78 protein-coding genes, 2 tRNA genes and 2 pseudogenes (1 of these 82 cut by a window edge) are annotated in these 89,463 nt (G+C 60.9%); 67 read left to right on the top strand and 15 right to left on the bottom strand.

Features of this window, described 5'->3' with window-relative positions:
- Window positions 1-344: 344 nt before the first annotated feature.
- Window positions 345-997, top strand: a pseudogene (locus F599_RS14605) (diaminopimelate dehydrogenase); the annotation flags it as partial.
- A gap of 5 nt (window positions 998-1,002) precedes the next feature.
- Here F599_RS14605 and F599_RS13440 read toward each other — a convergent pair.
- Window positions 1,003-1,698, bottom strand: coding sequence for a sigma-70 family RNA polymerase sigma factor (locus F599_RS13440; RefSeq protein WP_081626305.1), 696 nt, complete (start codon window positions 1,696-1,698; stop codon window positions 1,003-1,005).
- Window positions 1,699-1,970: 272 nt separating this feature from the next.
- On the opposite strand from F599_RS13440, the gene F599_RS0102625 reads away from it, so the two are divergent.
- Complete coding sequence (locus tag F599_RS0102625) at window positions 1,971-2,801, top strand: AraC family transcriptional regulator (RefSeq protein WP_019541978.1); 831 nt, start codon at window positions 1,971-1,973, stop codon at window positions 2,799-2,801.
- 105 nt (window positions 2,802-2,906) lie between these two features.
- Complete coding sequence (hcp, locus tag F599_RS0102620; RefSeq protein WP_019541977.1) at window positions 2,907-4,547, top strand: hydroxylamine reductase; 1,641 nt, start codon at window positions 2,907-2,909, stop codon at window positions 4,545-4,547.
- Window positions 4,548-4,721: 174 nt separating this feature from the next.
- Here hcp and F599_RS0102615 read toward each other — a convergent pair whose 3' ends face one another.
- The 3 genes from F599_RS0102615 to F599_RS0102605 all read right to left on the bottom strand — a co-directional run bounded on the left by F599_RS0102615 (window position 4,722) and on the right by F599_RS0102605 (window position 8,749).
- The gene (locus F599_RS0102615; protein WP_081626303.1) at window positions 4,722-4,913 is read right to left on the bottom strand and encodes a ferredoxin; all 192 of its coding nucleotides are present in this window, start codon (window positions 4,911-4,913) and stop codon (window positions 4,722-4,724) included.
- The gene (locus F599_RS0102610) at window positions 4,910-6,790 is read right to left on the bottom strand and encodes a GGDEF domain-containing protein (protein ID WP_019541975.1); all 1,881 of its coding nucleotides are present in this window, start codon (window positions 6,788-6,790) and stop codon (window positions 4,910-4,912) included. The genes F599_RS0102615 and F599_RS0102610 overlap by 4 nt, the downstream gene beginning before the upstream one ends.
- 423 nt (window positions 6,791-7,213) lie before the next feature.
- The gene (locus tag F599_RS0102605; RefSeq protein ID WP_020700464.1) at window positions 7,214-8,749 is read right to left on the bottom strand and encodes an SLC13 family permease; all 1,536 of its coding nucleotides are present in this window, start codon (window positions 8,747-8,749) and stop codon (window positions 7,214-7,216) included.
- 379 nt (window positions 8,750-9,128) lie between these two features.
- Between F599_RS0102605 and F599_RS0102600 the strand changes: the two genes are divergently transcribed.
- The 14 genes from F599_RS0102600 to F599_RS0102535 all read left to right on the top strand — a co-directional run bounded on the left by F599_RS0102600 (window position 9,129) and on the right by F599_RS0102535 (window position 22,139).
- On the top strand, window positions 9,129-9,395 hold the full coding sequence (locus F599_RS0102600; RefSeq protein WP_019541973.1) for a TIGR03905 family TSCPD domain-containing protein: 267 nt from the start codon (window positions 9,129-9,131) through the stop codon (window positions 9,393-9,395).
- Between the two features lie 19 nt (window positions 9,396-9,414).
- Window positions 9,415-10,182, top strand: coding sequence for a histidinol-phosphatase HisJ family protein (locus tag F599_RS0102595; RefSeq protein ID WP_019541972.1), 768 nt, complete (start codon window positions 9,415-9,417; stop codon window positions 10,180-10,182).
- A gap of 116 nt (window positions 10,183-10,298) precedes the next feature.
- Entirely contained in the window at window positions 10,299-10,436 is a 138-nt protein-coding gene (gene scfA, locus F599_RS15050; RefSeq protein WP_019541971.1) for a six-cysteine ranthipeptide SCIFF, read from the top strand.
- A gap of 205 nt (window positions 10,437-10,641) precedes the next feature.
- Window positions 10,642-12,039 (top strand): thioether cross-link-forming SCIFF peptide maturase, encoded by a 1,398-nt coding sequence (gene scfB / locus F599_RS0102585; protein WP_019541970.1) that lies wholly within the window; start codon window positions 10,642-10,644, stop codon window positions 12,037-12,039.
- A gap of 271 nt (window positions 12,040-12,310) precedes the next feature.
- Window positions 12,311-13,327 carry a type I glyceraldehyde-3-phosphate dehydrogenase gene (gene gap, locus F599_RS0102580; protein ID WP_019541969.1) on the top strand — a complete coding sequence of 339 codons (1,017 nt, stop codon included), beginning with the start codon at window positions 12,311-12,313 and terminating at the stop codon, window positions 13,325-13,327.
- A 194-nt stretch (window positions 13,328-13,521) separates the two neighbouring features.
- Entirely contained in the window at window positions 13,522-14,733 is a 1,212-nt protein-coding gene (locus F599_RS0102575) for a phosphoglycerate kinase (RefSeq protein ID WP_019541968.1), read from the top strand.
- 180 nt (window positions 14,734-14,913) lie between these two features.
- Window positions 14,914-15,663 (top strand): triose-phosphate isomerase, encoded by a 750-nt coding sequence (gene tpiA, locus F599_RS0102570; protein ID WP_019541967.1) that lies wholly within the window; start codon window positions 14,914-14,916, stop codon window positions 15,661-15,663.
- A 28-nt stretch (window positions 15,664-15,691) separates the two neighbouring features.
- Window positions 15,692-17,221 carry a 2,3-bisphosphoglycerate-independent phosphoglycerate mutase gene (gene gpmI, locus F599_RS0102565; protein WP_019541966.1) on the top strand — a complete coding sequence of 510 codons (1,530 nt, stop codon included), beginning with the start codon at window positions 15,692-15,694 and terminating at the stop codon, window positions 17,219-17,221.
- 71 nt (window positions 17,222-17,292) lie between these two features.
- Window positions 17,293-17,988: an iron-sulfur cluster assembly scaffold protein gene (locus F599_RS0102560; protein WP_019541965.1), complete on the top strand. Its 696-nt coding sequence runs from the start codon at window positions 17,293-17,295 to the stop codon at window positions 17,986-17,988.
- A 48-nt stretch (window positions 17,989-18,036) separates the two neighbouring features.
- Window positions 18,037-19,041, top strand: a complete 1,005-nt coding sequence (locus F599_RS0102555; protein ID WP_019541964.1) for a GGGtGRT protein — start codon at window positions 18,037-18,039, stop codon at window positions 19,039-19,041.
- Window positions 19,042-19,318: 277 nt separating this feature from the next.
- Window positions 19,319-20,308, top strand: a complete 990-nt coding sequence (gene dhaK / locus F599_RS0102550; RefSeq protein WP_019541963.1) for a dihydroxyacetone kinase subunit DhaK — start codon at window positions 19,319-19,321, stop codon at window positions 20,306-20,308.
- Window positions 20,309-20,397: 89 nt separating this feature from the next.
- Window positions 20,398-21,021, top strand: coding sequence for a dihydroxyacetone kinase subunit DhaL (dhaL, locus tag F599_RS0102545; RefSeq protein WP_019541962.1), 624 nt, complete (start codon window positions 20,398-20,400; stop codon window positions 21,019-21,021).
- Between the two features lie 18 nt (window positions 21,022-21,039).
- Window positions 21,040-21,432, top strand: coding sequence for a dihydroxyacetone kinase phosphoryl donor subunit DhaM (dhaM, locus tag F599_RS0102540; protein WP_019541961.1), 393 nt, complete (start codon window positions 21,040-21,042; stop codon window positions 21,430-21,432).
- A gap of 161 nt (window positions 21,433-21,593) precedes the next feature.
- Window positions 21,594-22,139, top strand: a complete 546-nt coding sequence (locus F599_RS0102535; RefSeq protein WP_019541960.1) for a hypothetical protein — start codon at window positions 21,594-21,596, stop codon at window positions 22,137-22,139.
- A gap of 140 nt (window positions 22,140-22,279) precedes the next feature.
- On the opposite strand, the gene F599_RS13435 is transcribed toward F599_RS0102535, so the two are convergent.
- A complete protein-coding gene (locus F599_RS13435; RefSeq protein ID WP_071592832.1) occupies window positions 22,280-23,116 on the bottom strand; it encodes a flagellar filament capping protein FliD in 837 nt (278 codons plus the stop codon).
- A 142-nt stretch (window positions 23,117-23,258) separates the two neighbouring features.
- Between F599_RS13435 and F599_RS0102525 the strand changes: the two genes are divergently transcribed.
- From F599_RS0102525 to F599_RS0102485, 8 genes are all read left to right on the top strand, one after another.
- Window positions 23,259-24,533, top strand: a complete 1,275-nt coding sequence (locus F599_RS0102525) for a hexokinase family protein (protein WP_019541958.1) — start codon at window positions 23,259-23,261, stop codon at window positions 24,531-24,533.
- Between the two features lie 322 nt (window positions 24,534-24,855).
- Window positions 24,856-26,283 carry a pyruvate kinase gene (gene pyk, locus F599_RS0102515; protein WP_019541957.1) on the top strand — a complete coding sequence of 476 codons (1,428 nt, stop codon included), beginning with the start codon at window positions 24,856-24,858 and terminating at the stop codon, window positions 26,281-26,283.
- Window positions 26,284-26,419: 136 nt separating this feature from the next.
- On the top strand, window positions 26,420-26,632 hold the full coding sequence (secG, locus tag F599_RS0102510; RefSeq protein WP_033368959.1) for a preprotein translocase subunit SecG: 213 nt from the start codon (window positions 26,420-26,422) through the stop codon (window positions 26,630-26,632).
- A gap of 91 nt (window positions 26,633-26,723) precedes the next feature.
- Window positions 26,724-27,473, top strand: coding sequence for an alpha/beta hydrolase (locus tag F599_RS0102505; RefSeq protein ID WP_019541955.1), 750 nt, complete (start codon window positions 26,724-26,726; stop codon window positions 27,471-27,473).
- A gap of 83 nt (window positions 27,474-27,556) precedes the next feature.
- The gene (gene rnr / locus F599_RS0102500) at window positions 27,557-30,253 is read left to right on the top strand and encodes a ribonuclease R (RefSeq protein WP_019541954.1); all 2,697 of its coding nucleotides are present in this window, start codon (window positions 27,557-27,559) and stop codon (window positions 30,251-30,253) included.
- Between the two features lie 60 nt (window positions 30,254-30,313).
- Window positions 30,314-30,784, top strand: a complete 471-nt coding sequence (gene smpB, locus F599_RS0102495) for an SsrA-binding protein SmpB (protein WP_019541953.1) — start codon at window positions 30,314-30,316, stop codon at window positions 30,782-30,784.
- A gap of 277 nt (window positions 30,785-31,061) precedes the next feature.
- Complete coding sequence (locus F599_RS0102490) at window positions 31,062-32,366, top strand: S-layer homology domain-containing protein (RefSeq protein ID WP_019541952.1); 1,305 nt, start codon at window positions 31,062-31,064, stop codon at window positions 32,364-32,366.
- Window positions 32,367-32,590: 224 nt separating this feature from the next.
- Window positions 32,591-33,916: an amino acid permease gene (locus F599_RS0102485; protein ID WP_020700462.1), complete on the top strand. Its 1,326-nt coding sequence runs from the start codon at window positions 32,591-32,593 to the stop codon at window positions 33,914-33,916.
- A 148-nt stretch (window positions 33,917-34,064) separates the two neighbouring features.
- Here the strand turns inward: F599_RS0102485 and F599_RS0102480 are convergent, their stop codons facing one another.
- The 4 genes from F599_RS0102480 to F599_RS0102465 form a co-directional block, all read right to left on the bottom strand.
- Complete coding sequence (locus F599_RS0102480; RefSeq protein WP_019541950.1) at window positions 34,065-35,240, bottom strand: class I SAM-dependent methyltransferase; 1,176 nt, start codon at window positions 35,238-35,240, stop codon at window positions 34,065-34,067.
- A gap of 247 nt (window positions 35,241-35,487) precedes the next feature.
- Window positions 35,488-36,927 (bottom strand): CheB methylesterase domain-containing protein, encoded by a 1,440-nt coding sequence (locus tag F599_RS14680; RefSeq protein WP_019541948.1) that lies wholly within the window; start codon window positions 36,925-36,927, stop codon window positions 35,488-35,490.
- Window positions 36,928-37,106: 179 nt separating this feature from the next.
- Window positions 37,107-37,182: transfer RNA gene (locus tag F599_RS0102470), tRNA-Thr, on the bottom strand.
- 6 nt (window positions 37,183-37,188) lie between these two features.
- Window positions 37,189-37,264, bottom strand: a tRNA-Thr gene (locus F599_RS0102465).
- A gap of 159 nt (window positions 37,265-37,423) precedes the next feature.
- Here F599_RS0102465 and F599_RS0102460 point away from each other — a divergent pair.
- From F599_RS0102460 to F599_RS0102445, 4 genes are all read left to right on the top strand, one after another.
- Window positions 37,424-38,455 (top strand): coiled-coil domain-containing protein, encoded by a 1,032-nt coding sequence (locus tag F599_RS0102460; protein WP_019541947.1) that lies wholly within the window; start codon window positions 37,424-37,426, stop codon window positions 38,453-38,455.
- A gap of 62 nt (window positions 38,456-38,517) precedes the next feature.
- A complete protein-coding gene (locus F599_RS0102455) occupies window positions 38,518-38,874 on the top strand; it encodes a metal-sensing transcriptional repressor (RefSeq protein WP_019541946.1) in 357 nt (118 codons plus the stop codon).
- A gap of 26 nt (window positions 38,875-38,900) precedes the next feature.
- Window positions 38,901-41,468 (top strand): heavy metal translocating P-type ATPase, encoded by a 2,568-nt coding sequence (locus F599_RS0102450; protein ID WP_026327753.1) that lies wholly within the window; start codon window positions 38,901-38,903, stop codon window positions 41,466-41,468.
- Between the two features lie 159 nt (window positions 41,469-41,627).
- On the top strand, window positions 41,628-42,422 hold the full coding sequence (locus tag F599_RS0102445) for a basic amino acid ABC transporter substrate-binding protein (RefSeq protein ID WP_019541944.1): 795 nt from the start codon (window positions 41,628-41,630) through the stop codon (window positions 42,420-42,422).
- Between the two features lie 12 nt (window positions 42,423-42,434).
- Here F599_RS0102445 and F599_RS15470 read toward each other — a convergent pair whose 3' ends face one another.
- Entirely contained in the window at window positions 42,435-42,638 is a 204-nt protein-coding gene (locus F599_RS15470) for a hypothetical protein (RefSeq protein WP_211209061.1), read from the bottom strand.
- 109 nt (window positions 42,639-42,747) lie between these two features.
- Here F599_RS15470 and F599_RS0102440 point away from each other — a divergent pair, with 109 nt between their 5' ends.
- The 6 genes from F599_RS0102440 to F599_RS0102415 all read left to right on the top strand — a co-directional run bounded on the left by F599_RS0102440 (window position 42,748) and on the right by F599_RS0102415 (window position 48,384).
- Window positions 42,748-43,413 (top strand): amino acid ABC transporter permease, encoded by a 666-nt coding sequence (locus F599_RS0102440; protein ID WP_019541943.1) that lies wholly within the window; start codon window positions 42,748-42,750, stop codon window positions 43,411-43,413.
- Window positions 43,400-44,119, top strand: coding sequence for an amino acid ABC transporter ATP-binding protein (locus F599_RS0102435; RefSeq protein WP_019541942.1), 720 nt, complete (start codon window positions 43,400-43,402; stop codon window positions 44,117-44,119). The genes F599_RS0102440 and F599_RS0102435 overlap by 14 nt, the downstream gene beginning before the upstream one ends.
- A gap of 126 nt (window positions 44,120-44,245) precedes the next feature.
- The gene (locus F599_RS0102430; protein WP_019541941.1) at window positions 44,246-44,446 is read left to right on the top strand and encodes a cold shock domain-containing protein; all 201 of its coding nucleotides are present in this window, start codon (window positions 44,246-44,248) and stop codon (window positions 44,444-44,446) included.
- A 209-nt stretch (window positions 44,447-44,655) separates the two neighbouring features.
- Window positions 44,656-45,210, top strand: a complete 555-nt coding sequence (gene hpf / locus F599_RS0102425; RefSeq protein ID WP_020700460.1) for a ribosome hibernation-promoting factor, HPF/YfiA family — start codon at window positions 44,656-44,658, stop codon at window positions 45,208-45,210.
- 467 nt (window positions 45,211-45,677) lie between these two features.
- On the top strand, window positions 45,678-47,063 hold the full coding sequence (locus tag F599_RS0102420) for an FAD-binding oxidoreductase (protein ID WP_019541939.1): 1,386 nt from the start codon (window positions 45,678-45,680) through the stop codon (window positions 47,061-47,063).
- 1 nt (window position 47,064) lies between these two features.
- A complete protein-coding gene (locus F599_RS0102415; protein ID WP_019541938.1) occupies window positions 47,065-48,384 on the top strand; it encodes a (Fe-S)-binding protein in 1,320 nt (439 codons plus the stop codon).
- Between the two features lie 265 nt (window positions 48,385-48,649).
- On the opposite strand, the gene mmuM is transcribed toward F599_RS0102415, so the two are convergent.
- Both mmuM and F599_RS0102405 read right to left on the bottom strand, forming a co-directional pair.
- The gene (gene mmuM / locus F599_RS0102410) at window positions 48,650-49,591 is read right to left on the bottom strand and encodes a homocysteine S-methyltransferase (protein WP_019541937.1); all 942 of its coding nucleotides are present in this window, start codon (window positions 49,589-49,591) and stop codon (window positions 48,650-48,652) included.
- A 24-nt stretch (window positions 49,592-49,615) separates the two neighbouring features.
- Window positions 49,616-50,419 (bottom strand): basic amino acid ABC transporter substrate-binding protein, encoded by an 804-nt coding sequence (locus F599_RS0102405; protein ID WP_020700458.1) that lies wholly within the window; start codon window positions 50,417-50,419, stop codon window positions 49,616-49,618.
- A 376-nt stretch (window positions 50,420-50,795) separates the two neighbouring features.
- On the opposite strand from F599_RS0102405, the gene secA reads away from it, so the two are divergent.
- From secA to F599_RS0102360, 9 genes are all read left to right on the top strand, one after another.
- Window positions 50,796-53,393, top strand: coding sequence for a preprotein translocase subunit SecA (secA, locus tag F599_RS0102400; RefSeq protein WP_019541935.1), 2,598 nt, complete (start codon window positions 50,796-50,798; stop codon window positions 53,391-53,393).
- A 46-nt stretch (window positions 53,394-53,439) separates the two neighbouring features.
- A complete protein-coding gene (gene prfB / locus F599_RS0102395) occupies window positions 53,440-54,546 on the top strand; it encodes a peptide chain release factor 2 (RefSeq protein WP_019541934.1) in 1,107 nt (368 codons plus the stop codon).
- Entirely contained in the window at window positions 54,536-55,261 is a 726-nt protein-coding gene (locus F599_RS0102390) for an LmeA family phospholipid-binding protein (RefSeq protein WP_019541933.1), read from the top strand. The genes prfB and F599_RS0102390 overlap by 11 nt, the downstream gene beginning before the upstream one ends.
- 46 nt (window positions 55,262-55,307) lie before the next feature.
- The gene (locus tag F599_RS0102385) at window positions 55,308-57,368 is read left to right on the top strand and encodes a DUF5693 family protein (protein WP_019541932.1); all 2,061 of its coding nucleotides are present in this window, start codon (window positions 55,308-55,310) and stop codon (window positions 57,366-57,368) included.
- A 5-nt stretch (window positions 57,369-57,373) separates the two neighbouring features.
- Window positions 57,374-58,465 (top strand): polysaccharide pyruvyl transferase CsaB, encoded by a 1,092-nt coding sequence (gene csaB / locus F599_RS0102380; RefSeq protein WP_019541931.1) that lies wholly within the window; start codon window positions 57,374-57,376, stop codon window positions 58,463-58,465.
- Between the two features lie 156 nt (window positions 58,466-58,621).
- A complete protein-coding gene (gene ftsE, locus F599_RS0102375) occupies window positions 58,622-59,308 on the top strand; it encodes a cell division ATP-binding protein FtsE (RefSeq protein ID WP_019541930.1) in 687 nt (228 codons plus the stop codon).
- Window positions 59,298-60,185, top strand: a complete 888-nt coding sequence (gene ftsX, locus F599_RS0102370) for a permease-like cell division protein FtsX (RefSeq protein ID WP_019541929.1) — start codon at window positions 59,298-59,300, stop codon at window positions 60,183-60,185. Before ftsE ends, ftsX begins: the two co-directional genes overlap by 11 nt.
- Before the next feature lie 14 nt (window positions 60,186-60,199).
- A complete protein-coding gene (locus tag F599_RS0102365) occupies window positions 60,200-61,318 on the top strand; it encodes a murein hydrolase activator EnvC family protein (protein ID WP_019541928.1) in 1,119 nt (372 codons plus the stop codon).
- Between the two features lie 53 nt (window positions 61,319-61,371).
- Window positions 61,372-62,511 (top strand): S41 family peptidase, encoded by a 1,140-nt coding sequence (locus F599_RS0102360; protein ID WP_019541927.1) that lies wholly within the window; start codon window positions 61,372-61,374, stop codon window positions 62,509-62,511.
- Between the two features lie 258 nt (window positions 62,512-62,769).
- Here the strand turns inward: F599_RS0102360 and F599_RS0102355 are convergent, their stop codons facing one another.
- Window positions 62,770-63,783: a DUF3089 domain-containing protein gene (locus F599_RS0102355; RefSeq protein ID WP_019541926.1), complete on the bottom strand. Its 1,014-nt coding sequence runs from the start codon at window positions 63,781-63,783 to the stop codon at window positions 62,770-62,772.
- Window positions 63,784-64,069: 286 nt separating this feature from the next.
- Between F599_RS0102355 and F599_RS0102350 the strand changes: the two genes are divergently transcribed.
- The 9 genes from F599_RS0102350 to F599_RS0102310 all read left to right on the top strand — a co-directional run bounded on the left by F599_RS0102350 (window position 64,070) and on the right by F599_RS0102310 (window position 75,730).
- Window positions 64,070-65,548: an aldehyde dehydrogenase family protein gene (locus F599_RS0102350; protein WP_019541925.1), complete on the top strand. Its 1,479-nt coding sequence runs from the start codon at window positions 64,070-64,072 to the stop codon at window positions 65,546-65,548.
- A 112-nt stretch (window positions 65,549-65,660) separates the two neighbouring features.
- Window positions 65,661-67,187 carry an FAD-binding oxidoreductase gene (locus F599_RS0102345; protein ID WP_019541924.1) on the top strand — a complete coding sequence of 509 codons (1,527 nt, stop codon included), beginning with the start codon at window positions 65,661-65,663 and terminating at the stop codon, window positions 67,185-67,187.
- Between the two features lie 33 nt (window positions 67,188-67,220).
- Window positions 67,221-68,438 (top strand): (Fe-S)-binding protein, encoded by a 1,218-nt coding sequence (locus F599_RS0102340; RefSeq protein ID WP_019541923.1) that lies wholly within the window; start codon window positions 67,221-67,223, stop codon window positions 68,436-68,438.
- A 3-nt stretch (window positions 68,439-68,441) separates the two neighbouring features.
- The gene (locus F599_RS15465; protein WP_019541922.1) at window positions 68,442-68,642 is read left to right on the top strand and encodes a hypothetical protein; all 201 of its coding nucleotides are present in this window, start codon (window positions 68,442-68,444) and stop codon (window positions 68,640-68,642) included.
- Window positions 68,643-68,757: 115 nt separating this feature from the next.
- Complete coding sequence (locus F599_RS13420) at window positions 68,758-69,537, top strand: electron transfer flavoprotein subunit beta/FixA family protein (RefSeq protein ID WP_019541921.1); 780 nt, start codon at window positions 68,758-68,760, stop codon at window positions 69,535-69,537.
- On the top strand, window positions 69,537-70,397 hold the full coding sequence (locus F599_RS13415; RefSeq protein ID WP_019541920.1) for an electron transfer flavoprotein subunit alpha/FixB family protein: 861 nt from the start codon (window positions 69,537-69,539) through the stop codon (window positions 70,395-70,397). Before F599_RS13420 ends, F599_RS13415 begins: the two co-directional genes overlap by 1 nt.
- Window positions 70,398-70,423: 26 nt before the next feature.
- Window positions 70,424-72,556 carry a (Fe-S)-binding protein gene (locus F599_RS0102320; RefSeq protein ID WP_081626300.1) on the top strand — a complete coding sequence of 711 codons (2,133 nt, stop codon included), beginning with the start codon at window positions 70,424-70,426 and terminating at the stop codon, window positions 72,554-72,556.
- Window positions 72,557-72,768: 212 nt separating this feature from the next.
- Entirely contained in the window at window positions 72,769-74,400 is a 1,632-nt protein-coding gene (locus tag F599_RS0102315; protein WP_081626299.1) for a trimethylamine N-oxide permease, read from the top strand.
- Window positions 74,401-74,545: 145 nt separating this feature from the next.
- Window positions 74,546-75,730, top strand: coding sequence for a PucR family transcriptional regulator (locus F599_RS0102310; RefSeq protein WP_019541917.1), 1,185 nt, complete (start codon window positions 74,546-74,548; stop codon window positions 75,728-75,730).
- A 337-nt stretch (window positions 75,731-76,067) separates the two neighbouring features.
- Here the strand turns inward: F599_RS0102310 and F599_RS15970 are convergent, their stop codons facing one another.
- A complete protein-coding gene (locus F599_RS15970; RefSeq protein WP_244869322.1) occupies window positions 76,068-76,457 on the bottom strand; it encodes a transposase in 390 nt (129 codons plus the stop codon).
- 27 nt (window positions 76,458-76,484) lie between these two features.
- Window positions 76,485-77,518, bottom strand: a pseudogene (locus F599_RS15325) (IS30 family transposase); the annotation flags it as partial.
- A gap of 271 nt (window positions 77,519-77,789) precedes the next feature.
- Between F599_RS15325 and F599_RS0102290 the strand changes: the two are divergent.
- From F599_RS0102290 to argS, 14 genes are all read left to right on the top strand, one after another.
- Entirely contained in the window at window positions 77,790-78,365 is a 576-nt protein-coding gene (locus F599_RS0102290) for a hypothetical protein (protein WP_019541913.1), read from the top strand.
- Between the two features lie 38 nt (window positions 78,366-78,403).
- Window positions 78,404-78,733 carry a hypothetical protein gene (locus tag F599_RS0102285; protein WP_019541912.1) on the top strand — a complete coding sequence of 110 codons (330 nt, stop codon included), beginning with the start codon at window positions 78,404-78,406 and terminating at the stop codon, window positions 78,731-78,733.
- A 12-nt stretch (window positions 78,734-78,745) separates the two neighbouring features.
- Window positions 78,746-79,159 (top strand): hypothetical protein, encoded by a 414-nt coding sequence (locus tag F599_RS0102280; RefSeq protein ID WP_019541911.1) that lies wholly within the window; start codon window positions 78,746-78,748, stop codon window positions 79,157-79,159.
- Window positions 79,160-79,185: 26 nt separating this feature from the next.
- Complete coding sequence (locus tag F599_RS0102275; protein WP_019541910.1) at window positions 79,186-79,668, top strand: hypothetical protein; 483 nt, start codon at window positions 79,186-79,188, stop codon at window positions 79,666-79,668.
- Window positions 79,655-80,443 carry a hypothetical protein gene (locus F599_RS0102270; RefSeq protein ID WP_019541909.1) on the top strand — a complete coding sequence of 263 codons (789 nt, stop codon included), beginning with the start codon at window positions 79,655-79,657 and terminating at the stop codon, window positions 80,441-80,443. Before F599_RS0102275 ends, F599_RS0102270 begins: the two co-directional genes overlap by 14 nt.
- A 10-nt stretch (window positions 80,444-80,453) precedes the next feature.
- Complete coding sequence (locus F599_RS0102265; RefSeq protein WP_156021912.1) at window positions 80,454-81,317, top strand: hypothetical protein; 864 nt, start codon at window positions 80,454-80,456, stop codon at window positions 81,315-81,317.
- A 12-nt stretch (window positions 81,318-81,329) separates the two neighbouring features.
- Complete coding sequence (locus tag F599_RS0102260) at window positions 81,330-82,061, top strand: CsgG/HfaB family protein (protein ID WP_019541907.1); 732 nt, start codon at window positions 81,330-81,332, stop codon at window positions 82,059-82,061.
- Window positions 82,062-82,506: 445 nt separating this feature from the next.
- Entirely contained in the window at window positions 82,507-83,820 is a 1,314-nt protein-coding gene (locus F599_RS0102255; RefSeq protein WP_019541906.1) for an ammonium transporter, read from the top strand.
- A 10-nt stretch (window positions 83,821-83,830) separates the two neighbouring features.
- A complete protein-coding gene (locus F599_RS0102250) occupies window positions 83,831-84,187 on the top strand; it encodes a P-II family nitrogen regulator (protein ID WP_019541905.1) in 357 nt (118 codons plus the stop codon).
- A 490-nt stretch (window positions 84,188-84,677) separates the two neighbouring features.
- A complete protein-coding gene (locus tag F599_RS0102245; RefSeq protein WP_019541904.1) occupies window positions 84,678-85,541 on the top strand; it encodes a response regulator in 864 nt (287 codons plus the stop codon).
- Between the two features lie 7 nt (window positions 85,542-85,548).
- Window positions 85,549-86,013 carry a chemotaxis protein CheX gene (locus tag F599_RS0102240; RefSeq protein WP_019541903.1) on the top strand — a complete coding sequence of 155 codons (465 nt, stop codon included), beginning with the start codon at window positions 85,549-85,551 and terminating at the stop codon, window positions 86,011-86,013.
- A gap of 166 nt (window positions 86,014-86,179) precedes the next feature.
- Window positions 86,180-88,195 carry a methyl-accepting chemotaxis protein gene (locus F599_RS0102235; RefSeq protein WP_019541902.1) on the top strand — a complete coding sequence of 672 codons (2,016 nt, stop codon included), beginning with the start codon at window positions 86,180-86,182 and terminating at the stop codon, window positions 88,193-88,195.
- Window positions 88,196-88,329: 134 nt separating this feature from the next.
- Window positions 88,330-88,761, top strand: coding sequence for a YwiB family protein (locus F599_RS0102230; protein WP_019541901.1), 432 nt, complete (start codon window positions 88,330-88,332; stop codon window positions 88,759-88,761).
- Between the two features lie 102 nt (window positions 88,762-88,863).
- Window positions 88,864-89,463, top strand: partial view of an arginine--tRNA ligase gene (gene argS / locus F599_RS0102225; protein ID WP_019541900.1) — the 5' portion only. Its footprint extends 1,056 nt past the window's final position; 600 of the gene's 1,656 nt are visible here — the first part of the coding sequence; the start codon lies at window positions 88,864-88,866; the stop codon falls past the right edge of the window.

The following is an 89,463-nucleotide window of genomic DNA, read 5'->3' as shown; positions in this document are numbered from 1 at the left end:
TTTACATAGTAAACTCAACGCACAAACGTCCACTTTGTGGACATTGTGCGCCCGTCCTTGCAGTAAATCCAACCAATCGCGCTGCGCCTGCGGCTTGCGCTCTTGGGGATTTACATAGTAAAAAGCAGGCATAACAAAATCGGCGGACGAAGCCCGTCTCGATCGCGGTTATGCCTGCTTTGCAGTAACATTCCTTGTATCTGTGCCAAGGATATCATTTTTTAGCTGTTTTGTCAATAATAAATTTTCAGATAATACAAACGTAATTTTTGTATTATTGATTATAGGCTTTTAGTATAGCATAATGTTATTGTAATAATAAATCGGCATAGGAGGGCTTTTTCATGAGTATTCGCATTGGTATTCTGGGATATGGCAATCTGGGCCGCAGCGTGGAGTGCGCCGTGCGGGAGCATGAGGATATGGAGCTTGTGGCGGTCTTTACGCGCCGCGATCCGGCATCGGTCAAGATCTGGTCGCAGGATGTACCGGTTGTCAGCGTCAAGGATGTTGCAGCCTGGCAGGACAAGATCGACGTCATGATTCTCTGCGGCGGCAGTGCGACGGATCTGCCAAAGCAGACGCCGGAATACGTGAAGTATTTCAATGTCATTGACAGCTTTGATACGCATGCGCGCATCCCGGAGCATTCGCTGACGTGGATAAGGCGGCCAAGGAAAGCGGCCATCTGGGGATCATCTCGGTGGGCTGGGATCCGGGCCTGTTCTCTCTGGCACGTGTCTACAACAATGCGATTCTGCCGGATGGCAAGGATTATACGTTCTGGGGCAAAGGCGTCAGCCAGGGTCACAGTGATGCCATCCGCCGCATCAAGGGCGTCAAGGATGCCAAGCAGTACACGGTCCCAGTTGAGAGTGCTCTTGCGGCTGTGCGCTCCGGCTCGAATCCGGAACTCACGACGCGTCAGAAGCACACGCGTGAATGCTTTGTGGTCCTCGAAGAGGGTGCCGATGCGTCTATGGGGGAGTGTGCGTTAGAAGCTCATGAGGCGCGGGCAACGGTGCTTTCCTCCGTGCCGTGCAGCTTGAGCGCGATTTCGAAGAAATGGCTCATCGTCGTTGCGTCCAGATCGTCGTTGCCCTGGACATAGCGGAGGATGGCCCTGCGGCAGCGCTGCAGGGCGTTGTCGACAGATTTCACGTTGCGTCCCACGCGCTGGGCGATGAGCTCGTAGCTCTCACCGTAGAGACGGGAGAGGAAGACATCGTAGTCGTACGGCGTGAAGATGTGCTCGAAGAGCAGGCGGCAACGTTCGTAATCCTCGTAGGTGATGAGTTCCTGCATGGGGGTGCGGAGCTTGTCGTCGACGAGCGTATCGAGCCAGCTCGCGCGCTCGTTGTCCTCGTAAATCGTGACGTCGAGAGAAAGCGCTTGGCTTAGGATCCTGTGCTTACAGCGGTGCGCGGCTTTAATGGCCGAGATGCACTGGCAGCGGATGCAGCGCACGGCAAAGGAAGTAAAGCTCGCGCCGCAGGATGGTTGGAAATCCCGCAGGGCCTTGAAGAGACCGATGCGTCCTTCCTGGAGCAGGTCGTCGCGCTCCTGCCCGTCGATATAGAATGTGCGGCAGGTAGCGAAGACCAACCCCTCGAAGTGGAGGATCAACTGAGAGCCGAGCGTGCTGTCACCTGTTCGCTGATATATGGAAATTGCTTCTGCAACACTATTCTCTGCCATTTGAGATCGGAGCCCCTTTATTTAAATGCAATCATTTCTTAACCATTTTCCTTATTATAACATAACAGAAAGATGGATAATATGGATAATTGTTGTATAAACTATGTAAAAATGTGACATGCAACAGAATGGGAAAATATTATGAGCTAAAAGACCCAAGATAATTAGTGCCTATACGCTTATTTCACAAGCGATATTTAATTCAATGGGCAATAAGTCTATTTTAGATTAAATAGATATGATGATATAACGCGATGAGAGGAGCGACGCAGATGCAGGAATACAGCTATGAGGGTGGAGAGAGCAGTCTGGAACTCATGCCGACGAGCATCGGTCAGGAGGATTGCAGGCCGGGGCATTCCTTCGGCCCTGGAGAGCGGAATACCTATTTGATTCACTATGTACTGCGCGGTTGCGGTATTTTCTGCGTGGGCGGCAGGAAGTATCATGTGGGGACAGGGGAGGCATTCCTCATCTGTCCGCGAGAACTCGTCTATTACGAGGCGGACGCAAAGACGCCGTGGTCGTATATGTGGATTGGCTTTTCTGGTTTCAAGGCGGCGGAATGCATCGGCGAGACCATCCTGCCGGAACGGCGCGTCTTCCGATATAGTGACGAGGAACTTTGCCATTGTCAGCAGCGCATGCTCGAGGCGCTCCAAGTGGATACGGGACGCGAGCTGATGATGGCGAGCGTGCTGTACGAGTATCTGTATCTCCTGCTGCGTCACTACGGGCGTTCGACGCGGCGCGAGAATGTGATCCGCTACGGCAACCACTATGTGAAGAAAATCAAGGACTATATCGCCTCCAGCTATGCAGAGGGGATACAAATCAGCGATATAGCGGCGTACTTGCAAGTAGACCGCAGTTATCTCTTCCGCCTATTCAAGGAGGAGACAGGAAAATCTCTCCAGGAGTATCTCATTGAGTTTCGTCTGAGGAAAGCCTGTGAACTGCTGCGGACGACGTCGTATTCCATCGGTGCCGTGGCTTGTTCCGTTGGCTATGCGGATCCTCTTTATTTCACGCGTCTGTTCCATAAGCGCGTCGGCATGTCGCCGACGGCGTACCGTTGCGGGCGGAAGACGGTACGCGAATAGTTTGGGCGGTGTAACATCTGTTACGGCACTGGCGGCTCCAGCATGGTAAGATGAGGTCATAGATAACGAAGCGAGTTTTTGGAGAGCTTGGAAGGAGAGGTTACGATGGAAAACGCTATGTTTTGTTTTCAGTGCCAGGAGACGGCGGGCTGCAAGGGCTGCACGCGCGTCGGTGTCTGCGGGAAGAAGCCAGAAGTCGCCGGCATGCAGGATCTGCTCATCTACGTGACGAAAGGTCTTTCCGCTGTGACGACGCGTCTGCGCGCCGAGGGAAAAGAGATTTCTGCGGAGGTCAACCACCTCGTCGTGCAGAATCTCTTCGTCACGATCACGAATGCGAACTTTGACCGCGAGGCCATCGCGGCGCGCGTCGCGGAGACGCTCGCGGTGAAGGAGCGTCTGCTCGGCGAGCTCCTCGACCGCTCGGGGCTGCCGGAGGCAGCTCTCTGGCAGGACAAGGAGGAGGCGTTCGAGGCGAAGGCGCAGTCGTCCGCGGTCGGTGTGCTCGCGACGGAGAACGAGGACATCCGCAGCCTGCGCGAGCTCATCACGTATGGGCTCAAGGGCCTCGCGGCGTACCTGCATCACGCGAACATGCTCGGTGAGGAGCGCGCGGACATCGACGCGTTCCTGCAGCGCGCGCTCGCGCGCCTGCTCGATGACACGGCGACGGCGGATGATCTCACAGCGCTTACGCTCGAGACGGGCAAGTGGGGCGTCGAGGGCATGGCCGCGCTCGACAAGGCGAATACGGGGCACTACGGCAATCCGGAGATCACGAAGGTGACGCTCGGCGTGCGCAAGAACCCGGCCATCCTCATCTCCGGCCACGATCTGCACGACCTCGAGATGCTGCTCGAGCAGACGCAGGGCACGGGCGTCGATGTCTACACGCACGGCGAGATGCTGCCTGCGCACTACTATCCGGCGTTCAAGAAGTACGAGAACTTCGTCGGCAACTACGGCAACGCCTGGTGGAAGCAGAAAGAGGAGTTCGAGGCGTTCGGCGGCCCCGTGTTGCTCACGACGAACTGCCTCGTGCCGCCGAAGGAGAGCTATCGGGAGCGCATCTTCACGACGGGTGCTGTCGGCTATCCCGGCTGCCCGCACATCGAGACGCGCGCAGACGGTACGAAGGACTTCACGCCGCTCATCGAGCTTGCGAAGAAGTGCCCCGCGCCGCAGGAACTCGAGCAGGGAGAGATCGTCGGCGGCTTCGCGCACGAACAGGTCTTCGCGCTCGCGGATAAGGTCGTCGATGCCGTGAAGAGCGGCGCCATCAAGAAGTTCGTCGTCATGGCGGGCTGCGACGGACGTCAGAAGAGCCGCGAGTACTACGCGGAGTTCGCGAAGGCGCTGCCGAAGGATACGGTCATCCTCACGGCGGGCTGCGCGAAGTATAAATACATCAAGCTCGGTCTCGGCGACATCGGCGGCATTCCGCGCGTGCTCGACGCCGGACAGTGCAACGACTCGTACAGCCTCGCGCTCATCGCGCTCAAGCTCAAGGAGGTATTCGGCCTCTCGGATGTCAACGAGCTGCCGATTGCCTACAACATCGCCTGGTATGAGCAGAAGGCCGTCATCGTCCTGCTCGCGCTGCTCCATCTCGGCGTGAAGAACATCCACCTCGGCCCGACGCTGCCGGCGTTCCTCTCGCCGAACGTCGCGAAAGTGCTTGTCGAGAACTTCGGCATCGGCGGCATCACGACGGTCGAGGAGGATCTGAAGACGCTGATCGGCTGAGCGCCTGCGTCAGGCAGAGCCCTTTCATAAGAAATCCCATAGAAAACAGGGGGCGCAAAGTGCAAAACACTTTGCGCCCCCTGTTTTTGTTGTGCGAAGATAGATGCAGAGGGACAGCTGGCTGGCGCGCAGGCTGTGGCATCAGCTCCGCACACAGCAAGATAGCGCCGCAGCCTATTGCGGCTGTACTGAGATGGCGCCAACAGGACAATCGAGGGCGGCGTCCATGACATCGTCGAAATCCTGGGGGGAGACGTAGCCGCCCTGCGCGCGGTGCTGCGCCGTGAGGGAAAAGATCTGCGGACAGACATCGACGCACATGCCGCAACCGACGCAGCGCGCTTCCTCCACAGTGACACGCATCATGGAGTCTCCTCGTGCGCCGCTTCCGTGTGGTCTTGTACGATCAGTGCGAGGCGATGCGCTTCCTTGCCTGTCTCCACGAGGTTGCAGGCGTGCGCGGCGACCATATTGCCGTCCTCTCCGACAAGTTCACAGGCGAGATATTCCTGCCCTGCAGGCGATAGGGAGGGCAGGGGACAGCTGCGGCAGGGCAGGCTCCGACCATGCAGGAGCTTGTAGCAGGGCGTATCCAGGGCGATTCCTGTGTCAGCCGGGCGCATGGTGCGCCCGACATAGACGGGAATCATCGTTTCCTTGTCGACGACATAGATGAGCCCTGGCAGGTGATCGAGGATGTCGTGCAGGATGCGCAGATTCTTGCGCAGGTGCTTGGAGGTGTCGGATGGGAGCAGAATGTTGCCGAGCAGCACGGAAAAGACGTTGAGACTGCGGATGAGCTCGGGCGTGATGCGCATGGGACGCGTGCTCTCGACGCCGATGCAGCCTGTGGTAGCCTCTCCCTGTGTGATGAGGGAATAGGCATAGGCACCGAGGTGGCAGTTGGGGAGCGGCGTGTCCTCATGTGCCTGTTTGGCCGTGTCTTCGCAGATGGCCATGACGCCGTAGGCCGTCGGCTTTGCATGCCGGAGAATCAGCGTACGTCGCCTGGTGAGGCAATCCGGTGTGACATTCTTGAGCAGAGCGCCATTGGGGCCGAACCATTCATAGGCATCCTGGTAGGCACCCGTCTCGAGGTCGCAGCGCGCGATGACGATGCGGTCGAAGTTGTAGAGGCGTCCGAGCAGGCCGAGTGCGTAGTCGATGGTCGCCTCGGCGCTGTTGGTTTCATAGAAGATCTGCAGGATGAATTCCGCCATATTGTCCTGGAAGGCTTTCATCTGCAGGTCGAGGGTGCTTTCGGGATCGCGCTGGCTTTTGATCTGCGGGGCCTGGTAGATCTTGTTTTCGTAGATGCGGAATTGATTTTTCCCGCGGCTCTTCGCCTCGTAGAGCGCGCGGTCGGCATGCTTGAAAAGCTCGCGGTAGGTGAGTCCGTGGTCGGGGTAGAGGGCGATGCCCATGCTGATGGAGAACGGGAGGCGTCGCCCTTCCGCGCAGTAGTCATGATGCATGGCCTCGATGAGATCGGCGCAATGACGGCGGACGCCGTCGAGATTTGCGGTATGCGGTAGGAGGACGACGAACTCATCGCCGCCGATGCGCCCTTTGATGTCTGAGTGGCGGAAATGATGCTTGATGGTATGGCCCATCTTCGCGAGGACACCATCGCCGAACAAGTGTCCGAAATTATCATTGATGGCCTTGAAGCCGTCGGCATCGAGGAGCAGCATCATGGCGGCGTCGTGCTCGGGTGAGAGCATGGAGAGACTTGCCTCTATATGGCGGATGGCGGCGTCCTTCGTGAGGAGGCCGGTGAGACTGTCGAAATCGGCCCGTTGCTGCAGGCGATGCAGCCAGAGCTTCTGCGCCTGGATGCTGTGCAGATTCCCGAACGCGACCATGGGGCGCGTGCCCTGGAAGTATGTCAGCAGGTGCACCTCCGCCCAGAGGTATTTGTTCTTGTGATGGCGGATGCGCAGTTTGCAGCTCGTCTTGCGGATGGAGTCGCTTGTCGGCGTGTGCTCCTGGAAGAGGATATGCAGGTAGGTGTGCAGGAGGGGCCGGTCATCTGGGTGCAACAGTTCCTGTGTCCAAAGCATCGTGGAGGCTTGGTGGACTTCCTGTGGGAGGTCACGGAACTTCCGCGGTACGGGGAGTTGGAGCGTCACGGTATCGCTGGTGAGATCCCAGCGGAAATAGAGATGCTGGTCGAGACTGTTGAGTTTATGAAAAATGTTCTCCGTGAACGTGGAGGGGATTGCAATGTGAGCGTCATCCATGGGAGAATCCTTTCTGGGTCAAAGGGCTAGGCACAGGAGCTGCTGAAGCGTCCGGTGTGCCGCGTTGCGCTGGAAAGACTTTTTCTTGCATCAGCTGGTTTTGTTGTCAGTCTTTTTGTCCCGTCGGGACAAAGGGAGAATAAACTATCCTCATTATTATACAAGGTTTGGAATGAATTATCTACTAGAAATCAAGAAATCCTTTCGTATCTGCGCGGCGAAAGAATCATTTGTTCGTGCGCTGCGATGAGGGATGCGACCTGTGTTTTCGATGGCGGCCAGAAGGCTGGCTGCTGAGGGGGAGATGTCAAAAGCCCCGGCCAGGATATGTTTCCATGTCCTGGCCGGGGCTTTCATGGGCCGGAGGCAATATTGCATCCACGCAGATCTGGAACATTTCTTTGGTCAGCGGTCCCGTTAGGCTCACTGTACCACCCAGGAGACGAAATAGAGCACGAGCGGGATCGTCACGCAGGCGATGCCGATGAAGTCGATGTAGACGCCCGTGTGGATCATCTTCGTGATGGGGATGTAGCCGGAGGCGTACACGATGGCGTTCGGCGGCGTAGATACCGGGAGCATGAAGCCGAGCGATGCGGAGAGCGCGATGGCGACAGCCACGGGAATCGGGCTGAGGCCGGAGGAGATGGCGACCGTGATGGCCAGCGGGCCGATCATGTTCGTCGCAGCGGTATGGCTCGTGAGCTCGGAGAGCAGCAGGGCCATGACGGAGAACACCGCGACCATGACAACCTGGCTGGGCTCACCGCCCGTCGCGAGGACGATGCGGTCGCCGATCCAGTTCGAGAGGCCTGTCTTGTACATCATGCCGCCCATAGCCAGGCCGCCGCCGAAGAGGATCAGTGTGCCCCACTCGATGCCGTGGACAGCCTCCTCCCAGCGCAGCGTGAACTGGCGCCGCGAGAAATTGACCGGCAGCAGGAAGAGCAGCAGCGCGCCGGCCATGGCCGCAATCGCCTCGGGGAAGAGCAGGTTGTACATGCGCAGCTCGGGCGCCGTGCTGCCGAGCGCGATCGAGAGGAAGCCAGGCGTGATCCAGAGCGCAACGGAGACGATGAAGCAGAGGAGCGTATTCTTCTGGGCGCGGCTCCAGCCGCCGAGCTCGGCGAGTTTTTGCTGGATGAAGCGCTCCGCGCCCTCGATGCGCGCGACGTCAGCGGGGAACATGTGGCTGAGGACGAGATAGGCAATCACGAAGTAGAGCGCCATGGCGATGAAGCCCCAGGTCATCCACTGGAAGAACGAAATGTGGATATCGCACATCGTGCCGAGGAAGCCGAGCATGATGAGGTTCGGCGGCGTACCGATCGGCGTGAGCACACCGCCGATGGAGCACGAGTAGGCTGTCATGAGCATGAGTCCGGTCGCGTATTTGTACTCGTGCAGGTCGATTTCGCGCCCGTTCGCCGCGAACATCTCCTTGATCGAGGTGAGGAGCCCCAGGCAGATGGGAAACATCATGGCTGCCGTGGCCGTGTTGCTGACCCAGCCGGAGCAGAGCGCCGCCGCAAGGCCGACTGCGAGGAAGATGCGCTTCGGACTTGAGCCGACCCATTTGCGTGAGAGCAGCCAGTAGGCGAAGCGTTTGTCGAGGCCGTGCTTCATCATGGCGGTCGCGAGGATGAAGCCGCCCATGAAAAGGAAGATCATGGGATTGGCGAAAGCCGCGAAAGCCACGCTGACCTTTACGACGCCGGTGACGACGGCGAGCGTCGGTCCGATCAGCGAGGTGACGGGGATCGGCACGGGCTCCGTGATCCACCAGATGGCGACGAGCACCATGATGGCCAGCAGTTTGTGCGCCTCGACGGTCAGCCCGGAGAACGGTGTCACGAACGTGAGCACGGCGAGCAGCGGGCCGCCATAGAGGCCGATCGTGCGCCGCTTGCGGTCAAAGGCCTGTTCCGCCTTCTTGACCGCCAGAGCTTCCTTGTTCATTTTATCCACGGTAAATCCCTCCCTCTTGATGTATGATTCCCCTCTCCGGCGAGCGCCCAAACGGACGACCCTCCGACATATCCCAGAGCTGCCGCTGGCTGGATGGTGTCGCAGGCAGTCGGCAGCTTTGATATCTCCATGATAAAGAACTTCCTATCGACTTTCAATAGATATCAAGAAGAATAATGATTCAATTTAGTTATAATTTGTTGTAAATAATAATAAACAATAATACGAGGTGATGCAAAGGCTGACGCTTCTGCGCGTTTCTGCCCTTGCGCAAAGCAGGAATTCAAGATAAGATGGAAGCAAGACGCGGGCGGCTGCCTGTGCGGGACTGTATGAAAGCCAGGAGAACGGAGAAGGAGAAGAAGAATCTATGAGTATCTACGAATATCAGACCAAGGGCACCTGCTCGAAGAAGATCACGGTGGAGCTCGACGGCAAGACCATCCGGCACGTTGCGTTCGAGGGCGGCTGCAACGGCAACCTCAAGGGCATCGCGCAGCTCGTCGAGGGCATGGATATCGATTTCGTCATTGGGCGCTGCAAGGGCAATACCTGCGGCCCGCGCTCGACATCCTGCCCTGACCAGCTCGCGCATGCGCTCGAGGAGGCGTATGCCGCCGAGCAGGCGGGAAAATGAGCCGCGGGGAGGCAGCACTATGATATTCGACAGCCACAGTCATACGCGGTTCTCCGCGGACTCTGAGATGGAGGCGCGCGCCGCGCTGCGCGCCTCAGAGGCGCTCGGCATAGGACTTGTATTCACGGAACATCTCGACGTGGATTTTCCGGGCGAGAATGACTTTACGTTCGATCCCGCCGCCTACTGGGAGACGTATGCGCCGCTGCGCGGCGAGCGCCTGCGCCTCGGCGTCGAGGTCGGCATGACGCCGGAGACATGCGCGGCGAGCCGCGCGTTCGTCGCGCGTGCGCCCTTCGACCTCGTCATCGGCTCGATTCATGTGCTGGACGGGCAGGATCTCTACTATCCGGCCTACTATGAGGCGCATGCAAAGGAGGAGGCCTATACCGCCTATTTCGCGCAGATGGCCGCGTGTCTGAAGACACATGATTTCATTGACGTGCTCGGCCATATCGACTACATCGCGCGCTACGCGGCCTACGCGAACCCGGAGCTCTCCTACGGCGCGTTCCAGGAGGCCATCGACGCCGTGCTGCGGGCGGCGGTCGAGACAGACACCGTGCTCGAGCTCAACACGCGGCGCCTCGGCGAGCGCCGCGCCGTCAAGGAGCTCGTGCCCATCTACACGCGCTACCGCGAGCTCGGCGGCCGCTATGTGACGCTCGGATCGGACGCACATGCGGCAGATGCCATCGGCGCGCATTTCGCCGCGGCCGAGGAGCTCGCCGCGGCCACGCGTCTCCGCATCGTGACCTTCAAGGAGCGACGCGTGGAACTGCTGTAAGGAAGCACCGGACGTATCGGTAACTTCCTAAAACAGGGCGGCGCTTGCAATGGGCGGGGAAACACGCTACAATAAAGATAGTATTTTCCATCTGGAAAGGCAAAGGGGGATTACAAGTGAAGCACATTCAGACGGTCAACAAGCCGACGATGCAGAAATCGCTCAAGACGGGCGGCTGCGGCGAGTGCCAGGCATCCTGCCAGTCCGCGTGCAAGACGAGCTGCACGGTTGGCAATCAGGTTTGCGAGAAGTAAGAGATCTTGCGGTGGAGGCTGCCGCGTCCGTGCGGGCGCGGCAGCCTTTTGATGACTTTATCATAACGTGGGGGCTATGCGATTCCTTGCCTCGCCTTGGCGCCCGGCGGTGCCTTTCCATGGCGCAGCCGGGGGCGGCCCGTTCCTCCTGGGGAGAGACGGTGCGCTGCGAACGGCGCGGCTGCGGTCCCCTAGAGGAGAACGAATGAAAGCGAAAATCCATAAATTCGAGCAGAACGGCACCTACATCCTGCTCGATGTCAACAGCGGTGCCGTCCATGTCATCGACAAGATGATCTACGATCTCATGGACACGTTCACGGGAGAAAACGATGAGGAGACCATCTGCGCCTGGGCGCACGCGTACCCCGAGGCGGACATCCGCGAGGCGCTTGGCGAGCTCCATGAGCTCATGGCGCGCGAGGAGCTCTTCGCGCCGGACATCGACGTCCCGCCGACGTTCCGCCAGCACGGCCTCGTCAAGTCGCTCTGCCTCATGGTCGCGCAGGACTGCAATCTGCGCTGCAAGTATTGCTTCGGCGACGGCGGCAGCTACGGCCAGGAACGCGCGGTCATGACGCCCGAGGTCGGGCGTGCGGCCATCGACTTCCTCATCGAGAAGAGCGGCCCGCGCAAGCACTGCGAGGTCGACTTCTTCGGTGGCGAGCCGCTCATGAACATGAAGACGGTCAAGGCGGTCACGGCCTACGCGCGGCAGAAGGAGCAGGAGACAGGCAAGAAATTCAAGCTCACGCTCACGACGAACGGCATGCTGCTCAACGACGAGAACATCGCGTGGCTCAATGAGAACGATTTCTCCCTCGTGCTCTCGCTCGACGGGCGCAAGGAGGTCAATGACGCTATGCGCCCCGATGTCGGCGGGCACGGCACGTACGATCGCATCGTGGAGCATTTCCGCCGCTGCATTGAGAGTCGCAAGGGCGGCAGCTACGACTACCGCGGCGTCTACACATATCTGCGCGGCACCTATACGCACAACAACCTCGATTTTACGAATGACGTGCTCTCCATGCATGACGCCGGTTTCGACATCCTCTCGCTCGAGCCGGTCGTCCTGAAGGACAGCCCCTACGCCATCACCGAGGAGGATCTGCCGCGCGTCTACGCGGAGTACGACCGGCTCGTCGACGCCTACATGGAGCGCCGCCGCGCGGGGCACGGGTTCTGGTTCTTCCACTTCAACATGGATCTTTCAAACGGCCCTTGCGTCGCGAAGCGCCTTTCGGGCTGCGGCGCAGGCCATGAGTATTTCGCCGTCGCGGAAAACGGCGATCTCTATCCCTGCCATCAGTTCGTCGGCCGCGAGGGCTATCGCCTCGGCTCGCTCCGCGAGGGCGTCACGCGCCCCGAACTCTCGCAATACTTCCGCGAGAGCCACGTGCTCAACAAGGAGAAATGCCGTGATTGCTGGGCGAGGTTCTTCTGCTCAGGCGGCTGTCATGCGAATGCCGACCTCTTCCACGGCGATATCCGCGAGCCGTACGAGATCGGCTGCGCCATCCAGAAGAAACGTCTTGAGTGCGCGATTCTCGTGCAGTCGCTGCTCGCACTCGAAAACAATAAGAAAGAACAAGATGCATAAATAGCATTTATAATAGAAACCGCGCAAGGCCGAAAATCACCGGTATGCGCGGTTCTTTTTCGTCCGGAAACTGGCTGATGTAATTGCTGATGTTTATGATAAATACGTTGACAATCCGTGTCAGAATATTGTATGATTAGACATGTAAGAGCTTTGCTGGAGAAAAGCCGCAAAGCACTGCTGTGTAGTTTCGGCAGAGCGGTTCCGCGCTGCCCGAAATATCCGGTCTGAGAGCCGGGAACTTCTATATTCTTTAGGGGGTATTTTTCAAATGGCAGTAAAAGTTGCTATCAATGGTTTTGGTCGTATCGGCCGTCTCGCTTTCCGCCAGATGTTCGATGCTGAGGGTTATGAAGTCGTCGCGATCAACGACCTCACGAGCCCGAAGATGCTCGCTTACCTGCTGAAGTACGATTCTTCTCAGGGCAAGTACGAGTATGCAGACACGGTTGAGGCTGGCGAGGACAGCATCACGGTCAAGGGCAAGACGATCAAGATCTATGCCGAGAAAGATGCAAAGAACATCCCCTGGGCGAAGCATGATGTAGATGTCGTTCTCGAGTGCACGGGCTTCTACACGTCCAAGGAGAAGGCTTCCGCACATCTCGAAGCTGGCGCTAAGAAAGTCGTCATCTCCGCTCCGGCAGGCAAAGACCTCCCGACGATCGTGTTCAACACGAACCACAAGTCCATCCCGGCTGGCACGAAGATCATCTCCGCTGCTTCCTGCACGACGAACTGCCTCGCTCCGATGGCAAAGGCTCTGAATGACCTCGCTCCGATCCAGAGCGGCATCATGCAGACGATCCATGCGTTCACGGGCGACCAGATGACGCTCGATGGCCCGCAGCGCAAGGGCAACCTCCGCCGCAGCCGCGCAGCTTCCGAGAACATCGTTCCGACGTCCTCCGGTGCTGCAAAGGCCATCGGCCTCGTCCTTCCGGAACTCGATGGCAAGCTCATCGGTGCTGCACAGCGCGTTCCGACCCCGACGGGCTCCACGACGCTCCTCTACGCTGTCGTCAAGGGCAACGTCACGGTTGACCAGGTCAACGCTCAGATGAAGAAGGAGTCCACGGAGTCCTTCGGTTACAACACGGACGACATCGTCTCCAAGGATGTCGTCGGCATGCGCTACGGCTCCCTCTTCGATGCAACGCAGACGATGGTCAGCCCGATGGCGGATGGCAATACGCTCGTTCAGGTCGTTTCCTGGTACGACAACGAGAACAGCTACACGAGCCAGATGGTTCGCACGATCAAGTACTTCGCTGAGGAAGTCAAGTAATCTCTGATCGACAGCTGAATCAAGACTAAGATCTCTAGAGGTCCGGCCGAAGTTTGGGCCGGACCTCTAATCTTTTATGGGGAGACCGTCTGCGCCGACATGGAGCACGCCGGATCATCCCCCGCGGGGCGCCACCCCGCCTGTATGGCGGCACCGCTCCGGTCATAAAGTTTCCTATGGAGGCGTAATACAGAATGGACAAAAAAACCATCAAAGATGTAGACGTCAACGGCAAGAAGGTCTTCGTTCGCGTAGACTACAACGTCCCGTTCGATGCAGAACAGAACATCACGAACGACACGCGCATGGTGCGCACGCTGCCGACGCTCAACTACCTGCTCGACCACGGTGCGGCGCTCGTGCTCGCCTGCCACATCGGCCGTCCGACGGAGGCGCGTGAGCCGCAGTTCTCGACGAAGCACCTCGTCAAGCACCTCTCCGAGCTGCTGGGCCGCGATGTCAAGTGGGCGTCCGACTGCGTCGGCGCTGAGGCAGACGCAGCGAAGGCCGCGCTGAAGCCGGGCGATGTCCTGCTCCTCGAGAACCTCCGCTATCACAAGGAAGAGAAGAAGAACGACCCCGAGTTCGCAAAGCAGCTCGCTTCTGGCTGCGACCTCGCGGTCGATGACGCGTTCGGCGTCTCCCATCGCGCGCATGCCTCGAACGCAGGCGTGCCGAAGTACCTCGAGACGGTTGCCGGTTTCCTCATGGAGAAGGAGATCAACTACATCGGCAAGACGCTCGAGAATCCGCAGCGTCCGTTCGTCGCCATCATCGGCGGCGCGAAGGTCTCCGACAAGATCGGCGTCATCAGCAACATGATCGACAAGGTCGACACCATCATCATCGGCGGTGGCATGGCGCATACGTTCGACGCAGCAAAGGGCCTGCCCATCGGCGACAGCCTCTGCGAGCCGGACAAGTACGACCTCGCGCGCGAGCTCCTCAAGAAGGCCGCTGACAAGGGCGTCAAGGTCGTCCTGCCGGTCGATCTCAAGGTCTCCAATATGTTCCCGGCTGACAAGCGCTACGCGACGGAAGGCCAGACGAAGATCGTCGATGTCGACAAGGTCGAGGCTGGCTGGGATGCTCTGGACTCCGGCCCGAAGACGAGCGAGGAGTACACGAAGGCACTCGCCGGTGCTAAGACGGTCATCTGGAACGGTCCGATGGGCGTGTTTGAGTATGACGATTTCGCACAGGGCACGCTCGCAGTCGCCAAGGCTGTGGCCAAGGCAACGGAGGAGGGCGCTACCTCCATCGTCGGCGGCGGCGACTCCGTGGCAGCGCTCAAGAAGACGGGCCTTACGGACAAGATTTCCCATGTTTCCACTGGCGGCGGCGCAACGCTCGAGTTCCTCGAGGGCAAAGAGATGCCGGGCATCGCGGCGCTCGCTGACAAATAAGACACGCTACTCTATCGGCGTGCAGGCAGATCTGCAAGGGTGCAGAAGGGAAGGCGGCAGAATCTCTGCCGCCGGAACTTCTGTCTAGGGAACTGAGGCAGAGCGGCTGCCGCTTCCGGATGGCTGGGAGCGGCAGCGCCGAGCCTCTCGTATATGAAGGAAATTCAGGAGGAAAAAGAAATGGCAAGAACACCGATCATCGCTGGCAACTGGAAAATGAACAACACGATTGCCGAGGGCACGAAGCTCGTCAAAGAGCTCGCACCGCTCGTCAAGGACGCAAGCGTCACGGTCGTTGTCTGCCCGACGGCGACGGCGCTCGCAGCTGTCGCGGATGCTGTCAAGGGCACGAACATCCACGTCGGCGCGCAGAACGTTCATTGGGAAGATCACGGCGCGTTCACGGGCGAGATTTCCTGCCCGATGCTCAATGAGATCGGCGTCGACTACTGCGTGCTCGGTCACAGCGAGCGCCGCGGCTATTTCGGCGAGACGGACGAGGGTGTCAACAAGCGCGCGCATGCTGCGTTCAAGGCTGGCATCACGCCGATCATCTGCTGCGGCGAGTCCCTTGAGCAGCGCGAAGCAGGCGAGTATCTCGACTTCGTTGCCGGCCAGGTCAAGGCTGCGCTCGACGGCTTCTCCGCTGAGGAGGCTGGCAAACTCGTCATCGCCTACGAGCCGATCTGGGCTATCGGCACGGGCAAGACGGCATCCTTCGAGCAGGCTGAGGAAGTCTGCGCGCACATCCGCAAGACGGTTGCCGAGAAGTTCAACCAGGCGGCTGCGGACAGCATCCGCATCCAGTACGGCGGCAGCGTGAAGCCCGCAACGATCAAAGACCTCATGAAGCAGCCGAACGTCGACGGCGCGCTCGTCGGCGGTGCCTCCCTCAAGGCGAAGGACTTCAGCGAGATCGTCAACTACTAATTCGCTATTCAGAAGGAGTAGTCAAAGCATGGCAAAACTCAAAAATGCACCGGTCGCACTCATCATCATGGATGGCTGCGGTCTCGGCGGCAAACTCGATGAGAGCAACGCGGTGGAGAAAGCGAAGACTCCGGTCCTCGACGGCCTCCTCGCAAACTATAACTCCAGTCACCTCCAGGCATCCGGCGAGTTCGTCGGCCTGCCGGACGGCCAGATGGGCAACTCCGAGGTCGGCCACACGAACATCGGCGCGGGCCGCCTCGTCTACCAGCAGCTCACGCGCATCACGCGCGACATCAAGAACGGCGATTTCTTCAAGAACGAGGCGCTCGTCTCCATCATGAAGGATGCCAAGGAAAAGGGCGGCGCGGTTCATCTCATGGGCCTCGTCTCCCCGGGCGGCGTGCACAGCCACCAGGGTCACCTCTACGCGTTGCTCGAGATGGCGAAGCAGCAGGGCGTCTCCGAGGTCTACGTCCACGCGTTCCTCGACGGCCGCGATGTGCCGCCGCAGAGCGCGCAGCCGTACCTCGAGGAGCTCGAGGCGAAGTGCAAGGAGATCGGCGTCGGCACGATCGCGACGGTTAGCGGCCGCTACTACGCTATGGACCGTGACCATCGCTGGGATCGTGAGCAGAAGGCCTACGAGGCCATCGCGCACGCCGAGGGCGTCGCAGCGGACAGCCCGGTCGCGGGCCTCAAGGCGAGCTACGCGAGCGGCGTCAACGATGAGTTCGTCGTTCCGTTCGTCGTCAAGGGCTACCGCGGCATGAAGAACGGTGACGGCGCAATCTTCTTCAACTTCCGCCCCGACCGCGCGCGTCAGCTCACGCATGCGTTCGTCGATGAGACGTTCGACGGCTTTGAGCGCGACGAGAGCCTCAAGATCCCGTTCGCGACGTTCTCTCAGTACGAGGACGGCATGAACGCGAAGGTCGCGTTCCCGCCGGAGTCCATCGCAAAGACGCTCGGCGAGGTCATCCAGGACAACGGCATGACGCAGCTGCGCATCGCGGAGACGGAGAAGTACGCTCACGTCACGTTCTTCTTCAACGGCGGCGTCGAGGAGCCGTACAAGGGCGAGGATCGCATCCTCGTGCCGAGCCCGAAGGTTGCGACCTACGATCTCCAGCCGGAGATGAGCGCCGTCGAGGTCACGGACAAGGTCTGCGAGGCCATCCGTTCCGGCAAATACGACTTCATCATCCTCAACTACGCGAACTGCGACATGGTCGGTCACACGGGCGTGTTCCCGGCAGTCGTCAAGGCCGTCGAGACGGTCGACAGTTGCGTGGGCCGCTTTGTCGCGGCCATCAAGGAAGTCGGCGGCGAGGTCTGCATCACGGCGGATCACGGCAACGCGGACAAGATGATGGACTACGTCAACAACCAGCCGTTCACGAAGCATACGACGAACGCCGTTCCCTTCATCGTCGTCTCGGACCGCGTGAAATCCGTCAAGGACGGCGCGCTCTCTGACATCGCGCCGACGCTCCTCACGCTCGCCGGCGTCGACATCCCGGAGGAAATGACGGGCAAGAACCTCGTCGAGCTTTGAGGTTCGGATTTGCGTAACGCCCGGTAGGGTCGAAGCTCTGTATTCTATTAGTAAAGAGAGGAATATGAACAATGATTGCTTATTCACAGAAAGTGGAAGACATGGCATGTGTAGCGCAGGAAGTTCATCATGGCGCTGCTCCCATTCCTGAAGAAGGCAAATGGGTCAAATCCAAGAACGTTCAGGACATCAGCGGCCTCACGCACGGTGTCGGCTGGTGCGCTCCGCAGCAGGGTGCCTGCAAGCTGACGCTCAACGTCAAGGACGGCATCATCCAGGAAGCCCTCGTCGAGACGATCGGCTGCTCTGGCATGACGCACTCCGCGGCGATGGCGGCTGAGATCCTCCCGGGTCTCACGGTGCTCGAGGCGCTCAACACCGACCTCGTCTGCGATGCCATCAACACGGCGATGCGTGAGCTCTTCCTCCAGATTGCTTACGGCCGCAGCCAGACGGCGTTCTCCGATGACGGTCTGCCCATCGGCGCTGGCCTCGATGACCTCGGCAAGGGCCTCCGCAGCCAGGTCGGCACGCTCTACGGTACGCTCAAGAAGGGCCCGCGTTACCTCGAACTCGCAGAAGGCTACGTCACGAAACTCGCGCTCGATGAAGAGAACCGCATTGTTGGTTACGAAGTCGTGCAGGTCGGCAAAGTCCTCGAGGCTGTCCGTCAGGGCAAGGATGCCAACGAGGCGATCAAGGCGAACACGAGCACGAAGGGCCGTTTCGCCGATGGTGTCAAGTTCATCGACCCGCGCGAAGAGTAAGAAGCCTCTCACGAGATATTGGTACGCATATCGAAAGGAATGAATAGAATGTCATTATTCGAAGGCTATGAGCGCCGTATTGACAAAATCAACGAAGTCTGCAAACAGTATGGGATTGCTTCCATCGAGGACGCAAAGACGATTTGCGCCGACAAGGGCATCAACCCGTATCAGATCGTAGAGGATCTCCAGCCGATCGCGTTCGAGAATGCGAAGTGGGCTTACACGCTCGGTGCTGCCATCGCCATCAAGAAGAACGTCAAGTCCGCAGTCGAGGCCGCAAAGGCCATCGGCGAGGGCCTCCAGGCTTTCTGCGTGCCGGGCTCCGTTGCTGACCACCGCAAGGTCGGCCTCGGCCACGGCAACCTCGGTGCGATGCTCCTCTCTGAGGAGGCCGGCTGCTTCTGCTTCCTCGCTGGCCACGAGTCCTTCGCGGCTGCTGAGGGCGCCATCGGCATCGCCAAGACGGCGAACAAGGTGCGCAAGAACAAACTGCGCGTCATCCTCAACGGTCTTGGCAAGGATGCTGCGCAGATCATCAGCCGCATCAACGGCTTCACCTATGTCGTGACGGAATACGACTACAAGGCCAACAAGGTCAACGTCGTCGACAAGATCGTCTACGGCAAGGATCCCGAGCGTTCCCAGGTCAAGTGCTACGGCGCTGACTCCGTGCAGGAAGGCGTTGCCATCATGCACATGGAGGACGTCGATATCTCCATCACGGGCAACTCCACGAACCCGACGCGCTTCCAGCATCCTGTCGCTGGCTGCTACAAGAAGGAGTGCATCGAGAAGGGCAAGAAGTATTTCTCTGTTGCTTCCGGCGGCGGCACGGGCCGTACGCTCCATCCGGACAACATGGCCGCAGGCCCTGCTTCCTACGGCATGACGGACACGATGGGCCGCATGCACAGCGATGCGCAGTTCGCAGGCTCCTCCTCCGTGCCGGCACACGTTGACATGATGGGCCTCATCGGCGCTGGCAACAACCCGATGGTCGGCATGACGGTCGCCGTCGCGGTTGCCGTGCAGGAAGCCATGAATAAATAATCTGGCATCAAGGAAACGCGTGTTTCCATCAGAAGGGACTGCCGCAGCTTTGCGGCGTCCCTTCTTTTTTTACATCACAGCGGCAGTCTGGATTGAAGGTGTCTGCCACCTCGCGCCATCGCAGCGTCAGTTGAGGGACAGATAAGAAGAAAATCAAGATGAAATAATGTGTAATTACCTGGTATTTCCCTTGAATTTTATTCTGTTTCTTGTTATACTGATTGTGTTGGGAATCGGAAACAATTCTGATAATTTGCGTTCAAGGGGGTTATCTTCTATGAAAAAGCTCATCAACGAGGTCGAAAATGTCGAACAGGAAATGATCCAGGGACTCGTCAAATCTCGTCCGGAGAAGCTTGAGAAACTCGAGGCCGGCAACATCGTCGTCCGCAAGACACGCAAACAGGGGAAGGTCGCGCTCGTCTCAGGCGGCGGCAGCGGCCATGAGCCCGCGCACGGCGGCTACGTCGGCGAGGGCATGCTCGACGCGGCGGTCGCGGGGCCGGTATTCACCTCGCCGACGCCGGATCAGGTCTATGAGGGCATCAAGGCAGTCGCGACCGACGCCGGCGTCCTCTGCGTCGTCAAGAACTACACGGGCGATGTGCTGAACTTCGAGATGGCCGTCGATATGGCGAAGGATGAGGACATCAAGGCGGACTACGTCGTCGTCAACGACGATGTCGCCGTGAAGGACAGCCTCTACACGACGGGCCGCCGCGGCGTGGCGGGCACGATCCTCGTGCACAAGATTGCGGGCGCGAAGGCTGAGGAGGGCGCGTCGCTCGAGGAGGTCAAGAGCGTCGCCGAGAAGGTCATCGCGAACGTGCGCACGATGGGCATGGCGATCCAGCCCTGCACGGTACCGGCAGCGGGCAAGCCGGGATTCGAGCTCGGGGAGGACGAGATGGAGATCGGCATCGGCATCCACGGTGAGCCGGGAACGCACCGCGAGAAGCTAGCCAAGGCGAACGACATCGCTAAGCACCTCCTCGACAAGATCCTCGCGGACATCGACTACGCGGGCAAGGAAGTCGTCGTCATCGTCAATGGCATGGGCGGCACGCCGCTCATGGAGCTCTACATCATCAACAACTTCGTGCAGGACTACCTGAAGGAGAAGGGCATCAAGGTCTACGATACGATGGTCGGCAACTACATGACGTCCATCGAGATGGCGGGCTTTTCGCTCACGCTGCTGCGCCTCGACGATGAGCTCAAGAAGCTCTACGACGCACCGGCGGACACGGCGGCCATCCATAAGTAACATAGCAAAGATACGGGAGCACTTGTTTCCGGGGGACTGCGGTTCCCCGGAATCGTCTTCCGGGAGAACAAGGATCGAGGGAACAGAGTATGATCGACAACAAGAAAATGGTAGAAATCATGCAGGCGATCGCCAAGCGCATGGAGAAGGAGAAGGAATTCCTCACGGAGCTCGACAATGCCATCGGCGACGGCGACCACGGCATCAACCTCGCGCGCGGCTTCGCGGCCGTCGAGCAGAAGCTGCCGCAGCTCGCAGACAAGGACCTCGGTGCCATCCTCAAGGGCGTCGGCATGGCGCTCGTTTCGAACGTCGGTGGCGCCTCCGGCCCGCTCTACGGCACGGCGTTCATGAAGGCGGGCGGCGCGCTCAAGGGTGAGACGGACATCGACGCGGCGAAATTCGCGGCGGCCTTCGAGGCGGGTGTCGAGGGCATCAAGATGCGCGGCAAGGCGCACGAGGGCGAGAAGACGATGCTCGACGCGCAATGCCCGGCGCTCAAGGCGCTCAAGGAAGCCCTCGCCGCGGGGAAAGACCTCAAGACGGCGATGGGCGAGGCGGTCGCCGCCGCGAAGGACGGCGTCGCCTACACGAAGACGATCATCGCGACGAAGGGCCGCGCGAGCTATCTCGGCGAGCGCAGCATCGGTCATGAGGACCCAGGCGCGATGTCGTCTCTCATGATGCTCGAGGAGATCACGCGCGTACTTTGACGGGAGGACACGAAAACCATGGTAGGGATTGTCATCGTATCGCACAGCAAGAAACTCGCGGAAGGCGTCGTGGAGATCGCCCGCATGATGGCGGCGGAGGCGCCGCTCGCCGCTGCGGGTGGTCTTGAGGACGGCGGCCTCGGCACGAGCTTCGAGCGCATCGCTGCCGCCGTCAAGGAGGTTGACCAGGGAGACGGCGTGGGCGTGCTCATGGACATGGGCAGCGCCGTCATGACGACGGAGATGGTCTGCGAGGCGCTCGACGATACGCGCATCCGCATGCTCGACGCCCCGCTCGTCGAGGGCGCCGTCCTCGCGGCCGTCGAAGCGCAGATGGAGACGAGCCTCGATGATATCGCAGCGAAGATCGGCGAGGCGCGCGAGGTCCATAAGATTGCAGCCGACGCCTGAGGGAAGCGGCTACCGCGCGACCAATGCGAAAATAAGACGTTCCGGCACTTGTCCTTTTTGTCATATCCTTCTATAATATAGGCAGAGTAAGAGCGTGTGCCTCTTATGATACCCAGGGATCATTCCAGGGATGAAGCAGCAAGAAAGCGAGGGATAGCTTTATGGGTATTTCAGGGATCGGTGCCGGTGCGTCCTACAGTACGCTGAAGACGTTCCAGCAGCTGAACCGCGACGTCCATACGCAGGGCGTGGAGCAGGCGTCGAGGATCTCCAAGGAAGCGGGAGATTACTCGCGCGTGTCGAATTTCGGCAACGAGACGAAGATCGGCACGAGCAAGTTCCAGCGCGGCAACGAGACGATCGCGACAATCGGCGAGAACAAGACGTCCGAGCTCATGGACAAGGCGAAGAGCTACTATGCCGTGTCGAATTTCGGCACGGAGACGAAACTCGGCTCGAGCAAGTTCCAGCAGACGGTCAAGGCTGCATCGGAGCAGGGCCAGCGCAATGTCTCTGAGAGCATGGAGAAGGCGGCCTCCTACACGAAGGTATCGAATTTCGGCGATGAGACGAAACTCGGCTCGAGCAAGTTTCAGCAGGCCAACGCGCAGGTCAGCGCGAAGTTCGCGGCTGTTGCGAGCGCCTACAAGCAGGCGGCGAGCCTCGGCAGCGTCTCTCGCGGTGCGACGGTCGACATCGGCGCCTGAGCGCAGAACGCATGGCATAAAAATGGCTGCGATAACGCGAAGTCACGTTATCGCAGCCATTTTTGCCATTTTTTAAGGAAACGATGATTTATGAAGTGGTAAAATCCTTGCATTAATCAGTGATTCCTTAAGGAAGTTCCCTAAAACAGCATGTCGATGAGGTTGCCCGTCGTCACGAAGCTCGAGATGTTCTGCAGCGTGCGTCCCGTATAGAGCGAGGCGACGGTCATCTCGCCGCCAATCATGCTCTGCATGGAGGGGAACACTTTATCCTGCTGGAACTTGGCGAGGCCGACATGGCTCTGCGCCTTGCCGGCGAGGCCGTTTTTCCCCAGCAGGTTTTCCGCGCGGCTGCTCTCTGTCGTGAGCGCTTTCGCGAGCTTGTCCTCGTCGAGGGTGAGCGCTCCCGTCTTGCTGTCGACATTGATGCCGATGGCACGGTAGGAATCTGCGCGGTAGGTCGTATCAGCGAACTCCGTCGCGAGCGCGCTCGCGCGCTTCGAGACGTCCTTGTTGTCCGAGAAGAACGAGAGGGCGTCGTTGTAGTCCGAGACGAGCGACTTCACGCTGCTGATGGCGCTCTTGAGGCCATCGCTGTACGTCGTCTTGCCGGCGGCGTTTGTCTGGATGTCGCTCGCGGAGAAATCGTAGCTCATGCTCGCGACCCTCGCGGCGGAGCCCGCGAGGTCGGAGAGCGTCGACTTCATCTCCGTGTTGAACGTCGTCTTCGTCTCGGTGTAGGAACTCACGAGACCGGCATAGCCTTCGCGGATGCTCGAGAGCGTCCGCATATCAGAGGCAGCGGACGACTCGTCATAGGGCAGGGCGGCTGTGCCGCTCTTCGCCTTGGCGTAGGAGCTGCTGAGCCCCGAAAGCGTGCTCGAGCTCGTCGTGCCGCCTGTGGGGCTGAGACCGGCCTTGGCGGCGAACTTGTACATCATGTACGTGTTGTTCGCCATAGAGGAAATCGTAGACATGAATCACACCTCCTTCCGTGGTGATGTCGGAGAAGATCTCTCCTTCTATTATATCGCAGGAAACAGGTGTTTTCATAAAAATCAGCAAGAAATCATCCAGAAATCCCGTCGTGGACGGGCAGTCGTGAGGAGGAGATATACGATGACAGATGAGACATGGCTGGACGAGGCGGCCGCGCAGTTTCGCGTGACGGACGACGCGCTGCGGCAGGGGATGCTGCGCTTCGAGGAGGAGATGGCACTCGGGCTGCGGCAGCCGGCGGCGTCCTCGCTCTACATGGAGCCTTGCTACGTGGATCTGCCGACGGGCCGCGAGCGCGGGCGGGCCGTGACGCTCGATTTCGGCGGGACGAACGCGCGCGCGGCGCTCGTGGAGCTCGCGGCGGATGGCTGCCATGTGCGCGGCGAGGTGCGCCGTCCGCTCCGCGCGCCCGGCGCGTATGATGTGACGCACGCGGAGACGGCGGAGGCGCTCTTCGACTTCCTTGTGGATCTCGTGCGCGAGGCACTCGCGCGGGGCGGCGCGCGGCCTGAGGACCCGCTGCCGCTCGGCCATACGTTCTCCTTCGGCACGCGGCAGCGGTGTCTCAGCGACGCGCGTCTCATCGTCTGGTCGAAGGAGATCTCGGTGCCGGGCGTCGAGGGCGCCTATGTCAACGCGCAGCTGCGCGCGGCGCTCACGCGGGCGGGACTCAGAAGCGTGCAGCCGACGGCCATCCTCAACGATACGGCTGCCGTGCTGCTCGCCGCCGCGTTCTGCGCGCCGGGCACAGCGATTGCGGCCATCTACGCGACGGGCTTCAACAGCTGCTACCTCGAGACATTCGGCGGCCAGCGGCCGCCGATGGTCTACAACATCGAGTCGGGGAGCTTCCGCCATTTCCCACAGAATCCGTACGACAGGCAGCTCGACGCGGCCTCCGCGAAGCCGGGCGCGCAGCGGCTCGAGAAGATGATCTCCGGGCGCTATCTCGGCGAGCTCCTGACGCGCGTGTTGCGCGAAGGGCTGCACGATGCTACCCTGCCGCCGCTCTCCGCCGAGATGGTGGGGGAGGCCGCGCAAGGGACGCTCGCGGCGCTCCCCGGCGGGCGGCCGCTCCCCTCCGCCGCGTCGCTCGCCACGCTCGCCCGCGCGCTCATCCGCCGTTCGGCGCGCCTCGCCGCTATGACGCTTGCCGCCGTGCTGCGTCATCGCGCGGCTGCGGACAGGCAGCCGCGCATTGCGCCGCAGACGATTGCCGTCGACGGCGCTGTTTTCGCCCACATGCCCGGCGTCGCGGCGACCATGCAGGAGACGCTCGCGCTGCTGCTCGGCGAGGAGACGGCGCAGGGGCTTTCCCTTTGTCTCGTGCGGGATGCCTCCGGCAGAGGCGCGGCCATCGCCGGCATCCTGGGGCAGGGGGAGCGAGGTGAGTGACAAGCTCTCTCGGCGGTGCGGCCTGCTGGGCGCTGCAGGCAGGAAATCACAGGATTATCTTTTCATAAATTTTATAAATCATGATTTCGCTACGAATTAATAAAATATATTATACTGTATACACGCAATCAGAAACAATAATAACAACTGCTCTAGGGAGCAAAAAATTTCTCCAAATCCGGCCAAAATCATGCGGAAACCTCTTTACTTGCCAAAGGGAAGAGTGTTACGATAAGGGCAAAAGGGTAACCGTTCCCCATGAGCAAACTGGTATTCGGACCATAGTGTATGGAGTGGCGGTCCGAGAAAAGGCGGGAAGTATATGTTAAAAAAGACGAAAATCATCTGCACACAGGGCCCTGCGACGGAGAAGCCGGGCGTCGTCGACGCGCTGATTGCGAACGGCATGAACTGCGCGCGTTTCAATTTCTCACATGGCGACCACGCGGAGCATCTCGGCCGCATCAACATGGTGCGCGAGGCCGCGAAAAAAGCGGGCAAAGTCATCTCCCTGATTCTCGATACGAAGGGCCCCGAGATGCGTCTCGGCGAGTTCAAAAACGGCAAGGTCATGCTCGAGAAGGGCAACCAGTTCACACTGACGTATGAGGATATCCCGGGCGACGAGACGCATGTCTCCGTCAACCACAAGGGCCTCTACACCGAGGTGAAGCCGGGCGACACGCTGCTGCTCTCCGATGGCCTCGTCGCGCTCAAAGTCGACGAGATCCGCGGCAAGGACATCATCACGACCATCCAGAACAGCGGCAAGATGAGCACGAAAAAGCGCGTCGCGGCGCCGGGCGTCTCGCTCGGCCTGCCGCCGATCTCCGAGCAGGACGCGAAGGACATCGTCTTCGGCTGCGAGCAAGATCTCGACTTCGTCGCGGCCTCCTTCATCCAGCGCCCGGAGGACGTGCTCGCCATCCGCAAGCTCATCGAGGAGCACAACGGCCATATGGAGATCCTGCCGAAGATCGAGAACCTCGAAGGCGTGAAGAACTTCGACGAGATCCTCGAGGTCTCCGACGGCATCATGGTCGCGCGCGGCGACCTCGGCGTCGAGGTGCCCGCGGAGGACGTGCCGCTCATCCAGAAGGAGATCATTCGGAAATGCAACAAGGCGGGCAAGCCCGTCATCGTCGCCACGCAGATGCTCGAGTCCATGACGTCGAACCCGCGTCCGACGCGCGCCGAGGTCTCCGACGTCGGCAACGCCATCCTCGATGGCACGGACGCCATCATGCTCTCCGGCGAGACGGCGCAGGGCGACTATCCGGTCGAGGCCGTCGCGACGATGAACCGCATCGCGCAGCGCATCGAGAGCTCGCTCGAGTACAAGGAGCTCTTCGTCGAGCGCGGCTTCGAGCACATGCAGTCCCGCACGCGCGCCGTGGCGCATGCGACGGTGCAGATGGCCTGGGAGCTCGACGTCCCCGCCATCATCACGCCGACCGACAGCGGCTACACGACGAAGGTCGTTTCCCGCTACCGTCCGAAAGCGGCCATCGTCGCCTACACGCCGCACGAGAAGGTCGTCCGCCAGCTCAATCTGCGCTGGGGCGTCTATCCCATCCTCGGCACGCAGTGGAACGATGTCGACGAGATGATCGCGAACGCTGCCTCGGCTGCCGTCAAGGGCGGCTACCTCAAGCGCGGTGACACGACGATCATCACCTCCGGCATCAAGCTCCAGAGCAAGACGAGCGTCGGCAACAACACGAACATGATCCGCGTCTATCAGGTGTAAGTACAGAACCTCTTCATAGGAGAATATGTGAGAGCCGCCGTCTGGCGGCTCTTTTTGCTTGCCACTCCTGCGTGCCTTGTGGTATGATAAGATGTAACTTGTGCGTAGAGGAGGACTCGGGTTGCTGACCTTATTGATGATATTGGATGCGCTTGTCTGCATTGCGCTCATTGCCGCTGTGCTCGGGCAGGAGGCGAAGTCGGACGGCATGGGCGGTCTCGGCGGTGGCGCGGATACTGTCTTCTCGAGCAAGGCACGTGGCATGGATGCGCTGCTTGCCCGTGTGACGGTGGTCCTCGCGGTCCTGTTCGCCGTCATCACCATTGTGATTGCCCGCATGACATCGTGATAAAGGAGACGTTCTCTGCCGTGTGGGGCGAGGGCGTTTTTTCATGTGGCGCCTGACGCGCCGCTGGTCTGAGATAGAGGGGCGAGGATGGATGATTTGTTCCGGTGCGGAGCCGTTTTTCCTGCCGGGCGGGACGCAGGGCGTGCTGCTCGTGCATGGTTTCACGGGGAGTCCCGCCGATCTCTTGCTCCTCGGCCGGTTTCTGCAGGCGCGGGGTTGCACTGTGCTCGGCGTGCGGCTCGCCGGCCACGCGACGAGCGAGGAGGATCTGAGCCGCCAGACGGCGGAGGACTGGCTCGACTCCGTGCGCGACGGTGCGGCGCTCCTGCGCGGCTGCACGCGGACGCTCTCCGTCGTCGGCCACTCCCTCGGCGGCGTGCTCGCGTTCCTGCTCGCGATGGAGCAGCCGCTCCAGCGCATCGTGAGCCTCGCAACGCCTGTGGACATCGCTCCGGAGCGCGGCGCTGACCAGCTGCCGCCGCGCGCCCTCTGCGCGGGGCGCTACGCGCCGAAGCGCAGGCGGCGCATGCGCGATGTGCCGCCTGCGGTGAACGAGAGCTACGCGCGCATGCCGCTCGTCTCCGTGCATGAGCTCCTCGGCGTCATCGCGCGCATGAAGGCGCATCTCGGAGAGGTCACGCAGCCGACGCTCATCATGCACAGCAAGTGCGACCATACGGCGGCGCCAGAGAGCGCGCGCTATCTCTATGAACATATCGCGAGCCGTGAGAAGGAGCTCGTCTGGCTGGAGCACTCCGGCCATCTGCTGCCGCTCGACGTGGAACGGCAGACCGTCTTTGCAAAGACTGCGGAATTCCTCGCGCAGGGCGGAGCGCGCTAGATGCGCTTGCTGCTGCGGGGGTGCAGCCTGCCATATCCTGGCGGACGCCGGGAGGAATGAGAAAGAATCGTGAAAGGAATTATATGGAAACAAATCTGAAAGACCGCATCCTCACCTATATGAAGGAGGATGCTTTCCGCCCGATGCTGGCGGAGGATATCGCTGAAGGCATGAACCTCACGGCAGAGGAACAGGTCGCCTTCCCCGCGGCGCTCGAAGCGCTGGAACAGGAGGCGCTCGTCATCAAGAACCGCAGCGACCTCTACGGCATCCCGAGCCGCATGCACCTCGTCGTCGGCAAGCTCACGATGACGGCGAAGGGCTTCGGCTTCATCATCCCCGACATCAAGGAGACGGAGGAGGACACGGACGTCTTCGTGCCGGGCGTCGCGCTCGGCACTGCCATGCACGGCGACCGCGTCGTGGCGCGCGTCAAGCCGCCTGAGGAGGAAGGCCGCTCGCGCGAGGGCGAGATCATCCGCGTCATCGAGCGCGCGAACGAGCGCATCGTCGGCACGTTCGAGAGCAACAAGACGTTCGCCTTCGTGACGCCGGACAACACGAAGCTCAATAACGACATCTTTGTCCCGAAAAAGCATTTCGGCGGCGCGCGCACGGGCAGCAAAGTCGTCGTCGAGATCACGAAATGGCCGTCCGGCCGCCACAACGCGGAGGGCAAGGTCGTCGAGGTGCTCGGCAAGGAGGGCGATCCGGGCGTCGACGTGCTCTCCGTCATGCGCCAGTACGACCTCTCGCAGGAGTTCCCCGAGGACGTGCAGTACGCCGCGGACCACATCGAGCAGAACCCCTCGCCCGATGAGTACGAGGGCCGCCGCGACCGCCGCGACCTCACCATCGTCACCGTCGACGGCGATGACTCCAAGGACTTCGATGACGGCGTCTACGTCGAGAAGAAGGCAGACGGCTCCTATTTCCTCGGCGTCTACATCGCCGATGTGAGCTGGTACGTGCGCGAGGGCGAGCCGCTCGACCGCGAGGCGCGCGAGCGCGGCACGAGCGTCTATCTCGTCGACCGCGTCATCCCGATGCTGCCGTTCGCGCTCTCCAACGGCATCTGCAGCCTCAATCAGGGCGTCGACCGCCTCTCGATGGCCTGCGAGATGCAGGTGAGCCCCGAGGGCGAGATCACGAGCTACGAGATTGTGCCTGCCGTCATCCACGTCTACCGCCGCCTCACCTACAACATCGTCAACAAGGTCCTCGTGGACAAAGACCCCGAGACCGTCGAGGCGCAGCGCGACCTCCTGCCGATGCTCGAGACGCTCGAGGAGCTGCGGAACGTCATGAAAGCCAAGCGCCACCGCCGCGGCTCCATCGACTTCGACATCCCCGAGGTCAAAGTCAAGCTCGACGAGAAGGGCCACCCGATCGCCCTCATCAAGCGCGAGGGCTCGCTCGCCGAGTCCATCATCGAGGAGTGCATGCTCGCGGCGAATGAGACCGTCGCCGAGCACATGGATAAGAAGCAACTGCCGTTCATGTACCGCGTGCACGAGCAGCCGACCGAGGAGAAGATCGAGAACCTCAACAACCTGCTCGGCGCGTTCGGCCTCTTCGTCCATCAGGACGAGGCGGGCCACATCCGGCCGATGGACGTGCAGCAGGTGCTCGAAAAGGTCAAGGGAAAGCCTGAGGCGCGCATCGTCGAGACCGTCTCGCTGCGCTCGATGCAGCAAGCGCGCTACGCGGCGGAGAGTCTCGGCCACTTCGGCCTCGCCGCGCGCTACTACACGCACTTCACCTCGCCAATCCGCCGCTATCCTGACCTCATCGTGCACCGCCTGCTGCGCGAGACGCTCGAGGACGGCGGCACGCTGCCGCGCGAGCGCCAGGAGAAGCTGCGCACGGCGCTCCCCGACATCGCGGACTGGGCCTCCCAGCGCGAGCGCGTCGCCATCGAGGCGGAGCGCGAGACGACCGACATGAAGAAGATCGAGTACATGGCGCAGTTCGTCGGCGAGGAGTTCAAGGGCGTCATCTCGGGCGTCACGGCGTTCGGCATCTTCGTCGAGCTCGACAACGGCGTCGAGGGCCTTGTGCATGTCTCGACGATGGTCAACGACTACTACGAGTACAAGGAAGAGCAGTACGCGATGGTCGGCGAGCGCACGCAGCAGCGCTACCGCCTCGGCGACGAGGTCGAAGTGCTGCTCGTGCGCGCGAACGCCAAGGAGCGCAACCTCGACTTCGTGCTCAAGGACAACGGCGCCTATGACCCCGTGGCGATGAAGAACGCCGTGGGCGGCGGCCGCAAAGGCGGCAGCGGCGGTAAGGGCGGCGGCAAAGGCCCGCGCCCGAGCGGCGACAAAGGCAACAAAGGCAGCCGAGAGGGCCGCAGGCCGCGCGGCGGCGCGAGGGGCGAGAGCGTACTCGCAGCGGCCTTCCAGGAGGCCGCGCATCGTCCGCAGCACGGCGCGCAGCGCCGCGGCAAAGGCCCGAGCGGCGAGCGCGTCTCTCGCTCCGTCGGCGAGCACACGAGCGCGCCGCGCGGCAGCCGCCGCAAGGACATCCGCGAAAAGCGCATCGAGAAGCGCGTCGCCGGCGCTTGGGGAACGCCTGTAAGGCGTGAGAAGCGCGAGCGCGAGGACTACCAGCGCGTGCGCGTCACCGGTCTCAACAAGGCCGTCTGGCCGGACCCGCCGGGCTACCACGAGCGCAAGCAGCGCGAGGAGGAAAACGCCCTCAAGGCGAAGAGCGCCGAGCGCCAGAAACCCCGCCCGCACCGCAAGACCGAGGACGGGACGAAGGACAGCAAATAAGAAAAAGAAAAGACATGGGCTGCCGCGGATGCGGCAGTCCTTTTTGCGAGAGGTGAAACCATGGGCAAGAACAACATCCCCATCAAGATCGTCTGCGAGAACCGCAAGGCGCGCCATGACTACTTCATCCATGAGACCTACGAGGCGGGCATCGAGCTCGTCGGCACCGAGGTGAAATCCCTGCGTGCGGGCAAGGCGAACCTCAAGGACAGCTTCGCCCTCATCAAGGACGGCGAGATCTATCTCGAGAACATGCACGTGAGCCCCTATGACCAGGGCAACCAGTTCAACCACGATCCCCTGCGCCGCAGGAAACTCCTGCTGCACAAAGCGGAGATCGTAAAGCTCTTCAGCCAGACGCGCGAAAAGGGCTGGACGCTCGTGCCGCTCAAGATTTACTTCAAGCACGGCCGCGCGAAACTCGAGCTCGCGCTCGCCTCTGGCAAGCACAACTACGATAAGCGGCAGGACCTCAAGCAGAAGGCGGATCGCCGGGAGATGGAGCGCGCGTGGAAGGAGAGACAGCGCTGAGTGAAACAGTAAAGAGATTCAAATAAAACATATTAAATATAGCTTTCTAGCGATATAGAGAAAAACTAAAAAGGACAAAGAAAAAGATAGCCTGTTTCATAAAATCTTCTTTTACGATGAAAAATAGAACGTGAGAATGTTTGCCGAAAAATGAGAAAAAAGATATACTAAACACATCTGAGACGAAACAAAATACCGAAAAGGAAACATGGAAACTTTCTGGGAAACTTGTTTCGGGTCAGATAGAAGATTTCATCTATCTAAGGAGGAGTTTCTCATGAAAAAGACTCTCGTATCCGCACTCACGACGGCGATCGTCGTCGGTGCAGCGTCCACGACGTTCGCTGCTGCTAATCCGTTCTCCGATGTCCCGGCTGACCACTGGGCATACGATGCTGTCGCGCAGCTCGCGCAGGACGGCGTCATCGAGGGCTATGGCGATACGACGTTCCAGGGCGACAAGAACATCACGCGCTACGAGATGGCGCAGATGGTCGCAAAGGCAATGGCAAAGACGGACGTCTCCGCTGCTGACAAGGCCATGATCGACAAGCTCGCCGCTGAGTTCGCTGATGAGCTCAACAACCTCGGCGTCCGCGTCTCCAACCTCGAGCGCAACGCTGACATGGTGAAGTGGAACGGCAAGATCGAGTACACGTACACGAGTCGGCGCGCTGACAAGACGAAGACGGATCCTTCTGATCGTGTCAATGATGACAAGATGCTCTTCCGCCTCGAGCCGAACGCTGAGGTCAACGATCACTGGCATGTGAACGCACGTCTCGATGCGACGACGTACCTCGACACGGACAGCGGCTACAAGGACAGCGAAAAGGTCACGCTCCAGCACATCTACGCGCAGGGAGATTACAAGAACTTCAGCACGCAGCTCGGTAAGTTCGAGTTCTACACGCCGGAGCAGGGCCTCGTCTTCGATACGAAACTCTCCGGTGCGAACGTGACGTTCGGTAGCGACCTCAAGGCGACGCTCTATGCTGGCCGCCTGCACTACACTGGCTATTCTTTGGTTGACGATCAGGCTGGCAACCTCCAGGGCCTGACCCTCCAGTATGATGCTCCGGCCAAGAGCAAACTCTATGGCGGCGCTGCATACTATCATTTCGACGATGAGAACCTGAAGGGCGCCTTTGACCGCGTTCACGATGATTGGTTTAAGCTCGAGTCCTACAAGAAGAATGGTCAGACGGACAAGGCCAACATCTGGACCCTCAACGCTGGCTATCGCTTCGATGGCGTGAGCGCGCTCTTCGCTTCCTATGCGAAGAACACGGAGGCGGACAACCTCGATCACAGCTGGCAGGCCATCTACAGCTACAAGGGCGCGCAGAAAGAAAACAAGGGCACTTGGGGCGCTTATGCCGCATACCGTTACCTCGGCGACTTCGCTAGCTGGTACGGCACGGAAGATGCCGCTACGATTGGCACGAAGGGCTGGGAAGTCGGTGCCAACTGGGCTCCGTTCAAGAACATCGTGACGTCTGTGAAGTACTATGACGGCAAGTCCATCGATGACAACCGTGACACGAACACCCTTTGGGGCCGTGTCGAGGTCTTCTTCTAATCGACAGACACTCACATCTGTTCTCCCCTCAAAAGCCTCCGCTTCGGCGGGGGCTTTTTTCTATGCGTTCATCTGGTGGGTTCCTCCGTTTTTCTCGTAGTCTGCGGAAATATTTCTCCTCATCTGCCATTTTTCCTGCGCTGATGGACGGATGCCTGTCTGTTCTGCTATAATGAAGTCGTTATTTATCTGTAGAGGAGTTGGTTTTCTTGGAGCAGCAAGGGATGAAACGCGGGCTGAAGAACCGCCACTTGCAGATGATCGCGCTCGGCGGCGCGATTGGCACGGGGCTCTTTTACGGCTCGACGTCGACGATCGCGCTCGCGGGTCCGTCCGTGATGCTCGCGTACCTCATGGGCGGCATCGTGATCTTCTTCATCATGCGGATGCTCGGCGAGATGGCGGTCGATGAGCCGGTCTCCGGCTCGTTCAGCTACTACGCGTCGAAGTACTGGGGCGCGTTCCCGGGCTTCCTGTCCGGCTGGAATTATTGGTTCAACTACGTGCTCGTGTCGATGGCGGAGCTCACGGCGGTCAGCATCTACATGAATTTCTGGTTCCCCGACCTGCCGCAGTGGCTCTCGGCGCTCGTCTGTCTCGTCTCTATCACGGCGCTCAATCTCGTGAATGTGAAGGCGTATGGCGAGGCGGAGTTCTGGATGGCGCTCATCAAGATCGCCGCGATCGTGAGCATGATCCTGCTCGGTCTGGGGCTGCTTTTCTCGAGCGGCCAGCCGTTCCCGGAGAATTTCAGCAATCTCTGGTCGAACGGCGGTTTCCTGCCGCACGGCGTCTGGGGCCTGCTCGAGGCGACGGCGGTCGTGATGTTCTCGTTCGGCGGCATCGAACTCATCGGCATCACGGCGGGCGAGGCGGAGGATCCTGACCGCACGATCCCCCGCGCCATCAACCAGGTCATCTGGCGCATCCTCATTTTCTATGTCGGTACGATGGCAGTGCTCATGGCGCTCTGGCCGTGGGATCAGGTCGGCACGCAGGCGAGTCCGTTCGTGCAGATTTTCGACAACGTCGGTGTGCCCGCCGCGGCGCATATCCTGAATTTCGTCGTACTCACGGCAGCCGTCTCGGTCTACAATTCCGCAATCTACAGCAACAGCCGCATGCTCTACGGCCTCGCGAAGGAGGGGGAGGCGCCCGCGTTCTTCCTCAGGCTCTCACCGCACGGCGTGCCCGTGCGCGGCATCCTCGTCTCGTCGGGTATCACGCTCATCGTCGTCGCGCTGAATTATTTCCTCGCGGGGCATATCTTCCTCTATCTGATGATGATCGCGACGTGCGCGGCCGTCATCAGCTGGGTGACGATCTGCGTGACGCATCTCTTGTTCCGCCGCCGCTGCGCGGCCGAGGGGCGCGCGACGCGGTTCCGCTCGCCGCTCTATCCCTGGACGAATGTCCTCTCGCTCGTTTTTCTCGCGGGCGTGATCTTCTTCATGGCGCAGGTGCCGGATATGCAGCTCGCCGTGCTGTTCCTGCCCGCGTGGCTCCTCGTGCTCTTCGTCGGCTATCGCTGCCGCAGACGGCAGGGGTGAGCCGCAGCGCTGCGCGAGGCTCTCTGGCGCTGCCTCACGCCGCGTAGCGGCACTCGCAGCGTGATTTTCCAGGCGCAAAAAGGCCGCCCGCAGCATGCTTTCTTGCTGCGGGCGGCCTTTTGCGTGATGAGGAAGCTTACGCGCCTGCTCAGTACCAACGCGTCATGGGGAGCTCGTTGTTCGTTCCCTTGGTCATGAGCACCTGGTGGATGTCGATGTAGCCGGTGTAGAACGCGGCGGCGCAGCCGACGAGGTAGATATCCCACATGCGGACGAATTCCTCGCCCTTCCAGTCCCTGACCTGCTCATGGACGGCCTGGAAGTTCTTGTACCAGCAGAGCAGCGTCTTGTAGTAGTGGCGGCGCAGGCTCTCGACGTCCTGCACGCGGAACGCGTGGTCGTAGGCGATGGAGACGAGCTCGCGCAGCGAGGGCAGCATGCCGCCCGGGAAGATGTACTTGCGCATGAAGGAGTCGCTCATCTTCTCGTCGTTGCCCGTGATGGAGTGGAGGAGGAAGAGGCCGCCGTCCCGGAGCAGCGCGTTGGCGCACTCGTAGTAGGTCTGGTAGTTGTTGCGGCCGACGTGCTCCATCATGCCGACGCTCACGATGCGGTCGAACGTGAGGCCTTTCTCCGGCAGGTCGCGGTAGTCGATGAGGTCGATGGTGACCTGGTCGTCGAGGCCTGCCGCGTGGATGCGCAGCTGGCCCATCTTCCACTGTTCCTTGCTGAGCGTGCAGCCGTAGCCCTTGACGCCGTATTTCTTCGCGGCTTCGAGGAGCAGGTAGCCCCAGCCGCAGCCGATGTCGAGGAGCTTCATGCCGGGCTTTAGATAGAGCTTTTTGAGGATGTAGTCGACTTTATTGCGCTGCGCCGTCTCGAGGGAGTCGTCCTCGCTTTTGAAATAGGCGCAGGAGTAGCTGAGCGTTGGGTCGAGCCAGAGCTTATAGAAGTCGTTGCCGAGGTCGTAGTGGCTCGAGACCTGTTTCGCCTGGTCGCGCTTCTTCTCCGAGAAGGAAAAGAGATCCTTGAGCGCGTGCCGGTCGAGCGTGATGCGGTCGGCCTGCTCGAGGAGGCAGGCGATGACGGTGAAGAGGTCGCCGTCCTTGACGGCGATGTCGCCGCGCATGTAAGCCTCCGCGAGTGCGAGCGAGGTCGAGGCCATGAGGTCCTTTTTCGGGATGTCCTTGTTCACGACGATCGTGAATCGCGGCTCCCCGTCGCCGATGCGGTAAGTGTCGCCGTGCAGCTCGATGTTGAACGGGTACTTGTCAAAATGGCTCAGATAGTGGATGAGAAAGCTATCCATCAATTCTTTGAACATCAGTCATGTCCCCTCTCCTAGATAGATAAAATCCCTTGTGTCCTCCCTGTGCGCTGCCACCCCTGGTTGTATCGCTGCGGGGGAGATGTCGATCGGAAGCACGGGGTAATATATCAGCGCTTTCTCACGAGTATTTCGATAAAAGAAAAGGAATCTCCTCTTTTTCGAGGGATTCCTTTTCGCTGGGATGCTCTGGCGAGGGGCGGCGGCTGTGCGTTTGCCGCCTTCCTTCGTGCGGTTATTTTTGTCAGTAGCGCGCACCGGCAATCTTCTGGATGGCAGGGCCGATTTGCGGCAGGGGCAGCTGGTAGAGGAGAGCGCCGCGTTCCTGGGCGATGCGCGGCATGCCGTAGACGACGCAGGTCTCGCGGTCCTGACCGATGGTAGGCGCGCCTGCCTGGCGCAGGCGCAGCAGGCCGTCCGCGCCGTCCTTGCCCATGCCGGTGAGCAGGACGCCGAGCACATCCGCGCCGAGTACCTTGACGACGGAGCCGAAGAGCACGTCGACGGCAGGGCGGACGCTGTGGATCTTCGGTCCGTGGAAGCAGTGCAGCGCGAGTTCGCCTCCCTGGCGGCAGACGGCCATGTGGTAGTCGCCGGGCGCGATGTAGGCGTGGCTCGGTTCGAGGATGAGGCCGTCCTCGCCCTCATCGACGGGCAGCGTGCATTCCTCGTTGAGCCGGATGGCGAAGAGGCGGGAGAAGTAGGCGGGGATGTGTTGCACGATGACGATGGGCGGCAGGGGCGGCTGGAGGCGGTGCAGCACGTCGGCGATGGCGTCCGTCCCGCCCGTCGAGGCGCCGATGGCGATGAGCTTGATGCCCGCTGCGGGGCGGATCTCCGCGGGGAGCGGTGGTGCCGCGGCAGGGGGCGCAGGTGCGGCGTGCGTGTGCGCGGTGCGCGCGAGCATCGCGAAGAGCTCGTCCTCCTTCGACGGCGTGACTTTCCGGCGCAGGGAACTGGGCACGACGGCGCGTACGAGGGGCTCTGCGGCGGGCGGTGTCGTCTTGACTGAGGGAGCGGCATCAGAGGAGGGCGCTGGAGCTGCGGACGGTGCTGGCCGCTGTGGCACGGCAGCTCCAGCTGGTGCTGTCAGAGGTGCTGTGGGAGGCGCTAACGTGGGAGCGGCACTGCGCGCAGCTGGCGTGGGCTGCTGCGCGCGGGACGCGGCGCTCGCCGCAGGAGCAATCGGCGCCGTCTGCCGGAGCGGCTGCGGGGCAGGCGCTCCGCGCGAGGCGATGCCTGCTGGCGCATGACGATGCGGCGGCGCGTAGATGGGCGGCTCGTCCGGGAACGCGAGACGCCGCAGGAACCGCGCGATTTTGCTGCAGAACGGCGGCCAGTCGCTGCGTTGTGTGGGGCGCATGAAATAAGCGTCGATGCCGGTTGCGAGCGCCGCGTCACGCAGGACGTCGCTGAGGCCGTAGCCGATGGTGGGAACCCTCGCTGTCCGGACGAGCCAGGGCACGAAGGGGGTATCATCGATGCGCAGGATCGACATGGCGAAATTGACCGTGATCGCGTTCGGCTGGAAGGCGGTGAGCAGGAGCTGCGTTTCCTCTGCGGTCGTAGCAAACTCGGTGATGCCGCCGCCAGGCAGGGCGGCGAGTACTTCCTCCATGGCAGCGCGCATGACTTTCCTATGAGAGATGGCGTTGTCGACGATCAGGATGCGTAGCGGCTGCATGAAGAGGCCTCCTTGTGGGGAATGGGAGCAGATATTGTTTTTTATGGACCCCTTGTCCTATTCTATCATAGCAGTAGGGATTTCTCAATTATATTTACGCAATTTGAAGGAATGCTTCACGTTGCGCAAGGAGAAGCAAAATAAAAAAGCGCCCGCTTGCGCGGACGCCGATGTTCCAATGGAGCTGATTATAGGACTTGAACCTACGACCTGCTCATTACGAATGAGCTGCTCTACCAACTGAGCTAAATCAGCAAGATATGGAGCTGATTATAGGACTTGAACCTACGACCTGCTCATTACGAATGAGCTGCTCTACCAACTGAGCTAAATCAGCATTTTTGTTGCTTGTTGCAACTGACAGAAACTAGTATAGCGGCTTCCTTGGAGTCTGTCAATACTTTTTTACGAAATAGAGAAATTTATTTTGTTTTAGTGGAATCAGAACGCGTTTCCCTTATAATAGAAACAACAAGTATTGAGGAAGGTGGAGGGAATGAAGAGCTTCCGGATATTTTGCGCCTGCGTCCTGGCGAGCCTGCTGCTCGCGCTGCCCGGGTGGGCACTCGCAGCGCCGCAGGTCATACGGGCTGCTGGGACGTATGCGATGGGCGACAACGACTCGCCGAAAATCGCGCGCGATGCCGCGCGGCAGGAGGCGCTGCGCGCAGCCGTCGAGAAGGCGGGCGTCTATGTCGAGAGCTATTCCAAGACGAAGAACATGCAGCTCACGGAGGATGAGGTCAGAACGATCTCGGGCGCTGTGCTCAAGGTCATCGACGAGGATGCTGTGCCCGAGCTTGCGGGCGGCACGCTCCAGTACACGGTGCATCTCACGGCGGAGGTCGATCCGGATGCCATCGACCTGCAGGCGATGCTGGCGAATAAGGCGGAGCTCGAGAAGCTGCAGGCGGAGCGCGACGCGCTCAAGAAGCAGAACGAGGAACTGCTCGCGGCCTATGAGAAGGCCAAGGGGCGCGAAAAGCGGGAGCTCGGCACGGAGCTTGAGACGCGCTATGACCTCAGCAAGGTGTTCGACCGGAGTATGAGCGCAATCCAGCGCGGCGAGTTCCAGACGGCGGTCGAGACGCTGACGCCGGTCATCTCCGATCGCGATGTCAAAGGCGGGCCGCTCGCCTATGCGTTTTATCTGCGCGGGCGCGCTTACTACGGGATGCACCGTGCGACGGAAGCGCTGAGCGATTTCAACGACGCGGAGCGCATCACGCCGGGCGATGCAGCCTATCCTGTCTGGCGCGCGAAGCAGTATCGCGGTCTCATCTACTACGACTGGCGGCGCTATGACGACGCGGTGCGCGAGCTCGAGGCTGCCTATGATGCCTCCGGCAGGCAGGACGCGGCCATCGCCGACGATCTTGCGAAGGCGCGCCGCGCGGCGGAGCTGCAGCGTCATCCCGCACCGGCGAAGCAGCCGTCCGGCAGCACGAAGGGCGTCGATTGGACGAAGGTCATCACGGACATCATCATCCATTCCATTGACAAGGGCAGCACGAGCGAAGAAGGCTGAGGGCAATGGTTGACAAATACCCCCTTACGGTATATATTGAATACCGTAAGGGGGTATTTATCTTGTGTACGCAAGCAAAGGAGAACGAAAGCGCGCAGACCTCAGCCGCCTGTACCGGCGGCTGCGCTGCCTGCGTGAAGCATAAGCACCGTGACAAGGAGAGCAAGGAGTACAAATGCCTCATCTCGCGCCTGCGCCGCATCGAGGGGCAGGTGCGCGGCGTGGAGAAGATGGTCGAGGACGACCGCTACTGCGTGGATATCCTCACGCAGGTCAGCGCGATCCAGTCCGCGCTCAACGCCTTCACGAAGGAACTGCTCTCCCAGCACATCCGCACCTGCGTGGTGGATGACATCCGCGCGGGGCATGACGAGGTGGTCGATGAGCTCGTCGCGACGCTGCAGAAAGTCATGAAGTGATTGCCGCCAAGGGGGCTGAATCCAAGATGAAGAAAGAACGATTTACCGTAACGGGCATGACCTGTTCGGCATGCTCCGCGCGTGTGGAACAGGCCGTCCGCAAGCTTGCGGGCACGGAGGAGGTGAGCGTCAACCTGCTCACGAACTCTCTTCAGCTGCGCTATGACGAGCAGCAGACGAATCCCGCCGCCATCATCGCGGCCGTCGAGGCCGCGGGCTACGGCGCGAGCGTCAAGGGCGCAAAGGCGGAGCAGCCGGCGCCGGCGGAGGATCCGCTGCAGCGGCACGCGGCGGAGATGCGCAGCCGGCTCATCTGGTCGGTTGCCTTCCTGCTGCCGACGCTCTACATCTCGATGCACGGGCTTTTTGCCCAGCTTTTCGGCCTGCCGGTGCCCGCGCTCGTCCGCACGGTGTTCGATGGGCCGGAGAACGCGATCACGTTCGCGTTCGCGCAGCTCTTGCTCGTGCTGCCCATCATGTATCTCAACCGGCACTACTACATCGCTGGCTTCCGTAATCTCTTCCACGGCGCGCCGAACATGGACAGCCTCGTGGGCATGGGCTCGATGGCGGCGGCCGCGTTCGGCGTATTCGCGATCTTCCGCATGAGCTGGGGCTTCGGCCACGGGGATCTCGCGCTCGTCGCGGCGTACGGCAAGAACCTCTATCTCGAGTCGGCGGGCATGATCGTGACGCTCATCACGGTCGGCAAGTACCTCGAGGCGCGCGCGAAGGGGCAGACGGGCCAGGCGCTCGAGAAGCTCATGCGCCTCGCGCCGCAGCAGGCGACGGTCGTGCGCGGCGGCAAGGAATGCGTCGTGCCCGTCGAGCAGCTCGCCGTCGGCGACGAGGTCGTCGTCCGCCCCGGCGAGCGCATCCCCGCGGACGGCACGGTCGTCTCGGGCGAGACGACGCTCGATGAGTCCGCCATCACGGGCGAGCCGATGCCCGCGCTGAAGCGGGCGGGCGACCGCGTGACCTCCGGCGCGATGAACCAGCGCGGCGCCATCCATTTCCGCGCGGAGCGCGTGGGCGAGGAGACGACCATCCGGCAGATCATCCGCCTCGTAGACGAGGCGAGTGCGTCGAAGGCGCCGATCGCGCGCATGGCGGACAAGATCGCCGGCGTCTTCGTGCCGGCCGTCATCCTCATCGCGCTCGCAGCGGGCGGTATCTGGCTCGCGCTCGGCGCGAGCGTCGAGTTCGCGTTCTCCATCGCCATCTGCGTGCTCGTGATCTCCTGTCCGTGCTCGCTCGGGCTCGCGACGCCCGTCGCCATCATGGTTGGCACGGGCAAGGGCGCGGAAAACGGCATCCTCATCAAGTCGGGCGAGGCGCTCGAGACGCTTGCCTCTGTCGATACCGTCGTCATGGACAAGACGGGCACCATCACGGAGGGCAGGCCGCGCATCACATCCGTCATGCCGCTCGGCATCCCGCGCGAGGAATTGCTCGCCATCGCCGCGGGGCTCGAGGCGGGCAGCGAGCATCCGCTCGCGGCGGCCGTGCTCTCTGTTGCTGCGGAGGAAGGCGTTTCGCCGCGTGCCATGACGGGCTTTGCCGCGGCGCTCGGCCGCGGCGTCGAGGCGCGCGCGGACGGCCACGTGTATCTCGCGGGCAACGAGCGCCTGATGGCGGAGCGGGGCATAGGTCTCGCTCCCGTGCGCGAGAAGTTCGACGCGCTCGCCGCGGCGGGGGCGACGCCGCTCCTCTTCGCGGCGGACGACCGGCTCATCGGCCTGCTCGGCGCGGCAGACGAGCCGAAGGCGACGAGCCGCGAGGCCATCGAGCACTTCCACGCGCTCGGTCTCTCTGTCGTCATGCTCACGGGCGACAACGAGCGCACGGCGGAGGCCATGCGCGCGCGCATGGGCATCGAGCGCGCCATCGCGGGCGTCCTGCCCGAGCACAAGGCCGCGCATGTCAAGGAACTGCAGGCGGCGGGCCACCGCGTCGCGATGATCGGCGACGGCATCAACGACGCGCCGGCGCTCGCCCAAGCCGATGTCGGCATCGCCATCGGCGCGGGTACGGACATCGCCATCGACAGCGCGGACGCCGTGCTCATGAAGAGCGACCTCCTCGACGCGGTGAACGCCGTGCGCCTCGCGCGCGCCGTCCTCCGCAACATCAAGGAGAACCTGTTCTGGGCGCTCATCTACAACGTCGTCTGCATCCCGCTCGCGGCAGGTGTGCTCTATCCGGCGCTCGGCGTCAAGCTCTCGCCGGTCATCGGCGCGGCGACGATGAGCCTCTCGAGCGTCTGCGTCGTCCTGAACGCGCTGCGGCTGCGCTTCTTCCGCCCGGTGCACGCGGCGGCTGAGACGGGGGAGCGCCGGGAGGCAGCAGAAATGATTCATGATGCGAAGGAAAAGAAAGAAGGATCTATGATGGAAAAAACTCTGAAAATCAAAGGCATGATGTGCGCGCATTGCCAGCAGCATGTGCATGACGCGCTGAGCAAGATGGCGGGCGTGACGAACGTGACCGTCGACCTCGCGGGCGGCAGCGCCAGCGTCGAGGCGACGCGCGAAATCCCGCAGCAGGAGTTCGCGCAGGTCATTGCCGACGCGGGCTACGAGCTTGTCGGCTGAACAGTCGGCGGGAAAGAAAATTTGTCTCCAGACAGGCAAATGTCTTGCGGAAAAAGAAAATCCTGTTATAATATGGAATGTAGATGAGCAAAGGAGCCCTGGAATGCCAAGGGCTCCTTTGTGCAGATGGTATCAAAGGAAAGAGAAAGCGGGGATTTTATGTTCCAGATGAAAAAACTCCTCATCGCAGGCGCGCTCGCGCTTGCATCCGTCGTGGCCGTCGCCGGCTGCGGCGGCAACCAGGCGGCGACGTCCTCTGGTTCCGGCGCGAGCGGCGAGAAGGTGCTCAAGGTCGGTTCCTCCATCGACTTCGCACCGTTCGAGTTCCAGGATGAGGGCCAGGCGGAGTACCAGGGCTTCGACATGGATCTCATCCGCGCCATCGGCAAGGAGATGGGCTACAAGGTCGAGGTCAGCAACATCGGCTTCGACGGCCTGATTCCGGCGCTCGAGGCGAAGACGGTCAACGTACTGATCTCCGGCATGACGATCAACGACGAGCGCAAGCAGAAGGTGACGTTCTCCGCGCCGTACTATGAGTCGGGCCTCACGATGGTCGTGCGTGAGGATGAACAGAATATCAAGAAATTCGAGGATCTCAAGGGCAAGAAGGTCGCAGTCCAGATGGGCACGACGAGCGCGAAAGAGGTCAAGAAGCTCGAGGGCGTCGAGGTCAAGGAGCTCAACACGCCGGCGGATTGCTTCATGGAGCTCAAGTCTGGCGGCGTGGACGCTGTCGTCAACGACCGCCCCGTCAACGACTACTTCATCCAGAAGAGCGGGCAGACGGGCGTCAAGGCTCTGCCGGAACGTCTGACGTCTGAGGACTACGGCATCGCCGTCGCGAAGGACGACAAGGAGCTCGCAGAGAAGATCGACGCCGCGCTCAAGAAGCTCAAGGATAGCGGCGAGTACGACAAGATCTACGCGAAATGGTTCGGCGATAAGAAATAAGGAAGCGCTGATTCAATGAGGTGCTCCGGATGAATCAGTGATTCCGGAACGCTTCTGGAGCTGCACGCGCGTGCAGCAACGCCCGCTTGCCGCGGGCTGATGAGGAATCCGCACCGGCTGATACGGGCCGCTGCGGATTCTTTTTTGTTTTGTCAGGAAACCTTCATTGACAGGAACGCAGGACTGGGATAGAATATTTTGTTGTAAATCTTGCATATTTATGTAATTTCCTGTGCTGACAAGAGGGTCGGTTGCAGGCATGTGTTTCCTCTGGAACAGTGGGCAGGGGACTGCTGTCCGAATCTGATAGGAAAAGGTGACGTTTATGAATTTCAATTTCGATCTCGTGGTGACCTCGTTCCCGCTGCTGCTGCTCGGGGCGGGCGTGACCATCAAGATTACGGCAATGTCGGTGGCACTCGGCGTGCTCATCGGCCTTTTCGTCGGCATCGTGCGCATCTGCCGCGTGAAGCCGCTGCGGTTCCTCGCGGCGGTCTACGTGGATTTCTTCCGCGGCACGCCGCTCCTCGTGCAGATCTTCCTCTTTTACTTCGCAGTGCCTGTCATCACGGGACAGCGCATCGATCCCTATGTGGCGGCGGTCGGCTCCTGCGGTATCAACTCTGGCGCCTATGTCGCTGAGATCGTGCGCGCGGGCATCCAGTCCATCGACGAGGGCCAGATGGAGGCGGGCCGCTCGCTCGGCATGACCTGGGTGCAGACGATGCGCTATATCATCGTGCCGCAGGCCATCAAGCGCGTCATCCCGCCGCTCGGCAACGAGTTCATCGCGCTCCTCAAGGACTCCTCGCTCGTCTCGGTCATCGGCTTCGAGGAGCTCACGCGCCGCGGCCAGCTCATCATCGCCAAGACGTACGGCTCGCTCGAGATCTGGTTCAGCGTCGCCATCATCTACCTGGTCATGACGCTCTCGATTTCCCGTCTCGTCGCATATTTGGAAAAGAGGTACAACACGGATGATAGACATTGAGAACCTGCATAAATCGTTTGGCGATGCCCACATCCTCAAGGGCATCGACCTCCATATCAAGGAAAAGGAAGTCGTCGTCATCATCGGCCCGTCCGGCTCGGGCAAGAGCACGCTGCTGCGCTGCATCAACTACCTCGAGCGGCCGACGTCCGGCACGGTAAGCGTCGACGGCATCATCCTCGGCAGCGAGGCGAACATCAACGACGTGCGCAAGGAAGTCGGCATGGTGTTCCAGCGCTTCAACCTGTTCCCGCACATGACGGTGCTCGCGAACATCATGCTCGCGCCGATGAAGGTGCGCCAGGTGTCGAAGGAAGAGGCGGAGGAGCGTGCGCGCAAGCTCCTCGCGCGCGTCGGCCTCGCGGACAAGGCGGAGAGCTACCCCCAGCAGCTCTCCGGCGGCCAGCAGCAGCGCGTCGCCATCGCGCGGGCGCTCGCGATGAAACCTAAGGTCATGCTGTTCGACGAGCCGACCTCGGCGCTCGACCCCGAGATGGTCGGTGAGGTGCTCGATGTCATGAAGTCCCTCGCGAAGGAGGGGATGACGATGGTCATCGTCACGCATGAGATGGGATTCGCGCGCGAGGTCGGCGACCGCGTGCTCTTCGTCGACGACGGGCGCATCCTCGAGCAGGGCACGCCGGAGGCGGTCTTCGAGCATCCGCAGGAGGAGCGCACGAAGAACTTCCTCTCGAAGGTGCTCTGATTTATCGGAGGAGAGGCTCGGAATAAACGAAAGAAATGAAACTTGCGTTGACATGTCAATAGCGGCAACGTATAATGAGTATGTGGCCGGAAGTCCGGCCGCATATCGTATCTAGGAGGAATTATCATGGTAGGTAAGGTAAAATGGTTCAGTGCAGAGAAGGGCTACGGCTTCATTGAGCGCGAAGACGGCGACGATGTGTTCGTGCATTTCTCCGCCATCCAGGATGAGGGATTCAAGACGCTCAACGAGGGGCAGGGCGTAGAATTCGATATCGTCGAGGGCGCGCGCGGCCCGCAGGCTGCGAACGTCGTCAAGACGGCCTGAGAATAAGACACTGACGGTCGCTGCGGCCTGGCTGCAGCGGCCGTTTTTCTGTCGTGATGGTTATCTTTGCGGCAGACAGTCGTTTTGTGTTCGATATTCTGTGCGGCACAATTCTTTCAGAAAATTTTTCCAATACAGGCAGGAATTCCCCGCCGCTTGGCGAATAGGTATAGCATAAGCACAGGAACATAAGAAAGGGGATGTGTCTTATGGCAACATTCACTGTAAGAGGAAAAAACATCGAGATCACTCCTTCGCTTCGCGAGTATGTGGAGAAGCGCGTGGGCAAAGTCACGAAATACTTTGAGCATGTCGGCGAGATCACTGTGCTCCTCACCGTATCGAAAGGACGTCATATCGTCGAGGTGACGGTGCCCATCCAGGGCGGCATCGTCCTGCGCGGCGAGGAAGCTACGATGGATATGTACACCTCCATCGACCTCGTCGTCGAGAAGCTCGAGCGCCAGATCCATAAACAGAAGACGAAGCTCTCGCGCCGTCTGCGCGGCGGCAGCCTCAAGACCGAGGTCATCGAGGCGCAGGAGAAGGAGCATCCCGTCGATCAGCGCGATGCGAGCCCTGAGTACCCCGTGGTCAAGACGAAGCGCTTCGTCGTGAAGCCGATGGATGTGCAGGAAGCCATCATGCAGATGAATCTGCTCGACCATAATTTCTTCGTGTTCCGTGATGCCGAGACGGAGGAGGTCAACGTCGTCTATCGCCGCAACGATGGCAATTACGGCCTCATCGAGTCCGGTAACTGAACATCGCTCGCTGTAAGGGTGAGTTTTACCATTTCCCCCGTCGCGGGGCAGACTGCCGCAGGAAGATTCCTGCGGCAGTTTTTGGTGTGCGGCATGATCTCGCGTTCTCTCCGAAGCGCAACGCAAGCCTGCGCAGTTCGTACAAACAGCGTATTCTAAAATAAAAAATTGACAACAATAGCAAAAATAGGGATAATAATATAAAACGGCATCTAGATAAGATAAAATGATGCCTAGGGAATCGCTGATTAAATGAGGTGCTCCGGGTTTACGTGGATGCGCTGTACTCTTCGGAGACAAACCGCAGGCGTAGCCGATGCGACGCTGAGGATTTGTTGACGACGAGAGGACAGTGCAGACGCGTGAAGACGGAGTGCTGAATTAACCAGTGGTTCCCTAAGGATATGGAGTGGATTGGCAGGGAAGCCTTGGTGGAATCCATGATTCTGAAAGAGGAGAGTAAAGAGATGAGCAAAGAAGAACTGATCGAAGAGCTGAAAAAAATCGTTGGGAGCGAATACGTGCAGACATCCCAGGAGGATCTCTATGCGTACTCCTATGACGCAACGCCGGGCCATACGTATCTGCCGGATGTCGTCGTGAGTCCCGGTACGACGGAGGAAGTCTCCCGGATCATGAAGCTGGCGAACGCGAACCGCGTGCCGGTCTACACGCGCGGCTCGGGCACGAATCTCTCGGCGGGGACGGCACCTCTGAAGGGCGGCATCGTCCTCTTGATGCTGCGGTTCAACAAGATCATCGACGTCGATCTCGAGAACCTCATCGCGGAGGTCGAGGCGGGCGTGATCGTACAGGACATCAACGATCACATCGCGCAGTACGGCCTCATCTATCCGCCGGATCCCGGCACGGTCAAGACGGCGAGTCTCGGCGGGACGATCGCGGAGAACTCCGGCGGGCTCCGCGGGCTCAAGTACGGCATCACGAAAAACTACGTGCAGGGGCTCGAAGTCGTTCTCGCGAACGGCGACGTGCTGCACACGGGCGGCAAGAATGTCAAGGATGTCTCCGGCTACGATATGACGAAGCTCTTCACGGGCTCGGAGGGGACGCTCGGCATCGTGACGAAGGCGCTCCTGAAGCTCGTACCGGCGCCGCAGGCGCAGAAGAGCATGGTCGCCATTTTCGATACGATCGAGGATGCCGGACGGGCTGTCTCGGGCATCATCGCGGCGAAGATCATCCCCGCGACGCTCGAGATCCTCGACAACGCAACCATTCGCACCGTGGAGGATTTCATGCATGTCGGCCTGCCGACGGATGCGGATGCCATCCTGCTCATCGAGGTCGACGGCCATCCCGTCATCGTCGAGGATGATGCGAAAAAGGTCATGGAGGTCCTCGAGGAAAACAACGCCCGCGAGGTCACGCTCGCGCGCGATCCCGCTCACAAAGAGCAGCTCTGGACGGCGCGCCGCATGGCGCTCCCCTGCCTCGCCAAGCTCCGCCCGACGACGTTCGTCGAGGACGCGACCGTTCCGCGCAGCAAGATTCCGGCATTCCTCAACATCATCAAGAAAGCCGCCAAGGAGCACAATATGACGATCGGCACGTTCGGTCATGCGGGCGACGGCAATATGCATCCGACCATCGTCTGCGACCTGCGTGATGAGGACGAGACGAAGCGCGTGCGCGCGGCGATGGACGATATCTTCCGCGGCGCCGTCAGCCTCGGCGGCACGCTCTCCGGCGAGCACGGCATCGGCCTCGGCAAGCTCCCCTGGATGGAGCTCCAGCACGGCAAGGAAGGCATGGAGGCGATGCGGAGCATCAAGCGTGCGCTCGATCCGAATCTCATCTTGAACCCCGGAAAGCTGTTAGGAGAGTGCTGATATGTCAGAGGAGAAGAAAATAACGGCAGCCGATCTCAATGCACAGGACGCCACGTTGCTCGCAGATCTCGATGACGCGATGGCGAACTGCATGAAGTGCGGCAACTGCCAGGCAGTCTGCCCCATCTACCGCGAGACGCATCAGGAGCAGATGGTCGCGCGCGGCAAGATTTCCCTCATGCAGGGCGTCCTCTCGGGGAGACTGCCCGTATCGAAAAATTTCGATCACATCATGGCGATGTGCCTCAATTGCAAGAGCTGCGCGGCGAACTGCCCCTGCGGCGTCGAGGCGGATGAGCTCATCCTGCGCGCGCGGAACGCGGCCGTCAAGGCGCGCGGGCTTCATCCTGTCAAGAAGAACGTTTTCCGTCTGCTCGCCAACCGCTCGCTCTTCGATGCAGCGCTCAAGCTCGGCGGCATGTTCGGCTGGATGACGTTCAAGGAAATCCCCGGCAAGAACGCCGTCGTCTCACGCCTGCCGATGCCGGGCATGGATTCTGAGCGCGCGACGCCGCCGCTCGCGGCAAAGCCGCTCCGCAGCCAGTATCCAGAGGTCATCGCCTGCCCGCATCCGAAGTACCGCGTTGCCTTCTTCACGGGCTGCACGATCAACTACATGTACACGGACATCGGCAAGGCCGTCATCGACGTCCTGCGCGCCAATGAGGTCGAGATCATCCTGCCGCCGAAGCAGCATTGCTGCGGCACGCCCGTCCACGTCTCCGGCGAGTTCGCGCTGGCAAACGAGATGGCGAAGCATACGATCGAGGTGTTCGAGCATCTCGACGTCGATTACATCGTCGGTGCCTGCGGCTCCTGCGTCGAGGCGCTCAAGCACTATCCCGGGTGGCTCAGCGACGATCCTGCGTGGAGGGCGCGCGCCGAGAAGATGGCGGCGAAGGTGCGCGAGATCAGCGAGCTGCTCGTAGAAAGGGGCTATCGGAAGGACATGCTCGGCAACGTCGACAAGGTCGTCACGATGCACGATCCGTGCCACATGGTGCGCGGCCTCGGCATCACCGCGCAGCCGCGCGAGGTCCTGAAATCCATCCCGGGGCTCACGTTCCGCGAGATGAAGGAACACGACCGCTGCTGCGGCTCCGGCGGCTCCTTCTGCATGGCGCATTACGAGATGAGCCGCAAGATCAACGACAGGAAGTGCGACAACATCGCGGCGACGCACGCCGACTACGTCGCGACGAGCTGCCCGAGCTGCCGCATGCACATCACGGACGGCATCATCCACCGCAAGCTGCCGCAGGTAGTCTATCATCCGATCCAGCTGCTCGCAGCGTCCTACCATGCCGGCGGCTTCGAGTGATTGACAAAATATCGACAGGAGACAGGGGAAAGGCGCTGTCTCCTTTTTTGATGATGGGGAAGTGGTTGGAGACGCCGCGAGGCGACCCCGTCATTGTCTTTTGCAGTGCACCGTCAGCGCGCGCTTTCCGCTGCACCTGATTGAGGATTACATAGCAAAAAGCGGCACCTGCGCGGTGTCGCTTTTTGTGTGCAAAGTACGAGCATAAACGTCTGCTGTGCGAATATGGTATAGCGCCATCGCAGGGGATGGCTGCGCGCTGCGCTCAGCCGCGCTGCAATTCGGCGCGGAAGGCGGCGATACCGCGGATATCGTCTGGTGTCGTGCGGCAGCAGCCGCCGATCAGGCGCGCGCCCGCCGCGTACCACGCGCGCACGAAGTCGCCGTACGGCGTCGGGCTGCCGTGCCATGTCTTCGTTACGGCATCGTACGTTTCCCCGGTGTTTGGATAGACGACGATGGGCTTTGCCGTATGCTGACGGATCTGGCGGATGAGGCCCGCCACATGCTGGGGGGCCGTGCAGTTGACGCCGATGGCCGCGACCTGGGGCTCTTTGTCGAGCAGCCGCGCGCAGTCGGCAATCGCATCGCCGCCGCAGGTATGCGCGTCATCCCTGCACGAAAAGGAGATCCAAGCCACAGTCTCCGGATGGCGGCGCAGGTCGGTGAGGATGGCGCGCGCCTCGTCGAGCAGCGGCAGCGTCTCGCAGGCCAGAAGATCCGGCTGCGCCCCACAGAGGAGCGCGAGGCGCTCCGCATGGAAATCCGCGAGCTCCGCGCGGCTCGCCTTGTAGTCGCCGCGATACTCCGAGCCGTCGGCAAGATACGCGCCGTAGGGGCCGACCGAGGCGGCGACGAGCGGCTGCGGCCGGCCTGGCCGCTTCGCCGCCTGCTGCCAGAACGCATCGCGTGCCCGCTGCACGAGGCGGACCGAGCGCGTGATGAGTTCTTTGGCCTGGTCGCGTGAAAATCCCTTCTTTTCAAAGCCCTCGATGGTCGCCTGATAGCTCGCACTCGTCGAAACGTCTGCTCCTGCCTCGTAGTAATCGCGGTGGACGGCCTCGACGAGCTCCGGCTTCTCGAAAAGCGCCTTGGCGGACCAAAGCGCATCGTTCGTGTCAAAGCCGCGGCGCGCGAGCTCCGTGCCAAAGGCGCCGTCGAGCACGAGCAGCGGATAGTCCGCTAAATCGCGTGCAATCGTATTCATGGTGTCTTCTCCTCTCCGTCCGCCTCACTGCAGGAGTTCCTGCGGCGGCTGTTTGCCAAACCATTTTTCATAGATTTCTGCGAATCTGCCGTTCGCTTTGATTTTTGCGAGTCCGTCATCGATTTTCGCGAGCAGTGCATGATTCCCCTTGCGCACGGCGATGCCGAGATCTTCTTTCGTCAGGGCCACCTCTGCCGTGCGCACGCGCTTGCTGCCCGTGTGGCTCACATAGTATTCGTTCGTCGGGATATCGTTGACGACGGCGTCGACGCCGCCGTTCTGCACCTCGAGGAACGCCTCGTTGATGGCGTTGAAGACGCGGACATCGGCACCTGGGATCTTGCGCGCCGCCTCTTCGCCCGTCGAGCCGATCGAGACGCCGAGCGTCTTGCCCTGCAGATCCTCGGCCGTGTGGATCGTGTCGTTGTCCGCGCGGACGACGACGCCGAGCCCTGCGATGTAGTACGGCTGGGAGAAGTCCACGGACTGCCTGCGGTCGTCGGTGATTGTGATGTCGTTGATGGCGACATCGATTTCCCTGGCCTGCAGCGCCGGGACCAGGCCATCGAAAGAACGGTTGCTGATCTCGACAGCGAAGCCTTCTTCCGCCGCGATGGCGCGGATGATATCGACGTCGAATCCCTCGTAGTCCTTGGTCTCCTGGTTCTGCGAGCCGAACGGCGGATAGCTCGCGTCCATGCCCACGCGCAGCACCTGCGGCTCCGTCGCCTGCGTATCCGCGCTGTCTGGCGCGCTGCCGCAGCCCGCCGTCATCGCCAGCGCGCCGAGCAAGCATGCGGCAAGGCTCAGTAAGAAAAGTTTCTTCATCGGATGAACACCTCGCAATCTGATTCTCTAACAGGATGATAGCATCATCATACAGTACTATACATAGCATGTCAATATGCTTTATAGGATAAAGAGGGCTTTTCGTGACAGTGATTTGGTGATAAAGCGATCTTTTCTCTCTGCCTGCCGCGGGATGTTTCCTGCGGCAGCTTTTTTTCTTGGAGGCGCGTACTTCGCCGGGGCTGATTGACTTCTATAATACTGTCTGATAAAATCAATAAATGGGTTTGTTTAGTGAGTCTCACGCGCGCAAGGGAAAGGCGCGCTTGGCTATATTTGCTGCGAGACGGGCGCACGCTCTCCAGGCGGTGGCAGCTTGTGCGCAGTTCGATGGATATATGAGGAGTGGTTCTTTTTGCTGGGCTTTATCAAGAGATTCCTGGGCGATAATAATGATAAATACATCGCGGAATACCGGTCTGTCGTCGATCGCATCAATGCGCTCGAGCCGAAGATGCAGGGGCTGACGGATGATAAGCTCGTGGGCATGACGCGGCAGTTCAAGGAACGCCTCGCGGCCGGCGAGACGCTTGACGACCTGCTGCCGGAGGCGTTCGCCGTCGTGCGCGAGGGCTCGCGCCGCGTGCTCGGCATGCGCCACTTCGACGTGCAGCTCATCGGCGGCATGTGCCTGCATGACGGACGCATAGCGGAGATGCGCACGGGCGAGGGCAAGACGCTCGTCGCGACGCTGCCCGTCTATCTCAACGCGCTCACGGGCAAGGGCGTCCACATGGTCACGGTCAACGACTACCTCGCGAAGCGCGACAGCGAGTGGATGGGGCGGCTCTATCGCTTCCTCGGCCTCTCCGTCGGCCTCATCGCGCACGATATGGATTTCCCCGAGCGCAAGTTCGCCTATGGCTGCGATGTGACATTCGGCACGAACAACGAGTTCGGTTTCGACTATCTGCGCGATAACATGGTCATCGACGAGCGCCAGATGGTGCAGCGTCCGCTCCACTACGCCATCGTCGACGAGGTGGACTCCATCCTCATCGATGAGGCGCGCACGCCGCTCATCATCTCGGGGCCGGGACAGAAGTCCACGGACATCTACGTCAAGATGGCGCATGCCGTCGCGACGCTCAAGGAAGGCACGGACTACAAGGTCGATGAGAAGCAGAAGACCATCTCGCCGGCCGACAGTGCTGTGCCGAAAATCGAGAAGCTCATCGGCGTGAAGAATCTCTACGCGCCGGAGAATATCGAGTATTCCCACTGCTTCATGGCGGCGCTGCGCGCAAAGGCGCTCATGAAGCGCGACCGCGACTACATCGTCAAGGACGGCGAGGTTGTCATCGTCGACGAATTCACGGGCCGCGTCATGCCGGGACGCCGCTTCTCCGACGGCCTGCACCAGGCCATCGAAGCGAAGGAGGGCGTCAAGGTGCAGCGCGAGAGCCAGACGCTCGCGACGATCACGTTCCAGAATTATTTCCGCATGTACGACAAGCTCGCGGGCATGACGGGCACGGCCAAGACGGAGGAGGACGAGTTCCTCAAGATCTACAACCTGCCCGTCATCGTCGTGCCGACGAACAAGCCCGTCCGCCGCATCGACTATCCGGATGTCATTTACAAGACGAAGCGCGCGAAGTACAAGGCCGTGGGGCAGGCTGTCTCTGAAATCCATGCGAAGGGCCAGCCGACGCTCATCGGCACGACGTCCATCACGCAGTCCGAGGAACTCAGCGACATCCTCAAGCATCTCGGCATCCCGCACAACGTGCTCAACGCGAAGAACCACGAGAAGGAAGCGCAGATCATCGCTGACGCGGGCCAGAAGGGCGCTGTGACCATCGCGACGAACATGGCGGGCCGCGGCACGGATATCAAGCTCGGCGAGGGCGTGGCGGAGCTCGGCGGTCTCTTCATCATCGGCACGGAGCGCCATGAGTCCCGCCGCATCGACAATCAGCTGCGCGGCCGCGCGGGCCGTCAGGGCGACCCCGGTGCCTCGCGGTTCTTCCTCTCGCTCGAGGACGATCTGCTGCGTCTCTTCGCCTCCGACCGCATCACGAAAATCATGGACAAGCTCGGCATGGAGGAAGACGAGCCTATCGAGCACAAGATCATCACGAACTCCATCGAGCACGCGCAGAAAAAGGTCGAGGCGCGCAACTTCGACATCCGCAAGCACGTTCTCGAGTACGACGATGTCATGAACCAGCAGCGCGAGGTCATGTACGGCGAGCGCCGCAAGATCCTCATGGGCGAGAACCTCAAGGACAATATCCTCTCGATGGTCAACCACATCATCAAGACGGAGATGGATCAGTACGCGAACGAGAAGCTCTACCCGGAGGAGTGGACGCTCGACGGCCTCATCGAGGACGCGGAGAAGATCTACGCACCGCAGGGCAAGCTCAAGAAGGAAGAGCTCGCGGAGATGAGCCGCGACGGGCTCAAGGAGACGCTCGAGAGCGTCGCGCTCGAGGGCTACAACCAGCGCGAGCTGCTCTTCGGCGAGGAGAACATGCGCGAGCTCGAGAAGGTCGTCATGCTCCGCGTCGTCGACAGCAAGTGGATGGAGCACCTCGACCACATGGATATGCTGCGCGAGGGCATCAACCTGCGCGCCTACGGCCAGCGCAATCCGCTCGCCGAGTACAAGATCGAGGCGCTCAACATGTTCGAGGAGATGGAAGGCGCCATCATGGATCAGATCGCCTCGCTCATGTACCATGTGAGCATCGTGACGCCGGAACAGCAGCAAGCCATGCAGGCGGAGGCGCAGAAGCGCCGCGCCGAGCAGGAGATCGAGAAGCAGCGCGGCCAGCTCCAGGACCACCTGCGCAGTGCGCAGGCGTCGCACGGCGACGAGGTGAGCGCCGCCGAGGCGCAGAAGAAGGCGCCCGTGACGGCAGACGGCAAGAAGGTCGGCCGCAACGATCCCTGCCCCTGCGGCAGCGGCAAGAAGTACAAGAACTGCTGCGGCAAGGACGCGTAACGCGCGCATCTCCACGACAGCCCGTATATATATAGAAAGGAATGCAATGTTAGAAGATATCAAGCCCCGTCTCGGGGAACTCAAGGAAAAGCTCGACCAGATGGAGGTCTCGCTCGAGGTGCCGGCGAAAGAGGAGAAGATTGCCGAGCTCGAGTACAAGATGGGCGAGCCGACGTTCTGGGACGACGCTGAGGAAGCGCAGAAGATCAATCAGGAGCTCAACGACGTGAAGATCAGCGTCGATAAGTTCAAAAGCCTCAAGGCGAAGTTTGAGGACGCGCAGACGCTCTGGGAAATGGCGATGGAGGACGGCGACGAGTCGCTCGAGGAGGAGATCAAGGACGCGCTGGACAAGGTAGCAGATGGTCTCGAGAATCTCCAGCTCGAGGTGCTGCTCTCCGGCCCCTATGACGCGAACAACGCCATCCTCACGCTCCACGCGGGCGCGGGCGGCACGGAGGCGCAGGACTGGACGCAGATGCTCCTGCGCATGTACGGCCGCTGGGCGGAGCGCCACGGCTTCACCGTCGAGACGGCAGACCTGCTGCCCGGCGATGAGGCTGGTGTCAAGAGTGCGACGCTCTTCATCAAGGGGCATAACGCCTACGGCTTCCTCAAGTCGGAGAAGGGCATCCATCGCCTCGTGCGCATCTCGCCGTTTGACGCGAACGCGCGCCGTCATACGTCGTTCGCGGCCTGCGACATCATGCCGGAGATCGACGATGCCGTCGAGGTCGACATCAACATGGCCGATGTGCGCGTCGATACCTACCGCGCGTCGGGCGCCGGCGGCCAGCACATCAACAAGACGTCGTCCGCCGTGCGCATGACGCATGAGCCGACGGGCATCGTCGTGCAGTGCCAGAACGAGCGCTCCCAGCTCCAGAACCGCGAGCAGTGCCTCAAGATGCTGCGCGCGAAGCTCTTCGAGCTCGAGCAGGAGAAAAAGGAAAAAGAGCTCGCGAAGCTCGAGGGCGATCAGCAGAAGATCGAGTGGGGCAGCCAGATCCGCTCCTATGTATTCCAGCCCTACACGATGGTCAAGGACCACCGCACGAACGAGGAGACGGGCAACGTGCAGGCCGTGATGGACGGCGATCTCGATCCGTTCATCCGCGCCTACCTCGCGGCGAAGGCCAACCATGAAATCTAAAGGCATCCTCGCGCTCTTGCTCGCGGCCGCTGTGCTCGGCGCGGAGGTCGTGCTCCCCGCCGTCGTACAGCGGACGCTCACGCATCGCATCGAGGAACGTCTCGGCACGAGCGATGTGAGCGCGGAGCTCTCCTCGACACCCAGTGCGCTGCTCCTGCTTGGACAGGTGGACCATGCCCATGTCGTCGCCCATCAGGGCAGGCTCGGCGAGGTCCTCGTGAGCGAGCTCGCGCTCGACGGCGAGGATCTGCGCATCGACATGGGCGCGCTCGCAAGCGGAGAGCATATCGAGCTCAGGCGCGCGGGCAGGTTCGCGCTCACAGGCGTCGTGACGGAGGAGAACCTCAAGGAACTCCTCGCGCGCAAGGTAGACAAACTCGAGAACACCGAGGTTGCAATCGCGTCGGACGGCGTCACGGTCACGGCGAATGTCAAGGTATTCGGCCGCATGGCGGACGCGCGTCTCACGGGCACGGTGCTCGACGACGGCGGCCAGCTCATGTTCCACATGACGAGCCTCACCATCAAGAACGCACCGTTCGGCAAGGCGAGCCTCGGCAGCGTGTTCGGCGACATCCCGCTCGTGAAGAAGGGAAAGATGCCGCTCGGCATGAAGGTGACGGACGTCAGGATGCAGACGGGCAAGGTCGTCATCCAGGCGGCCTATGACGCGTCGGCTGCGGACGATGTGCTCGCGCCCTATTACGACAATTGAGGGACGGCAGCAGCCCCGGGAAGATAGACGAAGGACAGGGAAACAAATGAAGGTTTTCAGATACAGCCGCGTGCTCATCGCCATCATCGCGATCGGACTCATTGCGGCTCTGGCCATTGATTTCGCGCGCAGCGGCGTGGAGCATCAGAACACACGCGTCGATCTCGCGATTGACTACGAGGGGCTGCAGGAGCTCGCGCAGCGCGAGGGCCTGCCGGAGGCCGAGGTGCTCCAGGCGGCGAAGGACGCGGGCATCACCTCGCTCGCCGTTTACGAGACGACGTTCAAGAAGCTCAACGAGAACGGCAAGACGACGGCGGTGAGCGGCGCACGCCTGCTCGAAAGCTACCATGACGGCACGCTCACGGATCCCGCCTGGCGAAAGCTCGTCGAGGACGGCGAGATCAAGGGCACCGAGGTCTACGTCACGGGTCACGACAAGCGCACCTACCGCGAGGTGAAGGAGGATCTCTACCGCCGCCTCGGCAGCGACCGCGTGAGCGTGCTCAGCGCGGGCGGCGAGGAAGTGCTCGCCGTCAAGGCGCACTACGAGTCCCTCATGAAGATGAACCTCGGCATGCCGACCGACGAGATGCAGGCGGTGAACGACGCGGGCTTCTATGTGCTCGCGCGGCCGAGCAACTACGAGAAATGCACGCCTGACGACGTCAAGGCGGTCTTCTCGCGCCTCGACAGCTTCCAGATCTCAGAGATTGTCTTCTCCGGCAACCAGGTGCTCGGCACGCCGAAGGCGCTCCAGACGACCATCGATGAGATGAGGGCGCGCGGCATCAACCTCGGCCTCATCGAGGCGGTCACGCAGCTGCAGTTCTACAAGCAGGACGGTATGACGGAGGTCGCGAAAGGTCTCGGCTACGACAAGGTCGCGCGCCTCTACTCCATCCCGAAGGACGAGCAGCCGAAGCTCAAGATCGACACGGCCGTCGAGCGCTGGGCGAATACGGACATGGAGCGCAACATCCGCATCGACCTCCTGCGCATCTACGACAAGCCGTCGCCCAATATGACGCTCATGGAAACGAACATGAAGTATTTCCGTGATACGCATGAGGCTCTGCTGCGCCACGGCTTCACGGTCGGTCCTGCGGCGACGTTCTCGAGTTTCTATCCGAGCAAATACCTGCGCGCCGTGCTCATGCTCGGCGTCGCGGCGGCGGGCGTGCTCTATCTCTCGCTCGTCATCCCGCGTCTGAACGCGCGCCCACGCTACCAGTACCTCATTTTCGCGGTCTTGGCACTCCTCGCCGCCGTGCCCGTGCTCATGGGCAACGGCGCGAAGATCCGTGTGCTCGCGGCTTTCGCGAGCGCGAACGTGTTCCCCGCGCTGGCCGTGATCTGGCAGCTCGACCGCATCCGCGCGTGCCAGAGGACGGGAAAAAGCCTGCTGGCGCTCGTCGCGACGGGTGTTACCGCGCTCTTCGTGACGGGGGCGCTCTCCTATGTCGGCGCGGCGTACCTCTCCGGTGCGCTCGCTGATACGGAGTATCTGCTTGAGTTCAATATCTTCCGCGGCATCAAGCTCACATTCCTGCTGCCCATCGTGCTCGTCGGCATCGCGTTTTTGCAGCGCTTCGACATCTTCGATGGCCGCATGGACGATACGGACGGCGTCATCGCGCAGATGAAGAAGATCTTCGACATGCCCGTGCGCATCAAGACGCTGCTCATCGGCCTCGTCGTGCTCGCTGCCGCCGTCGTGTTCGTCGCGCGCAGCGGCCATACGTCCGGCATGCCGGTCTCGAGCCTCGAGCTCAGGTTCCGCGCGGCGCTCGAACAGGCGTTCTACGCGCGTCCGCGCACGAAGGAACTGCTCATCGGCCATCCGGCCTTCCTGCTCGCGTGGATGGCGTTCTGGCGCAAGTGGCCGACGATGGTGCTCTGCGCGCTCGTGCTCGTCGCGACGATCGGTCAGGGATCGATGGTGGAGACGTTCGCGCACATGCGCACGCCGGTCTATATGTCGTTCATGCGCGGCATCGGCGGCATCGTGCTCGGCGCCGGTATCGGCGCGCTCTGCATGGTGCTCATCGAGCTCTGGCAGTGGCTGCTTAAGAAGGCGGCTGCAGCCGCAAAGGAGAGAAAGTAACATCTATGAGGAATCTGGTCGTATCCGGATATTACGGCTCGAAGAATGCCGGCGATGAAGCCATGCTCGCAGCCATGCTGGAAGTCTTATCTGATCTGGACCCAAAACTTCATATCACGGTCATCTCGGCAGATCCTGAGGATACGAGAGCGCGGCACGGTGTCGATGCCGTCTCCTGGCTCGACATCACGCACATCCTGCAGCTGCTCGGGCGCGCCGATCTCCTGATCTCGGGCGGCGGCAGCCTGCTGCAGAACGTCACGAGCCGCAGGAGCCTCTACTACTATCTCGGCATCATCTTCCTCGCGCTCACTGTGAAGACGCCTGTCATGCTCTATGCGCAGGGCATCGGCCCCATTCGCGGGCGCCTCGCCTGCGCGCTCACGCGCCATATCGTGAATCGCGTCCAGCTCATCACCGTGCGCGACCATGGCTCGCTCGCGGAGCTTTCCAGGCTCGGCATCCGGCGGCCGCGCATCGAGGCAACGGCCGACGCCGTGCTCGCCATCCATCCCGTCGACCGCGAGGCCGGGCGTCTGATCCTCACAGCGAACCGGGCTGAGGGCGCGAGGCCCGTCGTCGGTATCTCCGTGCGCGACTGGTGCGGCTGGACACAGTACAAGGAAGTGCTCGCGCAGGCGGCCGATGAGATTGTGCGTACGTATGGCGCGCGCGTTGTCTTCCTGCCCATGCAGTTCCCGGAGGATGTGCGCGCTGCCGAGAGCGTCGCCGCGCGCATGCAGGAGCCCTATACGGTGCTGCCCGGGGAATACACGACGGCAGAGCTCCTCTCGCTCGTCGGCAACATGGACCTCATGATCGCTGTCCGTCTGCACGCGCTAATCTTCGCGGGCGTCATGGGTGTGCCGCTCATCGGCATCTCCTACGACCCGAAGATCGACCGCTTCCTCGACTCCATCGGTGAGCAGCCGGCGGGGAAGCTCGATACGCTCACGGCCCCCGTGCTGCTCGCCGCCGTGCGGGAGAAATGGGAGCACAGGCGTGCCATCCGCCAGCACAATGCGGCTCTGCTCAAGAAGCAGCGCGGCCTCGCGGCGCGCAACGCGGAACTCGCCATCGAACTATTGGAAAAGTGACGCAGGAGGCTGTGTACGACATCCGTTGTGCAGCAGCCTCTTTTCCTGTGAGGCGGGCGCACGCTGACCGCAAGGCAGGCGCTTGGGAATTGGAACGCCGCGCATCCGGGCTGCAAGCGCGGCGGACGCTTTTATCTTACACGAAGGAGACAGATGATGATTCAGCTGAAGGACGTATCGAAGGTCTATGAGAACGGCACCGTCGCGCTCGACCATGTGAGCATCGACATCGGGAAGGGAGAGTTCGTATTCCTCGTCGGCGCGAGCGGCGCGGGCAAGTCCACGTTCATCAAACTGCTCCTGCGCGAGGAACTGCCGACGGCAGGGGAGATCCGCGTCGCAGGGCGCAACGTCGTCACGATGCCACGGCGCGAGGTGCCTTACCTGCGGCGCGGGCTTGGCGTCATCTTCCAGGATTACCGGTTGCTCCCCGATAAGACGGTATTTGAAAATGTCGCGTTCGCGATGCAGGTCATCGAGGCGCCGCGCCGCCTCATGCAGCGCAGCGTCAACGCCGTGCTCGATGTCGTCGGCCTGCGCGACAAGTACAAGTGCTTCCCGCGCCAGCTCTCAGGCGGCGAGCAGCAGCGCGTCGCCATCGCGCGCGCCATCGTCAACGATCCGGCCATCGTCATCGCCGATGAGCCGACGGGCAATCTCGACCCGGAGACGAGCTGGGACATCATGGAAATTTTTGAGCGCGTCAACCGCGCGGGTACGACCATCGTCATGGCGACGCATGACAGGAATATCGTCGATACGATGAAGCGGCGCGTCATTGCCATCGAGGATGGACAAGTCGTGCGCGATGAGGCAAGAGGAGGCTATGGCTATGAAGCTTAGGACGAGTGAATATTTCATCCAGGAGACGCTGCGGAGTCTCCGTCGGAACAACTGGATGTCGTTCGCGTCCGTCGGCACGGTCGCCGTCTCCCTCTTCGTGCTCGGCGTCTTTTTACTGCTCGTGCTCAATATGAACCGGCTCGCTTCCTCGCTCGAGTCGCAGGTGCAGATCAGCGTCTATCTCGCGGATGGCCTCAGCGAGAGCGCGCGCAAGAACATCGCGTCGGACATCGAGGCGCTCCAGGGCATCGAGGAGATCCGCTACGTGCCGAAGGAGGAGGCGAAAGAGCGTCTCGCGAAGCGTCTCGGCGATCAGAAATATCTGCTCGACGCGCTCGGCGAGAAAAATCCGCTGCCCGACTCATTCGAGGTTGTGCTCAAGAGCCCCGCCCTCGTTGAGACAGCCGCCGCTGCCATCACGCGCATGGACGGCGTCGAGCAGGCGAAGTACGGGCAGGACGTCATCGAGCATCTCTTCGCCATCACGCGTCTCATCCGCATCTTCGGCCTCGCGCTCATGGTGCTGCTCGCGGGCGCGACACTCTTCATCATCAGCAATACGATCCGTCTCACGGTCTTCGCGCGGCGCAAGGAAGTCGCCATCATGAAGTATGTCGGCGCGACGGACTGGTTCATCCGCTGGCCGTTCTTGCTCGAGGGCATGGTGCTTGGCTTCGTGGGCGGCGTGCTCGCGGCGATCGCACTGCAGAGCTTTTACGCGGCGATGGCGGCGAAGATCTACGAGACGCTCGCCTTTTTCCCACTGCTGCCGCAGTATCCCTATATGTACTATGTGAGCGCCGCCATCCTGCTCTCCGGCATGGGCATTGGCGCGCTCGGCTCGACGATTTCCCTCAAGCGGTTCCTCAAGGTTTGAAAGAAGGCTCGTCTATGTGGAAGAACAAAGCAGCGGCCACGACGGCCGCCGCACTCGCGCTGCTCCTGGCCGCAGCGCCGACGCTCCCCGCGTATGCTGTGACGGAGCAGGAGGCGAAGAGCTATGAACAGCAGGCACAGCAGAAAAAGCAGAAAAGCGATGAGATCCAGGGGCGCATCAACAATTTCTCCGAGGAAAAGCGCCAGCTCGACGAGGAGGCGGATCGCGCCATCGCCGAGCACAAGGAGGCGAAGGCCGCACTCGATGAGACGGAGCGCAGCATGAAGGAGAACGAGGCGCGGCTCGATGTGCTCGCGGGAGACTACGACAAGAAACGCACGCGCCTCGGCAAGCGCGTGCGCGATATCTATATCAACGGGCAGATCTCCTACCTTGACGTGCTCTTCGGCGCGAAGGACTTCGGCGACCTGCTCACGCGCATGGATCTATTGAAGCGCGTCGTGCGCGATGACTACGAGCTCGTGCATACGGTGCTCACAGAGCAGGCGGAGATCGAGCAGCGGCAGAAGCAGCTTGCGAGCGACCGCAGCACCCAAGCGGAGCAGGAGCAGAAGGCGCGCACGGCGCGCGAGATCATGGAGCAGAAGGTCGCGAAGCAACAGGCGCTCATCGAGAAGATGAAGAGCGACAAGGCTGTCTTTGACCAGCAGTACGACGAACTCATGGCGGCTTCGCGCCAGGTCGGCGAGATGATCCGCGGCAGTCATTATAATGTCCAGCCATCAGGCAGCGGCGCGATGATCTGGCCGATCTCGGGGCCCATCACCTCAGAGTTCGGCTGGCGCACGCATCCAATCACAGGCGATCAGCGGTTCCACAGCGGCCTCGATATCGGCGGCGAATACGGCCTGCCCGTGCACGCGGCGCAGAGCGGCACCGTGACGTACGCGGGGTGGATCTCCGGCTACGGCAATACGGTCATCATCGATCACGGCGGCGGCATCACGACCCTCTACGGTCACAATCAGTCGCTTGCGGTCGGCGAGGGCCAGGTAGTATCACAGGGGCAGGTCATCTCCTACTGCGGCTCGACGGGCAATTCCACGGGACCGCACTGCCATTTCGAGGTGCGTCAGAACGGCGAGCCCGTGAGCCCGTACGGCTATCTATGAGAAATCGCCAGGAGAGGGCGGCAGCCCGTACCTGGCACTAAGAGGATGAGGGAATGAGCAAGAAGAAAATCATGGCAGGCTGCCTCGCCGCGTTTCTCGCGGGCGGCATCGCTGCGGTCGGCGGCATTTGCTATCTCGTCGGTTTCCGCGCGGAACATATCGGCGACCTCGCGCGCTTTCTCGGCGCGCGCCGCTTCATCGAGAGCCGCTACGTCGGCGATGTCGATGATGAGAAACTCATGGACGGTGCCATCAGTGGCATGGTGCAGGCGCTCGGCGACCCGCACTCTATCTATCTCGACCCGGAGATGTACGGCCAGCTCATGAGCCAGACGGAGGGCAGCTTCGGCGGCATCGGCGTCTACATGGGCTTCAAGGACGGCAGCGTGAGCATCATTTCCGTCATGGAGGGGACGCCGGGAGAGAGCGCCGGACTCCGTGCGGGCGATGAGATCGTCGCCGTCGACGGCACGCCGGTCACGGAGTATCAGCCGGAGGAGGTCGCCATGCACATCCGCGGCGAGGTCGGCACGGATGTCACACTCACGATCCGCCGCGCGGGCGAGGAGGACAAGGACTACACGCTGACGCGCGGCTCCATCGAGATGAAGACCGTCGCGGGGAAAATGCTCGCGGACGGTATGGGCTACATCCGCATCGGCACCTTCTCCGAGCATACGGGCAGGGAGTTCGCGAGCGCGCTGCAGGAGCTCGAGGGGCAGGGCATGCAGGGGCTGATCCTTGACTTGCGAGAGAACCCCGGCGGCCTCATCAAGAGCTGTGTCGAAGTCGCGGACCACGTCGTGCCAAAGGGAACCGTCGTCTCCGTCATCGAAAAGAACGGCAAGAAGGAAACGTACGAGTCGGATCTCGCGGAGAGCAAATACCCCATCGTCGTGCTCATCGACGCCAACAGCGCGAGTGCGGCGGAAATCCTCGCGGGTGCGCTGCAAGATACGGGCGCAGCGACGCTCGTCGGCACGAAATCCTACGGCAAGGGCTCCGTGCAGGTCGTCGTGCCCATGCACCACGATGATGCGCTCAAGCTCACGATCGCGAAATACTACACGCCGAGCGGCCGCTGCATCGACGGCATCGGTATCGAGCCGGACGTCGAGGTCGCGCTGCCGCAGGATGCGACGAGCGATGTGCAGCTCGAGAAGGCGGAGGAAGTCCTGCGCGGCAAGCTCTGAGCTCTGGGCTGGGAGCGCGGACAGCAGGCTGCACAAGGGGGGCAGGCTGGATATTGTGCATGGAGCATGAATACGCCGCGTTTGAGGCGCGGCCGCTTTGTGCGTTGCCGCGGGTGGGCGCGCGGCGGCCTGTCATATTTGTTTTCTATTGATAGAGAAGAGGCGTTCCGCACGGGAAGACCGTGGCGGAACGCCTCTTTGCTGTCCTATGGTACGGGGGTGCGATGGCGGTTGTGCGCTGCGCCCGCCGCGCGCGGCTCAGGCGGCCTTATGCGGCTTGCCGTGCTCCTTGAGATAGGCGTCGATGCGGACACTGACGTTCTCCTGCAGGTTGCGGTAGAAGAAGCGGTAGTCGTAGATGTGGAAGATGCCATCGTCGTAGAGCTTGCCTGGGAAGTCTCCCGGGCCGATGTCCGTGCACTTGAGCGCGCCGCGCCGCGTGTCGATATAGGCGCCCGTGAGCGCGGGGATCTCGGTCTCGACCTTGCCCTCCGGGCTCACGAAGCAGGCGCCCTTGTTGAGCTCCTTGTCCGCGACGGTGCCGTCCGTGCGCCAGTTGAGCGGGTTGATCGCGAGCGCGTGGACGCCTTTCGGCAGGATCGGCGAGTCGGTGACATTTTCCGCCTCGCTGTTGAAGGCGACGATGACGCCCGTATCGTCCGCGCGGCCCGCGAAGCGCAGCTGCGGATAGCGCGCCATCTCCTCCGTCGTGATAGTCCAGCCAATCGCATAGGCGGCGATGAGGCGGCTCGTGACGCGCTCGTCGGCGGCATGCGCCTTGAGCAGGCGCAGTACATGGTCGGCGCCCTGTGAGAAGCCCGCGATGATGATGGGCCTTCCTTCATTATAATGCGCCATATAATAGTCGAAGGCATCCTCGACGTCCTCATGCGCGTCGCGCAGGCACTCCTCGCGGAACTCGTCGCCGAACGAATAGACCTCGAAGCCCGCCTGACGGTAGTACGGCGCAAAGAAACGGCTGTGCTTGTCGTAGATGCCCTTCTCCATGCGGATGACCTTCGCAAGCGCCGCCTTCTCCTTCTGATCGGAGAGGTCGAGGAAGTACGGCTCGTAGCGGCCGAGGCAGGCCGTCGGACTGATGAAGAAGACATCGGCGGGCGGGTTCTCCGCCTCGGCACCCGTGGTATCTGCGAGGAAGGCCCAGTTCTCCGCGTGGCTGTAGTCGACGGCTTTGCGCGGTACTTCATGAAATAAGCCCTTTACAGTATTGATGATTGTTTTGATGGGATTCAATAAGGAAATACGTTTCATTGGACTCACTCCATTCTATTTTATGTCTTGATTAGTATTATTCGACGCGATGTTCATCGTTCCTGCTTTTATGTGCGTAAAATATGGAGTTTTGATTGTGCACAGTGAACAAAGTTTGCAGTCAATGATTGTGACGCGTGCCGTTGTCCCCTGTGGGGGCCGGTGCTAGAATGACATTGTAATCAAAAGAAAACAGCAAGTCAAGAGCAAGGGCGCTCATATCCGACGAGGGTATGAGCGCTTTTTGTGCATGAGGTACAGTCTTATCAGAAGGGAGCTGGCGAGCATGGCAGAGCCGGGACGCATGTATATCGATGGCGCGTGGGTGCCGTCAAAGTCCGGCGTGACGCGGGACATCATCAACCCCGCCGACCAGTCGGTGATCGGAACAGTCTACGAGGGAGCGAAGGAAGATGTCGATGTAGCTGTCAAGGCGGCGCGTGAGGCATTCGACCATTCCTCCTGGCGCGAGATGAAAGCAGGGGAGCGGGCAGCACTCCTCTTCGCACTCGCCGATGCGCTCGAAGCTGAGGCAAAGGACTTCGCCCACCTCGAGGTGCTCGACAGCGGCAAGCCGCTCAGGGAGGCAGAGTGCGATGTGAGCGACGCGGCGAACTGCCTGCGCTACTACGCAGGCCTCGCGACGAAGCCCTACGGTGTCACCTACGATGTGCCGGAGGACATGCAGGCGCTCACGGTGCGCGAGCCAATCGGCGTCTGCGCGCAGATCGTTCCCTGGAACTATCCGCTGCTCATGGCGATGTGGAAGATGGCGCCGGCGCTCGCTGCCGGGAACACGGTCGTCTTCAAGCCAGCGGAGATCACGCCGCTTTCGACGATCAAGTTCTTCGGCCTCATGGAGAAGGTCGGCATCCCCAAGGGCGTGGCGAACCTCGTGCTCGGCGCGGGCGCGACGGTCGGCGCGGCGCTCAGCGAGCACCCGGACGTCGACAAGATTGCGTTCACAGGCGGCACGGTGACAGGCAAGAAGATCCTCGCCGCGTCTGTCGGCAACCTCAAGCGCGTCTCTTTGGAGCTTGGCGGCAAGTCGCCGAACATCGTCTTCGCCGATGCGGATTTCGAGACGGCCGTGGACTTCGCGCTCTTCGCGATTTTCGCCGGACAGGGGCAGATCTGCGCGGCGGGCTCGCGGCTGCTGCTCGAGAAGAGCATCGCGGAGAAGTTCATCGCCCGCCTCGTCGAACGTGCGAAGAAGATCAAAGTCGGGCCGGGTCTCATGCCTGGCGTCGAGATGGGGCCGCTCGTCTCGGAGCGCCAGATGGAGAAAGTCCTCCACTACATCGGTCTCGGCGTGCAGGAGGGCGCGACGCTCGCCTGCGGCGGCCACCGCATGGTGGAGGGAGACCTCGCGAAAGGATTCTTCGTCGAGCCGACGATCTTCACGGATACGACGGAGGATATGAGCATCGTCAAGGATGAGATTTTCGGTCCGGTGCTCGCGGTGCAGGTCTTCGAGGACGAGGCAGATGCGATCCGCATGGCGAACAATACGCGCTACGGCCTCGCCGGTGCCTGCTTCACGCAGGACGGCGCGAAGGCGATGCGCGTGATCAAGGCGCTGCGGGCAGGCATCACCTGGATCAACGGCTATCATTCCACGTACAACGAAGCGCCGTGGGGCGGCTACAAGGAGAGCGGCAACGGCGGCCGCGAGCTCGGCACCTACGGGTATGAGGAATACACGGAGGTCAAGCAGATCAACGTGAACTTGAATGTCGCGCCCATCGGCTGGTTCGAGGGCTGACGATATCAGATGGGGCGGGCCACCCCATTGGGGAGGTGAGGCCGATGCAGTAAATTGATTTTTGGCAATCATTCGAACTGTGTGTCATAGAGAGTAGGAGGAGGAGTGTAGAATGAGCAAAATAGATTTCAGCAAGTTTAACTACGGCAATGTCGCCGACCACATCGAGGAGCTCGAGGACATCGTCGGCAAGGAAAACGTCATGACGAGCATGCACGACCGCGCGATCCGCGCCGCGTCCTGCGCCCCGTTCCCGATGCAGCGCTGGGAGGATCACATCCCCGATGTCGTCGTCCTGCCGGGCAACACGGATGAAGTCTCCGAGGTCATGAAGCTCGCGAACAAGTACCGACTGCCCGTCGTGCCCCGCGGCGCTGGCTGCGGCCTCGCGGATGGCGCGTTCCCGCTCAACAAGGGCATTTGCCTCGATATGAAGCGCATGGCGGAGATCCTCGAGGTCGACGACATCAACCGCACGGTCACGGTGCAGCCGGGCGTCAATATGCAGGAGCTCAACAAAGTCCTCGCGAAAGTCGGCATGTATTATCCGGATGATCCCGCCTCCTACGGCACGGCCGTCATCGGCGGCCGCATCGGAACGAACGGCTGGAGCGTCGCGGGCGCAGGCTCCGGCCATCCCGCGAACCTCGTCTGCAGCATGGAGGTCGTCCTCCCCGACGGTCAGATCGTCCGCGTCGGCAAGGGCGGCTCGAAGAAATGCCGCAACTCCTCCGCCGGGTTCCGCATGCTCGAGCTCTTCTTCGGCCATCAGGGCACGCTCGGTGTCGTGACGGAGGCCGTGCTCGACTGCGCACCGAAACCGGAGGTCGAGTTCCCGTCCTACTTCGGCTTCCCCAGCTACGATGCGGCCTACAAGGCACTTTTCAAAATGGGTATTTCTGGCATCAAGTGTGCCGTCAACTATATCATGTTCGACGATGAGAAAATCGATTTCCTGCGCCGCGACGATGACGCGTTCATCCCCCTGCCGGAGACCGTCAAGTGCGTCGTCATGGCGACGTTCGCCGGCACGGAAGGCGAAGTCCTCGCGGCGCGCAAGAAGTCCCTTTCTATCATGAAGGCCGCGGGCGGCCACTACCTCGGCGAGGAACAGGCCTGGGGCGACTGGGCGACCCGCCACGACCGCTATCATCTCGCCGTGCACTGCCGCAACAAGGCAGGTCAGGTCGTCACGATGTCGTGGCACTGTGAGGATAACTGCATGATCCACAGCGAACTCCCCGAGTTCACGCACGGCCTGCACAAGATCGTCAAGAAGTACGTCGAGAAATACGACGGCATCTTCGATGACGCCGGCTGCTTCATCTACACGGGCGGTCCGTACCGTACCTGGGGCGACTATCTCGCCGAGGTCGATGTCTTCATCAATGAGCTCGCGATGACGCCGGAGCTCTGGGAGCGCTGGCTCGACATGAAGCGCGAGATCGCAGAACTCGCCGTAGAGCTCGGCGGCTCCATCTCCATCTGCCACGGCGCCTGCCGCGAGGGCGATATCGATGTCCTCATCGACAAGGAACTCGCAGACGGTCAGTTCGATCTCATGAAGCGGATCAAGAAGATGTTCGATCCGAATAACATCATGAACCCCGGAAAGTACAACCTGCATCTTGCCTACTGAGATGATTTGCATGATAGAAAGGGAGGGCTGGAAATGGAAATACTCAGCTATAAGGAATTCTACGATGAGCCGGTCAAAAAGGATGCGCCCATCTCGGACGAATTAACGAAGGATTGCTACAACGTCTTTGCCTGCCGCCATAAATTCTGCCGTGAGTGGTGTCCTGACTACGTCGAGGAGCGCAACGAGTCCTACACGTCCTACGGCGTGCACACCTCGACGCTGGCGCTCGCGCGCGGCAACGCAAGTCTCCCCGAGATGAAGAACGAGTTCATTCACTGCCTCGAGTGCGGCCAGTGCGAGCTCAAGTGCCCGAACACGATGTTCGGCGGCGATTTCTACCACTATGCGACGACGACCGTCGATCTCGTGCGCAAGATGCGCCGCGATCTCCACGCGCAGGGCATCGACTACGACGGGTTCGACGAGGTGCAGCAGGTCATCGATGAGCACCTCGCGCACGATGCAGGTCCCGATGAGGAGCTCACGAGCTGGTCTGTTGGCCTCGATCTGCCGTTCTCCGGCGAGACGATGATGTTCGTCGATTACTACAATGCGTTCCAGACGCGCGAAGTGCCGATCGCTGCGGCGAAGATCCTCAAGGCAGCCGGAGTGGAATTCGGCATCCTCAAGCATCCGCACGTCACGACGGGCGAGCTTTACGAGACGGATGAGGACAAATGGGTTGAGGCGGCAAAGAAGAACGTTGCCGACCTCAAAGCCGCTGGTGCCAAGACGGTCATCCTCGTCAACCCGCATGAGTACTCCTACTTCATCAAGGAGTATCCGCGCTACTGCGGCACGCTGCCGTTCGAGGTTGTCTACATCACGGACTACGTCAACGACCTCATCAAGGCGGATAAGATCGCGTTCGTGAAGCCGTACAATAAGAATGTCACGTACCATGATCCGTGCAGCCTCAACAAGCTTTGCGGCAATTACCAGGCGCCGCGCGAGATCATCGCGGCCCTGCCTGGCACGCACGCTGATATCGAGAAGCCGATTCTCCAGTGGAAGTACTGCTGCGGCAACGGCGTCTCCGGCGCGTTCCGCAAGGCGCTGCCGGATATCGCCTACAAGATCGGCGTGCGCCGCCTGCGCCACGCGAACGATGTCGGCGCCGAGGTGCTGCTGCTCGCGTGCCCGCACTGCAAGGACATGTTCGCCGAGACGAAGACGAAGTCCGGCATCAACATCGAGCCGGTGCACATCCTGGAAGTCGTCGCTTACTGCATGGGAATCGAGGTGTGAGAAATGGCTGAGAAGGTTGTAAAGAAAGACGGTTACTACGAAGTCGAGCCTTGGCGGATGACGGAGTATCTCCATCAGCACACGGTGAATGACGAGGCGATTAAGAAGATGCATCAGGATCGCATGCTCTATCTCACGTGGATGCACGAGCAGGAAGCCTGCCGCTGCCTGCCGGGCTACACGAAAGAAGAGCTTGAGAGCTGAGGCAGCTTTTGCGAGCCGTTTCTGGCGGCTCATGTGAGAAAAGCCGGGAAATGCCGGGAGATGCAGAGATGAGGCGTACATCTCCCGGCGTTTCTGTATATAGGAGGTGTCTGGCATGCACATTGTTGTTTGTGTGAAACATGTCGTGGACAGCACGGAGATCCATGTCGACAAGAAGACGAACGAGCTCGTGCTGCGCGGTCTTTCCACGAAGATCAACGACTACGATAAAAACGCCGTCGAGGAGGCGGTGAAGCTCAAGAAGGAGCTCGGAGCGACGGTCTCGCTCATCTCCATCGGACCGCGCGACGCGGTCAAAACACTCAAGGAGGCGCTCGCGATGGGCGCAGATAACGCCTATCTGCTCACGGTCTCCCCGCGCCAGCAGCTCGATACGGCGCAGGTCTCGCTGATTCTCTCGAAGATGGTCGAGAAACTCGCTCCCGTCGATCTCGTCCTCTGCGGCGAGGTCTCCGAGGATGGCTACAACAGCCAGACGGGCGCACGCGTCGCCGCGCGCCTCGACCTGCCTGCGGTCAGCTATGTCACGGCGCTCCAGGCGACCGAAGGCGGCTATGAGGCGGTGAGCACGCTTGAGGATACGGCTGAGACGGTCAAAGGCCCGCTGCCGGCCCTGCTCACGGTGAGCAGCGCCATCAACGTGCCGCGCCTGCCGACCGCCATCCAGATCATGAAGGTCCGCTCCGACCGCATCAAGCAGTGGAAGCTCAAGGATCTCGGCCTCGAGGACAGCGTGCTCGAGATGCCGGCCGTCACGATGCTCGGCTACGAGATTCCCGAGCAGGAGCGCAAGAACATCATGATCGACGGCACGCCTGCCGAGGCCGCGAAGACGCTTGTGAAGTATCTGGAGGAAGAGAAGGTGATGAACTGATGGGCGCATATAAAGTATTGATCTACGCGGCAGCAGAAGAGACGGCAGGCCGTCTCGCTGCGCTCGCAGCTCCCCTCGCAGAGGGCAGCATCGTTTATCTGAAGGCGGGAAGCGCTTTCCCGGAGCAGGAGGCGGCGGCCGTGAAGGCAGCCGCGGAAGCGGCAGGCGCTGCGGTGCTCATCGCACCGGCGTCGAAGAAGGGCAACGAGGTCATGGCGCGCGCCGCGCAGCTCATCGATACGGGCTGCGTCACCGAGGCGCTCTCGCTCGCCGCGCAGGATGGCAAGCTCACGGCGAAGCGCGCGATCTACGGCGGCATCGCCGTGGGGAATTTCGCCTTCGAGACGGAGACGGCCGTGCTCACGGTCGCGCTCTCCGCGCTCGCGGGCGTAGAGACGGCCGGGAGCTTCGAGGCCGCGGCCGCGCCCGCGGCTGCCGCCGCGCCAAGCAAGGAGCTCGTGAAGACGGAGCCGCTCGCGAAGACCGTCGACCTCACGAAGGCGAAGCGCATCGTCTCCTTCGGGCGCGGCGTCGCCAAGAAGGAAGACATCAGCGCTGTCGAGGCGCTTGCCGCGAAGCTCGGCGCGGAGATCGGCTGCTCGCGGCCCATCGCTGAGGAGCTCAAGTGGCTGCCGCAGGAGCATCAGGTCGGCATCACGGGCGCGCTCGTCAAGCCGGATCTCTACATCGCGCTCGGCATTTCTGGCGCGATTCAGCACTTCGCCGGCATGAAGGATTCCAAGATTATCGTGGCGGTGAACAACAATAAGAAGGCGCCGATTTTCCAATTCGCGGACTACGGCATCGTCGGCGACCTCTATGAGGTCCTGCCGGCGCTTGAGGAAGCCATCGGCGACTGAAAGGAACTAGGAGGGCGGTGAGCAGAATGGATGCAGTAAGGGAATTTTTGCCATTCATGCCAAAGGCCGCGGGCGCAGTCATTTATCCGCTGTCGCTCGTCTTCATCGGCGTGATGGCCTACGGATTTTATCGGCGCTTCCTGCGCTACGGCATCCGCCCACAGGCGGCGCTTGCCGAGCTTGTGGCGGATGCGAAGGAGACGGGCATGGCGCGCCTCAGGAACGTGGTGTCCCTGGGTCTCCTGCACAAGAAGATCACGCGCCGTCCCTTTGCGGGGGCGTTCCACTGGTTCATCTACGGAGGCATGCTCCTCCTTACGCTCGGTACGATGACCGTGGCGCTCCAGCAGGACCTCCTCTCGCATATCGGTGTGACGGTCCTCAAAAACGGCACCTACTTCTTCTTCGAATTCGCACTCGATACGGCGGCGCTCTTCTTCGTGGCGGGCTGCCTCATGGCGCTCGGACGCCGGTTGCTCGCGAAGCCTGACTACCTCGAGAACACGCGCGACGCAGTTCCCGTGCTGCTCCTGCTCCTGTTCCTCGGCGTGAGCGGCCTCTTGCTCGAGGGCATGCGCCTCGCGGCGCATCCCGTCGCCTGGGGCGGCTACTCCTATGTCGGCAGCATCTTTGCGGCATTCGTGCCGGCGGCTGCCGTGCCATCTGCCTATCCGGTGCTCTGGTGGGTGCATCTCTTCGCGGCGCTCACGATGCTCGCCATCGTGCCGTTTACGAAGCTCTTCCACATTGTCGCGATCCCCGTGCATCTCTTTCTCGAAACGATTGGCGTGCCGAAGGCGAAGCTCTCCATGCCTTTTAACCTCATGGAGATGGCGGAGGACGATGACGCCGAGCCGCAGATGGGCATCGCGACAGTGAAAGACCTTGACTGGAAGCGCTGCCTCGAGCTCGACGCCTGCATCAACTGCGGACGCTGTGAGCGCGTCTGCCCCGCGCACGTCGCTGGACGTGAGCTCTCGCCGCGCCTGCTCGTGCAGGGACTCAAGAAGACGCTCCAGGCGCCGCCGGTGTCCCTCGGCATGAAAAGGGCGGAGGCAAGTGATTTCGTTCTCGATGAGGACAGCGTCGAGGAAGGAGAGGGCGCCGACGTCTTCACGGATGGCGTAATCACGGAGAATGCCGCCTGGTCCTGCCTGAACTGCGGTGCCTGCATGGAGGAGTGTCCTGCCTCCATCCATCATGTCGAGTACACGCTCGATCTCAGGCGCCATCTCTTCTCCAAGGGAGAGATCATGGACAAGCAGGCAGCGTTGCTCTCTGCGGTCGAACGCAATGGCAATCCCTACGCCATGCCGTCCTATGAGCGCATGGAGTGGCTGCTCGATGATGGGATTCCCGACATCGAGGACAATCCGGATGCTGACTATATCTTCTGGGTCGGCTGCGCGGGTGCCTATGGTCAGCGCAACCAGGAAGTTACGCGCGCTATCATCCGCGTGCTTCAGGCAGCTGGCGTGAACTTCGCCATCCTCGCGGAGGAGAAATGCTGCGGCGAGGTCGTCAAACGCCTCGGCGAGGAGGGCAGGTTCCAGCTGCTCGCGATGGAGAATGTCCAGTATCTCGAACCCTATGCGGATAAGACGTTCATCACGGCGTGCCCGCATTGCTACAACACGCTCTTGCATGAGTACAAGGACTTCGGTCTCGAGCTCAAGGTCATCCACCACACGGAGCTCCTCGCGCAGCTCGTGCAGGAGGGCAAGCTGCCGCTGGCCGCCAAGGACGCGAAGCTCGCGCACATCGCCTATCACGATCCCTGCAATCTCGGCAGGATGAACGGCATCTACGATGCACCGCGCACGGTCATAGAGAAGCTGCCGGGCGCCTCCCTCGTCGAGCCGGAAAAGTGCCGGGATACGAGCTTCTGCTGCGGCGCGGGCGGCGGCAACGCCTGGTTCAATGTGCCGGAGAAGGAGAAGGTCAGCTCGCTGCGCCTGCGCGAGATCAAGGAGAGCGCGCATCCTGATGTGCTCGCCGTCGCCTGCCCGTACTGCCTCGCGATGTTTGATGACGCCGTGAAGACGGAAGGCATGGAGAAAGAGCTTGCCGTCAAAGACATCGCCGAGCTGATCGCTGATTGCCTTTCTGCCGACAAAACAGAGGAAAGTGATGGAGAAATGTTAACAGCGTCCTCTTGATAAATACACATATTGTTTATCGTACACAATCATCGCCCTGTTTTTTGTTCAATCGGCTCATTGTTGTATGAAAGAAGCTGTGCTATACTTCATTCATACGATAGAGATGAGGCGATGAGGCCTCCATGGACCCGTTGGTCCATGGAGGCCTTTTGTTTTCTCAAGAACTTCGTATCGCATTTATTTTTCTTTTGGGATTGGAGGGCTTTATCATGAGTGATCTACTACTTCGTCCACCGGTGGGGAGCGAATCCGTGGGTTCTCCCGCTGGTGCGCCTGCCGTGGAATCAACGATTCATGGTCATGTCAACACGCTGAAGCGGTCGCTTTCCTGGATCGATGTCTTCTTCATCGCCAGCGGCGTTCCCGCGCTCGTGCTGTTTTCCGTCGGAGCCCTCGCTGACCAGGTTGGTACGCCGGCTTGCCTCATCTGGGCGCTCTCTGTGACGATGGGCTTCTTCCAGGCGTTCACGTACGCCGAGATTTCCGGCCTCTTCCCGAATAAGTCGGGCGGCGCCTCCGTCTACGGCTCCATCGGCTGGCTGCCGTACAGCAAGTTCATCGCGCCGCTCTCCGTCTGGTGCAACTGGATCGCCTGGACGCCGATCCTCGCGATCGGCACGGGGCTCATGGCAGGCTACCTGCTCACGAGCATCTTCCCGGCGGACTCCGCCGTCATGACGTGGCAGTACACGATTGCCGACCTCAGCTGGGCCATCGACGGTCTGACGCTCCGGCTGAACGCGACATTCTTCCTCGGAGCGTTCATCCTCATCAGCATTTTCACCGCGCAGTACTTCGGCATCTCGAAGGCCGCGAAGATCACGATGATCCTCTCGATGGCCGGCCTGCTGCCGCTCCTGCTCTGCTCCGTCGGGCCGCTCCTCGCGGGCGACGTCGATATGGCGAACTTCCAGCCGTTCGTCCCGCTGAATGGCGCCTGGGACTTTGAAGGGATCGGCATCTTCCTCAGCGGCATGTATGTCGCCGCCTGGTCCACCTACGCGTTCGAGACCTGCGTCTGCTACACGAGCGAGTTCAAGCATCCGAAGACGGATGTCATCAAGTCGCTCGTCTTCTCCGGCCTGCTCTGCATCCTCATGTTCTCCATCGTGCCGTTCGTCTTCGAGGGCTCCCTCGGGCTCGACGGGCTGCGCGCGCCGGAAATCGTCGCCGGCTCGGGCGTGGCCCGCGCGCTCGGCGACCTGCTCCACGGCGGCGCGACGCTCACGAACTTCATCGTCGTCATGCTCTTGCTCTCCATCGCGCTCGCCGTCATGACGTCGATGGCAGGCTCGTCTCGCACGCTCTATCAGGCGAGCGTCGACGGCTGGCTGCCGCGCTACCTCACGAAGGTCAACAAGCACGGCTCGCCGATCTACGCGATGCTCACGGATCTCTCGTTCAATCTCATCCTGCTCATGATGTCTGACTATATGGTCGTGCTCCTCGCCTCGAACTGCGGCTACATCCTCTTCAACTGGCTCAATCTCCAGTCCGGCTGGATTCATCGCATCGACCGCGCCGACGCCCTGCGTCCGTTCCGCGCGCCGACCGTGCTTCTCGGCTTCAACGTGCTTCTGAGCTTCTGCAATCTCGCGTTCCTCGGCGTTGCCGCAGCGAAGATCAGCACGACGAACATCGTCATCGGCCTCATCATCTGCGCGATGATCCTGCCCGTCTTCTGCTTCCGCCATTACATCCAGGACAAAGGCGTCTTCCCCGCGAGCACGCTCGAGGCGGAGGAGAACGGCGCCGCGCTCAAGAAGTGCGGCATGCTTCCCTATTTCGCGATCCTCTGCGGCGTCTGCACGGTGCTCGGCTTCTATCACCTGTTCAGCTGACAGGGCAGGCACGATTTCATAGGCACATCGCCCCTCTCTTGAGGGCTGTGCCTATTCCGTGCGTTATTGCGTGTGAAAGTCGTGCGTCCGATGGCTGATTTTTGATATGCGGACAGCAGGATGGTTTTTCGGGGAGGTGAGCTTCTTGTCGTTACAGATTCAGAAGATTTACCAGGAAACGGCGAAAACATATCAGATCCACAAGCTCACAGGCGACTCCGGGCTCACGCGGGAATGCTCGTGGGTGCAGCTTTGCGAGGACATCGACACGGTCAAATTCCTGCGCGGCGGCGAGCTCGTCATCACGACGGGGCTCATGTGCGAGCGCCGGGAGGGGTGGCTGCAAGCGTTCATCGAGCAGCTCGTGCGCTACCGCGCGAGCGGCCTCATCCTCAACATCGGCAAATATCTGACGGAGCAGGACATCTCCGAAAACGTGCTCGCGTACTGCGCGCAGAAGGATTTCGCGCTCTTCACGATCCCCTGGCACATCCGCTTCGCCGACATCGTGCAGGACTACGGCAAGCGCCTGCTGCTCGCGCAGCAGAACCAGCTGAACTTCGAGATGCTCGTGCGCGGCGTCATCTCCTCGAGCTGCCAGAAAGACGACTACCTGCAGGCGCTGAGCGGCGGCATGTATCCGCATACGGCGTTCCGGCTCAAGCTCTACGAGTTGCGCCGGGAGACCATCCAGGAAAGCGAGAAGCAATTCATCGTCGCGAGCTGGAAACGCATGCTCAACCATCTGCGCCGTCCGTATCTGCTCTTCTTCCAGCAGAATTATCTGCTGCTCATCATCTTCCACAAGAACCCGGAGGAGAGTTTCGCGGTCTCGGAGAAACTGCTCGCGGCCCTGCCGAAGGAGGCCGCGCCGCAGTTCTGCGGCGAGAGCCAGATCCACATGGAGTACGCGGGGCTCACGGAGGCCTACCAGCAGGCGGAGGCGGCGCTCGAGGTCGCGCGCCTCACGGAAAAGCCGGTCATGCAGTTCGACGACATCGGCGTCTACAGCGTCTTTTTCGCGCTCAAGGACATGCGCACGCTGCGCAAGCTCTACGAGTCGCTGCTCGTGCCGCTTCTCCGCTACGATGAGCAGCACAACGCGCAGCTCGCGCCGACGCTGCGCTACTATCTCTTCCACATGAACAGCCTGCAGGAGACGGCGCGCGCCATGTACGCGCACCGCAACACCGTGAGCTACCGCATCAACAAGATCAAGGAAATCACCGGCGCGGACTTCGACGACGCCGTCGTCTGCTTCGACTACATGCTCGCGTATTACGTTGGTGATTACTTCAAGATGAAAGACATTGTCGAGAAACAGGAATGATGCTGTTTGCTGATAGTGGTGCTGCTGAATGACAGAAGGGGCGGGAGCCTCTTTTTTATTTGTCGTCAACGGGAAGGATTTCCCTTTCCGCAGGGCGAACTATGCAAGTAGTTGCCTGAAAAATGCCGGAAGTATCGGGCAGCGGGAAGATCGCCTGCTCGCCGAGGCAGGCGCTTTGAGGAACCACTGATTAATTCGGCACTCCGTCTTCACGCGTCTGCGTTGTCCTCCAGTCGCCCTACAATCCTCAGCACAAAACGCGATGGAGCGTTTTGCCGCTACGCCTCCGGTTTGTCTCCTAGAGAGATACAGCGCATCCGCGCAAATCCGGAGCACCTCATTTAATCAGCGGTTCCTTAAAAATGTTATGTGCCATTGCCAGCAGGATGGTTTCTGCCTCTACGTTGACATGCCCTTTTGTCAGGAAACGACGGTAGTTCCTGTCAGCCTTGACATCGGCAAAAGCTCCCTCTGCTTGGATGCTGCGGTTGACACGCACCTCAATGCCATGTTCGCTCGTGATACGCGCCAGGTCTTCTTGCCGTTCCTGCTGGAAAACCTTGGCCACCTCGAAATGTTTCGTGCGCTCATCAAGCGGCTGCTTGCTGTGGTTGCCATGGATGCAGTCCGCCTTGCGCGGGCAGTCCTTGCAGCTTTTGCAGGTGTAGCAGGTCTTCTCGCTGACAAAACCAGTCCGGCTTTTTGCATGACGGATGCCGCTGACCACCAGCTTGCGGCCTTCGCTGCACAGGTAGACATCTTTTTCAAAGCACTCTTCCGGGGCGCTGTAGCCGAGGATCTTTCTCGGAAGGGTGTTCGCCCATTCCTCGACACGAGCGATGTGCCCAGCCGGATAGTCCTCCATCCGCTTTCCCTTTGGGAGGAAGCGGCGGAACAGCCCGTTGTGGTTCTCGTTCGTCCCCTTCTCGCAGGAGCAATAGGGATGAGCGTAGTACACGCGCACGGCGTTCATCTCTTCCAGTTCGGAGAGGCGTGCGAACTCGCTGCCGTTGTCGGTGGTGAGTGTCCGGAACACCTGATTGAAGCAGTCCTTGAACATCTCTTCCTGCCGGAGCTTGCGGAAAGCTTCGAGGACGGTGGTGCTCTCCTTGTTGCGGAGCTTCCGGAGTATGGCTCTGCGGGTCTTCCGTTCGACCAGGGTCAGGAGCACCTCGTCCTTCGATCGTGCGCCGAGCACCAGGTCGCACTCCCAGTGCCCGAACTCCTGCCGCTCTTCGATAGAAGGATCGCGTTCCTCGATGCTGCGTCCCAGCTTCTTCTTACGCTCCTGCGTATGCTTCTTCTTGTTCTTGCGCCTGACGCGCAGAGGGAGGTCGATGCTCTTGATCTTCCCGAGAAGCCCATGGTGACGTAGTTGTATAGGGTCTTGGTGCAGACAATGTCCTCGCGTCCGAAGAGACCTTCGGCGAGAGCACGGCCGACGCAGGCATCGAGCGACCAGTGATTTTCCTGGAATCTCTTGTCGACATAGTCGAGGAATCGTCCCTTGCGGAGAGCATCGCACTTGCGTCCGCAGTTCTTGCGGTTCGCATCGTAGGCCGCCTGTCCGTCCTCAGCACGGTAGCGTTCCACCTTGCCGTTGTAGAGGAGGACATTGCCTCACCGCACTTCGTTTCGTACGGTGTTGACAGCGCAGCCAAGCTCGCGGGCAATCCTCCGAAGCGACCACTTGTCCTTCCGACGGGTCTGTATGATGACGCGTTCCGCAAATGTCAGGTGCGCCCATTTCCTGCGGGGCATATCAGTGGTAGACTGTAGACGATCCATAGCGGCCTCCTTCGTAGATGCGATTCGTTCTACTGCATTCTACCACAGGCCGCTGTGGATTTTTAGGTGTTCAAATTGATTATACAATCCGCCTTTAAAAATGAAAGATGTTGTCGAGAAGTAAGAATACTAATGGCTGATGATTCTGAGAGGCGAATGCCTCTTTTTTTGCTGGCGATGGGAAGGAGTTTCTTTTCTAAAGGGCGAACTATGTAGACAGTTGCTTGAAACATGCTGGATCCATCGGGCAGCGGGAAAGGAGCGCGTATTTATGAAAAAGATCTGTCTGCTCGCCGCGCTGCTGCTTGCATTGTCCGCGCCCGCCGCGCAGGCGGCGCAGGGCGGCAGCGTGACGGGAACGACGCATACGAAAGGTACGGAGCGCGCGATGCAGATCCGCTCCGACGAGATGCTCTCGACGGGAACGGTGAGCTGGGACGTCGCGGCCCCGAAAAACACGAAGCCGCAGCAGAGGGCGGATATCTGGCTCATCCGCGAGGACTTCGCTTTCTCCAAGCTTTCTGATGAGGCGATCGACGCGCTCTATGAACGGCAGGAGATTCCCGCGGGCGCGCCCATCTACCGCACGCACGCCGACGCGAAGGGCGCGTATAGGTTCGAGGAGATACCGCCCGGCCGTTACTATCTCATGACGCTTGATCCTTTCGGCAAGCCGTTCGATGAGGGCGCGGCGGAACGCGCGGCGCGAGAGGAACTTTTCGCTCGTCTGCCGCGCCTCGATGAGTTCGAGTTCCGCCTCGTCGGCATCCGCAATTGTCTCGTGCAGAAAATCGAGGTTCGGGCGGGTCAGGAGACGCATGTGAAGCTAGCGGCAGTGCGGTTTTAGCAGGAATGAAAGAGTACAAGGATAGAGGAAGAAAAAGCATGATGAGGAAGAAGATATGTCTGGCGCTGAGCGTCCTGTTTGCCTGCTGGCTTGGATCCGCGGGGGCACAGTCGGTCGTCGTGGACGGCGTCGGCGCGGATGAGGCGGCGGCGCAGCGGGACGCTGTGCGCAATGCAGTCGAGCAGGCGGCAGGCACCTATCTGTCGTCGCGGACGCTCGTCGCGGATGGCCAGACGCAGCTCGATGAGATCTACGCGCAGTCGCAGGGCTATGTGACGCATACGGAGATTCTCTCCCGCGCGCAGGAGGCGGACGCTCGGGATGCCATCGTGGAAGGCGCGCTCTCGGAGCGTCTCATCGATATGTGATTCCATCATGTCATGGATGCGGGGCAGACGGCGAGCATCGCGGGCTCCGTGCGGCTCGCGGGTACTGTGCAGGGCGGTGCGCCGCAATGGGATGGCGATGCGCGGGATACCGCGCTCGACTATCTCGTGCTCGGGCGCTGCGATACGCATGACTACCCTGTGCAGATCTCGGATGGCAGAGGCTATAGGGAGATGTCCGCTGTCAGCTCCGCGCGCGCGGATCTCTCCATGCGCATCGTCGATTACGCGACGGGGCAGGTGCTCGGCACATTCCAGGCGACGGGGCAGGGCGTCGAGAATGACGGCGGCATTGCCGCGAATCTCGCGCGGCAGCAGGCAGCTGCCGCTGCCGCCGAGCAGCTCGAGCAGCGGTTCCGCCATGTGGCGGCGACGCCCAGTTTTTCCAGACTGGAAAGGGCAAACTGACCGCACGCGTTCTGCCGGTCGCGGATGTGGAGAGCAGCGCCATTGATCCGACAGAAAAGTGGCCGGAGGCGCGGAAGAAGCTCGCCCTGCCGCAGGAGCTTTCCATCTTTGCCTGGCAGGATGCGTGGACGCGTCATGCACCGAGCGAGCGGCATCCGGTCTTCGCGGCAAGCTCGGTCAAGACGGTGGCTGGGAAGTCGTATGACTGCGACCGCTATCTGGAGGACATCATGACGCAGGCGCAGACAGTCGCTGGCCAGCTGGCTTATGACGCCTTGTACGAGAATGGGAAACTCGTGGCCATCGAGGAATATTTGCTGCGGAACGGGCAGGAAACACATCTTGAGACGCTCGATATCCAGAGCCTGACGGGCGATCTCGGCACACATATGGACGAGCCGGCTGAAGAGGTGCCGGTCTACGCGGCGAATGACGGCGGCATCGAGGAACTCATGAAGCAGCCGCGGTATCTCGGCCCGATGGGAGGAACGAAGGATGAGAAAAAGTAAGATCGTCCGCGCGGCCCTGGTGGGGCTCGCCGCCCTGGGCATCGCCCTGCCATCAGCGGCGGCGTACCAGCTGGATCGCTACAGCAATATGCTGTCGGAGCGGAACTGCACGATCCGTTATGAGAACATCACGCCAGGGGAACTCGTGCACGCGCGCGGCCTTGTGAGCATGGAGTACGGGTACCAGAGCAAGCAGCCGCAGCGGTTCGTCAACCAGCCGTATCATGGCACGGTTGTGCTCAAGGGAACGGAGAGCTACATCGATGTGGACTATGGCGACTACGGCAGTTCGCACCTCCGCAAGGGAAAGGATGCCTATCGCTTTGCGCGCACGGTGAGCAAGAAGAAAAAGATTACCTATCTGGACAGCAATGGCGCAAAGGCGCGGGAACTTGCGGCCAAGCCCTACCGGGAGGAGAAAGACCTCCTCTACGGGGAGGATTTCGGGACGAAGAGCGTCTCGCATCTGCTCACGGCGATGCTGCCCGCAAAGGATAAGCCGGAGGGGATGCCGTCCTATGCGTTCGTCGACGACGGCACGCTCGACAGCGGCCTCTCCTTCGAGGATTACCGGGCGAGCAGCGCGCAGGGATTGGAGGCCATCCGCTATTACTTCAAGGATGGGCAGCTGACGAAAATCGCCTCTGTTTCCTATACGCGGAATGACAAGGGCGAGCTGGTGGGCTGGAAGTGCGTACTGAAGATCGATGAGTTCAGCGGACAGCCGGATGAGACGCTTCTCTCCCTGCCGCAGGGCATCAAGGCGAAGAAATGAGGTGGCGCAGATGAAGAGCAGGAGATGGATGATGCGCGGCATGGCAGCATGCCTCATGGGATGTTGCGCGATATGCCTGCCGCTCGCAGCGCAGGCGGCGCCGCAGGAAACTGCGACGGCAAAGGCACAGGCGAAGCCGACGCCGAAATGCGTGGTGATGCAGTTCACGGATGACACGCGGTTCAAGAAAATGGGCTCTGACCAGCGCATCACGGAGTATCTCATGAACGATATCCTGGCGAGCGGCAAGTTCCAGCTGAAAGTGGAGACGCCGATCACGAAGGATATGGAAGCCATGCTCTACGATGACAAGAGAGCCGAGGTTCAGGCGGCGAAGGACGCCATCGAGAGCGGCGACCTCAGCGCCGTGTTCGAGGGGCCGGCGTTTGCCGATGAGAGCGCGCAGACGCTCGCGACCGCGAGCAAGGGGCAATCTGTCGCTCCGGCTGTGACGGCGAGCATCGGCAAGGAGTCTGGGGCTGACTATCTCATCCAGGGAACGGTTGTCCAGCTCGGGCAGGGCAGCTGGGAGGACGAGGATTTCAATACGGTGAAGACCGTCGTTGGCGTTGGCTTGAGCTTTCTGCCGGGAGGCTCGCTGCTTACCAATCTGATGGATCACATGAACCGCCAGACGGCAGGGTTCAGCGTTCTCGCGGATCTGCGCGTCATCCAGGCGTCCACGGGGACGGTCATCTGGACAGATCGCGTGGAAAAGCGGGCGGGAAAGAGCGAGACGAATTTCCTCGTCGGCAGGAGCGGCAGCATGGATCTCTCCGAGACGGATTACGTCCATGCCCTGAAGAATGCCGCCCAGGCGCTGGTGGATGATCTCGTCAAGGCCGTGGATGACAAGACACTCGTCCTGGACTGAGGTGGTGCGGTGATGAAGAAGATATTCCTGTCTGCGCTGCTTACGGCTTGCTGCCTGCTCGGCATCGCCAGCCCAGGTGCTGCGATGCCGAGCCTGCCGATCGGCGCTTCGGTCGTCGTGGTGGAGCTCGGTTTTGCGGGCGAGAACGATGCAGACCAGATGATCGGCCTGACGCGTCGGAAGATGGCGAGCCGTGCCGTCGAGGATATCAACCTCCGGATCATGCAGCAGGCGGGGCAGCGGCTCGCGCTTAAAGATCTGCCGGATGACAGCTCCTTTTACGAGCACGCGGAGGATGAGAGAGCGCTCGCGGGCGGTGTGAAGGAAAGCGAGGCCATGCACATCGGGAAAGCAGTTGGTGCGGACTATGTCGTCTACGGCAGCCTCATTGGCGCTGGGATCAATGACTCCTCCGTGGAGTCACTGCTCTACAATGCGCAAACACGCACGGCTACGGTCACGCTCACGTTGCGCGTGATCGATTGCCGCAGCGGCGCCATCGTCGCCATGGCGACGGGCGAGGGCGCGAGCAAGCTGCCGGTTGCGTGCTCGAGCGATGTCCTGCAGGTCGCGAACATGGTCATGATGGCCCGCTCGGGCGGTACGGGCAGCGGGCTGGGCAGCCTGGGCGACAAGACCATTTCCTCTGCAGCGCAGGAGGCGGCGGTGGATCTCCTGAGCGATACCGTAGGCAAAGCGGCCAATGCCGCGGCAAAGAATCTGCTGACGCAGCTCGGTTATTGAGCTGCTGGATGGAGCTGCTGCAGCTGTCGGCAGCGATCCTGGTTGGGCTTGCAGTGGTCGAGCAAATTTCCTGCAGCGTACATTCTGCACGATATATTGGACTGTATTCTTGTATACATCCTTGGACGTGCTTGACAGTCGTCGCTTTGTGCAATATAATGACCACATCAGCAAGAGACAGGCAATGGAGCCTGCGCAGTCATGGTACCAGACTGCGCAGGCTTTTGTGTTTTTGCTGATAGACATCATCTGTCATAGCGGGACAACGGCGTCCCACCTTGGAAGGCGGCTTACCCTCACAGGCTGTTTTCCTTGGTGGACGCCATTTTTATTTGTCAGCGGCTCTGACCGCTGGCCCTTCTCAGTAGTCGTACACGGAAAGGGATTTGATTGCCCCGCTCCCCGAATTTATTTTTCAATATAATGTACGAAAGGACTGATTTTTATGATTGACACGGGCGATACTGCCTGGGTCCTCATCAGCGCGGCCCTGGTTTTCCTCATGACACCTGGTCTTGGTTTCTTTTACGGCGGCATGGTGCGGAGCAAGAACGTGCTCACGACCATCATGCAGAGTTTCTTCATTGTCGCGATGATTTCCGTCGAGTGGCTGATCCTCGGCTACACGATGACGTTCGGCGCGGACGTCGGCGGCTTCATCGGCAGCCTTGAGAAGTTCGGCCTCGCGAACGTCGGCATGAACGTTCTCGAGAACGGCACGATTCCCGAGCTCGCGTTCGTCGCGTTCCAGTGCATGTTCGCCGTCATCACGCCGGCGCTCATCACGGGCGCGTTCGCGGAGCGCATGAAGTTCCGCGCGTTCACGCTCTTCATCCTGCTCTGGGCCATCTTCATCTACAACCCGATGGCGCACTGGGTCTGGGGCGGCGGCTTCCTCGCGCAGCTCGGCGCGCTCGACTTTGCGGGCGGCCTCGTCATCCACATCCTCTCCGGTGTCTCCGGCCTCACGCTCTGCATCCTGCTCGGCAAGCGCCGCGGCTACGGCCGGACGGCAATGCTCCCGCACAATCTGCCGATGACGGTGCTCGGTGCGGCGCTCCTCTGGTTCGGCTGGTTCGGCTTCAATGCCGGTTCGGCGCTCGGCGCGAACGCACTCGCAGCGAACGCGTTCATCGCGTCGCAGGGCGCGGCGGCCGCCGCGACGGTCAGCTGGGTGCTCCTCGAGTGGGTGCGCAGCGGCAAGCCGACGGTGCTCGGCGCGGCGTCCGGCTGCATCGCCGGTCTCGTCGCCATCACGCCGGCCGCTGGCTTCGTCGCGCCGATGCCCGCCATCTTCATCGGTTTCGTTGGCGGCGCTGTCTGCTATGGCGCTGTCGCGGTGCTCAAGGAGAAGATGGGCTACGATGATTCGCTCGATGCGTTCGGCGTGCATGGCCTCGGCGGCACCTGGGGGTCCATCGCGACGGGCCTCTTTGCGACGACGTCCGTCAATCCGGCTGGCGCGGATGGGCTTTTCTACGGCGATGCGCACCTCCTGATGGCGCAGGTCATCTCGACGGTCGTCGCTTATGCGCTCGCCATCGTCGGCAGTTTCCTCCTTTACAAAATCGTCAACGCCATCACGCCGATGCGTGCGGATGAGGCGGAGGAGACGGCAGGCCTCGATATCGTCGAACATGGCGAGCATGGTTATACGGGCGAGACGTTCTCGGCAAGCCCGATGCTGAGTTCCTTCCTCGGCGAATCCGCCGATGCCGCATCGTTCTCCAGCACGATGCTGGAAAATCCGGGAAAGTGAGGCGTCTGAGATGAAAATTACGAAAGTCGAAATCATCACACGCACGAGCAAGCTCGAGGATCTCAAGGAGGCCCTTAACAAGATCGGCGTGCTCGGCATGACGGTCAGCCAGGTCTATGGCTGCGGCCTGCAGAAGGGCCACAAGGAGATCTACCGCGGGCAGGAGTACGAGGTTAACCTCGTGCCGAAGATCAAGGTGGAGACAGTCATCTGCGAGATTCCCGTCGAGCGCGTGCTCGAAGTCGCAGAAAAGGTTCTCAAGACCGGCAAGGTCGGCGATGGCAAGATCTTCGTCTATGAGCTCAGCGATGCGGTTCGCATCCGCACGGGCGATCGCGGTGAGGATGCCATCAAGGACGAGAAATAAAGAGGCCAGGCGATGCGCTGAGGAGATAGGTTTTCCTCGGCGCGCCGTCAGGTGGCATCGCACGTTCACGGAAGGCGCGGCTTTCCTGCAAGAGACGCAGGGTGGCTGCGTCTTTTTTATTGCCAAGGCAGGGGATGCATCAGCGGTTCCTTATGCGCCCGGCTTTGTGCGGTGGGGTGGGGAAGAGACTGGCGAGAAAAACTCTGGGCACAAAGTCTTGAGATTGTGCTTTTTTTTTGCTATCCTGTATAGGGAAAAGAATTTTAGGAACCGCTGATTAAATGAGGTGCCCTGAATTTGCGTGGAGACGTGTGAAGACGGAGTGCTGAATGAATCAGTAATTCTTTAAGGGGAAAAGCAGGGATTTTCTGCGCTTTTCGCGAATATATCTATAAACGCATCATATTGCAGGGAGCGGGGAAGGCTGCCGCCTGCGGGCGGGCGTTTCTTACTCTTCTTGGGGATAGCAGGAAAAAGCAGGTGAGCATTTATGGAAAAGGTCAGAATCATGATCGTCGACGACTCGCGCGTGAGCCGTACGATGTTGGCCAATGAACTCAATCGGACGAATTTCGAAGTCGTCGCGCAGGCAAAGAATGCAGCGGAGGCAGTGTCGCTCTACGAAAAGATGCATCCGGCCCTCGTGACGATGGATATGAATCTTCCTGATGCGGATGGCATCGAGTGCAGCCGCAGGATTTACGATGTCGATCCTGCCGCGAAGATCGTCATGATTTCCGCGATGAAGGATGCGAGCCTCATCACGCGCGGCAGAGAGGTCGGCATCAGCGCCTTCCTGCAGAAGCCGGTGAGCACGAATGAACTCATCGATACGCTCATGACGCTCTGCCAGACAGAGGTCGGCAAGGTAGCTGTGCTGCGCGAGTCGTATGCGAAGGCATTCGTGCGGGCGCTTTCGCAGGGCATCTTCAGCATTGCGGGCCTGCACAGCGAGGTGGGCCTCGAGCTCGATAACCGCCGCTTCATCGATGTGAGCGGCGTGGCGGTCATCATCGGCCTTACGGGATATCCGCAGGGACGGGCGATCTTCTACATGGACAAGGAGACGCAGCGCAAGTTCTCCGCCATCATGCTCGGCAAGGAGAGCGTGGAGGATGTGACAGAGGACGAGGCTGCCGAGGCGGTCGAAGAGGCTGCGAACATCATCGTCGGACGCGGCATCTCGAACATCAACAACATTTTCAAGGATAAGGAGATGCGCATTACGCCGCCGGGAACGATCAGTGGCAGGAATATCCGCATCGCGAGCCCCAAGCTCACGACGTTCCGCATCGAGGCTGTGACGCCGGCGGGGAATATCTACATGAACATCGGTTTTGCAGAGGGAGATTGAACAATATATGGATGCAAAATTAGTGAATCCTTTCGTGAGCGCTGTGGAGTCGGTGCTGCCGCAGATGGGATTCCCTGCGCCGAAACGCACGTCGTTGAGCCTCCGGCAAAAGAATGTGACGGGGCTTGGCGTTTCGGTCATCGTCGGTTTCACAAAGCAGCTGCGCGGCAATGTCGTCTATAATATGGATGAGGAGACCGCGAAGTATATCGCTTCGACGATGATGATGGGGATGCCTGTCGCGGAGTTCGACGCGATGGCGCAGAGCGCGATTTCTGAGATGAGCAATATGCTCACGGCGACGGCGGCAACGAATCTCGCCGGCATGGAGCTCGAGGTCGATATCTCGACGCCGAGCCTTTCCATCGGCGAGGGCTTCCAGCTCAAGATCAGCGACGGGCCGTATCTCACGGTGGCCATGGATGTGGCGAGCCATCTGCTCGAGCTAGACATCGCTGTGGAGCAGAAGTAGAAAGTCCAAGGGAGTAGAGAAATGTGTCGGAGAAGTGCGGCTGGTGGCCTCTCTGAGGTTGCGCAGAGATGAGGCGCAGGCAGCGGTACGTCTCCCCAGTGGGTGAATGATTGAAAGAAAGCAAGGCTTGGGGGTAAGCCTTGTACAAATGGAGGGGAGATCATTCATGCAGTTCAATAGTTTGAAGACGAAATTTCTTGCAGCGCTGCTGCCGCTGTTCATCGGCAGCTTCATCGTTTTCTTCGCGGTGAGCTACTACATGTCGAGTTCGGCGCTCAAGAGCGATGCGGATGACATGGCGAAACGGACGGGCCAGGTGGCGGCGCTGCAGATTGAGGAGAGGTTCCAGCGCAGCGTTATGACGGTCAAGGGGCTCGTGCACAATAAGGCCATCATCCACGGCGACCGAGTGCAGCGCGAGGCGGCACTCGCTGCCATGAAGGAGAAGGAGGGCGAGGACTTCGCCATGTTCGCCTTCTCCGATGTCGATGGTCATGCCTTCAGCGATAAGGGTGTCGATATGGATCGCACGTCGCGCGGCTATATCAAGCAAGTGCGCGAGACAAAGCAGCCCTGCATCACGGGACCTTCTGTCTCGGGCACGAGCGGCAAGCTCATCACGATCATCGCTTATCCGGTGCTCGATGAGCAAGAGCAGCTCGTCGGCATCGTCTACGGCACGATCGAGCTCGACTCGATCAACTCGCTCGTCGGCGATATCAAGTTCTTCGATACGGGCCGCGTCTATGTGGCTGACGAGGATGGCCTGACGGTCGCCTACGCGCAGCAGCCGGAGGACATCGGCAAGATGGATCTCACGCAGACGGAGACGAACGGCAAGACCATCGACCAGAAGCTCGTCGACGGTTTCAAGGAGGCGGCGGGCTCGAAGCAGCAGGTCGTCACGCAGTACAGAACTTCCAAGGGCGTGGATTCGCTCGCCGTCATGACGCCGGTCGACCTCGGCTATCGCCACTGGGTCGCCGTGGCTGTGGCGCCGCTCAGCGAGGTGGAGGCATCCGCGAGTACGCTCATGAAGACGATGCTGGGACTCGCGCTGCTCATGCTCATTATCGTCTCGGCTGTCATCGTCTATATCTCGGAGAGGCTCAGCAAGCCGGTGCGTACGCTGCGTGACGAGTGCGAGCTCATCAACAGCGGCGATCTCACGAAGCGGCCGCTCTGCCTCGATACGACCGATGAGCTCGGCGCGCTCGCGCATGGTTTCTCCGATATGCGCCATACGATGCGCGACCTCATCACGGGCATCACGAAGAACGCGGAGCGCGTCTCAGCCTCGTCGGAGGAGCTCACGGCGGCGGCCCAGCAGACGGCCGAGGCCTCGACGAGCGTCGCGACGAGCGTCGTCGATATCGCCGAGGGCATCGGCAAGCAGTCGGAGTCCATTACGGCGACGACGGCGACGGTCAAGGAGATCTCGGAGCAGACGGAAAACGTGGCGAACAACGCTTCGGCCATCGCTATTGTCACGGCGCAGACCGTAGAGGCCGTCAAGCATGGGCAGGCGGCCATCCAGGACATTGTCACGGCGATGGGCGATATCAATGACGGCACGGGGACGGTGCAAAACACCATCGCGAAACTCGCGAAGCAGTCGGATGAGATCAGCAAGATCGTCGATGTCATCACGGGCATCGCGGAGCAGACGAATTTGCTCGCGCTCAACGCGGCCATTGAGGCAGCGCGCGCGGGCGAGGCGGGGCGCGGCTTCGCCGTCGTCGCCGATGAGGTGCGCAAGCTCGCGGAGGAGTCTGGCGCGTCGGCGACGAAGATCGCCGAGCTCGTCGCGACGATCCAGACGGATATGAAGGAAGCCGTCGAGGCCAGCGCGCAGAGCAGCCAGAGCGTCGAGGGGTCGCGTCAGTCTGTGAAGGAAGCGGATGAGATCTTCACCTCCATCCAGCTGCAGATCGAGGCGCTTGCGGGCGGTATCCAGGATGTCTCCAACAGCATCCAGACCATCTCGGAGGGCACGAAGTCGATGTCGGGAGAGATGGATAGCATCGCGAGCATCAGCCACGAGAACGCTTCGCGCACGCAGAGCGTCTCAGCGACGACGGAGGAGCAGTCGGCATCGAGCGAGGAGATCGCCGCGTCGACGCGCAACCTCTCGCAACTCGCGGAGGATCTTCAGGGCGAGGTGCATAAGTTCAAGGTATGATGGGAAACCCGTCCAGAGAAAGAGGGGGCTGCCGCGTAAGCGGCAGTCTTTTTTGCTGCAACTAAAAAAATGTTGGCAAGCCAACTTCCTTACGTTATAATATCAGTTAGTGTATTTTTGCAGGAGGTGGTTTCATGGAGAAGTCTGGCCGCATCCGCGTCCGCATCTGCGGTGAGCAGACGGACGCGGCGGGCGCGGTGCAGCACACAGAGATGCGGGCGGTGGCGCGCCATGACGTGAAGAACGGAACGCATTATCTCCGCTATGAGGATACCACCTTGCTCGCGGGGCAGGCCGTGCCGTCGCTCCTCAAGATTGCGCCGGCGTCGCTCACGCTTGTGCGGCATGGGGCGGTCGAGCAGCGTCTCGAGTTCGTGCCGCGCGCCGAGCGGGTGGGCAGTTACAGCTCCCCCTACGGCAGGATTCCGCTCGCGGTGCGCACGCGGGAGTTTCTGTCGGCCTGCCGTGTTGACGGCACGGGGCGCGTCGAGCTGCGCTATGACCTGTTCCTGCAGGGAGAGTTCCAGGGCAGATGTCAGCTGACCATCGAGATGGCAGCGGAGTGAGAAAGCCGCAGGCTGGCGTTCCTGTAGATCGGCAAAATCTGGCGCATGATGCCCACGAGGTGGTCTTTGTGTGCTGCGTATATAGATGGAGGAGGATGTTCTTTGGATATCAAGGAGACGTTGACCAAGGCGATTCTGGATGCCGCGCGCGCTGCCATCGAGGCGGGCGAGCTTCCGGCAGGCGAATTGCCGGAGGTGGTGCTCGAGGTACCGCCGGAGAAGGCGTTCGGCGATTTCGCGACGAATTTTGCGATGCAGTCGGCACGCGTATTCCACAAGAGCCCGCGCCAGATTGCGGAGGTTATTTCCGCCCGCATCGCGGGGGATTGGCTCGATCACACGCAGATCGCGGGACCGGGCTTCCTGAATTTCTATCTGAAGTCGAATGTCCTCTATGATTCCTTCGCGCAGATCCTTGCGGCGGGGGAGGCGTTCGGCCAGCTGCCGAAGAAGGATGCCGGCCGCATCCAGGTCGAGTATGTGAGCGCGAACCCGACGGGCCCGCTGCACGTCGGCCATGGTCGCGGCGCGGCGGCCGGCTCGGCACTCGTGAACCTGCTGCGTGCGGCAGGCTACGACGTCGAGAGCGAGTACTACATCAACGATGCGGGCAACCAGATGAACATCCTCGCGGCGTCTGTCAACGCGCGCTATCTCGAGCTCCTCGGCAAGGAAGTCACGTTCCCCGAGAACGGCTACCAC

It is taken from the genome of Selenomonas bovis DSM 23594 (assembly GCF_000381005.1).
Classification (GTDB): domain Bacteria; phylum Bacillota; class Negativicutes; order Selenomonadales; family Selenomonadaceae; genus Selenomonas_C; species Selenomonas_C bovis.
Note: the sequence above shows the minus strand (reverse complement) of the source record. Positions and strands in the feature narration are given on the sequence as shown.

Excerpts from the sequence above, each read along its gene's own strand:
- F599_RS0102445 (WP_019541944.1), top strand. The coding sequence starts at position 41,628 with ATGTTCCAGATGAAAAAACTCCTCATCGCAGGCGCGCTCGCGCTTGCA.
- F599_RS0102430 (WP_019541941.1), top strand. The coding sequence starts at position 44,246 with ATGGTAGGTAAGGTAAAATGGTTCAGTGCAGAGAAGGGCTACGGCTTC.
- F599_RS0102365 (WP_019541928.1), top strand. The coding sequence starts at position 60,200 with ATGTGGAAGAACAAAGCAGCGGCCACGACGGCCGCCGCACTCGCGCTG.
- ftsX (WP_019541929.1), top strand. The coding sequence starts at position 59,298 with ATGAAGCTTAGGACGAGTGAATATTTCATCCAGGAGACGCTGCGGAGT.
- F599_RS0102605 (WP_020700464.1), bottom strand. The coding sequence starts at position 8,749 with ATGAACAAGGAAGCTCTGGCGGTCAAGAAGGCGGAACAGGCCTTTGAC.
- F599_RS0102555 (WP_019541964.1), top strand. The coding sequence starts at position 18,037 with ATGTCATTATTCGAAGGCTATGAGCGCCGTATTGACAAAATCAACGAA.
- csaB (WP_019541931.1), top strand. The coding sequence starts at position 57,374 with ATGAGGAATCTGGTCGTATCCGGATATTACGGCTCGAAGAATGCCGGC.
- F599_RS13415 (WP_019541920.1), top strand. The coding sequence starts at position 69,537 with ATGGGCGCATATAAAGTATTGATCTACGCGGCAGCAGAAGAGACGGCA.
- smpB (WP_019541953.1), top strand. The coding sequence starts at position 30,314 with ATGGGCAAGAACAACATCCCCATCAAGATCGTCTGCGAGAACCGCAAG.
- prfB (WP_019541934.1), top strand. The coding sequence starts at position 53,440 with ATGTTAGAAGATATCAAGCCCCGTCTCGGGGAACTCAAGGAAAAGCTC.
- F599_RS0102575 (WP_019541968.1), top strand. The coding sequence starts at position 13,522 with ATGGACAAAAAAACCATCAAAGATGTAGACGTCAACGGCAAGAAGGTC.
- dhaM (WP_019541961.1), top strand. The coding sequence starts at position 21,040 with ATGGTAGGGATTGTCATCGTATCGCACAGCAAGAAACTCGCGGAAGGC.
- F599_RS0102440 (WP_019541943.1), top strand. The coding sequence starts at position 42,748 with ATGAATTTCAATTTCGATCTCGTGGTGACCTCGTTCCCGCTGCTGCTG.
- hpf (WP_020700460.1), top strand. The coding sequence starts at position 44,656 with ATGGCAACATTCACTGTAAGAGGAAAAAACATCGAGATCACTCCTTCG.
- F599_RS0102355 (WP_019541926.1), bottom strand. The coding sequence starts at position 63,783 with ATGAAACGTATTTCCTTATTGAATCCCATCAAAACAATCATCAATACT.
- F599_RS0102280 (WP_019541911.1), top strand. The coding sequence starts at position 78,746 with ATGGATGCGGGGCAGACGGCGAGCATCGCGGGCTCCGTGCGGCTCGCG.
- F599_RS0102340 (WP_019541923.1), top strand. The coding sequence starts at position 67,221 with ATGGAAATACTCAGCTATAAGGAATTCTACGATGAGCCGGTCAAAAAG.
- F599_RS15470 (WP_211209061.1), bottom strand. The coding sequence starts at position 42,638 with ATGCAAGATTTACAACAAAATATTCTATCCCAGTCCTGCGTTCCTGTC.
- F599_RS0102480 (WP_019541950.1), bottom strand. The coding sequence starts at position 35,240 with ATGTTCAAAGAATTGATGGATAGCTTTCTCATCCACTATCTGAGCCAT.
- F599_RS0102535 (WP_019541960.1), top strand. The coding sequence starts at position 21,594 with ATGGGTATTTCAGGGATCGGTGCCGGTGCGTCCTACAGTACGCTGAAG.
- F599_RS0102320 (WP_081626300.1), top strand. The coding sequence starts at position 70,424 with ATGGATGCAGTAAGGGAATTTTTGCCATTCATGCCAAAGGCCGCGGGC.
- dhaK (WP_019541963.1), top strand. The coding sequence starts at position 19,319 with ATGAAAAAGCTCATCAACGAGGTCGAAAATGTCGAACAGGAAATGATC.
- F599_RS0102435 (WP_019541942.1), top strand. The coding sequence starts at position 43,400 with ATGATAGACATTGAGAACCTGCATAAATCGTTTGGCGATGCCCACATC.
- F599_RS0102265 (WP_156021912.1), top strand. The coding sequence starts at position 80,454 with ATGAAGAGCAGGAGATGGATGATGCGCGGCATGGCAGCATGCCTCATG.
- F599_RS0102415 (WP_019541938.1), top strand. The coding sequence starts at position 47,065 with ATGTCAGAGGAGAAGAAAATAACGGCAGCCGATCTCAATGCACAGGAC.
- F599_RS0102600 (WP_019541973.1), top strand. The coding sequence starts at position 9,129 with ATGAGTATCTACGAATATCAGACCAAGGGCACCTGCTCGAAGAAGATC.
- F599_RS13440 (WP_081626305.1), bottom strand. The coding sequence starts at position 1,698 with ATGGCAGAGAATAGTGTTGCAGAAGCAATTTCCATATATCAGCGAACA.
- F599_RS0102405 (WP_020700458.1), bottom strand. The coding sequence starts at position 50,419 with ATGAAGAAACTTTTCTTACTGAGCCTTGCCGCATGCTTGCTCGGCGCG.
- F599_RS0102350 (WP_019541925.1), top strand. The coding sequence starts at position 64,070 with ATGGCAGAGCCGGGACGCATGTATATCGATGGCGCGTGGGTGCCGTCA.
- F599_RS0102270 (WP_019541909.1), top strand. The coding sequence starts at position 79,655 with ATGAGAAAAAGTAAGATCGTCCGCGCGGCCCTGGTGGGGCTCGCCGCC.
- F599_RS0102235 (WP_019541902.1), top strand. The coding sequence starts at position 86,180 with ATGCAGTTCAATAGTTTGAAGACGAAATTTCTTGCAGCGCTGCTGCCG.
- F599_RS0102595 (WP_019541972.1), top strand. The coding sequence starts at position 9,415 with ATGATATTCGACAGCCACAGTCATACGCGGTTCTCCGCGGACTCTGAG.
- F599_RS13420 (WP_019541921.1), top strand. The coding sequence starts at position 68,758 with ATGCACATTGTTGTTTGTGTGAAACATGTCGTGGACAGCACGGAGATC.
- tpiA (WP_019541967.1), top strand. The coding sequence starts at position 14,914 with ATGGCAAGAACACCGATCATCGCTGGCAACTGGAAAATGAACAACACG.
- hcp (WP_019541977.1), top strand. The coding sequence starts at position 2,907 with ATGGAAAACGCTATGTTTTGTTTTCAGTGCCAGGAGACGGCGGGCTGC.
- F599_RS0102345 (WP_019541924.1), top strand. The coding sequence starts at position 65,661 with ATGAGCAAAATAGATTTCAGCAAGTTTAACTACGGCAATGTCGCCGAC.
- F599_RS0102610 (WP_019541975.1), bottom strand. The coding sequence starts at position 6,790 with ATGGATGACGCTCACATTGCAATCCCCTCCACGTTCACGGAGAACATT.
- F599_RS0102285 (WP_019541912.1), top strand. The coding sequence starts at position 78,404 with ATGATGAGGAAGAAGATATGTCTGGCGCTGAGCGTCCTGTTTGCCTGC.
- F599_RS0102625 (WP_019541978.1), top strand. The coding sequence starts at position 1,971 with ATGCAGGAATACAGCTATGAGGGTGGAGAGAGCAGTCTGGAACTCATG.
- F599_RS13435 (WP_071592832.1), bottom strand. The coding sequence starts at position 23,116 with ATGTCTACGATTTCCTCTATGGCGAACAACACGTACATGATGTACAAG.
- F599_RS0102450 (WP_026327753.1), top strand. The coding sequence starts at position 38,901 with ATGAAGAAAGAACGATTTACCGTAACGGGCATGACCTGTTCGGCATGC.
- F599_RS0102250 (WP_019541905.1), top strand. The coding sequence starts at position 83,831 with ATGAAAATTACGAAAGTCGAAATCATCACACGCACGAGCAAGCTCGAG.
- F599_RS0102420 (WP_019541939.1), top strand. The coding sequence starts at position 45,678 with ATGAGCAAAGAAGAACTGATCGAAGAGCTGAAAAAAATCGTTGGGAGC.
- dhaL (WP_019541962.1), top strand. The coding sequence starts at position 20,398 with ATGATCGACAACAAGAAAATGGTAGAAATCATGCAGGCGATCGCCAAG.
- F599_RS0102490 (WP_019541952.1), top strand. The coding sequence starts at position 31,062 with ATGAAAAAGACTCTCGTATCCGCACTCACGACGGCGATCGTCGTCGGT.
- F599_RS0102240 (WP_019541903.1), top strand. The coding sequence starts at position 85,549 with ATGGATGCAAAATTAGTGAATCCTTTCGTGAGCGCTGTGGAGTCGGTG.
- F599_RS0102255 (WP_019541906.1), top strand. The coding sequence starts at position 82,507 with ATGATTGACACGGGCGATACTGCCTGGGTCCTCATCAGCGCGGCCCTG.
- F599_RS0102360 (WP_019541927.1), top strand. The coding sequence starts at position 61,372 with ATGAGCAAGAAGAAAATCATGGCAGGCTGCCTCGCCGCGTTTCTCGCG.
- secG (WP_033368959.1), top strand. The coding sequence starts at position 26,420 with ATGATATTGGATGCGCTTGTCTGCATTGCGCTCATTGCCGCTGTGCTC.
- F599_RS0102245 (WP_019541904.1), top strand. The coding sequence starts at position 84,678 with ATGGAAAAGGTCAGAATCATGATCGTCGACGACTCGCGCGTGAGCCGT.
- F599_RS0102460 (WP_019541947.1), top strand. The coding sequence starts at position 37,424 with ATGAAGAGCTTCCGGATATTTTGCGCCTGCGTCCTGGCGAGCCTGCTG.
- rnr (WP_019541954.1), top strand. The coding sequence starts at position 27,557 with ATGGAAACAAATCTGAAAGACCGCATCCTCACCTATATGAAGGAGGAT.
- scfB (WP_019541970.1), top strand. The coding sequence starts at position 10,642 with ATGAAAGCGAAAATCCATAAATTCGAGCAGAACGGCACCTACATCCTG.
- F599_RS0102560 (WP_019541965.1), top strand. The coding sequence starts at position 17,293 with ATGATTGCTTATTCACAGAAAGTGGAAGACATGGCATGTGTAGCGCAG.
- F599_RS0102615 (WP_081626303.1), bottom strand. The coding sequence starts at position 4,913 with ATGATGCGTGTCACTGTGGAGGAAGCGCGCTGCGTCGGTTGCGGCATG.
- mmuM (WP_019541937.1), bottom strand. The coding sequence starts at position 49,591 with ATGAATACGATTGCACGCGATTTAGCGGACTATCCGCTGCTCGTGCTC.
- gap (WP_019541969.1), top strand. The coding sequence starts at position 12,311 with ATGGCAGTAAAAGTTGCTATCAATGGTTTTGGTCGTATCGGCCGTCTC.
- F599_RS15465 (WP_019541922.1), top strand. The coding sequence starts at position 68,442 with ATGGCTGAGAAGGTTGTAAAGAAAGACGGTTACTACGAAGTCGAGCCT.
- F599_RS0102505 (WP_019541955.1), top strand. The coding sequence starts at position 26,724 with ATGATTTGTTCCGGTGCGGAGCCGTTTTTCCTGCCGGGCGGGACGCAG.
- F599_RS0102260 (WP_019541907.1), top strand. The coding sequence starts at position 81,330 with ATGAAGAAGATATTCCTGTCTGCGCTGCTTACGGCTTGCTGCCTGCTC.
- F599_RS0102390 (WP_019541933.1), top strand. The coding sequence starts at position 54,536 with ATGAAATCTAAAGGCATCCTCGCGCTCTTGCTCGCGGCCGCTGTGCTC.
- F599_RS0102290 (WP_019541913.1), top strand. The coding sequence starts at position 77,790 with ATGAAAAAGATCTGTCTGCTCGCCGCGCTGCTGCTTGCATTGTCCGCG.
- F599_RS0102230 (WP_019541901.1), top strand. The coding sequence starts at position 88,330 with ATGGAGAAGTCTGGCCGCATCCGCGTCCGCATCTGCGGTGAGCAGACG.
- pyk (WP_019541957.1), top strand. The coding sequence starts at position 24,856 with ATGTTAAAAAAGACGAAAATCATCTGCACACAGGGCCCTGCGACGGAG.
- F599_RS14680 (WP_019541948.1), bottom strand. The coding sequence starts at position 36,927 with ATGCAGCCGCTACGCATCCTGATCGTCGACAACGCCATCTCTCATAGG.
- F599_RS0102385 (WP_019541932.1), top strand. The coding sequence starts at position 55,308 with ATGAAGGTTTTCAGATACAGCCGCGTGCTCATCGCCATCATCGCGATC.
- ftsE (WP_019541930.1), top strand. The coding sequence starts at position 58,622 with ATGATTCAGCTGAAGGACGTATCGAAGGTCTATGAGAACGGCACCGTC.
- gpmI (WP_019541966.1), top strand. The coding sequence starts at position 15,692 with ATGGCAAAACTCAAAAATGCACCGGTCGCACTCATCATCATGGATGGC.
- F599_RS0102485 (WP_020700462.1), top strand. The coding sequence starts at position 32,591 with ATGAAACGCGGGCTGAAGAACCGCCACTTGCAGATGATCGCGCTCGGC.
- F599_RS0102315 (WP_081626299.1), top strand. The coding sequence starts at position 72,769 with ATGAGTGATCTACTACTTCGTCCACCGGTGGGGAGCGAATCCGTGGGT.
- F599_RS0102525 (WP_019541958.1), top strand. The coding sequence starts at position 23,259 with ATGACAGATGAGACATGGCTGGACGAGGCGGCCGCGCAGTTTCGCGTG.